Source organism: Mesorhizobium sp. CA16, assembly GCF_020165175.1.
GTDB lineage: Bacteria > Pseudomonadota > Alphaproteobacteria > Rhizobiales > Rhizobiaceae > Mesorhizobium.
In genome coordinates this window covers 107,115-214,779 of the sequence record NZ_JAIUHP010000003.1, presented here as the reverse complement: position 1 = coordinate 214,779, position 107,665 = coordinate 107,115, and the positions used below count along the sequence as shown (strand labels likewise).

General features: G+C 63.9%; 123 protein-coding genes, 2 tRNA genes, 2 pseudogenes and 1 riboswitch (2 of these 128 only partly in view). Of the genes and pseudogenes, 75 read left to right on the top strand and 52 right to left on the bottom strand.

Translation table 11 applies throughout. The features are described from left to right. The 3 genes in view from LB525_RS07000 to LB525_RS06990 are tightly spaced (each overlapping or abutting the next) and all read right to left on the bottom strand, a layout consistent with a single transcriptional unit that may run on beyond the window. Nucleotides 1-540, bottom strand: the 5' portion of a protein-coding gene (locus LB525_RS07000) for an ABC transporter substrate-binding protein (protein WP_224525027.1). Its footprint begins 75 nt before the window's first position; only the first 540 of its 615 coding nucleotides appear in the window; the start codon lies at nt 538-540; the stop codon falls past the left edge of the window. Next, nucleotides 537-1,766, bottom strand: a complete 1,230-nt coding sequence (locus LB525_RS06995; protein ID WP_224544081.1) for a sulfotransferase family protein — start codon at nt 1,764-1,766, stop codon at nt 537-539. Before LB525_RS06995 ends, LB525_RS07000 begins: the two co-directional genes overlap by 4 nt. Beyond that, nucleotides 1,766-2,782 (bottom strand): type III polyketide synthase, encoded by a 1,017-nt coding sequence (locus LB525_RS06990; RefSeq protein ID WP_318012392.1) that lies wholly within the window; start codon nt 2,780-2,782, stop codon nt 1,766-1,768. Before LB525_RS06990 ends, LB525_RS06995 begins: the two co-directional genes overlap by 1 nt. Nucleotides 2,783-3,116: 334 nt before the next feature. Here LB525_RS06990 and LB525_RS06985 point away from each other — a divergent pair, with 334 nt between their 5' ends. Next, nucleotides 3,117-3,821: a class I SAM-dependent methyltransferase gene (locus tag LB525_RS06985; protein ID WP_224544079.1), complete on the top strand. Its 705-nt coding sequence runs from the start codon at nt 3,117-3,119 to the stop codon at nt 3,819-3,821. Then, a complete protein-coding gene (locus tag LB525_RS06980) occupies nt 3,818-4,990 on the top strand; it encodes an NAD(P)/FAD-dependent oxidoreductase (protein ID WP_224544078.1) in 1,173 nt (390 codons plus the stop codon). The genes LB525_RS06985 and LB525_RS06980 overlap by 4 nt, the downstream gene beginning before the upstream one ends. 204 nt (nt 4,991-5,194) lie before the next feature. On the opposite strand, the gene LB525_RS06975 is transcribed toward LB525_RS06980, so the two are convergent. Then, entirely contained in the window at nt 5,195-7,120 is a 1,926-nt protein-coding gene (locus LB525_RS06975) for an LTA synthase family protein (protein ID WP_224544077.1), read from the bottom strand. A gap of 275 nt (nt 7,121-7,395) precedes the next feature. Between LB525_RS06975 and fabD the strand changes: the two genes are divergently transcribed. From fabD to gmk, 7 genes are all read left to right on the top strand, one after another. Beyond that, nucleotides 7,396-8,349 (top strand): ACP S-malonyltransferase, encoded by a 954-nt coding sequence (gene fabD, locus LB525_RS06970; RefSeq protein ID WP_224544076.1) that lies wholly within the window; start codon nt 7,396-7,398, stop codon nt 8,347-8,349. Nucleotides 8,350-8,652: 303 nt separating this feature from the next. Further along, nucleotides 8,653-9,390, top strand: coding sequence for a 3-oxoacyl-[acyl-carrier-protein] reductase (gene fabG / locus LB525_RS06965; protein WP_224544075.1), 738 nt, complete (start codon nt 8,653-8,655; stop codon nt 9,388-9,390). Nucleotides 9,391-9,588: 198 nt separating this feature from the next. Further along, entirely contained in the window at nt 9,589-9,825 is a 237-nt protein-coding gene (locus LB525_RS06960) for an acyl carrier protein (RefSeq protein ID WP_006203723.1), read from the top strand. A gap of 34 nt (nt 9,826-9,859) precedes the next feature. Continuing rightward, nucleotides 9,860-11,122: a beta-ketoacyl-ACP synthase II gene (gene fabF, locus LB525_RS06955; RefSeq protein ID WP_095767010.1), complete on the top strand. Its 1,263-nt coding sequence runs from the start codon at nt 9,860-9,862 to the stop codon at nt 11,120-11,122. 243 nt (nt 11,123-11,365) lie between these two features. Beyond that, nucleotides 11,366-12,556, top strand: coding sequence for an endolytic transglycosylase MltG (mltG, locus tag LB525_RS06950; protein WP_224544074.1), 1,191 nt, complete (start codon nt 11,366-11,368; stop codon nt 12,554-12,556). 246 nt (nt 12,557-12,802) lie between these two features. Continuing rightward, nucleotides 12,803-13,693: a YicC/YloC family endoribonuclease gene (locus LB525_RS06945; protein ID WP_224544073.1), complete on the top strand. Its 891-nt coding sequence runs from the start codon at nt 12,803-12,805 to the stop codon at nt 13,691-13,693. A gap of 4 nt (nt 13,694-13,697) precedes the next feature. Next, nucleotides 13,698-14,372, top strand: coding sequence for a guanylate kinase (gmk, locus tag LB525_RS06940; protein ID WP_224544072.1), 675 nt, complete (start codon nt 13,698-13,700; stop codon nt 14,370-14,372). A 186-nt stretch (nt 14,373-14,558) separates the two neighbouring features. On the opposite strand, the gene LB525_RS06935 is transcribed toward gmk, so the two are convergent. From LB525_RS06935 to lptF, 7 genes are all read right to left on the bottom strand, one after another. Beyond that, entirely contained in the window at nt 14,559-14,852 is a 294-nt protein-coding gene (locus tag LB525_RS06935; protein ID WP_224544071.1) for a DUF1330 domain-containing protein, read from the bottom strand. Nucleotides 14,853-14,920: 68 nt separating this feature from the next. Then, on the bottom strand, nt 14,921-15,766 hold the full coding sequence (gene rsmA / locus LB525_RS06930) for a 16S rRNA (adenine(1518)-N(6)/adenine(1519)-N(6))-dimethyltransferase RsmA (RefSeq protein ID WP_224544070.1): 846 nt from the start codon (nt 15,764-15,766) through the stop codon (nt 14,921-14,923). A gap of 7 nt (nt 15,767-15,773) precedes the next feature. Further along, nucleotides 15,774-16,829, bottom strand: coding sequence for a 4-hydroxythreonine-4-phosphate dehydrogenase PdxA (pdxA, locus tag LB525_RS06925; RefSeq protein WP_224544069.1), 1,056 nt, complete (start codon nt 16,827-16,829; stop codon nt 15,774-15,776). A gap of 128 nt (nt 16,830-16,957) precedes the next feature. Continuing rightward, on the bottom strand, nt 16,958-17,878 hold the full coding sequence (locus LB525_RS06920; protein ID WP_095767016.1) for a SurA N-terminal domain-containing protein: 921 nt from the start codon (nt 17,876-17,878) through the stop codon (nt 16,958-16,960). 236 nt (nt 17,879-18,114) lie between these two features. Next, complete coding sequence (locus LB525_RS06915; protein ID WP_224544068.1) at nt 18,115-20,526, bottom strand: LPS-assembly protein LptD; 2,412 nt, start codon at nt 20,524-20,526, stop codon at nt 18,115-18,117. After that, nucleotides 20,526-21,608, bottom strand: a complete 1,083-nt coding sequence (lptG, locus tag LB525_RS06910) for an LPS export ABC transporter permease LptG (protein WP_224544067.1) — start codon at nt 21,606-21,608, stop codon at nt 20,526-20,528. The genes LB525_RS06915 and lptG overlap by 1 nt, the downstream gene beginning before the upstream one ends. A 2-nt stretch (nt 21,609-21,610) precedes the next feature. After that, nucleotides 21,611-22,807: an LPS export ABC transporter permease LptF gene (gene lptF, locus LB525_RS06905; RefSeq protein ID WP_095767018.1), complete on the bottom strand. Its 1,197-nt coding sequence runs from the start codon at nt 22,805-22,807 to the stop codon at nt 21,611-21,613. A gap of 377 nt (nt 22,808-23,184) precedes the next feature. Between lptF and LB525_RS06900 the strand changes: the two genes are divergently transcribed. Together LB525_RS06900 and LB525_RS06895 are read left to right on the top strand one after the other, a co-directional pair. After that, nucleotides 23,185-24,687: a leucyl aminopeptidase gene (locus LB525_RS06900; RefSeq protein WP_140842345.1), complete on the top strand. Its 1,503-nt coding sequence runs from the start codon at nt 23,185-23,187 to the stop codon at nt 24,685-24,687. A 9-nt stretch (nt 24,688-24,696) separates the two neighbouring features. Continuing rightward, entirely contained in the window at nt 24,697-25,146 is a 450-nt protein-coding gene (locus tag LB525_RS06895) for a DNA polymerase III subunit chi (protein ID WP_095767020.1), read from the top strand. Here LB525_RS06895 and LB525_RS06890 read toward each other — a convergent pair. Then, nucleotides 25,143-26,039 (bottom strand): LysR family transcriptional regulator, encoded by an 897-nt coding sequence (locus LB525_RS06890; protein WP_224544066.1) that lies wholly within the window; start codon nt 26,037-26,039, stop codon nt 25,143-25,145. The genes LB525_RS06895 and LB525_RS06890 overlap by 4 nt on opposite strands. Before the next feature lie 114 nt (nt 26,040-26,153). Between LB525_RS06890 and LB525_RS06885 the strand changes: the two genes are divergently transcribed. From LB525_RS06885 to LB525_RS06845, 9 genes are all read left to right on the top strand, one after another. Next, complete coding sequence (locus tag LB525_RS06885; protein WP_224544065.1) at nt 26,154-26,951, top strand: alpha/beta fold hydrolase; 798 nt, start codon at nt 26,154-26,156, stop codon at nt 26,949-26,951. Nucleotides 26,952-27,037: 86 nt separating this feature from the next. After that, nucleotides 27,038-28,027, top strand: a complete 990-nt coding sequence (locus LB525_RS06880) for a 3-oxoacyl-ACP synthase III family protein (protein ID WP_224544064.1) — start codon at nt 27,038-27,040, stop codon at nt 28,025-28,027. A 3-nt stretch (nt 28,028-28,030) separates the two neighbouring features. Next, entirely contained in the window at nt 28,031-29,014 is a 984-nt protein-coding gene (locus tag LB525_RS06875) for an NAD-dependent epimerase/dehydratase family protein (RefSeq protein WP_224544063.1), read from the top strand. Further along, nucleotides 29,011-29,835: an MBL fold metallo-hydrolase gene (locus LB525_RS06870; protein ID WP_224544062.1), complete on the top strand. Its 825-nt coding sequence runs from the start codon at nt 29,011-29,013 to the stop codon at nt 29,833-29,835. Before LB525_RS06875 ends, LB525_RS06870 begins: the two co-directional genes overlap by 4 nt. Next, nucleotides 29,832-31,088, top strand: coding sequence for a F390 synthetase-related protein (locus LB525_RS06865; RefSeq protein ID WP_224544061.1), 1,257 nt, complete (start codon nt 29,832-29,834; stop codon nt 31,086-31,088). Before LB525_RS06870 ends, LB525_RS06865 begins: the two co-directional genes overlap by 4 nt. After that, nucleotides 31,085-32,230: a GNAT family N-acetyltransferase gene (locus LB525_RS06860; RefSeq protein WP_224544060.1), complete on the top strand. Its 1,146-nt coding sequence runs from the start codon at nt 31,085-31,087 to the stop codon at nt 32,228-32,230. Before LB525_RS06865 ends, LB525_RS06860 begins: the two co-directional genes overlap by 4 nt. Continuing rightward, nucleotides 32,227-33,222, top strand: a complete 996-nt coding sequence (locus tag LB525_RS06855; protein WP_224544059.1) for a Rieske 2Fe-2S domain-containing protein — start codon at nt 32,227-32,229, stop codon at nt 33,220-33,222. The genes LB525_RS06860 and LB525_RS06855 overlap by 4 nt, the downstream gene beginning before the upstream one ends. Nucleotides 33,223-33,274: 52 nt before the next feature. After that, on the top strand, nt 33,275-33,562 hold the full coding sequence (locus LB525_RS06850; protein ID WP_095767029.1) for a type II toxin-antitoxin system RelE/ParE family toxin: 288 nt from the start codon (nt 33,275-33,277) through the stop codon (nt 33,560-33,562). A 2-nt stretch (nt 33,563-33,564) separates the two neighbouring features. Then, nucleotides 33,565-33,870 (top strand): addiction module antidote protein, encoded by a 306-nt coding sequence (locus LB525_RS06845; protein WP_224544058.1) that lies wholly within the window; start codon nt 33,565-33,567, stop codon nt 33,868-33,870. Here LB525_RS06845 and LB525_RS06840 read toward each other — a convergent pair. From LB525_RS06840 to LB525_RS06825, 4 genes are all read right to left on the bottom strand, one after another. Further along, nucleotides 33,856-35,034, bottom strand: a complete 1,179-nt coding sequence (locus LB525_RS06840) for a hypothetical protein (protein ID WP_224544057.1) — start codon at nt 35,032-35,034, stop codon at nt 33,856-33,858. The genes LB525_RS06845 and LB525_RS06840 overlap by 15 nt on opposite strands. A gap of 92 nt (nt 35,035-35,126) precedes the next feature. Beyond that, a complete protein-coding gene (locus tag LB525_RS06835; RefSeq protein WP_224544056.1) occupies nt 35,127-36,203 on the bottom strand; it encodes a glycosyltransferase family 2 protein in 1,077 nt (358 codons plus the stop codon). Between the two features lie 5 nt (nt 36,204-36,208). Beyond that, entirely contained in the window at nt 36,209-37,126 is a 918-nt protein-coding gene (locus tag LB525_RS06830; RefSeq protein WP_224544055.1) for a lysylphosphatidylglycerol synthase domain-containing protein, read from the bottom strand. A 338-nt stretch (nt 37,127-37,464) separates the two neighbouring features. Beyond that, on the bottom strand, nt 37,465-37,938 hold the full coding sequence (locus LB525_RS06825) for a carboxymuconolactone decarboxylase family protein (RefSeq protein WP_224524957.1): 474 nt from the start codon (nt 37,936-37,938) through the stop codon (nt 37,465-37,467). Between the two features lie 132 nt (nt 37,939-38,070). Here LB525_RS06825 and LB525_RS06820 point away from each other — a divergent pair, with 132 nt between their 5' ends. From LB525_RS06820 to LB525_RS06810, 3 genes are read left to right on the top strand one after another with little or no spacing between them, the layout of a single operon-like run. Continuing rightward, nucleotides 38,071-38,691, top strand: a complete 621-nt coding sequence (locus tag LB525_RS06820; protein WP_224544054.1) for a TetR/AcrR family transcriptional regulator — start codon at nt 38,071-38,073, stop codon at nt 38,689-38,691. Nucleotides 38,692-38,722: 31 nt separating this feature from the next. Next, nucleotides 38,723-39,349, top strand: a complete 627-nt coding sequence (locus LB525_RS06815) for a hypothetical protein (RefSeq protein WP_224544053.1) — start codon at nt 38,723-38,725, stop codon at nt 39,347-39,349. A 58-nt stretch (nt 39,350-39,407) separates the two neighbouring features. Further along, nucleotides 39,408-40,256 (top strand): 23S rRNA (adenine(2030)-N(6))-methyltransferase RlmJ, encoded by an 849-nt coding sequence (locus LB525_RS06810; RefSeq protein ID WP_224544052.1) that lies wholly within the window; start codon nt 39,408-39,410, stop codon nt 40,254-40,256. Between the two features lie 14 nt (nt 40,257-40,270). On the opposite strand, the gene LB525_RS06805 is transcribed toward LB525_RS06810, so the two are convergent. After that, entirely contained in the window at nt 40,271-41,026 is a 756-nt protein-coding gene (locus LB525_RS06805) for an AraC family transcriptional regulator (RefSeq protein ID WP_224544051.1), read from the bottom strand. Nucleotides 41,027-41,208: 182 nt separating this feature from the next. On the opposite strand from LB525_RS06805, the gene LB525_RS06800 reads away from it, so the two are divergent. The 4 genes from LB525_RS06800 to LB525_RS06785 all read left to right on the top strand — a co-directional run bounded on the left by LB525_RS06800 (nt 41,209) and on the right by LB525_RS06785 (nt 43,417). Further along, nucleotides 41,209-41,631: a VOC family protein gene (locus LB525_RS06800; protein ID WP_095767036.1), complete on the top strand. Its 423-nt coding sequence runs from the start codon at nt 41,209-41,211 to the stop codon at nt 41,629-41,631. Nucleotides 41,632-41,667: 36 nt separating this feature from the next. After that, the gene (locus LB525_RS06795; RefSeq protein WP_224544050.1) at nt 41,668-42,030 is read left to right on the top strand and encodes a DoxX family protein; all 363 of its coding nucleotides are present in this window, start codon (nt 41,668-41,670) and stop codon (nt 42,028-42,030) included. Between the two features lie 164 nt (nt 42,031-42,194). Then, nucleotides 42,195-42,647 carry a hypothetical protein gene (locus LB525_RS06790; RefSeq protein ID WP_224544049.1) on the top strand — a complete coding sequence of 151 codons (453 nt, stop codon included), beginning with the start codon at nt 42,195-42,197 and terminating at the stop codon, nt 42,645-42,647. Nucleotides 42,648-42,802: 155 nt separating this feature from the next. Further along, complete coding sequence (locus LB525_RS06785; protein WP_224544048.1) at nt 42,803-43,417, top strand: LysE family translocator; 615 nt, start codon at nt 42,803-42,805, stop codon at nt 43,415-43,417. Nucleotides 43,418-43,438: 21 nt separating this feature from the next. On the opposite strand, the gene LB525_RS06780 is transcribed toward LB525_RS06785, so the two are convergent. Next, entirely contained in the window at nt 43,439-44,062 is a 624-nt protein-coding gene (locus tag LB525_RS06780) for a TetR/AcrR family transcriptional regulator (protein WP_318012391.1), read from the bottom strand. A gap of 71 nt (nt 44,063-44,133) precedes the next feature. On the opposite strand from LB525_RS06780, the gene LB525_RS06775 reads away from it, so the two are divergent. The 5 genes from LB525_RS06775 (at nt 44,134) to LB525_RS06755 (ending at nt 47,455) form a co-directional block, all read left to right on the top strand. After that, a complete protein-coding gene (locus LB525_RS06775; protein WP_224544047.1) occupies nt 44,134-44,664 on the top strand; it encodes a DinB family protein in 531 nt (176 codons plus the stop codon). A gap of 411 nt (nt 44,665-45,075) precedes the next feature. Continuing rightward, nucleotides 45,076-45,453: a hypothetical protein gene (locus tag LB525_RS06770; protein ID WP_181174787.1), complete on the top strand. Its 378-nt coding sequence runs from the start codon at nt 45,076-45,078 to the stop codon at nt 45,451-45,453. 271 nt (nt 45,454-45,724) lie between these two features. Continuing rightward, entirely contained in the window at nt 45,725-46,321 is a 597-nt protein-coding gene (locus LB525_RS06765; protein WP_224544046.1) for a glutathione S-transferase, read from the top strand. 256 nt (nt 46,322-46,577) lie between these two features. Then, nucleotides 46,578-46,955 (top strand): TfoX/Sxy family protein, encoded by a 378-nt coding sequence (locus LB525_RS06760; RefSeq protein ID WP_224544045.1) that lies wholly within the window; start codon nt 46,578-46,580, stop codon nt 46,953-46,955. Nucleotides 46,956-47,041: 86 nt separating this feature from the next. After that, nucleotides 47,042-47,455, top strand: coding sequence for a GFA family protein (locus LB525_RS06755; RefSeq protein ID WP_224544044.1), 414 nt, complete (start codon nt 47,042-47,044; stop codon nt 47,453-47,455). 153 nt (nt 47,456-47,608) lie between these two features. On the opposite strand, the gene LB525_RS06750 is transcribed toward LB525_RS06755, so the two are convergent. After that, a complete protein-coding gene (locus tag LB525_RS06750) occupies nt 47,609-48,256 on the bottom strand; it encodes an outer membrane protein (RefSeq protein ID WP_224544043.1) in 648 nt (215 codons plus the stop codon). Between the two features lie 414 nt (nt 48,257-48,670). Between LB525_RS06750 and LB525_RS06745 the strand changes: the two genes are divergently transcribed. The 10 genes from LB525_RS06745 (at nt 48,671) to LB525_RS06700 (ending at nt 56,152) form a co-directional block, all read left to right on the top strand. Then, nucleotides 48,671-49,435 (top strand): SDR family oxidoreductase, encoded by a 765-nt coding sequence (locus tag LB525_RS06745; RefSeq protein WP_224544042.1) that lies wholly within the window; start codon nt 48,671-48,673, stop codon nt 49,433-49,435. Next, entirely contained in the window at nt 49,432-51,522 is a 2,091-nt protein-coding gene (gene uvrC / locus LB525_RS06740) for an excinuclease ABC subunit UvrC (protein WP_224544041.1), read from the top strand. The genes LB525_RS06745 and uvrC overlap by 4 nt, the downstream gene beginning before the upstream one ends. Nucleotides 51,523-52,011: 489 nt before the next feature. Then, nucleotides 52,012-52,608: a CDP-diacylglycerol--glycerol-3-phosphate 3-phosphatidyltransferase gene (gene pgsA / locus LB525_RS06735; protein ID WP_095767046.1), complete on the top strand. Its 597-nt coding sequence runs from the start codon at nt 52,012-52,014 to the stop codon at nt 52,606-52,608. Nucleotides 52,609-52,617: 9 nt separating this feature from the next. Next, the gene (gene moaD, locus LB525_RS06730; RefSeq protein ID WP_095767047.1) at nt 52,618-52,875 is read left to right on the top strand and encodes a molybdopterin converting factor subunit 1; all 258 of its coding nucleotides are present in this window, start codon (nt 52,618-52,620) and stop codon (nt 52,873-52,875) included. Nucleotide 52,876: 1 nt separating this feature from the next. Then, complete coding sequence (locus LB525_RS06725) at nt 52,877-53,356, top strand: molybdenum cofactor biosynthesis protein MoaE (RefSeq protein ID WP_224544040.1); 480 nt, start codon at nt 52,877-52,879, stop codon at nt 53,354-53,356. Nucleotides 53,357-53,490: 134 nt separating this feature from the next. Beyond that, nucleotides 53,491-53,904, top strand: coding sequence for a YbaY family lipoprotein (locus LB525_RS06720; protein ID WP_224544039.1), 414 nt, complete (start codon nt 53,491-53,493; stop codon nt 53,902-53,904). A 181-nt stretch (nt 53,905-54,085) separates the two neighbouring features. Then, complete coding sequence (locus LB525_RS06715; RefSeq protein WP_095767050.1) at nt 54,086-54,355, top strand: hypothetical protein; 270 nt, start codon at nt 54,086-54,088, stop codon at nt 54,353-54,355. Between the two features lie 404 nt (nt 54,356-54,759). Further along, a riboswitch (Fluoride riboswitch) is annotated at nt 54,760-54,822 on the top strand. A gap of 98 nt (nt 54,823-54,920) precedes the next feature. Then, on the top strand, nt 54,921-55,334 hold the full coding sequence (gene crcB / locus LB525_RS06710) for a fluoride efflux transporter CrcB (protein WP_224524930.1): 414 nt from the start codon (nt 54,921-54,923) through the stop codon (nt 55,332-55,334). An 18-nt stretch (nt 55,335-55,352) separates the two neighbouring features. Next, nucleotides 55,353-55,775 carry a fluoride efflux transporter CrcB gene (gene crcB / locus LB525_RS06705; protein WP_224524929.1) on the top strand — a complete coding sequence of 141 codons (423 nt, stop codon included), beginning with the start codon at nt 55,353-55,355 and terminating at the stop codon, nt 55,773-55,775. Between the two features lie 32 nt (nt 55,776-55,807). Further along, entirely contained in the window at nt 55,808-56,152 is a 345-nt protein-coding gene (locus tag LB525_RS06700; RefSeq protein WP_224544038.1) for a DUF190 domain-containing protein, read from the top strand. Here the strand turns inward: LB525_RS06700 and LB525_RS06695 are convergent. Both LB525_RS06695 and ndk read right to left on the bottom strand, forming a co-directional pair. Further along, a complete protein-coding gene (locus LB525_RS06695) occupies nt 56,134-56,376 on the bottom strand; it encodes a hypothetical protein (RefSeq protein ID WP_224544037.1) in 243 nt (80 codons plus the stop codon). The two genes, LB525_RS06700 and LB525_RS06695, sit on opposite strands and share 19 nt — an antisense overlap. Before the next feature lie 164 nt (nt 56,377-56,540). Continuing rightward, nucleotides 56,541-56,963, bottom strand: coding sequence for a nucleoside-diphosphate kinase (gene ndk / locus LB525_RS06690; protein WP_027165590.1), 423 nt, complete (start codon nt 56,961-56,963; stop codon nt 56,541-56,543). Between the two features lie 157 nt (nt 56,964-57,120). Here ndk and LB525_RS06685 point away from each other — a divergent pair, with 157 nt between their 5' ends. Continuing rightward, a complete protein-coding gene (locus LB525_RS06685) occupies nt 57,121-57,354 on the top strand; it encodes a hypothetical protein (protein WP_224524927.1) in 234 nt (77 codons plus the stop codon). A 44-nt stretch (nt 57,355-57,398) separates the two neighbouring features. Here LB525_RS06685 and LB525_RS06680 read toward each other — a convergent pair whose 3' ends face one another. Further along, on the bottom strand, nt 57,399-57,695 hold the full coding sequence (locus LB525_RS06680; protein WP_224544036.1) for a DUF1905 domain-containing protein: 297 nt from the start codon (nt 57,693-57,695) through the stop codon (nt 57,399-57,401). A gap of 24 nt (nt 57,696-57,719) precedes the next feature. Beyond that, nucleotides 57,720-58,412, bottom strand: coding sequence for a glutathione S-transferase family protein (locus LB525_RS06675; protein ID WP_224544035.1), 693 nt, complete (start codon nt 58,410-58,412; stop codon nt 57,720-57,722). Nucleotides 58,413-58,473: 61 nt separating this feature from the next. Here LB525_RS06675 and LB525_RS06670 point away from each other — a divergent pair, with 61 nt between their 5' ends. From LB525_RS06670 to LB525_RS06660, 3 genes are all read left to right on the top strand, one after another. Beyond that, a complete protein-coding gene (locus tag LB525_RS06670; RefSeq protein WP_224544034.1) occupies nt 58,474-58,983 on the top strand; it encodes a DinB family protein in 510 nt (169 codons plus the stop codon). 207 nt (nt 58,984-59,190) lie between these two features. Beyond that, nucleotides 59,191-60,123, top strand: coding sequence for a hypothetical protein (locus LB525_RS06665; protein WP_224544184.1), 933 nt, complete (start codon nt 59,191-59,193; stop codon nt 60,121-60,123). Nucleotides 60,124-60,509: 386 nt separating this feature from the next. Further along, the gene (locus tag LB525_RS06660) at nt 60,510-61,295 is read left to right on the top strand and encodes a GGDEF domain-containing protein (protein ID WP_095767192.1); all 786 of its coding nucleotides are present in this window, start codon (nt 60,510-60,512) and stop codon (nt 61,293-61,295) included. Nucleotides 61,296-61,303: 8 nt separating this feature from the next. Here the strand turns inward: LB525_RS06660 and LB525_RS06655 are convergent, their stop codons facing one another. Then, a complete protein-coding gene (locus tag LB525_RS06655; protein ID WP_224544033.1) occupies nt 61,304-61,723 on the bottom strand; it encodes a hypothetical protein in 420 nt (139 codons plus the stop codon). A gap of 241 nt (nt 61,724-61,964) precedes the next feature. Here LB525_RS06655 and LB525_RS06650 point away from each other — a divergent pair, with 241 nt between their 5' ends. Continuing rightward, nucleotides 61,965-62,780 (top strand): sterol desaturase family protein, encoded by an 816-nt coding sequence (locus LB525_RS06650; protein WP_224544032.1) that lies wholly within the window; start codon nt 61,965-61,967, stop codon nt 62,778-62,780. 63 nt (nt 62,781-62,843) lie between these two features. Here LB525_RS06650 and LB525_RS06645 read toward each other — a convergent pair whose 3' ends face one another. The 3 genes from LB525_RS06645 to LB525_RS06635 form a co-directional block, all read right to left on the bottom strand. Further along, a complete protein-coding gene (locus LB525_RS06645) occupies nt 62,844-63,146 on the bottom strand; it encodes a DUF982 domain-containing protein (protein WP_224544031.1) in 303 nt (100 codons plus the stop codon). A gap of 182 nt (nt 63,147-63,328) precedes the next feature. Next, the gene (locus tag LB525_RS06640; protein ID WP_224544030.1) at nt 63,329-65,410 is read right to left on the bottom strand and encodes an ATP-dependent helicase; all 2,082 of its coding nucleotides are present in this window, start codon (nt 65,408-65,410) and stop codon (nt 63,329-63,331) included. Between the two features lie 143 nt (nt 65,411-65,553). After that, nucleotides 65,554-65,721, bottom strand: a complete 168-nt coding sequence (locus tag LB525_RS06635; RefSeq protein ID WP_181165039.1) for a hypothetical protein — start codon at nt 65,719-65,721, stop codon at nt 65,554-65,556. A gap of 131 nt (nt 65,722-65,852) precedes the next feature. Between LB525_RS06635 and LB525_RS06630 the strand changes: the two genes are divergently transcribed. Continuing rightward, nucleotides 65,853-66,035 carry a hypothetical protein gene (locus LB525_RS06630; protein ID WP_140846066.1) on the top strand — a complete coding sequence of 61 codons (183 nt, stop codon included), beginning with the start codon at nt 65,853-65,855 and terminating at the stop codon, nt 66,033-66,035. A 269-nt stretch (nt 66,036-66,304) separates the two neighbouring features. Here LB525_RS06630 and LB525_RS06625 read toward each other — a convergent pair whose 3' ends face one another. Beyond that, on the bottom strand, nt 66,305-67,273 hold the full coding sequence (locus LB525_RS06625) for a LysR substrate-binding domain-containing protein (protein WP_224524912.1): 969 nt from the start codon (nt 67,271-67,273) through the stop codon (nt 66,305-66,307). Nucleotides 67,274-67,386: 113 nt separating this feature from the next. Here LB525_RS06625 and LB525_RS06620 point away from each other — a divergent pair, with 113 nt between their 5' ends. From LB525_RS06620 to LB525_RS06600, 5 genes are all read left to right on the top strand, one after another. Beyond that, nucleotides 67,387-68,220, top strand: a complete 834-nt coding sequence (locus tag LB525_RS06620) for a hypothetical protein (protein ID WP_181174920.1) — start codon at nt 67,387-67,389, stop codon at nt 68,218-68,220. Between the two features lie 59 nt (nt 68,221-68,279). After that, nucleotides 68,280-69,329, top strand: a complete 1,050-nt coding sequence (locus LB525_RS06615; protein WP_224544176.1) for a DMT family transporter — start codon at nt 68,280-68,282, stop codon at nt 69,327-69,329. Continuing rightward, nucleotides 69,310-69,531, top strand: coding sequence for a hypothetical protein (locus tag LB525_RS06610; protein WP_224544029.1), 222 nt, complete (start codon nt 69,310-69,312; stop codon nt 69,529-69,531). Before LB525_RS06615 ends, LB525_RS06610 begins: the two co-directional genes overlap by 20 nt. A gap of 356 nt (nt 69,532-69,887) precedes the next feature. Then, nucleotides 69,888-70,337 carry a MucR family transcriptional regulator gene (locus LB525_RS06605; RefSeq protein WP_140846068.1) on the top strand — a complete coding sequence of 150 codons (450 nt, stop codon included), beginning with the start codon at nt 69,888-69,890 and terminating at the stop codon, nt 70,335-70,337. Nucleotides 70,338-70,340: 3 nt separating this feature from the next. Next, the gene (locus LB525_RS06600; protein ID WP_224544028.1) at nt 70,341-70,658 is read left to right on the top strand and encodes a hypothetical protein; all 318 of its coding nucleotides are present in this window, start codon (nt 70,341-70,343) and stop codon (nt 70,656-70,658) included. 95 nt (nt 70,659-70,753) lie between these two features. On the opposite strand, the gene LB525_RS06595 is transcribed toward LB525_RS06600, so the two are convergent. The 3 genes from LB525_RS06595 to LB525_RS06585 form a co-directional block, all read right to left on the bottom strand. Then, entirely contained in the window at nt 70,754-70,954 is a 201-nt protein-coding gene (locus LB525_RS06595) for a hypothetical protein (protein ID WP_095767070.1), read from the bottom strand. 290 nt (nt 70,955-71,244) lie between these two features. After that, on the bottom strand, nt 71,245-72,021 hold the full coding sequence (locus tag LB525_RS06590; RefSeq protein WP_224544027.1) for a lysozyme inhibitor LprI family protein: 777 nt from the start codon (nt 72,019-72,021) through the stop codon (nt 71,245-71,247). Between the two features lie 136 nt (nt 72,022-72,157). Further along, nucleotides 72,158-72,394, bottom strand: a complete 237-nt coding sequence (locus tag LB525_RS06585; protein WP_224544026.1) for a hypothetical protein — start codon at nt 72,392-72,394, stop codon at nt 72,158-72,160. A 136-nt stretch (nt 72,395-72,530) separates the two neighbouring features. Between LB525_RS06585 and LB525_RS06580 the strand changes: the two genes are divergently transcribed. Next, nucleotides 72,531-74,408, top strand: a complete 1,878-nt coding sequence (locus tag LB525_RS06580; protein ID WP_224544025.1) for an ABC-F family ATP-binding cassette domain-containing protein — start codon at nt 72,531-72,533, stop codon at nt 74,406-74,408. 161 nt (nt 74,409-74,569) lie between these two features. On the opposite strand, the gene LB525_RS06575 is transcribed toward LB525_RS06580, so the two are convergent. Continuing rightward, nucleotides 74,570-75,526, bottom strand: a complete 957-nt coding sequence (locus tag LB525_RS06575) for an IS5 family transposase (protein WP_224544024.1) — start codon at nt 75,524-75,526, stop codon at nt 74,570-74,572. A gap of 126 nt (nt 75,527-75,652) precedes the next feature. On the opposite strand from LB525_RS06575, the gene LB525_RS06570 reads away from it, so the two are divergent. After that, nucleotides 75,653-77,758 carry a molybdopterin-dependent oxidoreductase gene (locus LB525_RS06570; protein ID WP_224544023.1) on the top strand — a complete coding sequence of 702 codons (2,106 nt, stop codon included), beginning with the start codon at nt 75,653-75,655 and terminating at the stop codon, nt 77,756-77,758. 29 nt (nt 77,759-77,787) lie between these two features. Here the strand turns inward: LB525_RS06570 and LB525_RS06565 are convergent, their stop codons facing one another. After that, nucleotides 77,788-78,000, bottom strand: a complete 213-nt coding sequence (locus LB525_RS06565; protein ID WP_224544022.1) for a hypothetical protein — start codon at nt 77,998-78,000, stop codon at nt 77,788-77,790. A gap of 170 nt (nt 78,001-78,170) precedes the next feature. Between LB525_RS06565 and LB525_RS06560 the strand changes: the two genes are divergently transcribed. The 7 genes from LB525_RS06560 to LB525_RS06530 all read left to right on the top strand — a co-directional run bounded on the left by LB525_RS06560 (nt 78,171) and on the right by LB525_RS06530 (nt 84,416). Then, on the top strand, nt 78,171-79,658 hold the full coding sequence (locus LB525_RS06560; protein ID WP_224544021.1) for a winged helix-turn-helix domain-containing tetratricopeptide repeat protein: 1,488 nt from the start codon (nt 78,171-78,173) through the stop codon (nt 79,656-79,658). 201 nt (nt 79,659-79,859) lie between these two features. Continuing rightward, nucleotides 79,860-80,636: a 4-hydroxy-tetrahydrodipicolinate reductase gene (gene dapB / locus LB525_RS06555; RefSeq protein WP_224544020.1), complete on the top strand. Its 777-nt coding sequence runs from the start codon at nt 79,860-79,862 to the stop codon at nt 80,634-80,636. A 217-nt stretch (nt 80,637-80,853) separates the two neighbouring features. Beyond that, nucleotides 80,854-81,813, top strand: a complete 960-nt coding sequence (locus LB525_RS06550; RefSeq protein ID WP_224544175.1) for an ABC transporter substrate-binding protein — start codon at nt 80,854-80,856, stop codon at nt 81,811-81,813. Nucleotides 81,814-81,973: 160 nt separating this feature from the next. Then, nucleotides 81,974-82,828 (top strand): ABC transporter ATP-binding protein, encoded by an 855-nt coding sequence (locus LB525_RS06545; protein ID WP_224544019.1) that lies wholly within the window; start codon nt 81,974-81,976, stop codon nt 82,826-82,828. A gap of 13 nt (nt 82,829-82,841) precedes the next feature. Then, complete coding sequence (locus LB525_RS06540) at nt 82,842-83,717, top strand: ABC transporter permease (protein WP_224544018.1); 876 nt, start codon at nt 82,842-82,844, stop codon at nt 83,715-83,717. 100 nt (nt 83,718-83,817) lie between these two features. Then, nucleotides 83,818-84,108 (top strand): type II toxin-antitoxin system ParD family antitoxin, encoded by a 291-nt coding sequence (locus tag LB525_RS06535; protein WP_140846080.1) that lies wholly within the window; start codon nt 83,818-83,820, stop codon nt 84,106-84,108. Beyond that, entirely contained in the window at nt 84,105-84,416 is a 312-nt protein-coding gene (locus LB525_RS06530; protein ID WP_224544017.1) for a type II toxin-antitoxin system RelE/ParE family toxin, read from the top strand. Before LB525_RS06535 ends, LB525_RS06530 begins: the two co-directional genes overlap by 4 nt. An 8-nt stretch (nt 84,417-84,424) precedes the next feature. On the opposite strand, the gene LB525_RS06525 is transcribed toward LB525_RS06530, so the two are convergent. Then, entirely contained in the window at nt 84,425-85,792 is a 1,368-nt protein-coding gene (locus LB525_RS06525; protein ID WP_224544016.1) for a sensor histidine kinase, read from the bottom strand. Next, nucleotides 85,789-86,466 carry a response regulator gene (locus LB525_RS06520; RefSeq protein WP_224544015.1) on the bottom strand — a complete coding sequence of 226 codons (678 nt, stop codon included), beginning with the start codon at nt 86,464-86,466 and terminating at the stop codon, nt 85,789-85,791. Before LB525_RS06520 ends, LB525_RS06525 begins: the two co-directional genes overlap by 4 nt. A 482-nt stretch (nt 86,467-86,948) precedes the next feature. On the opposite strand from LB525_RS06520, the gene LB525_RS06515 reads away from it, so the two are divergent. The 3 genes from LB525_RS06515 (at nt 86,949) to LB525_RS06505 (ending at nt 87,972) form a co-directional block, all read left to right on the top strand. Then, nucleotides 86,949-87,188, top strand: coding sequence for a DUF680 domain-containing protein (locus LB525_RS06515; protein ID WP_224544014.1), 240 nt, complete (start codon nt 86,949-86,951; stop codon nt 87,186-87,188). A 55-nt stretch (nt 87,189-87,243) separates the two neighbouring features. Further along, a complete protein-coding gene (locus tag LB525_RS06510; protein ID WP_095767086.1) occupies nt 87,244-87,450 on the top strand; it encodes a DUF680 domain-containing protein in 207 nt (68 codons plus the stop codon). Nucleotides 87,451-87,723: 273 nt separating this feature from the next. Then, complete coding sequence (locus LB525_RS06505) at nt 87,724-87,972, top strand: DUF680 domain-containing protein (protein WP_140846085.1); 249 nt, start codon at nt 87,724-87,726, stop codon at nt 87,970-87,972. A 70-nt stretch (nt 87,973-88,042) separates the two neighbouring features. On the opposite strand, the gene LB525_RS06500 is transcribed toward LB525_RS06505, so the two are convergent. From LB525_RS06500 to purM, 3 genes are read right to left on the bottom strand one after another with little or no spacing between them, the layout of a single operon-like run. Then, the gene (locus LB525_RS06500; RefSeq protein WP_224544013.1) at nt 88,043-88,558 is read right to left on the bottom strand and encodes a SixA phosphatase family protein; all 516 of its coding nucleotides are present in this window, start codon (nt 88,556-88,558) and stop codon (nt 88,043-88,045) included. 8 nt (nt 88,559-88,566) lie between these two features. Then, entirely contained in the window at nt 88,567-89,274 is a 708-nt protein-coding gene (purN, locus tag LB525_RS06495; RefSeq protein ID WP_224544012.1) for a phosphoribosylglycinamide formyltransferase, read from the bottom strand. Beyond that, a complete protein-coding gene (gene purM, locus LB525_RS06490; protein ID WP_095767195.1) occupies nt 89,271-90,350 on the bottom strand; it encodes a phosphoribosylformylglycinamidine cyclo-ligase in 1,080 nt (359 codons plus the stop codon). Before purM ends, purN begins: the two co-directional genes overlap by 4 nt. A 379-nt stretch (nt 90,351-90,729) precedes the next feature. Between purM and LB525_RS06485 the strand changes: the two genes are divergently transcribed. From LB525_RS06485 to LB525_RS06465, 5 genes are all read left to right on the top strand, one after another. Continuing rightward, entirely contained in the window at nt 90,730-91,347 is a 618-nt protein-coding gene (locus LB525_RS06485) for a CDP-alcohol phosphatidyltransferase family protein (RefSeq protein WP_224544011.1), read from the top strand. After that, nucleotides 91,259-92,506, top strand: coding sequence for an AI-2E family transporter (locus LB525_RS06480; RefSeq protein WP_411971003.1), 1,248 nt, complete (start codon nt 91,259-91,261; stop codon nt 92,504-92,506). The genes LB525_RS06485 and LB525_RS06480 overlap by 89 nt, the downstream gene beginning before the upstream one ends. 1 nt (nt 92,507) lies before the next feature. Continuing rightward, entirely contained in the window at nt 92,508-93,212 is a 705-nt protein-coding gene (gene hdaA, locus LB525_RS06475) for a DnaA regulatory inactivator HdaA (RefSeq protein WP_224544010.1), read from the top strand. A 719-nt stretch (nt 93,213-93,931) separates the two neighbouring features. Further along, nucleotides 93,932-94,189, top strand: coding sequence for a type II toxin-antitoxin system Phd/YefM family antitoxin (locus LB525_RS06470; RefSeq protein ID WP_140846092.1), 258 nt, complete (start codon nt 93,932-93,934; stop codon nt 94,187-94,189). Then, nucleotides 94,186-94,569, top strand: coding sequence for a type II toxin-antitoxin system VapC family toxin (locus LB525_RS06465; protein ID WP_224544009.1), 384 nt, complete (start codon nt 94,186-94,188; stop codon nt 94,567-94,569). The genes LB525_RS06470 and LB525_RS06465 overlap by 4 nt, the downstream gene beginning before the upstream one ends. A 15-nt stretch (nt 94,570-94,584) precedes the next feature. Here the strand turns inward: LB525_RS06465 and LB525_RS06460 are convergent, their stop codons facing one another. From LB525_RS06460 to LB525_RS28680, 5 genes and pseudogenes are all read right to left on the bottom strand, one after another. Further along, complete coding sequence (locus LB525_RS06460) at nt 94,585-95,307, bottom strand: LCP family protein (protein ID WP_224544008.1); 723 nt, start codon at nt 95,305-95,307, stop codon at nt 94,585-94,587. 64 nt (nt 95,308-95,371) lie between these two features. Beyond that, a tRNA-Pro gene (locus LB525_RS06455) sits at nt 95,372-95,448 on the bottom strand. Between the two features lie 74 nt (nt 95,449-95,522). Further along, nucleotides 95,523-96,698: a flavin-containing monooxygenase gene (locus tag LB525_RS06450; RefSeq protein WP_224544174.1), complete on the bottom strand. Its 1,176-nt coding sequence runs from the start codon at nt 96,696-96,698 to the stop codon at nt 95,523-95,525. A 135-nt stretch (nt 96,699-96,833) separates the two neighbouring features. After that, on the bottom strand, nt 96,834-97,205 hold the full coding sequence (locus LB525_RS28685) for a nuclear transport factor 2 family protein (RefSeq protein WP_224525197.1): 372 nt from the start codon (nt 97,203-97,205) through the stop codon (nt 96,834-96,836). A gap of 36 nt (nt 97,206-97,241) precedes the next feature. Beyond that, nucleotides 97,242-97,802, bottom strand: a pseudogene (locus LB525_RS28680) (NADPH-dependent FMN reductase); the annotation flags it as partial. A 248-nt stretch (nt 97,803-98,050) separates the two neighbouring features. Between LB525_RS28680 and LB525_RS06435 the strand changes: the two are divergent. Both LB525_RS06435 and LB525_RS06430 read left to right on the top strand, forming a co-directional pair. Then, the gene (locus tag LB525_RS06435) at nt 98,051-98,356 is read left to right on the top strand and encodes an ETC complex I subunit (protein WP_095767098.1); all 306 of its coding nucleotides are present in this window, start codon (nt 98,051-98,053) and stop codon (nt 98,354-98,356) included. 55 nt (nt 98,357-98,411) lie between these two features. After that, nucleotides 98,412-98,488: transfer RNA gene (locus LB525_RS06430), tRNA-Arg, on the top strand. 39 nt (nt 98,489-98,527) lie between these two features. On the opposite strand, the gene LB525_RS06425 is transcribed toward LB525_RS06430, so the two are convergent. The 3 genes from LB525_RS06425 to LB525_RS06415 form a co-directional block, all read right to left on the bottom strand. Beyond that, nucleotides 98,528-99,715, bottom strand: a complete 1,188-nt coding sequence (locus LB525_RS06425; RefSeq protein WP_411971002.1) for an IS481 family transposase — start codon at nt 99,713-99,715, stop codon at nt 98,528-98,530. A gap of 114 nt (nt 99,716-99,829) precedes the next feature. Then, on the bottom strand, nt 99,830-100,681 hold the full coding sequence (locus LB525_RS06420; RefSeq protein WP_224544006.1) for a hypothetical protein: 852 nt from the start codon (nt 100,679-100,681) through the stop codon (nt 99,830-99,832). 176 nt (nt 100,682-100,857) lie between these two features. Continuing rightward, nucleotides 100,858-101,517 (bottom strand): FkbM family methyltransferase, encoded by a 660-nt coding sequence (locus LB525_RS06415; RefSeq protein WP_141245332.1) that lies wholly within the window; start codon nt 101,515-101,517, stop codon nt 100,858-100,860. Nucleotides 101,518-101,990: 473 nt separating this feature from the next. Here LB525_RS06415 and LB525_RS28675 point away from each other — a divergent pair. Both LB525_RS28675 and LB525_RS06405 read left to right on the top strand, forming a co-directional pair. Continuing rightward, a pseudogene (locus LB525_RS28675) lies at nt 101,991-102,174 on the top strand (DapH/DapD/GlmU-related protein); the annotation flags it as partial. 137 nt (nt 102,175-102,311) lie between these two features. Further along, nucleotides 102,312-103,277 (top strand): glycosyltransferase family 8 protein, encoded by a 966-nt coding sequence (locus tag LB525_RS06405; protein WP_224544005.1) that lies wholly within the window; start codon nt 102,312-102,314, stop codon nt 103,275-103,277. Nucleotides 103,278-103,382: 105 nt separating this feature from the next. Here the strand turns inward: LB525_RS06405 and LB525_RS06400 are convergent, their stop codons facing one another. The 3 genes from LB525_RS06400 to LB525_RS06390 all read right to left on the bottom strand — a co-directional run bounded on the left by LB525_RS06400 (nt 103,383) and on the right by LB525_RS06390 (nt 104,400). Continuing rightward, nucleotides 103,383-103,625, bottom strand: a complete 243-nt coding sequence (locus tag LB525_RS06400) for a DUF982 domain-containing protein (RefSeq protein ID WP_095767102.1) — start codon at nt 103,623-103,625, stop codon at nt 103,383-103,385. Between the two features lie 227 nt (nt 103,626-103,852). Next, nucleotides 103,853-104,098, bottom strand: coding sequence for a DUF982 domain-containing protein (locus LB525_RS06395; protein WP_095767103.1), 246 nt, complete (start codon nt 104,096-104,098; stop codon nt 103,853-103,855). Nucleotides 104,099-104,205: 107 nt separating this feature from the next. Next, on the bottom strand, nt 104,206-104,400 hold the full coding sequence (locus LB525_RS06390) for a hypothetical protein (protein ID WP_140541087.1): 195 nt from the start codon (nt 104,398-104,400) through the stop codon (nt 104,206-104,208). A 431-nt stretch (nt 104,401-104,831) separates the two neighbouring features. On the opposite strand from LB525_RS06390, the gene LB525_RS06385 reads away from it, so the two are divergent. Further along, nucleotides 104,832-105,191: an ArsR/SmtB family transcription factor gene (locus LB525_RS06385; RefSeq protein ID WP_095767198.1), complete on the top strand. Its 360-nt coding sequence runs from the start codon at nt 104,832-104,834 to the stop codon at nt 105,189-105,191. Between the two features lie 418 nt (nt 105,192-105,609). Here LB525_RS06385 and LB525_RS06380 read toward each other — a convergent pair whose 3' ends face one another. The 3 genes in view from LB525_RS06380 to LB525_RS06370 are tightly spaced (at most 21 nt apart) and all read right to left on the bottom strand, a layout consistent with a single transcriptional unit that may run on beyond the window. Further along, a complete protein-coding gene (locus LB525_RS06380) occupies nt 105,610-106,416 on the bottom strand; it encodes an ABC transporter permease (protein ID WP_224544004.1) in 807 nt (268 codons plus the stop codon). Nucleotides 106,417-106,421: 5 nt separating this feature from the next. Continuing rightward, complete coding sequence (locus LB525_RS06375; RefSeq protein ID WP_095767106.1) at nt 106,422-107,255, bottom strand: ABC transporter permease; 834 nt, start codon at nt 107,253-107,255, stop codon at nt 106,422-106,424. A gap of 21 nt (nt 107,256-107,276) precedes the next feature. Continuing rightward, nucleotides 107,277-107,665: the end of an ABC transporter substrate-binding protein gene (locus LB525_RS06370; protein WP_224524851.1), read on the bottom strand. The gene runs 727 nt beyond the window's last position; the window shows 389 of its 1,116 coding nt (coding positions 728-1,116); the start codon falls outside the window, past its right edge — the gene reads right to left on this strand; the stop codon is at nt 107,277-107,279.

Genomic DNA, 107,665 nt, shown 5'->3' with positions numbered 1-107,665 from the left:
GCGGTCCCGCTGCCGCACGGTCACCGACCCGCCGTCGACAAAGACATCGCCGATACAGAGTTGCCCGCGGCAGCGGCGGACACGCCAGTCCACGGACGTTGGGCCGCGGAGCTGCCGGCGGAATTCGCTGCGCACCAGTATGTCGCCGTTGGCCAGGGTCTTTGTGCCGAGCACGGTGAAAGTCTTGTCCTGCGTCCGTTCCAGCTTGTCGGCCAGCCCGTGTGCGATGGCATAAAGAAGCGCATCGACCACCGCGGCGCGGTCGTCCGCGCTCGCGCTGCGCCAGCGCGTCCCGAGCACGGCCTGGGCAATTCCCTTTCCGTCGAAGGCCGCTGAGATCGAGCGGAGCTGCGCCTCGGCGGGCCCGCCGTGCCCGAGCACGAGCGCCGCCTGGCGCACGGTCTCAACCAGCTTGATCGCATCGCCTTGCTCGTCGGCAACCGCCGAGATCGGCGGGGCGCAGATGCTGAGCAACAGAGGGACGAGCAACAGCCGGGCCAAACCTGCCCAGCTTGCGTATGACCATGGGCCCGCCGTCATGATGCCATGTCATCCAATGCGCGGTTGGCTGTCAATATTGACCGTCCGGGAGGCAGCGCAGGCACATGCCCGAAATTGGAAGCGAGCGGTTCGAGGCGGGCTAGGCGCGCTTTCTGCCCTTCCGTCAGGTCGGGATGGCGGTTGCGCGGCTGTTTGCCGAACGTCGCGGCGACTTGCAGCATGCGCTCCTCGCAGCCTTGGGAGAATGGCAGGCCCAGTTCGCGGTAGATCCGCTTCATCTCGCCCGTCGGATCGGCAATAAGATCCTGTAGCCGCACCTCGGCGAGGTCGGCGGCTGGAATCCGGGTTCTATCAGCCAGATAGTGCATCTCCGTCGCAAGATATTCGCAGGCGATGATCTCTTCCTGCTCGTGCTCGGGCAGCGGCGGCTGCAGGGCGAACGCACGCTGCAACTCGCGCGTCAGAACAAGGTTGGACCGGAACACCGCTTCCGGCGGACGCGAGATGTGGACAAACTTGGCGCCAGGGAACAGCTCCAAAAGGTGGCGGACGCGCGCCGTGTGGCTCGGCGACTTGAGCAGAAGTCGCCGCCCTCCGGCAACGAGCGTGAGCTTCTGGACGAAAGCGAACTGATGTGAGCGCCAGCGGTTCAGCTCTTGCGCCGAAAGCGAGTCGAGATCCTGATACCGATTGAAGAAGGCTTGCCGGCGGGGAAGCACGGCTCGTCCCGCTAGGATCGACATTCCACCCAGATTGTTCAATGCGAAGTCGTCCTCCGCCGGCAGCCTGGCGCCAACCGGCACGACCGCGTCGAGGCGCGTCAACGGCAGCAAGGGCACGAAAAGATAGCGTAGCAGGGCCCAGCCAAGGACGAATGTCTGAGGCGCCAGGACCTGCGGCCAGCCCGGCGATCTCAGGTCCGGGTCCGCCGACAGCAGGTTCTGCAAAAAAGTCGTCCCGGAGCGGAAGTAGCCAAGAACGAACACAGGCGCGTTATCCGGTTCCATCCGGGGAGGTCGCAGCCGCAGCCATGCCCCAAGGATCACGCGCTCCGGCAGGGAGGCGATCGTGTTGATGCCCGAAATCAGGAACAGGAGCATCAGGCGCGGCCAATAAACGGGAGGCAGCCGGCCTTCCGCACGCCATAGGACCCGCAACACGGCGTCAAGAGGTGCCACACACATGAAGTGCGGATACGGCAGGTAGGGCACCAGCCAACGGGCTGCGAAAGCACGGACGCGGTGCCGCATGGCATTCGACTTCATCAGGCAGTCCGGAACATCATGGTCTCGGTGGTCAATCCCGGCCCGAACGCCATGCCGCAGCCGAGCAAGCCCGACGGCTCCTTCAGCATTTCGGCCATCGCGAACATTACGGTGGCCGACGACATGTTGCCGTATTGCCGGAGCACTTCGCGCGATGCGGCGAGCGCGACCGGCTTCAGTTCGAGCGCCCGCTCGACCGCGTCGAGCACCGAGCGGCCGCCGGGATGCACCGCCCACAAATCGATCTCCTTGGCGGGCCTGCCGCCGAGGATGGCCGGATGCTCGTTGCGCAGCGTCTCACGGACGGCACCGGGAACCTGGCCGGACAGCACCATGTCAAAGCCGTCGTCGCGGATATTCCAGCTCATCAGTTCCTTGCGCTCCGCCGCCACGATCGCGTGGAAGCTTTCGAGCAGGATGCCGTGCGGCTCGGCTGTCACCAGCGAGGCCGCGCAACCGTCGCCCCATAGACAGAACGAGATCAGCTTTTCGAGCTCCGTGGCTTCCTTGAAATGCAGCGTGCACAATTCGATGTTGACGATCAGCACGCGGGCCTTCGGATCCGATCGCACGATGTGGCGCGACAGCTTCAAGGCGTTGATGGCGGCATAGCATCCCATGAAGCCGATGATGGTGCGCTCGACCGACGTCGACAGGCCGCATCGCTGCACCAGTTCGAGGTCGATGCCAGGCGCCGAAAAGCCGGTGCAGCTCGTCACGATCAAATGCGTGATCAGCGAGCGGTCGTCGTTGGCCAGAAGTCTGTCGACGGCCCTTTGCGCGAGCTCCGGTGCGGCGGCTTCGTACATCCGCATACGCATTGCGGTGCTGGCGAACGAGCCTCTGACCGAGGTGCCGTCGCGGTCGATTGCCCCGCCGCGCGGATCGTCGGCAGGCGCAAAGCAGGAATAACGATGTTCGATCCCGGCCAGAGCGACCATTCGCTCGAAGAGCGCAAGGCGCTGCGCGTCGTTTTCAAGCAGCGAGGCTCCATAGCCGAGGAAGAACCGATGCACGTCATGTTCGGGGACACACGTGGCAATGCCGTTCAGATACGCTTGAGGGGACAAAATAGCTCCGAGCATGAGCGCAATCGGGCCCATAAGGTCTGCGAATTAGAGAAGCATTCCTAAGGTAAACGCCTGCATAGAGCATTTTATTGCGCGGTGCCGATATTTCTCATTAGCAAACTGTGATATCAGCCTCCGATCTCGCATGAAGGGGACCGACTTCGCTATCCGGGTTGGGTTCAAATGCGGGTTCCGCGGCCCAGCAGCGCGCGGCCATGAAGATACGAGCGAATTCTATTTGCCGGATTGCCGGCTGAAACCTAGATTTCCGATCCATCGCATGACCGACATAGACATCCGGCATCTGGAGCCAGAACTCCTCGACGGCCTCCCGGCTGACGATCCCCGTGCGATTGCATCCCGTCGCGATCTCGTTCGCATCAATGCATTGATGTTCCAGGCCAGGATCATGGCATCGCTGATGCGGCAAAACGTGCAAAAGCCGCCGCTGCGCATCCTCGAAATAGGCGCCGGCGACGGAAAGTTCATGCTGGCGGTTGCGCGGCTGATGGCGCGCCATTGGCCCGACGTCGAGATCGTCATGGTCGACAGGATCGGCTTGATAGGCGAGGACTTGCGCAGCTCTTTCGCTGAATTGGGCTGGCGGGCGCAGCCCGTGACTGCGGATCTGTTCGATTGGACCCAGGACAGGCCCTTCGACCTTGTTTGCGCCAACCTTATCCTCCACCACTTCGACGACATGCGCCTGCAGGAGCTGTTTTCTCGGATGATGACGATGGCCCCGATGCTCGTCGCCACGGAGCCGTTGAGAGCCAAGGTGCCGCTTGTGGCGACAGGGTTTCTGCGATTGATCGGCGCCTGTGCGGTAACGCTGAATGATGCAGCGCAAAGTGTGCGCGCCGGTTTTCGTGGCACGGAACTTTCACAATTGTGGCAACTGTCAGGTGGAACGCCCGTGATGGAGGGCCGCAGAGGCCTGTTTACGCAAGGTTTTGTCGGCGCGAGCACGCTCGATACGAAATGATGCACGACGCAATTGTCATCGGTGCCGGTCCTGCCGGAAGTTCCACCGCCATTGCACTCGCCCAACATGGTTGGTCGGTGGCAATGGTGGAGAAGGTGGCATTTCCTCGCCGCAAGGTCTGCGGCGAATTCATGTCGGGCACCAGCCTTGCCTTGCTCGATCAGCTGGGCGTCGGCGAGAGCTGGCGCGCGGAAGCCGGCCCCGAGATAAGGCGTGTCGGGTTCTTTTCGGGCGATGTCTCGGCGCAGGCGCGAATGCCGAGCGCCAAGACGGGTCTCGGCCGCGCGCTCGGCCGCGATCGTCTGGACACCATCCTGCTGCAGGCTGCCGAACGTACGGGTGTCGAGATCCTCCAGCCTTGCAAGGCAGTCGCCATCTGCCGGCGCGATGACTTGCAATTTCTGACTGTGGAATCCGACCAGCAACAGAAGCTGCTCAGCACACCCGTCATCATTGCCGCGCACGGGTCCTGGGAAACCGGGAAACTTCCGAGCCAACTTGAAAGAACCAGCCAACCCTCCGACCTTTTTGGCTTCAAGGCGCATTTTACCGGCGCCGCGCTGGCGCCCGATCTGATGCCGCTGCTGGTATTCCCAGGCGGATATGGCGGGATGGTAACTGCGGACAATGGTCGGGTTTCAATCTCCTGCTGTATCCGCCGCGATGTTCTATCCGGGCTGCGCCGGCGCTTTGGGAATATTGCGGCGGCGGATGCGGTGTCGCGCCACGTCCTGGCCTCGTGCCGAGGCGTGCGAACTGCGCTGGCAGGTGCCGAATTGGATGGCCCATGGCTGGCTGCGGGACCGATTCATCCGGGCGTCCGGGCCGGTTACGATCAGGGCATCTTCCGTGTCGGCAACATCGCGGGCGAGTCGCATCCTGTCATCGCCGAAGGGATTTCGATGGCGCTGCAATCGGGCTGGCTGCTTGCGCGAGAACTGATCGTATCGGGCAAACGTCGCGAGGACCGCGACGCCGCCGGGCATCGCTACGAACGCGAATGGCGTCGGCAATTCTCGACCCGTCTGCGTGCCGCGGCCTTGATTGCCAAAATAGCGCTTGGGCCAGGTGGCGCGTCGGCCATGCGCGCCGTGATCAAGAATTTTCCGGCCGCTTTGACGCTTGGCGCTCGGCTGAGTGGAAAGGTCCAGCCCGTTCCAGGCTTTTGACGTCTAGCGCGTTCACCGTTTCACGGAAACGGCGAAACGCCCTATCTCCCTTGTTTTTTACGCAATTTCGGACGGAAAACCGCTCACACTTTTCCTGGAATTGCTCTAAATCGCAGCGACGAAATCTTTCCAAGGCCCGGCATCGGAGCATCGTTTCCCGCCACGGACCGGGATAGCCGCGATCGGCTGTGACCGCCGGTCAGCTCAGCTTGTATGCGCGACCAGCCTGTTCACCGTCTCGGGGAAGAAATCGGGCGCCGAGAGCCGCTTGCCGAACATCATGTCGTATTGGATGAGCCGGAAATCGTTGATCTTCGGATCGATCTGCTTCTGCCTCGCCCAATCCGGCGTTGCTTCGCCCACGGGCGACAGGAGCAGGTTGCGGTCGACCACCCGGTAGTGTTCGCGCAGCGCGCCGAGGAAGCCGGTGTAATAGGGGTGGCTGATGCCTGCCGTGGTCAGGATATGATAGGGCAGGAAGGCCGGGCTCACCGAGCCGATGTTCTCGGCCGGACCGGAGCGGTTCGACCAGATAACCAAAGGCGTATCGTGGTGTTCGAGCGCGGCGACCGCCGGCTCCTTGCGCGGCGCGACATTGTCCTTGAGGAAGCCGGTCTCGACATAGACGGGTCCGAGCGGCGGCAGATGGTCGCCGAAGAAGGCGATGATGGTCGGCCGCTGGCGGGCCTTCGCCCAGTCGATCAGGCGCTGCAGGCCGCGGTCGGCGTCGGCCGACCCCTCGGCATAGGAAAGCAGCGATTCCCGCGCCCAGGAACTGATCGGCGCGTCGATCGAATGCGTCGGGTTGTAGTAGCGGTAGGGCTCGTAAGGACCGTGGTTCTGCAGGCTGACGGCGAACAGGAACACCGGATCGTCGCTGGTGTCGGCCTCGCGGATGATCTCGTCGGTCATCGCCGCGTCGGAAGCCAGCGGCCCGCGCTTTTCCATCGGCGGCAGCGTCTCTTCGGAGCGGAAGTCGTTGAAGCCGAAATCGGCATAGACGGCGCCGCGGTTCCAGAACCAGTTGGTGCCGGGATGGATGGCGCGCGCCCGGTAACCCTGGCTCTTCAGGAAGGTCGCCAGCGACGGGGTCGGGGTGCGCACATATTGCTGATAGGGGATCGAGCCGGCCGGCAGGAAGGCGTTGGAAAAGCCGGTCAGCGCCTCGAACTCAATATTGGCGGTCATGCCGCCGAACTCGGGCGAGAACATCGAGCCGGAGCGCAACGCCCTGACCGTCGGGATCGGGTCGGGCTTGATGGTGACGCCGGGCAGGTGCGTCGGATCCCAGAAGGATTCGCTCATCACCACCACGATATCCGGCTTCTCGTCCGGCATGGAAGCGGCGACGTCGGGGCGCTGGATCGCGGACATCGTCTTCTCGGAATAGCCGGGCGGCGCCGCGACATGCGCCATCGGCACGTTCATCGCGAAGGCCAGCGCAAAGCCGTTGGAGGCGTAGTTCTCCTTCTGGTCCCACATGATCGGGATGATCTGCAGCCGGTCGCGCGTCCACGAGAAGGTGGCGTAGTCCATGATCGAGACGAAGAAGGCGAGCAGCGGCACGGCAAGCGCCAGCCGCGCCAGGCGGCCCTTGCGGCTGAGGATGGGCACTCGCCGGCGCCAGGTCCGCCAGGCGTAGACGAGCAGCGTCAGACCGCCGACGATGCCGACCGCCAGCATGACGGCCGTCCACGGGCGCTCGCGCACCAGGAGCGGCATCAGCGCCATGATCTGGCGGGCGAACAGGAAATCCGTGGGATAGAGCGGGTCGCCGAGGTAACGCGATTTCTGGTGGCCGACAAAGGCCAGCGCCAGCGTCAGCGGCGCCACGATCATCAGGCTCTGGTGGCTTCGGCCGAGTATGGCGTCCAGCCCGAGCAGCACCAGGGCGAAGACGATGATGGTGGTCCAGCCGGGCTTGAAGGGCTGCATGAAGAAATCGACCGTGCCGAAGAAATCGCCGCGTACGATCAGCTCGATCGCGAATACAAGCAGGGCTGAGGCAAGAAGCGTCGACAGGCCGTAGCGTACGGTCGGCCAGGCTCGTCCCGGCAGATAGCCGGTGGACGGATCGTCTTCCAAAAATTGCGGCGCGGGTTTGGCCGCGCCTTTCCTGATCCTTGCCACTTTGCTTCCCCGGCCCTTGTCACGCGTCTTCCACTCGCGTCACGCCACTGTCATCGAAATGTCACGCAAAGCTAGCGCCTGTGGCGGAAATAAGAAGAGCCAGCAAACTAAACGTGAGCGGTTTTCATCAGGTGTGATCAAGTAAAAGGCCTTTTGGAACAGGCAGTCAGCCAGTTTTCCGACCGAAATGCAGGCCGAAGAGACGCCTGCGGGCTTGACTTGGCTGTCCGCCTTGCGCCAGAGGCAGACAAAACCAGCCTCTGGAGAGACCTCAAATGGCCGTCGCATTCACCTTTCCGGGACAGGGCAGCCAGGCCGTCGGCATGGGCAAGGACCTCGCCGACGCATTCCCCGAAGCGCGCCGCGTCTTCGAGGAAGTGGACGCAGCGCTCGGCGAAAAACTCTCGAAACTCATCTGGGAAGGGCCGGAAGAGAGGCTGACACTGACCGCCAACGCCCAGCCGGCGCTGATGGCGGTGTCGCTGGCGGCGATGCGGGCGCTCGAAGCGCGCGGCTTCTCTTTGAAGGACAAGGTGGCTTATGTCGCCGGCCATTCGCTTGGTGAATATTCCGCGCTTGCCGCGGCCGGCTTCGTTTCGGTCGGCGATGCGGCGCGGCTGCTTCGGACCCGCGGCAACGCCATGCAGGCGGCGGTGCCGGCCGGCGAGGGCGCCATGGCCGCGATCATCGGGCTGGAACAAGCCGACGTCGAGGCCGCTTGCGCCGAGGCAGCTCGCGAGGTCGGCAACGGCTCCGTCTGCCAGGTCGCCAACGACAATGGCGGCGGCCAACTGGTGATCTCCGGCGCCAGGCCGGCGGTCGAGCTGGCGGCGAGGCTGTGCACCGAAAAAGGCGCCAAGCGGGCGCTGATGCTGCAGGTTTCCGCGCCCTTTCATTCGGCGCTGATGACGCCTGCCGCCGACATCATGCGCGAGGCGCTGGCCGGTGTCGCGAAATCCGCGCCGGTGGTTCCGATCGTCTCGAACGTCACCGTAACCCCGACCAGCGACCCCGATGAGATCGCCCGCCGCCTGGTCGAGCAGGTGGTCGCCCGCGTGCGCTGGCGCGAGACAGTGGAATGGTTTGGCGCCAACGGCGTTGCGAGCCTCTACGAAGTCGGCGCAGGCAAGGTGTTGTCGGGCCTGGCGCGCCGCATCAACCGCGACATCGCCACCGGCGCCGTGGGCACGGCGGCGGAAGTCGAGGCCGCGCTGGCGGCTTTGGGGTGAGGCCCCGTTTTCGCCATTCTAGGGCGGAGCAAGGAGCGAAGCGACGCAGCGCAGACCCTAGAATCCATGCCGTGACTTGGAAGTGCCGCCGCGGTGCAGAATTCTGCTCCGTTGCATCCTTCGGCCAATGTCACGGCATGGATCCTCGGGTCTACGCGTCCGCTTCGCTCCCGCTCCGCCCGTGGGATGACGACGGGAAGGAGGCCTTCGCCAATGTCCGACGCTTGTCTAGCGTGACTTGGACGATATGACGTATACGGAACGCGACTGCTTGCAGCCGTCTGGAAAAATGAGGTTGAAGATATGTTCGAACTGACCGGCCGCAAGGCGCTCGTCACCGGCGCATCGGGAGGCATCGGCGAGGCGATCGCCAGGGTGCTGCACAGCCAGGGGGCGATCGTCGGCCTGCACGGCACCCGTGTGGAGAAGCTGGAAGCCTTGGCGGGCGAATTGGACGACCGCGTAAAACTGTTTCCGGCGGACCTGACGAACCGCGACGCGGTCAAGGCGCTCGGCCAGAAAGCGGAGGCCGATCTGGAGGGTGTCGACATCCTGGTCAACAATGCCGGCATCACCAAGGACGGCCTGTTCGTGCGCATGTCGGATGCCGACTGGGATTCGGTGATCGAGGTCAACCTCACTGCCGTGTTCCGGCTGACCCGCGAGCTGACCCATCCGATGATGCGCCGCCGCCATGGCCGCATCATCAACATCACCTCGGTGGTCGGCGTCACCGGCAATCCCGGCCAGACCAATTACTGCGCCTCCAAGGCAGGCATGATCGGCTTTTCCAAGTCGCTGGCGCAGGAGATCGCCACCCGCAACATCACCGTCAACTGCGTCGCCCCGGGCTTCATCGAATCGGCCATGACCGACAAGCTCAACGACAAGCAGAAAGAGACGATCATGGCCGCGATCCCGACCCGGCGCATGGGCACCAGCGTTGAAGTGGCGTCCGCCGTCGCTTATCTCGCCTCCGACGAGGCGGCCTATGTCACCGGCCAGACCATTCACGTCAACGGCGGCATGGCAATGATCTGAGGCAGGGCGGGCGCCTGTGAAAACAGCCATTTCGGCTTGGACGCCCGTCGTTTTTCGTGTAATGCGGCCCGCAACCCGGCGGTTCGGGCAAAAACCGGTCCTGTGGCGTTGCGTTGCCCGCAAGACCATCTTTCAGCTTGATTAGCGGCATTCCGCCCGCTAACGAAGATAGACAACCTAAGACGAGGATTGCCCCAAATGAGTGACACCGCAGAGCGCGTCAAGAAGATCGTCATCGAGCATCTCGGCGTCGATGCCGACAAGGTGACGGAGCAGGCGAGCTTCATCGACGATCTGGGCGCGGACAGCCTCGACACGGTTGAACTCGTCATGGCGTTCGAAGAAGAGTTCGGCGTCGAGATTCCGGACGATGCGGCCGAGACCATCCTCACCGTCGGCGACGCCGTCAAATATATCGACAAGGCCTCGGCCTGAGTTCTTTCGCAGGCATAACCGGGGAGGACCTGCGATGAGGCGTGTCGTCGTCACGGGCCTTGGCCTGCTTTCGCCGTTCGGCATGGGCGTCGAGCATAGCTGGCGGGAATTGCTCTCCGGCCGCAGCGCCTGCCGGCGCGTCACCGAATTCGAGGTGGACGATCTTGCCTGCAAGATCGCCCACATCATTCCGCGTGGCGACGGCTCGAACGGCACCTTCAATCCGGAGGCTGTGCTCGAGCCGAAGGAACTGCGCAAGATCGGCGAGTTCATCCTCTACGGCATCGCGGCCGCCGACGAGGCGCTGGCCGATTCCGGCTGGAAGCCTGAGACACATGAGGACCAGTGCGCCACCGGCGTTCTGATCGGCTCCGGCATCGGCGGCATCGACGGCATCGCCGAGAACGCGATGATCCTGAAGGAACGCGGCCCGCGCCGCATCAGTCCCTTCTTCATCCCCGGACAGATCATCAATCTGGTCTCGGGCCAGGTTTCCATCCGCCACGGCCTGAAGGGCCCGAACCATGCGGTAGTCACTGCCTGCTCGACCGGCGCGCACGCCATTGGCGACGCCGCCCGGCTGATCATGTGGGGCGATGCCGATGTGATGCTGGCCGGCGGCGCCGAGGCGCCGGTCACCCGGCTGTCGATTGCCGGCTTCGCCGCCTGCCGCGCGCTCTCCACCGAGCGCAATGACAGCCCCGAAACAGCTTCGCGTCCTTATGATCGCGACCGCGACGGCTTCGTCATGGGCGAGGGCGCGGGCGTCGTCGTCCTGGAAGAGCTGGAGCACGCCAAGGCCCGCGGTGCCAAGATTTATGCCGAGGTCACCGGCTATGGCCTGACCGGCGATGCCCACCATATTACCGCGCCGGCCGAAGATGGCGATGGCGCCTTCCGCTGCATGATGGCGGCGCTGAACCGGGCGAAACTCTCGCCGGCCGACGTCGACTACATCAACGCGCACGGTACCTCGACCATGGCCGACACGATCGAGCTCGGCGCCGTCGAGCGGCTGGTCGGCAATGCCGCCTCGAAGATCTCGATGTCGTCGACCAAGTCGTCGATCGGCCATCTGCTGGGCGCCGCGGGTGCAGCGGAAGCGATCTTCTCGATCCTCGCCATCCGCGACAACGTCGCGCCGGCAACCATCAATCTCGACAATCCGGAACGCGAGACGGCGATCGATCTCGTGCCGAACAAGCCGCGCCAGCGCCAGATCGATGTCGCGCTGTCGAATTCCTTCGGCTTCGGCGGCACCAACGCCTCGCTCGTATTCCAGCGCTACAATGGCTGAAAGGCCAACCGGAGCAATCCAGGCAGGAGTGCTCAACGCTTTCCGCCCCGGGATTGCTCAGAAAAAGACATCCAGCCGGCAGTCCCGCCACCTGCCGTCATTTTTGCCAAATTCTCCCCTAGTTTGTAGCTAGGGGATTCGTTGCAAGATCAGACGGTAGGGCGCGCCATGAGCACAAATCCTGGGAGCACAAATCCGGGCGGCGACGGGGATTTCGCACGGCAGGGCACAAAGGTGCCGATCATGCCGAAGACTGCGGCCGAGGCGTTGCGCCCGGAAGCCGGCACGCCGCCGCCGTCGAAGCGCTCGCGCGCCTCGCGCAGCCAGTTCGTCGTGTTCCTGAATTTCTTCCTCTCCATGGTTATCCTTGCGGTCATCGCCTCGGGTGCTGCGCTCTATTTCGGCATGCAGGCTTTCGTCGAGCCCGGCCCGTCCGCCAATGGCGACACCTTCATGATCAAGCCGAACACCGGCGTGCAGGAGATCGCCGACCAGCTGGAACGCCGCAGCCTGATCAGCGATGCCCGCATCTTCCGGCTCGGCGTGCGCGCCACGGGCAATGAATCGGCGCTCAAGGCCGGCGAGTATGCCATCAAGCCGCGCGCCTCGATGCGCGACATCATGGAGCTCTTCAAGAGCGGCAAGTCGGTGATGTACTCGCTTACCATTCCCGAAGGGCTGACGGTCGAGCAGGCGCTGCAGCGCGTCGCCGATCAGGAGGCGCTCACCGGCGATATGCCGCCGACCTTGCCGCCGGAAGGTACCATCGCCACCGACACGCTGCGCTTCACCCGCGGCGCCACCAGGCAGCAAATGATCGACAAGCTGGTCGCCGACCAGAAGAAGCTGGTCGAGGATGTCTGGTCGCATCGCGCGGCCGACCTGCCGATCGCCAACATCGACGACTTCGTCACGCTCGCCTCGATCGTCGAGAAGGAAACGGGCAGGAGCGACGAGCGCTCCCGCGTCGCCGCGGTGTTCCTCAACCGCCTGGCCAAGGGCATGCGGCTGCAGTCCGACCCGACCATCATCTACGGCCTGTTCGGCGGCAAGGGAAAGCCGGCGGACCGGCCGATCTACCAGTCCGACCTCGACAAGCAGACGCCCTACAACACCTACATGATCAAGGGCCTGCCGCCGACGCCGATCGCCAATCCGGGCCGAGCGGCGCTTGAAGCGGTCGCCAATCCGTCCAAGACCGACGACCTCTATTTCGTCGCTGACGGCAATGGCGGCCATGTCTTTGCAGCGACGCTGGAAGAGCACAACCAGAACGTCGCCCGTTACCGGGCGCTGCAGAAGAAGCAGGCTGATGCCGCCGCCAAGGCCTCCGGCCAGACGACGGCGCCGGCAGCCCCCGATGGCAACGCCGACAGCAGCGACGCCGGGGCCAATGGCGAGAATGGCGACGCCGGCGGCGACGACGCGCAATAGGCGCAATGCATGTCGCCCAAAAGCGCGCAGCGGTTTTGGGAAGACGACATGCATCGAAACTCACTGCATGTCGCCCAAAAGCGCGCGGCGGTTTTGGGAAACGACATGCATTACACAGAAGCACGCGTCCTTTGACGCGAGGCCATATTCATGTTTTGAGGGGACGCCGGCCGATCGTCCGGCGATTTTTGGGCGCGCAGCGCTGGGCAACGCATGCCTTGGCTGCGACAGGGGGACGACAGGGCAATGAGCCTGCAAAGCATGACCGGTTTTGCGCGGTGCGCCGCTGAAAGCGAGGGCACCTCGATAGCCTGGGAGGTGAAATCGGTGAACGGCAAGAGCGCCGAGGTGAGGCTGAGATTGCCGCAGGGTTTCGACCGCCTGGAGACGGCCGTCCGGCAGACCGTTCAGAAGCGTTTCGCGCGCGGCAATTTCCAGGCGACGTTGACCGTCGGCCGCGCCGCCGCAAGGCAAATCCAGCCGGTGGTCAACGAGGCGTTCCTCAAGGACCTGGCAGGGCTGGCCAGGCGTTTGCAAGAGCAGTTCGGCACCGAGCCCGCTACCGCCGACGGCCTGCTCTCCCTGCGCGGTGTGCTCGACATTCCCGAAGCCGTGGAGACGGAGGAGGAGCGGGCCGCTCTCGACGCCGCGATCCTGTCTGCGCTCGAGATGGCGCTCGCCGGGCTGGAGCAGGCGCGCCGCAGCGAGGGCGCGGCGCTGGGCATGCTTCTTGCCGGCCATGTCGATATCATCGAGGCGCTGACGCTGAAGGCCGAGGCCGACCCGTCGCGCGAGCCCGCGGCAATCCGCGAGCGTATCGCCGAGCAGGTGCGCCTCTTGACGGATGCTTCGGCCAATCTCGACGCCATCCGGCTGCACCAGGAAGCGGCCTTCCTCGCCAGCAAGGCCGACATCCGCGAGGAGATCGACCGGCTGAAGACGCATGTCGCTTCGGCGCGCGCGCTGCTTAAAAGCGGCGCCGCCGTTGGCCGCAAGCTCGATTTTCTGGCGCAGGAATTCAATCGCGAATCGAATACCTTATGCTCCAAGTCGAATGCCGCCACGGTCACCGCGATCGGGCTGGAGCTCAAGGCGGTGGTCGACCAGTTTCGCGAGCAGGTCCAGAATCTGGAGTGACGGGATGGTTGCCAAGGAGCCGACGGCCGCCAGGGATCTGGGGTCCCGCATCCGCCGCCGCGGATTGATGCTGGTGCTGTCGTCGCCGTCGGGCGCCGGCAAGTCGACCATCGCGCGCAATCTTCTCGAAAGCGATGGAAGTCTCGAGCTTTCGGTCTCCGTCACGACAAGGCCGCGCCGCGGCTCGGAGATCGAAGGCGTCCACTATCACTTCCGCACCATGCGCGAGTTCGAGCGGCTGCGCGATTCCGATGCGCTGCTGGAATGGGCCGAAGTGCACGGCAATTGCTATGCCACGCCGCGCGAGCCGGCCGAAATCGCGCTGGCCGAAGGCCGCGACATGCTGTTCGATATCGACTGGCAGGGCGCCCAGCAGCTCAAGGAGAAGATGCGCGCCGACATCGTCTCGATCTTCATCCTGCCGCCGTCGATGAAGGAATTGAAGGCGCGCCTGAAGCGCCGCGCCGAGGACCAGGAATCGGTCATCGAGACCAGGCTGAAGAACGCCCGCCTCGAGATCGAGCATTGGAAGGAATACGATTTCGTCATCGTCAACGACGATCTCGACCGCGCCTTCGCCGAGGTCCGCGCCATCGTAACGGCGGAGCGGCTGCGGCGCGATCGGCGGCCGGGGCTGTTCGACTTCATTTCGGGGTTGCTGGACGAGAAGACGGAGTGATCTTTCCTTCTCGCCGCTTACGGGGGGAAGGTGGCCCGAAGGGTCGGATGAGGGGCAGCGCCGGCCTGCGGCGGTACAAAAAGCAAAAGTGAACCAGACCTCTATTTGCGACCCGTTGCCGCCCGTTTCTCGGCAAAAAGCGCCTCAGCTTGATCGTGCGCGGCCGTTTTCGGGCAATTCGCCGCGTCACGAACTGATCCCGTCGATCAGAATGAGGTTGCGGCTAAGCGCAGCGTCGCGAACCTCAAGTGCGGCCGCGTAATCGCCGGAGCGATACCAGCGCCGCGCGGTCTCGATGTCGGGAAACTCGACGACGACGAGCGGCCCGGGTTTCCAACTCCCCTCCAGTGTCTCCACCTCGCCGCCACGAACGAGATAGCGTCCGCCATGCGCGGCGATGGAGGCCGCGGCGCGAGTTCGGTAGGTTTCGAACGCCTCCCTGTCGCGGATAGTGACATCGGAAATGACATAGGCAGGCATTGCAGGCTCCGGCTGGTTTCGCCTGACTATCTATGGCGCCGGGTTCTGGATTCCAGTGACGCTGGCGGTCAAACCGCGTTGGTCAGCCTTACAAACTCTTCCACGCTGAGTGTCTCGGCCCGCCGCGTCGGGTCAATCCCGGCCCGCGTCAGCAACGCCTCGCCGCCAAGGCTCTTCACGCTTTGCCTGAGCATCTTGCGGCGCTGGCCGAAGGCGGCCTCGGTGACGCGGCCCAGCTTTCTGGCGTCCACGGGCAGGGGAGATAAGCGCGGCACCAGATGCACCACCGATGAGGTGACCTTCGGCGGCGGCGTGAATGCCTGCGGCGGCACGTCGAAGGTGATCTTCGCCTCGGTGCGCCAGCCGGCCAGGATGCCGAGCCGGCCATAGCCGTCGCTGTCCGGGACCGCTGTGATGCGCTCCGCCACCTCGCGCTGGAACATCAGCGTCATCGATTGGTAGAAGGGCGGCCAATCGGCCACCGTCAGCCAGCGGATCAGAAGCTCAGTGCCGATATTGTAGGGCAGGTTGGCAACGATCTTCACCGGCCCGCCGTTCGCCGCGCCGGCAAGCGCGGCAAAATCCGTCTTCAACGCATCGCCGGGAATGACCTCCAGGCGACCGGGATAATGGCTGGAGACCTCGGCCAGCGCTTCGAGGCAGCGCTCGTCGCGCTCGATGGCGATCACGCGCCGCGCGCCGTTGAAGAGAAGCGCCCGCGTCAGTCCGCCCGGGCCTGGGCCGACCTCGATCACCGTCGCCTCGCCGAGATCGCCGGCGGCTCGCGCGATCTTGCTTGTCAGGTTGAGGTCGAGCAGAAAATTCTGCCCGAGCGCCTTCTTGGCCTGCAGGCCATGCCGCTCGATCACCTCGCGCAACGGCGGCAACCCGTCGATTGTGGTGCGCCCGCTCAATGGATCCTCACGCGGCGGTGGCCTGCCGTCCGCTGTCGGCCAGCCGGCGCGCCAGCCTTAGCGCGGCGATCAGGCTGTCGGCGCGCGCAATACCCTTGCCGGCAATGTCGAAAGCGGTGCCGTGATCGGGCGAGGTTCGGACAAAGGGCAGGCCCAGCGTCACGTTCACCGCCTCGTCGAAGGCTAAGGTCTTGGCCGGGATCAGCGCCTGGTCGTGATACATGCAGAGCGCCGCGTCATAGGAAGCGCGCGCGCGCGGATGAAACATCGTGTCAGCCGGCAGCGGTCCGATCGCGTCGATCCCTTCCGCTTTGAGCATCTCGACGGCCGGGGTCACGATCGCAGCATCCTCCAGGCCCATGGCGCCGCCTTCGCCGGCATGCGGGTTGAGTCCGGCGATCGCAAGCTTCGGCCGCGCAATGCCGAAGCGGCTCTCGAGATCGGCGGCGGTGATGCGCGCGGTCGCGACGATCAGCTCCGTCGTGAGTACCTTCGGCACTTCGGCCAAAGCGATGTGGATGGTCACCGGAACGGTGCGCAGATCCGGTCCCGCCAGCAACATCACCGGCGTCACATCCCTGCCGGTGTGGCGCGAAGCCAGGTGTGCCAGATATTCAGTGTGGCCGGGAAAGCCAAATCCGGCATCATAAAGCGGCTTCTTGGAGATCGGGCAGGTGACTATCGCCGCGGCGTGGCCGGCGAGACAGTCGGCGACGGCGCGGTCGATGGCCTCGATGGTGCCGGCGGCGTTGGCCGGGTTCGGCTGTCCCGGGCTGTCGAAATGACGCGCATCGAGCGGAACGACAGGCAGAGCCCGGGCAAAGTGGTGCGCCGCCTGTCCGGGCAAGGTCTCGGCGATCGTCACATTCGCGCCGACCAGGCGGGCGCGGGCTTCGATCAAAGCGGGGTCGGCAAGCAGATAGAAGGGCGGCACACCGGCGCTGTCGCCAGCTTGCCAGGCGGCGATGGCGATCTCGGGCCCGATGCCCGAGGGATCGCCGACACTGAGCGCCAGCGGCGCGTGGGTCTTCTGCGTGCTCATGCGGTCGGCTGGCTGCGGCATCGCACGCTTGTCGCTCAGAGCATGATGCCGAAAAGTGTGCAGCGGCTTTCGGACGACATCATGCTCTATCTCTTTGATTTAGAGGCGGATTCAGATTTCAGGTCGACTCGACCTGAAATCATCCGGCTCTAGCGTTCGACGATCTTGGCCTTCTGGCGCAGCTCGGCGACATATTTCTTGCTGAGCTCGTCGGCGTCCTTGTCGTTGCTGCCTTCGGCCTGGAACACCATCTGCGCGGCCTTGTCGTCGGAAACCTCGCGCGAGGAGCAGATGCCGATGAACTCGACGCCACGCTCGGTCTCGCGCGTCGGCGTCGCGGCGCCGACCTTGGTCGCCTTGATCTGCTCGGCCCAGTCGGACGGCAATTGCGGCGCCAGCACGCGGCCGAGGTCGCGCACGGTGACGTCGATCAGGCCCTTGGCGAATTCCCGCGTAGTGTTGCAGCCGCTGAAGCGGGCGCGCATGGCGTCGGCCTCGCGCTTGCGCTTGGCGAGCGTGCCGGCGCGCTCCGATGCCGGAACCACGAAGATCACCTGCTGCAGCATGTATTCCGTCGCGGTCGGCTTGGCGCCGCCCTTGTCCAGCATGCGCCGCACGGCGTCCTGCTCGGTCACCGAGCCGCCTTCGCCGGAGCGGTAGCGCGAGCTGAGCGCCTGGTTCCAGGCCATCTGGGCACGGATGAATTCCTTGAAATGTTCCTTGGTGACGCCCGACTGCGCCATGATCGCGTCGAGTTTCGCCAGTGGCATCTTGTTGCCCGAGGCAAAGCGCTGGTAGGCGGCGTCGACCTGCTGGTCGGTGATGTGGATGCCGAGCCGCTTGGCCTCGGCCAGGCGCAGCGTCTGGTCGATCATCTCCTGCGCGGCATCGCCCTTCTTGTGCTGCAGCTTGAAGAAGGCGGCGCGGTGCGCGATGTCGCCGGTGGTGATCGGCATGTTGTTGACGACATACTTGATCTCAGCGGCGAAAGCAGGCCGTACGACAGCCGTGACCGAAATGGAGGCCGCCACCAGAAGCGCGAATCCCGCTGAAAACAGGTATTTCCTCATCTTACCTTCCTAATTTTTCCCCATCTCGAGTTTCCCGCCATCGCGGCGCCGCGCGTCCTCCGAACGCCTGCCGGATGCAGTCGACCCCATGCCCATCTTATGCGGCGAAACGATGTCGCCGGCGCATGGCCCTGGGAAACGCGCCCATTTTCGAAGGAACACGCTCCAAATCAAGACCAAAGCCCATCAGCGCCCCAGCCGGCGCACGGCTCGGAGACCGCGCGCCCGCCGCTTGATCACTGGATGGTATCGACCGCGCTTGTTGACGAACCGAAATCGCCGAGCGTGCGGAACGACAGGTTGAAACCGATGTTCTGCGACACTTCCTTGGTGACGGTGTCGCGCGTCTGCGAATACGTCATGATGTAAGTGAAGCAGCTATCGTTGTAGGCGAAGCCGACGCCGTCCTTGACCAGCACATTTGTCTCGATGTCGTAGGTGCCGGTGCCGAACAGCCGCCAGTTCTGCGCCAGATGGGTCGAAGCGCCGAGCGTGAGCTCGTGGCGGTCGGTGGTGAAGCCGTAGAGCGGCTGCGCCTCGATGAAGGCATATTTGGCGCTGAGCGATATCGGCAGGCTGGAATAGGCGGCCTTCACTTCGGCGCGCCTCACCTCGAATGTCTGCTCGTCGAAACGCCCGCTCAGCGAACCGGAGAAGCCGCTCGGGCTGTTGAAGCCGACAAGGCCGACATAATCCGAGGTCTGCTTGTCCAGGCCGGACTCGGCCCCGACATTGACGAGGTCGGGCGCGGCAAAGGAGTTTTCGCCCGCGAGCTGGTATGACTGGCCGAAAATTGCGTTCGTGGCCCAGCCATTGTCATAGGCGCCTGAATACCGGAAGCCGACATTGGCGCGCGTGCCGCCTTCTATGCGGTCATAGCCCGAGAATTTGTCACGTTCGAACAGCGTGGTGGCGTCGAAGACGAAGCTCTGCGCGTCTTCGTTCGGGACGGCCAGCCCGCCGACATATTGCTCGTTCGGGCGCACGAAGACCTGCGCCGTCGGCTCCAGGACATGGCTGGAGTTCGCCATAGAGAACAGGAGCGGCCAACGCGCCTCGAGGCCGAGAGTGGCCATGTAGCGGGCAAGCGAGGAACGCATGTCATCGTCCTCGCCGAGATTCGTCCCCATCTGGTTGACGGCGGCGAGCGAAGCCGAATTGGCGTTGACGTAACCGGCATCGCCGCGGAAGGCGAGCAGCGGCGTCAGTTGCAGACCGCCATCCGTGGTGAAGGTGCGCTTCCACTCGGCTTCCGCCGTCAACCGGCTCGACTCGCCTTCGATGCCGCGCACATTGTTGATGGAAGTGCTGTCGATCGGATTGGCCAGCACAGCATCCAGCCGGTTGCGGCTGATCACGCGTGTATTGACGTTGAATGACAACTGGCCGCCGGCCACCGACGTGTCGGGAATATAGGCGTAGTCGAGCGACGGCAGCACCCAGGGCTGCTTGGCCGAGCGCGCCGTCAGGTCGCTGGAGAGCGTGTCTTCCTGCACCTCGAAGCGCATCGCGCGAACGTCGAAATAATTGCGGTCGCTCAAGCCCGTCAGGTAGATCGACGACTGGTGGACGAGGTCGTTGTAGCCTTCGATGTTGTAGGTGCGCGAGAAATTCTTGTCGGTCTGCAGCAGCACGTCCCAGCCGAAGTCCCAGCGCTCGTTGATGGCGAATTGGCCCTTGGTGCCCATCATGCCGCGGAACTTGTTCGGGTCGTTGGCAGGCCCCGAATTCACATTATGGCCGGCGGAATCGACAAATGCGCCGGGATCCTGCTGATTGATGCCGGCAATCTTCAGCGTGTACTGGCCGTTGTTGAAGCGCTGGCGCCACTCGGCCTCGCCGAGGAAACCCTGCTTGGTATAGCCGCTGCCGGTGACGGTCAGGTCATAGGTCGGAGACAGAGCGAAATAATAAGGGACTTTGATGCCGACGCCGAGATGGTTGTTGTAGACGATGCCGGGGATAAGGAAGCCGCTCTTGCGCTTCACCGTCGGGTCGGCGATCTCGAAGGCCGGCAGATAGGCGAGCGGGAAGCCGAAGAACTCGAAATTCGAGTTTTCGAAGCGGACCGTCTTCTTCTCGCCGTTCCAGATGATCTTTCGCGCCTTGATGCGCCAGGTCGGCGCTTTGTCCGGCTTGTCTTCGCAAGGCTCGCAGGCGGTGTAGACGCCGTTGTGGAAGGTGGTGAGCACGCCGCCCATGCGCTCCGCGCTCTCGGCGGCGAAATAGGCCTTGTCCACCGTCTCGACGCGCAGCGCGTTGAGAAAGCCGTCGGCGAAGTCGTCGGTGATGTCGATATGGTCGGAATTGACCTTGGTGCCGTCGCTGTTGATCAACTCGACGGCGCCGCTGGCGACGAGGCGCTTGGTGTCGCGGTTATACACCACGCGCTGGGCGACCAGCTTGTTGCCGCCATAGTCGATCTGCACGCCGCCGACGGCCGTCACCGTGTGCGTGTCGTTGTCATAGACAAGCGTGTCGGCGGCCAGCAGCATCTGGGTGCCGGAAGGGACGGACTTGGCAGTGATCTGCTGCGCCAGCGCGGCTGCCGTCGGCACCGCGCAAGCGAACAGACACGCCAAGGCAGTCGCCCCATAGAGGCGTGCCAAACCGGCCTGCCTATGGCTGCGCAAAACCGCCTCCCTCACTAGCCGTCTTCCTTGTATAGCAGAAACGTCACCCCAAAGAACATAGCCACGACAACCGGAACCCATGCAGCCACCACAGTAGGCACGAATCCGGCTACACCGAATGCCTTGACCAGTACCGAAACGACATAAAGCAGAAAGCCGGCCACGACGCCACCCAGAATCATCGTTGCCGACTGTCCCATTCGCGCAAATCGCATTGAAACCGTTGCAGCAATCAGCGTCATGGCGACGAGAAGGAACGGCAAGGCAACCAGCGAATCAAACTGCATGGCGAAGGCATTCGCCTTGAGTCCGAAGGACCGGGCAACCTCGATCTTGCGCGGCAGCTCGTAGAAGGGGATGGTTTCCGGGCGCGCCAGGCGCTCCTGCACGAATTCCGGCTTGAGATTGGTCGGCACCCTGTCGGACGCCAGCGCCTGGATATTGCCCCCCTTGAAGACCTTTACGTCCTGCAAGTCCCAATAGCCGTCGCGCAGGAAGGCCTTGGCTGCATCCTTGCGTTCGGCGATGTTGCCCTGCGGGTCGAGGATGAAAAACACCGCGTCCGCCATCTCCAGCCCCTGATTGAGGATGGCGCGGGCGCCGATGATGGTGTCGCCCGATTCGGTCTTTTGCCTGAGCCACGGCGTGACGTTGGTCGTGACGGCGTTCGACTTGCCGGCCCTGAGGTCGTTCTCCATCTGCTCGGACCAGGAAAAGCCATGCGCGGCGATCGGATTGATCACCGCGACCGACAGCACGCCGAACATCAGCGCGCCGACGCAGCACGGAAACAGGAACTGCCAGGCCGAGACGCCGGCCGAGCGGGCGATCACCAGCTCGTAACGGCGGTTGAGCGACACCAGCGTTGCCATTGCCGAGAACAGTCCGACGAACGGCACCGTCTGCAGCATGATCATCGGCATCCTGAGCGCCGAAATGGCGAAGGCTGTGCCGTAGGTGAAGCCGGGCAGCCCGGTCGTGCGGCCGGAAAGCTCGGTAAAGTCGATCAGGAACACCAGCGCCAGCAGGCCGAGGAAGAACCAGAAGGTGATCGAGACGTAACGGAAAAAGAAATAGCGGCCCAGCGTCCAGCCCATGGTCAGGCTCCCTGGCCGGAAGTGCGCCGGACGAGCCAGAGCTTGAATGTTGTCCAGTTGTCGCCGGCTCGCTTGGCGAGGCCCGTCAGCCAGTCTGCCCAACTGACCGGCAATTCCATGGTGCGCGACGATACGATGAACCAGATCGAAACCGCGGAGGCGATGAGCGGTATAGCGTAGAGCAGGTAGACATAGTACCAGACCCTGTCGGCCTTGCCTGCGGCGAAGAAGCCCAGCCATCGCACGAAAAGCGCGATCGCGATTGCCGTGATCAGCGGATTGATGCGCGCCTCCCGGTGCGAGCGCGCGTCGCCCGCAACGGCAAGCGCGATCAGCGCGAACACCAGCGAATAGGACCATTCGGCGAGACGCTGATTGAGCTCCGCCCGGTAGCTGCCCGGTTCTCGCTGGAACATCTTGTCGTTGGGATCCGGGCTGAGCAGATATTGCGTCGTGCGGTCCTTGGGCAAAAGCGTGATGTCGTTCGCCGCCGACATGAACGCCGACATGTCGAAGGCATAGGAGGTGAAGCGGATGACGGAGAGGTCGCCGGTCACCGATTTGCGGTTGATGACGCCGTCATTCATCATCAGCACCTTCTCGTCGCCCTTTTCGACGATGCTGCCGGTCTTGGCGTAGTAGGTCAGGCTGGCGCCTTCCTCGCGTGAATCGGCCACGAAGATGCCGCCGAGCCGGTTGCCGGGAAGCCGCTCGCCAACCTGCAGGAACAGGCCTTCGTCGATCTTGCGGAACGTGCCTTCCTGGATGATCAGCGACAGAAGGTCGGCGCGCGATGCTGCCACCAGCTGGCGGTTCTTCTGCCTGGCATAGGGATCGATGGCGTTGTCGACGATGAAGGAAAACGCGCAAGCCGCTATCGCGAGCAGCAGGATCGGCCGCGCGATCGTCCAGCGTGAGGCGCCGGCGGCGCCGAGCACGGCGAGTTCCGAATCGGTGTTCATGGCGCTCAGCGTCTGCGCCACCGCCACCACCAGGGCGAACGGCACCACGATCGGGATGATCGAGGGGATGATGAGTGCCGCGACTTCGAAGAAAGTCAGCGCCGACTGGCCATTGTCGGTGACAAGGTCGATCTTGGCCAGCACCTGCGTGGTCCACACGATCGCCAGCGTCCAGACCAGCGCCGCGAGGAACATCGTCAGCGCGCGGCGCATGATGTAGCGTTCAACGACCTTCATGAAGGCTTTTCTCGATTTTGCCGAACGGCATCATGCCCGCCGACAAGGTAGTGATCCGGCGGCGCCCGCACAACTGCGTCATGGGCGGCTCGCTCCGGTTTGTCGCCCCACGCCACGTGCCCCGGCGTGGCGGAGTCTCCGCGCCAATGAATAAGAAATGCAAAACATCGATGGTTAACAGCAGGTTGCGGCAGCAAGCTAAGGCCGTGCCGAGGCGAATCCTTTGTCTATGGTGGCGCCGATATAGACCGCGATTTCGGCCAAAGTCTTGCCAAATGGCGGAAAACGACCAAATGTCGCGCACTCTTGCCAAACCTCTCGCCCGTTGAAAATTACCTTTGCCGGCACCCTACGGCCATCCCCGAAAGCAGGACCTGATGACGTCGAGACCATCCATTTCCTTCGCCAAATTCGCCGCGCCCAAAAAGGGCAGCGTCTTCGTCTTCGCGGCCGATGATGGCGGGCTCGGCGAGGCGGCGAAGGCCTGCGATCCGGCTGGTGCATTGGCTCGCGCCTTTCCGGTCGCCGATTTCTCCGGCAAATTCGCAAGCTCGGCCGAGGTGCTGGCCCCGGAAGGAACGCCGGTCGACCGGCTGGTGGCGGTCGGCGCCGGCAAGGTCTCGAGCCTCGACGACTATGCCTGGCTGAAGCTCGGTGGCGCCGTTGCCGCTTCGCTGCGCAAAGCGACCGAGGTGGCCGTCATCCTCGATCTGCCGGAGTATCAGCCCGACGGTCGCCAGGCGGCGAGCCTTGCCGCCGGCATCCTGCTGCGCAGCTATTCCTTCGACAAATACAAGACCAGGAAAGACAAGGAAGACGGCCAATCCGACACGAAGTCGGGCAAGCCCGCCAGGGTAACCGTTCACTGCGCCGATCCCGCTGCCGCGAAAAAGGCTTTCGCCGGCGAGGAAGCGGTGGTCGACGGCGTGCTGCTTGCGCGCGATCTGGTCAACGAGCCGGCCAATGCGCTTGGGCCCGTCGAATTCGCCGAGCGCGTCAAGGCGCTGGAACAGCTCGGCGTCGAGGTCGAGATCCTTGCCGAAAAGGAGATGAAGAAGCTCGGCATGGGCTCGCTGCTCGGCGTCGCGCAAGGCTCGCCGCGCGGCGCGCGCCTGGCGGTGATGCGCTGGAACGGCGGCAAGGCCAAGGACGCGCCGCTCGCCTTCATCGGCAAGGGTGTCACCTTCGACACCGGCGGCAATTCGATGAAGCCGGCCTCGGGCATGGAGGACATGAAGGGCGACATGGGTGGCGCCGCCGCCGTCACCGGCCTTATGCGTGCGCTCGCTGCGCGCAAGGCGAAGGCCAATGTGGTCGGCGTCATCGGCCTTGTCGAGAACGCCGTCGACGGCCATGCCCAGCGTCCCGGCGACATCGTCACCTCGATGTCGGGCCAGACGATCGAGGTGCTCAACACCGATGCGGAAGGCCGCCTCGTTCTGGCCGATGCGCTCTGGTATGCCAACGACCGTTTCAAGCCGAAATTCATGATCAACCTGGCGACGCTTACCGGCGCCGTCATGGTGGCGCTAGGCCAGCACTATGCCGGCCTTTTCTCCAACAATGACGAGCTTGCCGGCCGGCTTTTCGGCGCCGGGCAGGCATCGCAGGAGCGGCTGTGGCGCATGCCGCTCGGGCCTGAATACGACAAGCTGATCGATTCCAAGAACGCCGACATGAAGAACATCGGCGGCCGCTATGGCGGCGCCATCATCGCCGCGCAGTTCCTGCAGCGCTTTGTCAAGGACACGCCCTGGGCGCATCTCGACATCGCCGGCACCGCGATGGGCGCGCCGTCGAGCGAGATAAACCAGTCCTGGGGCTCGGGCTTTGGCGTGCGCTTGCTCGACCGCCTGGTCCGCGATCACTATGAGGGTTAGGTTTCCGGGATGACCGACATCCTGTTCTACCATTTGACCGAATCGACGCTCGAGGAGGCGCTGCCGGGCCTGCTCGAACGCAGCGTCGAGCGCGGATGGCGCGCGGTGGTGCAGACCGGCACGGAAGATCGCCGCGACGCGCTCGACCAGCATCTGTGGATTTTTCGCGACGATTCCTTCCTGGCGCATGCCACCGACCGCGAAGCCTATCCGGCCGAGCAGCCGATCCTGCTCACCACGGGCGAGGGCAACCAGAATGCCGCGCAGATCCGTTTTCTGGTCGACGGCGCGACGCCTCCCGACTTGTCCGGCTACGAGCGCGCCGTCTTCCTGTTCGACGGCCATGACGCGGCACAGCTCGAAGCCGCCCGCGGCCACTGGAAGACGATGAAGGAAGCCGGCCACGCCGTGACCTACTGGCAGCAGACGCAGGACCGACGCTGGGAACGCAAGGCTTAGCTCGCAAGTCCGGCACTATCCTGAAGATGCCGCCACAGCGCCTCGGCCACAGGTCCGTGCGGCTTGTCGCGTCGCCGCACCGCGGCGACGGTTTCGGTGCGGCCGGGAATATGCCGGCCGGCAATCGAGAGCAGCCGTCCGTCGCGCAAGTCGTCCTCGATCAACCAGTCGGGCAGGTGGCCCCAGGCAAGCCCGTGCAGGATCAACTCCTTCTTCATCATATGGTCGGGCACCGAGCAGGAGTGTGCGCCGTCGATGACGAAGAAGTTTTCTGGTGAAGGACGCCGCGCCGTGTCGCGGATCACACATTGGGTGAAGGGCCGCATCGCTTCTGGCGTGACGTCATTCCCCGGGTCGAACGGCAGGAAGCCCGGCGCCACCACCGGCACGAAGGCGACTTCGCACAGGTTGATTCTCTCGAGATGCGGATCGGACGGGTTGGCGCGGTGGAAGACGAGGTCCGCTTCGCCGTCCATCAATCGCTCGACCGGCCCGCCGATCGCTTCATAGTCGAGATGCAGGCGCGTGCGCGGCCGCTCGGCGAAGAAGCAGCTGAGCAGGCCGAGTATTCTGGGCCGAGGGCAGACGTCGCCCATGACGAGGCGCAGCATGGTTTCCTCGCCGCTCGCCAGCTGGCCCGCATAGGTCCGAAGATGCTCGAATTCGCGGATCGTCAGTTGCGCCCGCGCATGGAACAGGCGGCCCTCGTCGGTCAAGCTCACCCGGTAGCCGCTGCGATCCAGCAGCCTCAGGCCAAGTTGCTCTTCGAGCCGGGCGACGGCTGCGAACACCGAGGGATGCGTCCGGTGCAAGGCCTGGGCTGCGGCCTGGAAGCTGCCTCGGCGAGCGACCGCGTCGAAACATCTGAGATCGTGAAGTTTCACGCCATCCATAGTCGAAAAGTCCTACAAAGATTGTCGCATCATAGTAATTTTCTTCGATAGTTACGATGCCTACTTTGCCTCATCGAAAGCCTTCCAAAAGCGCCGAAAGGATGAGGATCCAAAATGACCGACACGCTGCACTTCACTGCGGGCGATGGCGCCCGCATCGGCTATAGGCTGGACGGTCCGGAAGACCGTCCGGTGCTGATGCTCTCCAACTCCATCGCCACGACGTTCCACATGTGGGATGGCCAGGTTCCGGAATTTGCCAAATCCTTCCGCGTGCTGCGCTATGATTTTCGCGGCCATGGCGGCTCCGACGCGCCGGCCGGCGCCTATTCGCTCGACCGTCTCGGCCGCGACGTGTTGGAACTGCTCGATTTCCTCGGGCTTGCCCGCGTGCATTTCCTCGGCCTGTCGCTGGGCGGTTTCGTGGGCCAGTGGCTGGGCATCCATGCGCCGGAGCGCATCGAGCGCCTGATCCTCTCCAACACCTCGCCACATCTCGGGCCGGCATCCTATTTCGACGAGCAGATACGCAACGTGCTTGCGGCCGACGACCTGTCGGCGACGGCGGACATGTTCATGCGAAACTGGTTCCCTGCCTCCATGCTTGCCGGTCAAAACAAGACAGTCGAGCCATTCCACGCCGCGATCCTCGCCATGTCGCCGCAAGGCTTGGCGGGATGCTTCGCCGCGGTCCGCGACGCCGATCTGCGCCGCCCGATTTCCCTCATCGCCGCGCCGACGCTGGTCATCGGCGGCGAGGACGACAAGGTGACGCTGGCAAGCCACAGCGAGGCGATCGCGGCGGCGATCCCCGGCGCGGAACTCCTGCTTTTGCCCGGCGTCCACCTGCTCAATGTCGAGCGTCCAGCGGAGTTCATGGAGGCGGTGACGGGTTTCCTCCTGAAGCGATGACCTGGCAGTGCCGCACGAGCGTGGAAACGTCGCTATCGATCGCTTTTTGCGCTAGATAAGGGCCAAGCTCATGTGGCGGGGGGAGAATGCGGATCAGGATCGTCGGAACCGGCAGGGCGGTACCGGCTGAGCGCGTCACGACGTGGACGCTGGAGAAGCGGCTTGGCCTCGGCGAGGGCGCGCTCGAAACCGCGACCGGCGTCGTCGAGCGCTATGTCTGCGAGGGCGAATCGCAAATCGATCTAGCTTGCGCCGCGGCGACGCTGGCGCTTGAGGATGCCGGCCTCGATCCCGGCGCCGTCGACCTGATCATCGGCGGCTGCGGCGTGCCTTATCAGCCGCTGCCGGCGACCGCGCCCTTGGTCATGCAGCGCCTTGGGCTGGCCGACGGCTCGGCTGCCGCCTTCGACGTCAACAGCACATGCCTGGGCTTCCTCACCGCCTTCGAGACCGCGGGCCGCATGATCGAGGCCGGGCAATGCGAGACGGCGCTGGTGTTTTCCTCCGAGATCGCCTCGCGCGCCTTGCCGTGGCAGGATGCGCCCGAGATCGCCGCGCTCTTCGGCGACGGCGCCGCGGCCGCCGTGCTGCGCAACGGCGGCCAAGGCGAGGGCAGGGTGGCGGCCAGCCTGATGCGCACTTATCCGTCGGGCTGGGAAGCCTGCGGCATCGGTTCGGGCGGCACGCGCTTCGATTTCCGCAAGGAGCAGGAAGCGTTCGCCGCGCACAGCCTGTTCCACATGGACGGCAAGGAATTGTTCAGGCTCACCGCGCGCCATTTCAACGGCTTCGTCGCCGCTCTGCTTGAGCGCGCCGGCTGGCGGCATGGCGATGTCGATCTCGTCGTGCCGCACCAGGCGAGCCCGTTCGCGCTTGCCCATATGGCGCGCCAGACCGGCTTTGCGCCGGAAAAGCTCGTCGACATTTCCGCCCGCTTCGGCAACCAGATCGCGGCGTCCATTCCCTTCGCGCTGGACGTCGCGCGCCGCGAGGGCCGCGTAGCGCCGGGCATGAAGCTGCTCATCCTCGGCACGTCGGCCGGCGTCTCCTTCGGCGGCATGGCGCTGGAGGTCTGAGGAATGGCCGTGCTCGTCACCGGCGCCAGCGGTTTCTTGGGCTCGCATGTGCTAGAGCGGCTGGCTGCGTCCGGCACGCTGGCGCTCGGGCTCGGCCGCGATGAAGCGTGCTGCGCCGCGCTGGAGGCCGCCGGCCATCGCATCGTCCGCCACGATCTCGCGCAGCCGCTCGACGCCGCGCTCGATCCGAGGCTTGGCAGGGTCGAACGGATCATCCATTGCGCGGCGCTCTCTTCGCCTTTCGGACGCCTCGCTGATTTCGAGGCGGCCAACGTCACGGCAACGCGCAACCTTGTCGATTTCGCGCAGCGGCAAGGCGTCAGCCGCTTCGTCCACATCTCCACCCCGTCCGTCTGCTTTGCCTTCCGCGACCAGCTTGGGCTCAGCGAGGACGTGGCCTTGCCGGAGCCCGTCAATCACTATGCCCGCACCAAGCGCGAGGCCGAAAAGATCGTGCTCGGCCAGCCCGCCATTCATCCGCTGGCGCTGCGGCCCCGCGGCATCTACGGCAAAGGCGACCACGCGCTGCTGCCGCGCCTGATCAAGGCAGCCAAAAGCCGGCCGCTGCCGCTGTTTCGCAATGGCCGGGCGGCCATCGACCTCACTTATGTCGACGACGTCGTCGACGCGGTGATGGCGGCGCTTGCCGCGCCCGGGGAGGCGGAGTGCCAAATCTTCAACATCTCCGGCGGCGAGGTGCTGCCGGTCCGCCGCATTGCCGACGAGGCCTGCGCCCGCGCCGGTCTCGAGGCGCGCTGGCGGCCGACGCCGCTCATGCCGGCGATACTGGCGGCGGGCCTGATGGAAGCAGTGGCGCTCCGGTTGCCTGGCCGCCCCGAGCCGCCGGTCACCCGCTATGGGCTCGGCCTCTTCGCTTATGCGCAAAGCCTCGATCTGTCCAAGGCCAAGCGGATGCTTGGCTGGGCACCGAAGATCTCGTTCGAGCAAGGGCTTGACCGCACTTTTTCCGGTGGGGCGCAGGCATGAGGATCGTCTTCGCCAACAGCGCCTGGGTGAGCGCCGCCGAACGGCTGATCCTGCGCGGCGGCAACTGGCAAAGCGTCAGGCTGCGAGTCCGCTACGGGCTGTCCTTTCACCCAACTGCCGGGCCTGTGCTCATCGACACCGGCTACACATCTGAGGCGCTCAGCGGTGAGCGGCGTAGCCGCACGCTTCGGCTCTACGGTGCGCTGCTGAAACCCGAGCTCAACGCCGACGAGCAGGTCCTGCCGGTGCTGCGGCGTTTCGGTCTGTCGCCTGACGACATCCGCACAATCATCGTCACCCACTTTCATGCTGACCACATTTCGGGCCTGTCGCTGTTCCGCAGCGCCCGCTTCATCGCCAGCGATGCGGCCTGGGCGCGGGTCAAGGCGCGAGGCCCGAGGCAGAATCTGCGCCACGGCGTCTTCACCGAACTCTTCCCTCCGGATTTCGAGGCGCGGCTGGAGGCGTTGTCCGCTAAGCGGCGAGTCGAGGCGCGCGAAGGCGCGCCAGGCGGCGCCGATCTCTTCGGCGACGGCAGCGTCATCGCGGTCGATCTTCCAGGACATGCCGACGGCCAGTTCGGCCTGCTGTTTACGGGGCCGGCCCGGCCGCTGCTCTACGCCGTCGATGCGCAATGGCTGCTCAAGGCCTTGACCCATAACCGCACGCCGGGGTTCCCGGCCACCCTGATCGCCGAGGACGCGGTGGCGATCGAGCCGACCAGCGCCATGCTGCGTCGCTTCCTCGCTTCCGGCGGCGAGGTGATGCTCTGCCATGATCCCGCTTCGACATCTTACGACCTCGCACCGGAGGCCGCATGAACGGGCTGGCGGAAGCGGCAGGCTCCTTCGCCTTGACGCGCTGGGTCTCGCGGAAGAGCCGCGCGGATTTCGAGCGCTGGCAGGCGGCCGCCTTGCGGCGCTTCCTCGATCGCGACCTGCCGCGCGCGCCGTTTTACGGCATGGCGCCGGCGCGCCTCAGCGATCTCCCGGTCACCGAAAAGGCGCTGCTGATGGCGCGTTTTGAGGATTTCAACATCCACCATCTCACCGCCGCGCAAGCCTGGGCGGCCCTGGCGGGCGAGGGCCGCGCCGGACCGCTCACCGTCGGCGCCAGCACCGGAACGTCGGGCAATCGCGGCCTGTTCGTGATTTCCGAGGCCGAAAAATACCGCTGGCTGGGCGCGATCTTGGCCAAGGCGGTGCCCGATCTTCTCTGGCGCGGCATGCGCGTCGCCGTCATCCTGCCGCAGAACACCGGGCTTTACGACAGCGCCCGCAAATCGCGTCTGATAAGGCTCGCCTTCTTCGATCTGGCCTCGGGCCCGGAAAGCTGGCGCGGCGCGCTCGAAGCCTTCGAGCCGACGGTCATTATCGCGCCGCCGAAGATGCTGCGCCATTTCGCAAGCGAGGGTTTCCGTCTGCGTCCGAAGCGTGTCTTCTCGGCGGCTGAAACGCTGGATCCGGTTGACCGTCCGGTTATAGAGGATTTCTTCCGGCTGCCGCTCGATCAGATTTACATGGCGACCGAAGGCCTGTTCGCGGTCACCTGCCGGCAGGGCGGACTGCATCTTGCCGAAGACTCCGTATTCTTCGAATTCGAGCTGGCGGGCGAGGGGCTGGTGACGCCGCTGGTGACAACCTTTCGCCGCCGGACACAGATCATGGCGCGCTACAGGATGAACGACCTGTTGCGCTTGTCCGAAGCACCTTGCCGATGTGGTTCGCCGCTGCGCTGCGTCGACGAGATCGTTGGCCGCATGGACGATGTCTTCCGGCTTGCTTCGCCGGACGGCCCGGTGCTCGTCACGCCGGATGTGCTGCGCAACGCCGTGCTCAAGGCCGATCGCCGCATCGACGATTTTCGTCTTGTCCAGACCGGGCCGGACAAGGTCGAGCTCAGCCTTCCGCCAACGTTCGCGGATGATGCGGCGGCGGCCGCGCATGAAGCGGTGCAAGCGTTGCTGGATGCGCGACAGGCGGTCGCTACCGTCACGCTCGTCCGCGCGCCGCTGCCGCTGGAGACAGGCCGCAAGCTGCGTCGCGTCGAAGCCCGCCTGGAGCGCGCGCGATGAGCGGCGCGGCGATGGCGCAAAGGCCTGTGCAGCAGGCCGACCGGGTCGAGAACAAGCCGGCAAAGGTCGAGGCTTTTGTAAGGCTTTTCAACGAGATGCCGGTGCGCCACCTCATCGCCAATCTGGACACGAAAGTCGAGACGCTCGAAATCGCCGGAGGCATTTTTCCGCTGACGTTGAACGACGGGAGTGAGGCGCACAATTGCTATATCTGCTGCCCGACCAGCGCCTATATCGACTACGCGATGGATGAGACGCGCAACTTCGCCGGTCGCCCGCTGCTGCGGCGCGCGCTCAACGCACTGATCGGCGCCTGCGCGCCGCTGGTCAGGGCGAGCGGCCTCGACCGCCAGGCGCAGGTCAACAACTGGCTCTATTCGACCAATCCGGTGCCGCTGCTCTACCGGCCGACAGCCGCGTCGTTGCGTTCGGCCTTGACCGCCCGTTTCCCCGATCGCGCCATCGTCATCCGCTCGTTGAATGATATCGCCGATCCGGCGACCATTGCCGCGTTGAAGGCCGAGGGGTTCCGCATGCTGGCGGCGCGACAGATCTACATTTTCGCCGACCGCAGCGCATCGCCCACCATGACCCGCGACATGAAGCGCGATCGCGCCTGCCTGCGCACAACGCCGTTCGAGCGAGTGGGCAATGGCGATTTCACCGAGGCCGATTATGCGCGCGCCGAGCAGCTCTACACCATGCTCTACCTCGACAAATACACGCCGCTCAATCCGCACTACACCGGACGCTACATCGCCGAAATGCACCGGCGCGGCATCATCAGCCTGGCGGGATTGCGCCGGCCGCGCGGCGAGCTGGTCGCCGTCACCGGCCTGTTCGAGAACGGCGGCTCGCTGACCCAGCCCATCGTTGGCTATGACACCAGCCTGCCGGTCGCCGACGGGCTTTATCGCATGATGATGGCGGTGGCGCAGGACCACGCGACCTCGCGCGGCCTGTTCTTCAACATGAGCGCGGGCGCCGCCGATTTCAAACGCCGGCGCGGCGCGGTCGCGGCGATCGAATACAACGCTGTCTATGCCGGGCATCTTGCGCTTCGCCGACGCATGGCGATCCGCGTCATGGAGGCCGTGCTGGGATCGGTAGGCATTCCCCTGCTCAGGAGGTTCGAACTGTGAACGAGTGCGGCGGGGAAGCCCATTGGCAGGCGGTGGCGTTGTCGACCGACATCGGCAGGCGGCCGAAGCGCGTCCTGTTCGACGGCGCGCCCGTGGTGCTGTTCCGCTCGGCGCAAGGCATTGCGGCACTTTTTGATCGTTGCCCGCACCGGTTGGTCGAGCTGTCGACCGGAAGGATCGTTGGCGGGGAGATCGAATGCCCCTATCATGGCTGGCGCTATGACGGCGAGGGACGCTGCACCGCGATCCCCGGCCATGTCGGCGCCATGCCGCATTACCGGGTCCGCCGCTTTGCAGCGATCGAGCGCGACGGCGTCGTTTTCATTTCTTCCGGCTCGCCGACAAGCGAGCCTTACCTGCACTGCATGCAGGGCAAGGATGTCGTCGTGCGGCGGGTGCGCTCGTCTACGCAGTCGACGGTCATCGATGCGGCGGAAAACATCCTCGATGCCACCCATACCCATTTCACCCATAAAGGCCTGCTGCGCGGCCTGACCTCGAAGCGCCATCTGGTGCGGGTCGAGGTGACCGGAGGCGAGGGCTGGGTCGAGGCCTGCTACACCGGCGAAGACCGTCAGCAGGGCCTGATCAGCCGGCTCATGGAAGGCGAGCGTGCGAAAACCATCGGCCGCTTCCGCCATCCCGGCATCGCCGAGCTCGAATATTGGGGCAGGGACGGGCTGGTCTTAGCCACCACCTTCCATCTGCGCCAGGCCGACGAGCGCACTGTCGAGGGCGTCGGCTGGCTGATCGGCCGGCGCCAAGGCCTGCTCGGCGAGCTGAAGGCACTGGCCTTCAAGCCGCTTTTCAACATCGCGCTGCACCAAGATCGCCGGGTGCTGAAATCGGCCAGCGACAATGCCCGGCTACCGCCCCAAGCCCTGCCGGTGATCGGCCCCCTCGATTTCCTGCGCCGCGACATCGCCGCGATCATGGATGGGAAGATGCCAGCGGCTGCGAGTGAGACAAGGGTGCATGAGATCGAGCTGTGAATTATAGTGCACATACCTTGATTTGAATGCTTTCGTGAATTATAGTTCACGCATGATCGAGGTCCGGCAGACCGCCGATTTCACCAACTGGCTGGACGCGCTTCGCGACACCGCGGCTCGACAGCGCGTCGTCGCCCGCATCCGTCGGGTCGAGATCGGCAACATCGGTGATGTCAAATACTTCGATGGCATCGGCGAGCTTCGGATCGACCATGGCCCGGGCTACCGGCTCTACTTTGTGAAGATTGGAAACGCCGTGATCATACTGCTCTGTGGCGGCGACAAGTCCAGCCAAAGGCGCGACATCGCCAAGGCGAAACAGATGGCAAAGGAGATATGACTATGCCTCTCAAAACCACCCGCTTCGACATTCTCGACCACCTGAAAACTCCGGAGGATCGCTTGGCCTACATCGAAGCTGCCTTCGAGGATGGTGATCCCGCGCTCATTACGCACGCGCTTGGCGACGTAGCGCGCTCCATAGGCATGACGGCCGTGGCGAGAGAGGCTGGCGTTACGCGCGAGGCGCTTTACAAAGCACTGAGCGAGAAGGGCGACCCGCGCCTCAGCACTCTGGTGGGCGTCACTAGGGCGCTGGGTTTGCAACTTGAGGTCAAGCCTGTCGGCCCGGGCTCACTCGGGGCTTGAAGCGCTTCCAGCAGGCCCATTCCATTCGATATCCCGCGTCGAAGCCGACTGCAGGCTGACCCGCTCGCGCAATGCCACCCGTGCAATCTCCGCCAGCGCCGGCCATTGCGCCTTAACCGGCGTTGAATCTTCCGGCCAATCGAGCAATTCCTGGCCCCCGCGCATCGCCTTTCGGAATTCGCCAAGCCCGCCCGAACGCAGCACCGCCGGCAGTCCGTAAATCCACATCGCGAGCCGCACCGTTTGCGGGGCGATGACGTCGGGCGTGACTTCCTGACCGTCGCCGAGCACGGCATCCACGAAGCGCCCCGGATCGCGGAAGAAATGCAGGCCGCTCACCGCGCGCGGATTGCATTCGAGCGGCAGCACACGGCCGCCCGGCTCGCGCATCAGGTCGAAAGAAATCTGCCCGGTCCACGTGGCGCCGGCCACGATCCGCTCGACCAGCTCGCGCGCGGCCTCGTCCTCGACCCGCTCGAAGAAGATGCCTGCTCCCTTTCCGGCACGATAGAGCGAGCGGTAGAGCGCGAGCGCCTTGAGCCTGCCCTGGCGCGCCACCGCATAGGCGCTGATCTCCTCGCCCTCGACAAAATGCTGTGCCACCCAGGGCATGGCGGCCGAGGGCGCGATCGCATCGAGCGCTTCGGGCGGCGGACGCAGCAGCGTATGGCTGGCAAAGCGCGACCAGACCGGTTTGAACGCCAGCTCGCGAGAGCGGCCGCGCACGACCTCCATATTGCTACGCGAGCTGAGCAGCGTCGTTTCCGGCACCTCCAGCCCGAGCCGTTCGGCGAGCCGGATGAAGCTGTGCTTGTTGTGGACCTCCGCCAGCAGCTCGATATCGGGTGCGAACAGAAGCGCCGGCATGCTCCTGCCGCGCCAGGCAAGCGCAAGGTGAAAGACCTCCTCGCAGGTCGGGACGACGAGGCCGATGCCCTCGGCCCGGATCAGCTCCTCAATCGCATCGGCATAGGCCCGCGGCTCGAAGCGCGGCGGCGGCAATCGATGATAACGCGCGCAGGCTTTGCTCGCCGCCGCGATCGGCCGTGCCGGCGTGTCGGCCAGGATCACCCTATGGCCCGCGCCATGGAGAAGGCGCGCCAGATGCAGCGCAACCGGCGCCCGCGCCCCGGTAATCAGGATGGATCCGTCAGCCCCCGGCATCGCTCATTCGCGTAGTTCCCATCGCGAAAAATCGTTGCGCGAAATCGGCGTGATTGGCAACGCGGGCAGCGATCGATGCCGGAGCGGCAAGATCATTTCTTACGCGGCTTCGCCTTCTCGATCGCCGGCTTGCTCGGCCAATGCCAGCCTTCGCCCTCGCCATGCGCGGCCTGCGGCCGCGCCACATAGGCGAGCGCGCCATTGGCCTCGAGATAGACGCGCGACAGCATCTCGGCGAGCACGCCCGACGTCACCGCCTGCAGCCCGGCGATCACCAGGAAGAAGCCGGTGATGAGCATCGGCCGCGTGCCGATGTCCTGCCCCCAGAAAACCTTGATAGCGAGGAGATAGGCAAGGATCAGCGAGCCGAGCACGCCGAATACGATGCCGATGCCGCCGAAGAAATGGCCGGGCCGCGTGCGGTAGCGCAGGAAGAAGAACATGAAGACGAGGTCCAGCACCACGCGGAAGGTGCGCGAGATGCCGTATTTCGACTGGCCGTGGATGCGGGCGTGATGCGTCACCACCTCCTCGGCGATGCGGCGCGGCGTCGTCACCGTCGCGAGCCAGGCCGGGATGAAGCGATGCATCTCGCCATAGAGCCGCACGCTGCGGATGACGCTGCCGCGGAACACTTTCAGGCTGCAGCCATAGTCCTTGAGCCGCACGCCGGTGACGCGGGCGATCAGCCTGTTGGCGATGCGCGAGGGCAAGCGGCGCATCCAGAAACCTTCCTTGCGGTCCTTGCGCCAGCCGGCGACGAGGTCGAGATCCTCGGTCAGCAGGCGGTAGACCATGCGTGGAATGTCGAACGGGTCATTCTGCAGATCGCCGTCGAGCGTCGCGATGACGTCGCCGCGCGCGGCGTCGAGGCCGGCCTGCATGGCGGCGGTCTGCTTGTAGTTGCGCACCAGTTCCACGCCATGCACATGCGGCCCGTATTGGGCCGCCAGCCGGCGGATCTCGGCGGGCGTGGCGTCGGTGCTGCCGTCGTCGACCAGCACTACTTCCCAGGGCTGGCTGTAATTTTCCATCGCCTGATGAATGCGGACCAGCAGCGGCTCGACATTGTCGGCTTCGTTGTACATCGGGACGACGATGGAGAGCTTGTGCTCGGGCATGACGGCGCCCTCGGGCAATCCGGAAGCCGGAATGGGAAGCACGTTCATGGCGGTCATTTCCTTGCCGGCCCCGCCGCCGGGGTTTCCGGCAGCGTCGATTTCGAGGGAAACAGCCAGGCGATCGCACCGGTTGCGACCGCCGAGCACAGGATGAAGAGATGCAGCGCGAGCGCGGCCTGCAGGCCGTCCTTCATGGCAATGCCGGAATAGAGCAGTGCGGCGGCCGCGCCCGCTTCATAAGTGCCGAAGCCGGCGACACCCTGCACCGGCAGGATGGCGGCCGCCTCGGCCCCGACCGCGCCGGGAAAGGCGGTCTGGAACGAGGTATCAAGCAGCATGGCGAGCAGCCAGCCCTGCACGCCGAGCTTCAGCGCCCAATTGGCCATCGTCCACCACCAGCCGTAGCGCGAGCGTCCCGTCGCTTCGGTGAAGATGTCGCGCAATTTGCCGAGCTTCGAGACGATCCTGCCGCCCGCCGCCCAGTTGTGCGGCGCGCGCGCCCAGCGCGGCAGGTACCATGCGGCGGCGATCAGCGCCGCGATGCCGGCGGCCCGCAGCGCCGGATGCAGGCCCGGCCAGACGATGCAAGCCAGCACGCCGACGACGAAGGCGTCCTGCAGTCTGAACCACAATAGCGAAGCGCTGGCGCGCACGATCGGCACGCCGAACACCTGGCGCAAAAGGATCGGAAACGCCGTCTCGCCGCCGCGGAACGGCACGATGTTGATCATCGCATTGTGGATCAGGATGACGCGAAGCACGGCGCCGAAGCGGCCGTTCACGTCGCCGCGGAACTCGTCGCAGACACGCAGCGCCCTGAGCACATAGGTGACGAACAGCGCCGCCGCGACCGCTGCAAAGGCGCCCGGCGTGATGGAGGCGAAGGCATCGCCGACCATCTTCCAGCGCTGGTCGCTGGCAAGCCATGCCAGCAGCGCCAGAGTGACGATTATCGATATCGCTCGCTTCAAACAGATCTCCAACGGGCCGCCCGGTCGGGGCGGAAGCGCCATTCGAGGGCCTGCAAAGGGGGCGCTCTCGAATGTCGGCCCGACCGGCGCCGATCCGATATCGGATCCGTGCCGGCTTTTTCAAGGCGCTGTTCCTATAGAGCAATTCCAGGAAAAGTGTGAGCGGTTTTCCGTCCGGAATTGCGTCAAAACAAAGAGGTAGAGCGGTTCGCCGTTCCGTGAAACGGTGAAACGCTCTGGCGCAGCGGCGCCGGCGAATCCATAAGCTTGGTTGGAGCCTCGATCGAGGCGGCGAAAAGCGGGCGGACGTCGCGCCCGCCCGATATGCCGATTAAGCCTTACTCTCCGCCCATCTCTTTCTTGAACTGATCGAAATCGACCTGCATGCCATTGAAGATGGTGCTCCAATGGCGCGTCAGCGCCGCCATGGTCACGGCCTCCTGGATCTCCTCGTCGGTGGCGCCGGCGTGCTTGGCGTTCTGGGTGTCCGACCAGATGCAGTAGCTGCAGGGGATCTGCGCCGCGACCGCCAGCGAAATCAGCGACTTCTCCTTCGGCGTCAGCGCCGTCTTGTCGCTGAGCTCGATGGCCTTGACCTCGGCCCAGGCGCCGGGCAGACCGGCCTTGGGGAATTGTTTGATGAAGCTCGGCACACCGCCCATGGTCGACTGGATGTCCTTCAGCGCCGCGTCATAGTCATCGGCGCGGGCCGGCGCGGAGGCGAGCAATGCGGCAGACACGCCCGCCGCGGCGATCAGCGAGGCGAAGCGAAGGCAGGAATGCGCGGTTGAGATGATGCGAATGACTGACATGATATTCTCCTCTGGTTTTTGTTAGCCTTACGATGTAAGGTGTGTGGAAGATGAACCTTACAGTGTAAGTTGTCAAGCGCCATGGATGCACCGAGCAGAAAAAAGCGACCCCGCGGAAAACTCTCCCGCGAGATGATCGAGGACGCCGCCTTCGAGGTGATCGAGCGGGAAGGGCTTTCCGGCTTTTCGATGCGCAAGCTCGCCGCCAGGCTCGGCTGCGAAGCGATGAGCATCTATCACCACTTCCCCTCGCAGGCGCATCTCTACGAGGCGCTGGTTGACCGCCAGATGAGCGGGCTTGTAATCCCCGACGACAGGCTGCCCTGGCGCGAGCGGGCCCGCATCGGCATGCAGGAATTCCGGCGCGTCGCTACCGAGCACCCGGCCTTTGCGCCGTTCATCGTCGTCTACCGAATGAACTCGCCGCCGTGCCTCGCCAAGCTCAACGCCATCATCGGCCTGTTCGAGGATGGCGGCTTCGGCCCCGAGCTCAGCGCCCGCCTGTTCCGCGCCGCCGGCTACTATCTGATGGGCGCGATCCTCGACGAGACGGCCGGCTATGCCAAGGGGCCTTCGGCGGTCACCACCGTCAGCGACCAGGAGCTGGCGCGCGACTATCCGAGCGTCGTGAAGGCCGGCGCCTATTTCGGCGCCGCCGGCTTCGACAAGACTTTCGAGCTTGGCCTGGAAATGTTTCTGGACGAGATGGAGCGGGTCCGCGAAGCTGCGCGAAACGAACCCGCCAAAAAATAGCAGCGATCTCGCTCAGAAACCAAGGCTCTGAATGCGCTTCCTGTGTGTCCTTCTCCTCATCGCCGGTGCCGCCATCGGCATCTTCTATCCCTGGGCGATGAGCAATTTTTCCGGCCACCCCATCGGCACGTATCGCGTCTATGAGGGCGGCCGCTTCCGGCCCGCCACCGTGCAACTTGCCGCAGGCGACGCTCCGGTAAGGGTGCTGGTCGACCTGACCGCGCGGGCCGAGCGCGTCGCGGGCCAGCAGCGCACGGTGCTGACGCTGACCGCAGCGCATGGCGGCCGTACGGTGCTGGCCTCGGCGCTCTCCTTCAACCACACGGACAATCCGCGCCAGGCCAGCCCGCAACTGCCCGACAAGATCTTTCGCGACGAGGCCGGCGTCATCGATAAGGTCGTGCCCGGTCCTTACCTCTTCACCGTCGGACCCGGCGATGCCGACGGCATCGCCATGCGCGCGGTCGATCTCATCCTGCGCGCGGACACCGGCTCGATCGACGAACGCGCGCGGCCGGCCGGCTATACGCTGATGGGCGTCGGCCTTGCCGGACTGGCGGTTTCGCTGATCTTCGGGCGCCGCGGCGGTGGCCCGCAAAATCCCAATTCGCAGCCGCCACCGCCGCGCTGGGGCCGCAACGGTTCGCCACGAGCATGATGCCGAAAAGTGTGAATCGGTTTTCGCTCGACATCATGCTCTCTAAAGGTAAGCGCGCATGAACTATCGCCACGCCTACCACGCCGGCAATTTCGCCGATGTCGTCAAGCATGCCGTGCTCGCACGCCTCGTCGAATATCTCAAGCAGAAGGACAAGGCTTTTCGCGTCATCGACACCCATGCCGGGATCGGCCGCTACAATCTTGCTTCGGTCGAGGCCGGCAAGACCGGCGAATGGCAGACCGGCATCGGCCGGCTGGTAGAATCCGCGCTCGAGCCGCAAGCGGCGGCGCTGCTTCAGCCCTATCTGGAAGCGGTACGCGCGCGAAATCCCGACGGCGGCCTCAAGCATTATCCCGGCTCGCCGCTGATCGTGCGCCATCTCCTGCGCAGCCAGGACCGGCTGACGGCGATCGAGCTGCATCCCGAGGATGCCGCGCGGCTGAAATCGGTCTTTGCCGGCGATTTCCAGACAAGGGTGATCGAGCTCGACGGCTGGCTGGCGCTCGGCGCGCAACTGCCGCCGAAGGAAAAGCGCGGCCTCGTCCTTATCGATCCGCCCTTCGAGGAGGAGGGCGAGTTCTCCAGGCTTGTCGAAGGCCTGCAGAAGGCGCATCGGCGCTGGCCGGGCGGCATCTATGCGCTCTGGTATCCGATCAAGGACCGCAAGGCGGTCACCGCTTTCCGCACGGCGTTGACGGAGACCGGCATTCCGAAGCTGCTCGACATCGCCTTCGAGATCCGGCCCGCCTCGAACGAGCCCAGCCTCGACGGCAGCGGGCTGGTGGTGGTCAATCCGCCCTACACGCTGGAGAGCGAATTGCGGCTGATGCTGCCGGTGCTGCACAAAGCGCTCGCCCTCCGGCAACCGTCGCGCTGGTCGCTCGAGTGGCTGGCGGGCGAGTAAGGTGACCGCATCGCCTAAACCAGCGCCGTAGGCGTCACGCCGGTCAGCCGCCGGCTTTCGCGGATCAGATGCGCCTGGTCGGCGTAGCCGGCCTCGATGGCGAGCAGCGCGGTCGAGGCGTCGCCTTGCTGTCGTTGCAAGCGCCGGTACCGATGGAAGCGCAGGATGCGGTCGAGCGTCTTGGGGCCATAACCGAAGGCGTCCTCGAAGCGGCGTCGCAGCGTCCGTTCGCTCATATGCAGCTGGCGCTGCAGGAAGGGAACCAGCGGCGTTTCCGGCGGCAAACCTTTGTGAATGACGTCGAAGGCCCGGCCCATCTGCGGGTCGAACGCATCTCGGCCTTCGGTGCGCATGCCGACCGTCTCTTCCAACTGCCGCAACGTGGCCGGCAGATCGGTCGCAGCCTTGATGCGATCCGATAGTTCGCGGGCCCGCGTACCCCATAGTTCCTGGAGATCGAGCCGCCCGCCGACGATTTCGCAGGCCGGCACGCCCAGCCAGCCGGCGGCCGCACCTGGACGGAAGCGGAAGCCGACGATCACCGCGGCGGCCGGCGGCCTCTCGATCTGCGGCTCCTTGTCCGGCCCGGCCACGCGAAATCGGCCGTCGATCCATTGCAGGTCGATCGTCGCGTCCGGCGTGATGACGATGGGCGGAACGGCGCGGTCATCCATGCGGTGGACCCAGACCGCGCAGAAGGCAGCGGCAAGGCCGCCAGCGACGGGCCGCTCGCGAAAGAAGCCGGTGGTCTGCGCCAGGACCGGTTCCATTCTCTCTCCGATCTGCTCCAGCAAGGTTGCCGGATCGGTGCGACGGTCATTTTGGCCGAAATATTCAAGGCCGGCCACGTCATCCATGGCAAAACGGACGCAACTTCACCGCGCTTCACGCGCTCGCATCAGACCGCATCCGTTTGCGGCTGTGGTCACGGATATAGAAAGGAGTGAGAGAAATGAAAGCTCGCATCACCGTATTGACGCTCGGCGTCGACGATCTGGAAGCGTCGCTCAAATTCTATCGCGACGGCCTTGGGCTGCCGACGGAAGGCATCATCGGCCGGGAATTCGAGCATGGCGCCGTCGCCTTCTTCGAACTCGCCGGCGGCTTGAAGTTCGCCATCTTCGAACGGTCCAGCATCGCCCATGACGCGACGGTGCCGCAGAGCGGCCGCAGTCCGACCGAGCTCACCATCGGCCACAATGTCGGCAGCGAGGCCGAGGTCGATGCCGTGATGGCCGAGGCCGTCAAGGCCGGCGCACGCGTGGTCAAGCCGGCGCAAAAGACTTTCTGGGGCGGCTATGCCGGCTATTTCCAGGATCCCGACGATCATCTGTGGGAGGTCGTCTACAACCCGGCCTTCATTCCGCTGGATTGAGCAAAGCAAAGCGCGTCGTCGAGAGAGGAGGCCGCCATGCCCGTTCAATCCATTCAAGCGCTTGGCGCTCTCCTCATCGGCGGCATGTTCGTCTTCGCCGGCATCGAACATTTCCTGAAATTCGGAGCGATGCGCGACTATCTGGCCGCCCAGAAATTTCCGGCTCCGGCCTTGATGCTGGCCGCCGGTTCGGCGGTCGAGATCATTGCGGGTTTCCTGCTTGCCATTGACATGGCCCGGCCCTTCGCCGCCGGCGCGCTGGTCGTCTTCACACTGGCGACGAACGTCATGCTGCTGCGCTTCTGGGTTGTGGAGGAGCCGGAGAGGCAGGTGCTGCGCAACGCGTTCCTGATCAACATCGCCGTCATCGGCGGGCTGCTGCTTTCCGGAGCGCTTTAGTTTGGATGGGGTTTCAGGTCGGGCCGGCTGACCTGAATCCTCATGCAACCCAATTAGCCGGTGAAGTCTGGAACGAAGTTTTACGGAAACCATTGTTTTCGCAACCGCTTGACCGCCGCCAAGTGCTCCCGCACAGTGTGCGGAACCGACCTTGAGAGGCTGTCATGACTCGCTTCGCCCATTCCGCCCTTGCCGCGCTGGTTGCCCTGTCCACTCCCTTTGCCGCTCCGCTTGGCTTCAGCCAGGCAGCGCATGCCGCCGACCTGTCCATCTACACCGAGGATGACGGCAGCGTCTGCGGCGAGGCCTGGGTGCTGAACAAGATCACCGACCGCTTCTCTTATCAGGTGCATCACGTGCCGCATCTGCCGGACGTCGCGATCACTGATTTCCGCAACATCCGCCAGCATCGTTATGAGCCGGCGAGCGACGAATGGCCGATCGGCCGCCACTATTGCCGCGCCACAGTCAACCTGACGGACGGCCGCGACCGTTCGATCTTCTACCTGATCGAGGAAGGCCAGGGCTTTGCCTCGATCGGCGACAATGTCGAATTCTGCGTCTCCGGCTTCGATCGCTGGCTGGTGTATAACGGTCGCTGCCGCGTGCTGCGCTAGGTTTGTCGCTTCCGCCGCGCGCCTGCGGTCAGAGGGACCGCATCCTTTTGCGCGCTGAATAGGTCTCGCCGCGAATGTTGTGCCTTCCGGCTTTCGCCGGAAGGCAAATCAGTTAATCTGAACTCCCGAGAGCAACGACTTCCTCGGGGACCTTCATGGATACTGCTACCCTCCTTGCATTTGCGGCGGCCTTCTTCGTGTTCGCAGCCAGCCCAGGCCCCGACAACATGACCATCGTCGCCCGCACAATCTCCGGCGGCGCCGCATCGGGCATCGCCTATGGCGCCGGAACGGTGGCCGGTATCCTCATCTTCCTGGTCCTCGCCGCCTTCGGTCTGTCGGTCGTAGCCGCCAAGATGGCGGTCGTCATGGCCGTGCTTCGCTATGGCGGCGCGGCTTATCTGATCTGGATGGGCGTCAGGCTATGGACAGCAGCGCCCATCGTGCCGGACCTGCTGCCCGTATCCGGGCGGCGCGGGCTGCTTGCGACTTTCGCCACCGGCGTCGCGCTCAATCTCGGCAATCCGAAGATGCCTTTGTTCTATCTGGCGCTGCTGCCGAACGTCGTCGGCGCATCGCTGGACGCCGAGCGTCTCGGCGCGCTGATGCTGGTGATCCTGGCTGTCGAGACTGTCGTAATCGGCGGCCATGTCGTCCTCGCAGGCCGCACCCGAAAGCTGCTGCGCACGCCGAAGGTCGTGCGCCGGGTGAACCGTGCGGCAGGTGGCGTGATGGTCGGTGCTGGCGTCGCCATCGTCGCTGCCCGCTGAACCGACGCCAAGCCGACAATCTCACGCGGCCCTGCCGCCCGATATGTAAACCTGGATCAGCTCGACGAGCTGCTTCTGCAGCTCCGGCGCGTCGAGCATGTTGCGCCGTGCCGCGTTGTGGATCACGCCTTCGACAGCCGATGAGAGCACGCGCGCCATCGTCTCGGTATCCTTGCGGCGCTTGCGATACTGCGCGACGGCAGCCGCATAATGTTCGAGATAGCGCGCCTGGAACGAGGCATGCGCGGCGCGCGAGCCGCGGTCTCCGGGCGCCTCGTCCAGCAGCACCTGGTGCAGCGTCGGATGGATCGAGTGCGCGCCGATCATGCCGCGCGCCAGCTCGCGCGCGAATTGCCTGAGCGGCTTCTCGTCGGCCGCCGCTTCGCGAATCACCGACAGCACATGATCGAAGTGGCGGCGCCGGATCGCTTCGACCAGGGCGAGCTTGTCGGGGAAATATTGATAGAGCGAGCCGATGCTGACGCCCGCGGCCTCTGCCACCTTGTTGGTGGAAAAGCCTGCCCAGCCGAGCTCGCTCAAAACGTGAGCACCGGCTTCGATGATCGCCTCGACGGTGGCGATCGAACGCGCCTGGCGCGGCTGCTTGCGCATGCGTGCGGCCGGCTTTGCAACGCGAGTAGACATGCTGGCCCGTCTCCCGAGAATATAGACAGGATACTCACATTCAATTCACCAACGCAAATGGGGCGGCAAAGATGAGTGCCAAGACCTTGCTGAAGGGCATGCTCGCCTACCAGGCCCGGGCGAACGACGAGCTGGTGGAGAAGCTTGCCGGGATGGATCCGTCTCGCGACGCCGGGGAACGCCACGCCGCGATCCGCCTGATGAACCATATCCATGTCGTGGCGCGGATTTTTGCCGCGCATCTGAAGGGCGTCGCCCATGGCTATGCGAGCGACAATACGCCGGACACGCCCGAGCCGCGCGCATTGCGCGCCGCCTTGGCCGAGATCGACGGCTGGTATCTCGACTATCTCGAAGCCGTTTCGGAGCAAAGGCTTGCCGATCCTGTCGCTTTCACCTTCACTGACGGCGACAGGGGCTGCATGACGAGGCAGGAGATGCTGATCCATATCGTATTGCACGGCAGCTACCATCGCGGCGAAATCGGCCGCATGCTGGCCGCCATCGCGCTCTCGCCGCCCTGGGACACCTACGCCGTGCATCTGCACCAGGCCGAGCCGGCGCGCCGCCTGCGGCGCGGATGCCGCCCGGCGGGCGTTTGAATGCGGCGCGTGAATATGAGCTTTAAGCTCACTTTAAAGCGCCCAATCTTTGGTCGTCGCCTCTGGCCGGTTCGTCTGTAGATGTTTCTGCTGGACAAGATGAAATCGACGTTCGACGGCCTCTTGTCTATTATGAGCACTCTGCTCACATTGTGATGCAAGGTTATGCCGCTGGTCGATGGAGGATCGGGCGATAGAAGCCGCGCGAAAGTCTGTGCGCTAGGCCGTCACTTCGAAAGTGATAGATTCGCTCACAATTTTTCCCTGAGATGCATCTTAAAGCGTTTCGTGTAACCAAAATTCAATAACTGAAAATCATTGTGTTGCTTCGCTGGCTAGACAGTCGCGAGTCAGATATGCATAGACACGCCGGGTCACTCACGACCATTGGCAAAACGCAAGGGGCATCGCATGGCAAAGACGACAACCAAGGCGCCGGCGGCGAAAGCGCCGGCAAAGAAGCCGGCAGCTAAGGCTGCCGCGAAACCTGCAGCAGTGAAGAAGGCAGCCGCACCGAAGGCAGCCGCCAAGGCCCCGGCCAAGGCAGCAGCGAAGCCGGCAGCGAAGGCTGCGGCTAAGCCCGCCGCCAAGAAGCCGGCAGCGAAGGCTGCGGCCAAGCCCGCCGTCAAGGCAGCGGCAAAGCCGGCGGCCAAACCCGCCGCCAAGAAGCCGGCAGCGAAGGCCGCAGCCAAGCCCGCCGCCAAGGCTCCGATGAAGGCCGCCGCCGCCAAGGCACCGGCAGCCGTGAAGAAGGCAGCTCCGGCCAAGAAGCCGGCCGCCAAGAAGTAATCGCGTAGCTTCGCTCGCGAACCGCAACAGGTGAGGGCGGGTGCCACTCAGGCACCCCTCTCGCCAATTCGGTGTCACGGCGAGCGCAGGTCGGAGCGCACGCTCCTCCTAAAGCTCTCGGAAATTTTGCTGCCAGGCAAAACTTCCGGGAGCTTTTTTGTTGCCGCGCCCGCTCGCCAAAACGCATTGGCCAAGCTGGATTGGCCTTGCTGGGCCGTTGCCCTGGAGACCCGTTCGGTCGACAGTGCCGCAGACAAACTGGAAAACCATCATGCCGAAGCTGCTTTACGCGCCCACGTCTCCTTATAGTTCGAAGGTCCGCATGGCGGCTGCCTATGCCGGCATCGCCATCGATCTCGTGCCGGTCAAGACGGAGGACAAGCCGGCCGAGCTGATCTCGGCCAATCCGCTCGGCAAGATCCCGGTGCTGGTGCTGGAGGACGGCCGGTCGGTCCATGACAGCCGCGCCATCACGCAACATCTCAACCGGCTGTCGAAGAATGCGCTGTTCCCCCGCAATCCCGACAAGCGGCTCGAAGCGGAAGTTCTCGAGGCGCTGGCCGACGGCATCTGCGACTGCGCGCTGTCGATGGTCTATGAACGGCGCACGCGTCCGGAAGCGATGGTCCACCAGCCCTGGCTCGATCGCCAGTGGGCGAAGATCACCGCCGCGCTCGACCTCATCAACGCCAACCCGCCGAAGCTGCCGAAGAAGATCACCGCCGGCCATATGGCGCTGCGCGCCTGCCTCGGCTATCTGGCGCTGCGCTTTTCCGGCCAATGGGAGAAGGGCCGCAGCCGGCTCGTGCGCTGGGCCGCGAGGTTTGATGAGAAGTTTCCGGAGCTGAAGGGCAGCGTGCCGGGGTGACGGCGGCGCCTCCTTCTCCCCTTGTGGGAGAAGGTGGATCGGCGCGCAGCGCCGAGACGGATGAGGGGTGTTGGACGGAGTCGGACTCTGGCGAACCCGGTGCCGTCCATCGCTGATGAATGCGTCAAGCTGGAGCACCCCTCATCCGTCCGAGCTTCGCTCGGCCACCTTCTCCCACAAGGGGAGAAGGGGAAGACCACCTTGAATCCCATTCTCTTCCATGCTTGCCTGACACCGCCCAAGTCGGAGTGGTGACATGGCAAAGCCCTCAACTGGCCTCGCGCCCGACCCCATGGTCGAGCGTCTGCGTGCGGCGCTCGGCCGGCGCGCCTTCACCGAGCAGAAAATGTTCGGCGGCACCTGCTTCATGATCGACGGCAACATGCTGATCGGCACGTCGAAACGCGGCTTGCTGGTGCGTGTCGGCAAGGCCGCGCATGCGGCCGCAGTCGCACGGCCCCATGCAAGCCCGATGGAAATGGGCGGGCGCTCGATGGAAGGTTATGTCCATGTCGCGCCGGAAGGCACAGCCACGGAGGCGGATCTCCGTGGCTGGCTCGGCCTTGCGCTGGCATTCGTCGAAACTTTGCCGCCGAAGGTCAAACCCGCCAAGGTCGCAAAGAAACGCGCGTAAGCCGCTCGTCGCATCGGCCTTGCGGACCGCGATGTGTCAGTGTTGTTGAGTTGGCCTCGAGGAACGCACGGCCAGGGGAGGAAGCAATGGCACTCAATGGGCATTGCATGTGCGGTGCTGTGGCCTGGACCTATTCGGGCGAGATTACGCGCAACCTGGTCTGTCACTGTACCGACTGTCAGCGGGCGACATCCGCCCCCTTCACGGCCTTTCTGGGAATGAAGCCGGACAAGCTGAGCTGGAGCGGCGACATCAGGCACTATGAAAGCAGCCCGAATACTTTTCGCGGTTTCTGCCCGTCCTGCGGCGCGAGGCTCTACTTCCGCTCCGACCGATGGCCTGCCGAGGTCCATGTCCACGCCGCCACGCTGGACGACCCGGGCGAGTACCGTGCGGATGCGCAAGTCATGATGCGCTCAAGAGCAAAATGGCTCGACCGGCTGCAGTCGATTCCGGTCCATGAGGATTTCCAGCAGGCGCCGTCGACCGTGACTCCTTGAAATGTGGGCGATACGGCTCGCGTGAATTTTGTTGCCTGCTCGCTCAAACTTCTCGAAACCGGCAAGCTCCCGACAAGGGCAGAAGGACAGGATTGCAAACACAAAAAAAGCCGGGCTCAAGGCCCGGCTTTTTCGTGTCGTGGCTTCTACGACTTAGAACTTCATACCGACGCCGAAGGTGACGCGGTTGTCCTTCGACTTGACGTTGCCGAAGCCGTCAAAGTCCTTGTCGCCGTAATCGGTGTAGCGGTACTCGACGCGGCCGAACACGTTGTCCGTGATCTTGATGTCGGTGCCGACGCCGGCCGTCCAGCCGAGCATGGCCTTGCTGTCGCTAACTCCGGGAGCTTCCACCTTCTGGTTCTTGGCAGCGAGACCGCCAGTGCCATAGAGCAGGATTTCCGGGGTCACTGCATAGCCGAGGCGGGCGCGCAGCGAACCGTCGACACCGCCCTTGGCGCGGATGCCGGCGCTGTCGCCCTTGACGCCGTTGTAGCCGAGATCGGCTTCAGCACCGTAGACGAAGTTATCCTGCTGCCAGTTGTAGCCGCCGAACACGCCGCCGACGAAGCCCTTGGTCTTGACATCCGGACCGCCGGAGCGGAAGTCGGCATGCCCGCCGAAACCGTAGCCCAGGCTAATACCGGCATAGGGGCCAGCCCAGGAAGCGATCGGAAGCTCCGCAACCGGGGCGGGAGCCGGCGGCTCTTCGGAAACGACGTCAGCCGCAAAGGCGGTGCCAGCAAAGGCGAACAGCCCGAGCGCAGCGGCAAGCGGCGCGAATTTGAGATTGGTCTTCATTGTTATACTCTCCTTAAGCCACAAGACACTTAGGCTTTTTTTGTTCATGAAACGCCCCGGCCCGTCCGGGGGGATAAACGGGCTTGGCGCTCAACGGTTCCAAATGTCGTGCTGAAATGCGGCTGAAGCGAACCTGAACTTGGGTCATTCCCCGGCGCGAATAAGGCCGAAAGTTGACGTTGCATCTTCGCAACAGCGAATGTCAGCAGGCTAATCATGTTGCGCTGCACACCGCTTGGTTCAAGGGGTCCGGCGACATATATTGCCGTGAACGGCGCCCCGAATCCGATGGGGCGGAGGCGCGTCCGGGCCGCTTCGCCACATTCCTGCCCCAGGTGGAAATGGCATTTAACGCTTGGCCCGTCACATTGTGCCGGCTTCCCGGAATCGTGAAGCCGATTGAGGATTGACACCATGAGACAAGCCACGACCGTCGCGCTGGTGACGGGTGGAGCAAGGCGGATCGGCAAGGCGATCGTCGAGGATCTGGCCGCCAATAGCTTTGCGGTCGCCATCCACGCCAATCGCTCCGGCAACGAGGCTGAGGCGCTGGCAAAGAAGATCGTGGCCGGTGGCGGCCGCGCCGCCGTTGTCGCCGCCGATCTCACCGACATGGATGCCGTGGGTGATCTTGTCGGTCGCGCGCAGGCGGCGCTCGGACCCGTCACGCTGCTGGTCAACAACGCTTCCTTGTTCGTCGACGATCGCGTCGAGGATTTCGACTGGCAAGCCTGGGACCGCCACTTCGCCATCCACGTGAAGGCGCCGGCGCTTTTGGCGCAGACCTTTGCCCGCGCGCTGCCGCAAGACGGGGACGGGCTGATCGTCAACATCATCGACCAGCGCGTCTGGCGGCCGACGCCGCGCTATTTCTCTTATGCGCTGTCGAAATCGGCTCTGTGGACGCAAACGCAAATGCTTGCGCAGGCGCTCGGACCGCGCATCCGCGTCAACGCCATAGGCCCCGGCCCGACACTGAAGAACAAGCGCCAGGATGACGATGATTTCGAAAGCCAGGTCGAGGGCCTGATCCTGAAGCGCGGCCCGCAATTGCCCGAATTCGGCGCCACGATCCGCTATCTGTGGCAGGCACGCTCGGTGACCGGCCAGATGATCGCGCTCGATGGCGGCCAGCATCTTTCGTGGCAGACGCCCGATGTGACAGGCATGGTGGAATGAGTCCCGTAGCCCAAAGAGACAAACGAAACAGCGCCGCCGACGATCTGCCGCCCGACATCGACCCTGATATGGACGTTGAGGACGAGGCGGCGGAGGAGATCGTCGAGGCCGAGCCTTTGCCGTCCGGCCCCGAGGTCGCCTTCACGGCCATCGACTGGACGCCGCATGCCGGCGACGCCGACGGGATGGTCGGCGCCGAGGTGATCCAGACCCTGGTCAAGCGGCTGCCCAACCAGCCCGGCGTCTATCGCATGATGAACGCCGCCGGCGACGTTCTCTATGTCGGCAAGGCGCGCAGCCTGAAGAAGCGCGTCACCAATTACGCGCAGGGGCGCTTCCACACCGCCCGCATCGGCCGCATGGTGCGCGAGACGGCGACGATGGAATTCGTCGTCACCCGCACCGAGATCGAGGCGCTGCTGCTCGAGGCCAACCTCATCAAGCGGCTGAGGCCCCGTTTCAACGTGCTGATGCGGGACGACAAGTCCTTCCCCTATATCCTCTTGACCGGCGATCATGTCTCGCCGGGCATCTACAAGCATCGCGGCGCGCGCTCGCGAAAAGGCGACTATTTCGGCCCCTTCGCTTCCGCCGGCGCCGTCGGGCGCACCATCAATTCGCTGCAGCGCGCCTTCCTGCTTCGAAGCTGCACCAACTCTTTCTACGAGAACCGCACAAGGCCGTGCCTGCTCTATCAGATCAAGCGCTGCGCCGGGCCTTGCACCGGCGAGATCTCGCATCAGGGCTATGCCGAGCTGGTCGCCGAGGCCAAGGACTTCCTCTCCGGCCGCAGCCAGAAGGTGAAGACCGAAATCTCGGCCGCCATGCAGCAGGCCTCCGAAGAACTCGATTTCGAGCGCGCCGCCATCTACCGCGACCGGCTTGCGGCGCTCTCGCATGTGCAGGCACATCAGGGCATCAACCCGCAGACGGTCGAGGAGGCCGACGTCTTCGCCATCCACCAGGAGGGCGGACAGACCTGTATCCAGGTATTCTTCTTCCGCACCGGTCAGAACTGGGGCAACCGCGCCTATTTCCCCAAGGCCGATCCGGCGCTGGAGCCGGCGGAGGTGCTGGGCTCGTTCCTGGCGCAATTCTATGACGACAAACTGCCGGCGCGCACGCTGCTGCTTTCCCAGGCCGCGCAGGAACAGGAACTGCTCGCTGAGGCGCTCTCCACGCATGCCGGTCGCAAGATTACGATTTCGGTGCCGCAGCGCGGCGAGAAGAAGGAACTGACAGACCACGCGCTGCAGAACGCGCGCGAGGCGCTTGGCCGCAGGTTGGCCGAGACCTCGACGCAGGCGCGGCTGCTCGCCGGCTTCGCCGAGACTTTCGGCCTGGCAAAGCCGCCGGTGCGCATCGAGGTCTACGACAACTCGCACATCATGGGTACCAACGCGGTCGGCGCCATGGTCGTCGCCGGACCGGAAGGTTTCGTGAAGAACCAGTACCGGAAATTCAACATCCGCTCCACCGAGATCACGCCGGGCGACGATTTCGGCATGATGCGCGAAGTGATGCAGCGGCGCTTTTCGCGGCTGCTCAAGGAGCATGGCGACGTCCAGCCCGGCTCGGCCGTCGAGGACGAAGCCGGCGAGGAGGATCTGGTCGCCGGCAATGGCGGCTTCCCGGCCTGGCCGGATGTTATCCTGATCGACGGCGGCCAGGGCCAGATGACGGCCGTGCGCCAGATTCTTGCCGATCTCGGCGTCGAGGACAGGGTGGTGGCCATCGGTATCGCCAAGGGCCCGGACCGCGACGCCGGCCGCGAGCGCTTCTTCGTCAAGGGCAGGGACTCTTTCATGCTGCCGGTGCGCGATCCGGTGCTCTATTTCGTCCAACGCCTGCGCGACGAGGTGCACCGTTTCGCCATCGGCTCCCACCGCGCCCGCCGCAAGAAGGAGATGGTCAAAAGCCCGCTCGACGAGATCGCCGGCATCGGTCCCGGCCGCAAGCGCGCGCTGCTCCACGCCTTCGGCACCGCCAAAGCGGTCAGCCGCGCCGCGGTCGAGGACCTTGTCAAGGTCGACGGCATTTCGGAGCACGTGGCGAAGCTGGTCTACAATCACTTCCACGAGAGCTGAGGGCTGGTCACGCGCACGGAAGGTTGACCAAGGCGTCGGTGTGGTGAAGGATGTTGCACCTTGGCGATTAGCTCAAACGCCCACCACGTTGTCATTCCAGGGCGGAGCAAGGAGCGCAGCGACGCGGCGCAGACCCTGGAAGCCATTCCGTGACCTCTACGCGTTGCAGCGGTTCAGAAAACCTCCGTTCTGCTCCGTTGCAGTCCGCGCGAGGTCACGGAATGGATCCTCGGGTCTGCGCGTCCGCTTCGCTCCCGCTCCGCCCGTGGATGACGAAGTTGCTTAGGCTTCGCCAATCCCAACGTTGCAAGAAGAGTATACATCGAAGTTGCCAATCTCTGCCTCTGACGTGGAATGCCCAGACCAGAGAGAGGTGCTTCACGCCGACCTTCACGCCATTTTTCCCTGGTCAATCGAATCTCGGCTGTTGACCCCCTACATTGGCTTCTGATTTGAGTACGTCTGGCGGTGGAGATTTCCCGAGACGACATGGCACAGCGCGCGTTCAACCTGCCGAACATCCTTACCTATGCCCGCATCATCGCGGTGCCGCTGGTCGTGCTGTGCTTTTTTCTTGAAGGCCACCTGAAGTCGTCCGACTTCGCCCGCTGGTCGGCCCTGGTCATTTTCCTGCTTGCCTCGATCACCGATTACTTTGACGGCTATTTCGCGCGCGCCTGGCAGCAGACCTCTAACATCGGCAAGATGCTCGACCCGATCGCCGACAAATTGCTGGTCGCAACCTGCCTGCTCCTGCTTGCCGCCGACACCGACCGCCATGGCGGCATCGCCGGCTGGTCGCTGTGGGCTGCAATCATCATCCTGTGCCGCGAGATCCTTGTTTCGGGGCTGCGCGAATATCTGGCCGCCTTGAAAGTGTCGGTGCCGGTGACCCAGCTCGCCAAATGGAAGACCACCATACAGATGGTCGCCATCGCCTTCCTGCTGGTCGGCCCGGCCGGCGACAAGATCTTTCCGCTGACCACGCAGATCGGCCTCGTGCTGCTGTGGGTTGCGGCACTTGTCACGCTCTACACCGGCTACGACTATTTCCGCGCCGGCCTCAAGCACATCATGGACGAATAGGAAGCGCGGATGTCGACGAAACTCATCTATTTCGCCTGGGTGCGCGAGCGGATCGGCAAGCCGGAAGAGGACGTCGACTTGCCTGCCGGCATCGAGACGGTCGCCGATCTGCTGCGCTGGCTGAAGTCGCGCGGCGAGGAGTATGAGAACGCGCTGCAATACCCGGACGTCATCCGCGTCGCCATCAACCAGGAGCATGTCGGCCATCGCGAGAAGATCGAAGGCGCGCGCGAGATCGCCCTGTTCCCGCCGATGACCGGGGGCTGACATGGCCGGCGCGGTCGTGCCTGCCATCCGCATCCAGCGCGAGGACTTCGACGTCGCCGCCGAGATCGCCGGCCTGACCAAAGGCCGGACCGATATCGGCGCCGTGGTCACTTTTTCCGGCCTTTGCCGTGACGAGCAGGGCGCGCTCTCGGCGCTCGAGCTTGAGCACTATCCCGGCATGGCGGAGGCCGAGATCGGCCGCATCGCCGCCGAGGCCGCCGGGCGCTGGCCGCTGCAGGGGCTCACCGTCATCCATCGCCACGGCAAGATAGCGCCGGGCGAGAATATCGTGCTGGTGGTCGCGGCCTCACCGCACCGGCAGGCGGCCTTCGAGGCGGCGAATTTCCTGATGGACTACCTGAAGTCGCGTGCGCCCTTCTGGAAGAAGGAACACCGCGCCGACGGCTCCGAGGGCGGTTGGGTTGAGGCCAAGGAAGCCGACGATCAAGCTGCGGAGCGTTGGAAGAAACAGGGCGAATAATGCATGTCGCCCAGAACTGTGCAGCGGTTCTGGGCAACGACATGCATCAGAAAAAACTCCCGTTCGGCCATCGAACGACCGCAATCCTTCCCAAGCCTGCCGGGTGGTTTGATTTGCTTGGCGGGAGCAATCTCATGCTGGACCGCATCGCGGAATTCTTCATCTTCGGGCTGGTGCCGCTGGTGGTCGGCGTGCTTGCCGTGCCGGAAGCGACCAAGGCCGGCGAAAGGACGATCGCGGGCGAGGTGACCTACCGCGAGCGCATCGCGCTGCCGCCCGACGCCGTGCTCGTGGTCGAGCTCGCCGATGTTTCGCTGGCCGATGCACCGGCAACCGTGGTCGCCAGGCGCAGGATAGCGCCCACCGGCCAGGTGCCGATCAGGTTCGACATCGGTTTCGATCCCAAGGCGATCCAGAAGGGCCGGACCTATACGCTGCAGGCGCGTATCACCGTTGGCGAACGGCTGATGTTCGTTGCCGGTGCAAGTCATCAGGTCGATCCGCTGGCGGGCAAGCCTCAGACGGTTCTGCTGAGAATGGCGCGCTGACGTCGCGCGCCGAGCCCGACCGCGCAACTTTTGTGCCTAGACACCGTTTTCTCCGGAATAAACCGGCAACGCCGGGCGTTCACCTATGCAGATGGCGGGCAGGCAAAGGGACAATGTCCCTTCACTTAAGCCGCCAGACCGAATGCGCGGGCTCGATCTGGCCACTCAAAGGAGACCAGACATGAAAAAGCGCACGCTCATCCTCGCAGCCGCGGGTGTATCGCTGATTGCCTTTGCCGGCGTTGCACGGGCGGACGACCATCTGTTCAATGCCGAGCAGCATGGCCTCAGCCCTGACAGCCAGCCGTTCCAGACCAACAAGGCCGGCCACAGCGGCGACCTTGCGCCTGGACAGGGCAGTCCGTTCACCGGTGAGGAGACGAAGACGCCGTCTACCGATACCGAGGCAGCGAACGCCCATGCGAATGTGAAAGACCGTCAAGCCAAATGACGTTCTGCCCGCCGGGGGCCGGCGGGTTTTATGAGCAAGCCGCCCCAACCTCGTCATTCTATGGCGGAGCAAGGAGCGAAGCGACGCGCGCAGACCATAGAATCCATTCCGTGACTTGGCAGCGCCGCCACGGTGCAGAATTCTGTTCCGTTGCGATCCTTGGCGAAGGTAACGGCATGGATTCCAGGGTCTTCGCGACGGAGCTTCGCTCCTGCTCCGCCCTGGAATGACGATCGCGATGGGCGTTTCGGCCAATCTCCAACGCATGCCGCCTGCCAACGCAAACAGAGCCGACCGGTCAAAATCCCTGTGCAGTGCCACTAGCATTCCGGACCGTCTCAACGGTTCTGTCCGTCATTCAAGCACGCCGCAATTGACCACGCTGTTGCAACCGCCTAGCTTCCCTCGAAAATGGGGATGGGGTTCCCCCGAAACCGCCCTTATGGGCTGATGACTCCTGCCAGGCGTGCTCTCGCGCGGCAGGATTTGTTTTTCCGCTCCGCTTCGTGCCTGTTCTTGTGAGGTGATTCCGGTTTGGGATCGCGTTTGGAAAGGCATTGAAGCGATGACCCTTGCGGCTTGCGCCCTGGTCCTGATCGGCGGTTTCTTCGGCGGCATTTCCCGCTTTTTCCTCTCCGGCGTGGTCGGCCGTTCCATCGGCGAGACCTTTCCCTGGGGCACGTTGTTGGTCAATGTTTCCGGCGCCCTGGCCATCGGCGCCTTCGCCGGCGCGGCACGCTCGGTCGGCGGCGTCTTCGCCAGCGATCTCGTGCGCGACCTGATCGTCGTCGGCCTGTTCGGCGGCTACACCACGGTGTCGTCCTTCTGCCTGCAGACGCTCAACCTGGCGCTCGAAGGCGAGGGGCGGCTGGCCGCCTTCAATGTCGTCGCGTCGTCGGCTCTGTGCGTGCTGTTCGTCGCCCTTGGCTTCTGGGCGGTGGTGTGGGTGTTTGGTTCATCCATCGGGGCTGCGGGCTGAGCGATGGTGGACAGGCAGATGGCAATGCGGCTTTATCTGGCGGTCGGCTGCGGCGCGGCGATCGGCTCGCTGGCCCGCTTCCTGTCGGGCTATGTCATCGTCTCCCTGCTCGGCCTGAATGCGCTTTGGTCGACCGCTTTCGTCAATGTCGTCGGCTCCTGGATCATCATGGCTTTCGCCACGCTGACCGGGCCGGACGGCCGCCTGATGGTCGGGCAGGCCGGGCGCAACTTCGTCATAGCCGGCTTCTGCGGCGGCCTCACCACGTTCTCAGCGATGAGCCTCGACACCTTCACTCTGCTGTTCGAGGGCGACTTGCCGCTGGCCGCGACCTATCTCATCAGTGTGGTCGGCCTGTCGCTCGCCGCCGCGTGGCTGGGCTATCTCACGGCGTCCAGGCTCAACCGCCTGCCGGTCGACAGGCAGTCGGCCAATAGGTGATGGGCCACACAGGTGATCAGGGAGAAGAGAACATGGAACTTCCCGCGCAATGCGCGCTGCTCAGGATATTCTTCGGCGAGGACGACAGGGCGGCCGACGGCAAGCCGCTGCATGAAGCGATCATGATCAAGGCGCGCGAGACCGGCATGGCCGGCGCCACGGTGCTGAGGGGGCCACTCGGCTTCGGCCGCTCCAGCGTGCTCCACACCGCCAAGATCCTGCGCCTGTCGCAGGATTTGCCCATCGTCGTCGAGATCGTCGACGCGCCGGAGAAGATCGAGGCGCTGATCCCCGAGATCAAGGCACTGACCAGGACGAAGAGCTGCCTGATCACCCGGGAGAAGGTGGAAGTCATCCGCTACGGCGACGGGGACTGAACTCCCCCGATCTCCCCGTCACCGCCTCGGAGATGGCGGCCGATGGCCGCTTCATCGAAGACACCGGCGGAAAACAGTCTCATCGCCTCTATCGCCAAGTCCGACGCCTCGGGACTGCCTAAGACGATGCCGCGCTCCTCGCAGACCTCGTCATAAATACGCTTCAACAGGGCGAGGTCATCCGGATAGGCAAGGCCACTTTCAGAAACATGAGGCTTGATCATGCCTCCCTCCCTCGGTTCGGCGGAAGCGCGGCTCACAGCCGTCGACGCCCAGCGCTACTTTTGCCAATTTCGCTGAACCTAGGGCAGGCGGCGGATGTGACCACCCGTTGCAAACAAAAACGGCCCGCTGGAGCGGGCCGTTCCGTGAAACTCGAGCTTGCGCCTCAGCCGACGATCTCAGTGTCCGAGAACCAGTACTTGATCTCCTGCGCGGCGGTTTCGGGCGCGTCCGAGCCATGCACCGAATTCTCGCCGATCGACAGTGCATGGACCTTGCGGATGGTGCCCTCGGCGGCGTTCGCCGGATTGGTGGCGCCCATCACTTCGCGGTTCTTGGCGATGGCGTTCTCGCCCTCCAGCACCTGCACGATGGTCGGCGCCGACGACATGAATTCCACCAGCTCGCCGAAGAACGGGCGATCCTTGTGGACGGCGTAGAACCCTTCCGCCTCGCGGCGGCTCATCCACACGCGGCGCGATGCGATGACGCGCAGGCCGGCGTCTTCCAGCATTTTGGTGATGGCGCCCGTCAGGTTGCGCCTGGTCGCGTCCGGCTTGATCATGGAGAAGGTGCGTTCGATCGCCATAGGGTCGTCCTTGTTGTGGGAATGGAAATTGGAGTGGCGGGCTCTATACAAGCCGCCCGGCGGCTTGCCAAGGGGAGGCGGCTTCTGGTCAAGGCGAGCGCTTTGCGGGATAATTGGACGGCTGCGAACGCGCTGGACGCAGCTTGGAGCCGAGGCGATGAACTGGCCCTATCTCAGTCGCGGCGACATGGCGGGCATTGTCTTAGTGGCCGTGGTTCTTGCCTTGGCTGTCTTCGCCCTGCTGTTCTTCCCGCAGCGCGCAGAGCAGAATTTCGGCTTCGGCCCGGAATGGCAGTGCGTGCGCATGGAACAGGGCGATCCGATCTGCGTGAGGCTGGCCGACGGCAATGCGCCGAACGGGGACGCGCGCGACAAGGACGCGTCAAAATAGACGCGAATGGCACTGCACAGGGATTTTGACCGGTCGGCTTCAGTCTAAAGCTCGACCTCAATGGTCAGCTTCGGCGAATCCCCTGCCTTGAGACCTTCGCGCTGGCGCACCGAGGCCTTGACCGGCAACAGAAGGCTGCCGGACGCCTTGTCGGGAAAGAGTGATGTTTGCCACCTGGTCTTGCCGATCGCCGCCGTGATGCCGAGCGAGCCCCAAGGGCGCGCCAGCCCCGTCATCGCCGCCTTGATCCGTGCCGCGAACTCCAACGGTAGTGTCACGAAATGCCAGCCGCCCTTGCCGGGGTAGACCCAAATCTCGGCCCGCATCTCATAGCGCAACATGCCAGCCCCCAACACTCGCGGTCTTCACGCCGCCGCCGCGACCTGCCGGCCGATCCCGCCATGCAGGTCGAGACAGCGCTCGAACCAGCGGGCGATGCTGTCGCCGTCGTCGAGCAACCGGAAAGGCGAGGCGATGCGGCCCCATTGCAGCGCCCCGAACACGATGTAATCGGCAAACAGCGGCGCCTCGCCGCCGATGAAAGGCTGGTAGGCGAGTGTCGAGCGCAGCGGCTCCAGCGCGGCGCGGAAGGCCGGGAGCCCGGCATCGCGGTTGGCCACGACGTCTTCCAGGCGCTTGCCATAGCGCTGCTCGCGATTCTCGCGGAAATAGGCAGCGTTCGGTTCGTCCTGCATCGCATGCAGATCGGTCAGCGCCACCGTCGCGATGTAGGGGTGTATGGTGAGCTGCGACCAGCGCTCGATGAAGCGTGCCATCGCCTTGCCGCCTTCGCCGGAAAACAGCGTCGGCCGTTCCGGATAGGCTTCGTCGAGATAGAGCGCGATGGCGAAGGAATCGGCGACAACCCGCTCGCCGTCGCGGATCACCGGCACCGTCTTCGACACGCCGCCTTCGACTTTCGGCACCTCCAGGAAGCGCGTCGGCACGTCGGTGGCGGCAAGTCCCTTATGCGCCAGTGCCATCTTGGTCTTCCAGCAATGCGGGCTGAACGGGCGGGCGACGTCATGGCCGACGAGGTCATAGAGCAGAATGGTCATTGGCGGGTCCGTTGCTGCGGGTTACGAAGGGCCCGGATTCGGGTCAAGCCGGGTGGGAAGAATGAAGCAGCATTTCATGATGTTTGCGGCCTACAATCAATGGGCCAATGGCCGTCTCTACGATGCCGCCGCCGATCTTGCCGAAGACGAGCTCGGTCGCGACGTCGGCGCCGTCTTCGGCTCGATGCTCGGCACGCTCAACCATCTGCTCGCCGTCGACCGCGTCTGGATGAAGCGCTTCACCGGCGAGGGCGACGCGCCTTCGAACACCGCCGCCATGCTCTACGACGCTTTGCCGGCCCTGAGGCTGGCGCGCGAGGCCGAGGACAGAAGGATCGTCGACTGGATGGGCGGGATCGGCGACAAGGCGCTCGCCGGCCGTTTCTCCTACATGACCGTCGACATGCGCACCGTCTCGCAGCGCCTTTCGCCGGCGCTCGGCCATTTCTTCAACCACCAGACCCACCATCGCGGCCAGGCGCATATGGTGCTCACGGTGCTCGGCCGGCCTTCGGTGTCGCTCGACCTGGCACTGTTCCAGCGCTCCGAGGAAGGTCGCGCCTACGCCTGAGCGCTGTACCGTCCAGCTTTCCGCGAGCCGATTTTCGATCAAACTCAACCATCAAGGAAGACGCGTAATCAGCGAATTTTACCTTGAAAAAATGGAACCCTGACCGAGCCCGTTCGTATTCCCTTCATTCCCTCTCGCACAGGCATGCGCACGGACCCGGCAGTCCGGCGATGCAGTGCAAAAAAAGTGGCAACGAAGGAGAATGCCATGAATGGTATCGTAGAAAAAATCGCCGGCACATTGATCGGCGGCATCGCCATTCTCGCCGTGCCGGCGAATGCCGCTGGTCTCGACATCGGCTTTGGTATTGGCAACACTGGCGTCGCGGCGGGTAACCCGGGCGGCGCGGGCACCGGCACGGGCTCCTCGATGGGTGGCTCAACCGGTCTCGGCACTGGCTTTGGCAGCAGCATCGGCGGCGTCGGCGTGGGCGGCACCGGCGGCTTCAACGCCGGCACTACTGGCTCGATCGGCGGCGTCGCGGGCACGACTACCGGGACAGGCATCTCGTTCGGTGCGACCGGCGGCATCGGCGTCACCGACACGGTGGGCGGCGCCAGCGGCTTAAACGCCGGCACCAGCGGCTCGATTGGCGGTGCCATGGGCACGACCACCGGCACCCCATTCGGTGCGACGGGCAGCATCGTTGGCGTCGGCACAGTAGGCGGCGGTGGTTTGAACGCCGGCACCAGCGGCTCGATTGGCGATGCCATGGGCACGACCACCGGCACCCCGTTCGGTGAGACGGGCAGCATCGGCGGCGTCGGCACAGTAGGCGGCGGTGGTTTGAACGCCGGCACCAGCGGCTCGATTGGCGGTGCCATGGATACAACCACCGGCACCTCGTTCGGTGCGACCGGTGGCGTCGTCGGTACCGGCTCCGTGGGTGGCGGCGCCGGCGGCTTGAACGCCGGCACCAGCGGCTCGATTGGTGGTGCCACAGGCACAATCATCCCCAACACTGGTACCTCGTTTGGTGCGACGGGCGGCGTCGGCGGCACCGGCACGGTGGGCGGCTCCGGCGGCTTCAACGCCGGCATCGGCGGCTCGGCCGCCGGCTCCACCATAGGTTCCGGCAATACCTCGACCGGTGGAATCGGTGGCACCGTGGGTGGTTCGGGCAGCTCGACAGCCCACTAAAAGGAAAAGCAGAGCCCGCCGCCGTGGAGGCGGGCCTGCCGTTCGCGTTATTGCTGCGCGCACCGAGCTTGCATTGAAGCCGATATTGTTCTCCCGCTGGACAATCGACCGGTTGCAGCGGGGCAATACCATGCAGCCAACGGCCAACCGGGAGCATCGGACCGGCCGTGAGGCTCTGCGGCACTCCTGCCGCGTTGCCGGCTGCGGCCGGCGGTGCCTGACGAGGCCTCCGGCCAGTCGGAGAGCCTTCCGTGGTGGCTTTCTGCTTGCCCCCACCGCAGGCGGTGCCGACGGCGTGTTAACCACACTTGCATTGAAGCTAATATGTTAGGACTTCTTTTGCGCTCGCGCTCCACAATAAGCGTGTTGCAGTGGGAGCAAAGGGCATGCGCATCGATTTGTCCCCGACAAGTTGGGGCAGGGTCGTGGTGGTCACCGCCGCCGGTACCGCCTTTTTCATTGCCGCCGCTTTCTTCGTCGATTCCTTCAATTTCCCCTCGCTGTCGCCGCAGGCGCTGCTTTGGGCGCAACTCACGGACCTTTTCCTGCCGCTTGTCCTTGGCGGCTCCTTCCTGTTCTTCCTGATGTGGAAGATGCGCCAGCTGGCCATCACGCAGAAGGAACTCGGCGTCATTGCTGCGACCGACAGCCTGACGGCGGTCTTCAATCGCGGTGCCTTCTCGATGCTGGTCGAAGCCTATCTCGAGCGGGCGCGCGACCAAACGGTCGCCGACACCGGCGCGCTGCTGATCGTCGATGCCGATCACTTCAAATCGATCAACGACCGCCTCGGTCACGATTGCGGCGACCAGGCGCTGAGGTTGATCGCCGCGACGATCAAGGGGCAACTGCACGGCGCCGACATTGTCGGACGCATCGGCGGCGAGGAATTCGCGGTCTTCCTGCCCGGCGCCGACGCCGCACGCTCCTTTCTGGTCGCCGAATCCATCAGGCGCCGCATCCGCGAGGCCGAGTTTGCGCCGGGCGGCCGGCCCTGGCCGCTTTCCGTGAGCATCGGCGGTACCGCCTTCAGCGGCCCGACCACCTACCATGACATGTTCCAGGTCGCCGACCGCCATCTCTACAAGGCCAAGTCCAATGGCCGCGACCAGGTGAGCTTCGAGATTCCGCGCGGCGGGCCGGCGGGCGATGCCGCCGGCACGGTCCACTGAATCCGAGGTCAACGGTGCCTGCGGTTGAGCAGCGGCCTGTGCTGGCGGATCAGCTGGCGCTCGACATCGAGATAGGGCCTGACCGGGCCCGCCGCGGTCGGGGTCGGCTCCGGCTGATGCACCACCGCCATCAGCATGCCGTGTTCGGCGAGCAGGTTCAGCCACTTCAGCGCTTCCCATTTGGGCGTCGCGCCGCCGCGGCCCGTGAGGCTGCGATTGATGTAGCCGGGATAGGAAAGCAGGCGCTTGCCCGCCGAGGCGCCGCAGGTGCCGATCCTGACCGCCTTGCCGTCGGTGGTGACCCAGGCATAGACGGCTTCGCCGAGTTCGCACGCCTTCGGATCGGTAATCGTCACTCGGATCGACGACTTGTCCCGGCCAAGCCGCATTTCGGCCGCCGGCTTGAAACGCTCGCGATCGAGAAACATCCGCCCTCCCGATGCATGTAGCCCGGAAGTGTGCAACGGTTCCGGGACAACGACATGCATCAAAACAAAGACTTAAAGCGCGTCCGCAACTGACATGGTGAACGGCAACCGCCCGTGTGGTGTTTCACGCAGCCGTCGAAAAGTTCTCACGCGATTTCGCAGCGCCGCGTATGCCAGCAACGGTCCGTTCATCTTTGGCGGCTAGTGTCGGAGACTGGCCTCAGCCGATCCGCGAGCGACCGTGTTCGATCTCATCGACTACAAGGCGGTGCTGGTCATCGCCCTCATCTTCATTCCGCTCGAGCAGCTCCTGCCGCTGCATGCCGAGCAATCGGCCACGCGCCGGCATTGGCTGAACGACGTCTTCTATCTGCTCTTCAACGGCATCGTCATCAAGTTCGGCCTGTTGCTGGTGATCGGCGCTGCGATGCTGGTGATCCCGCGCGTCGTTCCCGAGGCGCTTTCGGCCGCCGTCCGGTCGCAGCCTTTATGGCCGCAGACGATCGAGGCCCTGCTCATCGCCGATATAGGCTTCTACTTTGCCCATCGCGCCTTTCACGCGGTGCCGTTCCTGTGGCGTTTTCACGCCATCCATCACTCGATCGAGGAGATGGACTGGCTGGCCGGCCACCGCGTGCATCCGGTGGATCAGATCCTGACCAAGTCGGCTTCGTTCCTGCCGCTCTTCGCCCTGGGTTTTTCCGGCGAAGCGGTTCTCATCTATGTGCTGATCTATCACTGGCAGTCGGTGTTCATTCACTCCAACACCCGCATCAAGTTCGGGCCGCTGAGATGGCTGATTGCCTCGCCGCAGTTTCATCACTGGCACCATGCCAACGAACGCCAGGCCTATGACAAGAACTTCGCCGGACAGTTGCCCGTCCTCGATCTGATCGGCGGCACCTTGTTCATGCCGCAACATATGCCGGAAAAATACGGCATCGACGAGCCGGTGCCGCAGCTCTATCACCAGCAGCTCGTCTATCCCTTCGTGACCGCGGCCGAACCGGTCGCGCCGATCGCAGAAACGTTACCGGCGGCCGTCAAGCCGGAATGACGTCACGGAAAAACCCGCCACTGAGGGCGGGTTTTCCGGGAGGGCGGTGTTCTATTGTAAAATTCAGGCGGCGAAGCCGCCATAGCCGCGCGCCACCGGCTTGACCGAGACGACCGGCTGCTCCGAAGGCCACAAGACGCCTGCCGTCACCGCGAAGGTGATCAGCGCATCGCGCGCGACCTCGACCGGGATTTCTCCATTCCGCGCGGCCTCGCAGGCCTTCACCGCGGCGCCATAGCTGAGGCGGCGGCGCGACGGCGGGAACTCGGTCAGGAAATCATGCATCTCGAACAGCGAGGCGATCATGCGCTTGTGGCCGGCGCCGACGCTGAGGGCGACCGGTGTGAAGAACGTCCTGTCGTGCATTCGGACCTCGTCAGTTGGCTGCGGAGGCGGCGAGCCTCCCTGGCTGGGGAAGGACGCCACACAACGCGGCTTGCGGCGGGAGGTTCCACGCATGCCGCTGTTTTCTCAAGGATGGCGTGCCCCCGCTGGCGCGGAGACAAATCGGGCTCTTTGCCTTGCAGTCGCTGCAACGGCCAGGCAGCCTATTTCCACATGCCGCGCATGCGGGCTCCGAGATCGACCTTGACGCCCGGCCGCTGGCGCGGGTCGTCCTTGAGCGCGGCGCTCGCCCAGGACGACTGCTCGAAGGCCGAAAGCATCGAGGCCGGGATGAAGCGCGTGCGCGAGGCATAGACGTGGCGGTCGCCGCGCGCCGCCTGGTTGTGCGGATAAAAGCGCTGCGGCACGACGAGATGCAGGCTGTCCTTGGCCCGGGTCATCGCCACATAGAGCAGGCGCCGCTCCTCCTCGATGTCCTCCTTGGTGCCGACGCCGAGATCGGCCGGGATGCAGCCGTCAACGGTGTTGAGCACGAAGACGTTCTTCCATTCCTGGCCCTTGGCCGAATGGATGGTCGATAGGATGAGATAGTCCTCGTCGCGATGCGGCGGCCCGGCCTGGTCGCTTGTGGCGTCGGGCGGGTCGAGGGTGAGCTCGGTCAGGAAGCGCTCGCGCGACGGATATGTCGATGCGATCTGCTCAAGCTGGAGGAGATCGGCCCGGCGCGTGATCGCATCCTCATGGATGCGCTCCAGATGCGGCTCGTACCACAGCCTGATCCGCTCGAGGTCGGCCGGCCATTTCGCGCCGGCGCGTAAGCCGGCATAGATGTCGAGGAAGACCGGCCAGTCCTGCGCCGCGCGCTGCGGCGGCCGGAACCGTGCGAGGCCCAGCGTCTCGTCGAGCGACGTCGCCATGGCGTCGACGATCTGCGAGGCGGCGGACGGGCCGATGCCCGGCATGAGCTGCAGCACGCGAAAACCGGCGACGCGGTCGCGCGGGTTCTCGGCAAAACGCAGCATCGCCAGCATGTCCTTGACATGCGCGGCATCGAGGAATTTCAAGCCGCCGAACTTGACGAAGGGAATGTTGCGGCGCGTCAGCTCCACCTCCAGCGGCCCGCTATGGCTCGAGGTGCGGAACAGCACCGCCTGTGCCTTCAGCGCCGTGCCCGTCTCGCGCTCGGCCAGGATCGCCTGGCATACATAGTTGGCCTGCTCGGCCTCGTCGCGCACGCTGACCAGTTGCGGCTTGTGCGAGGACCGGCGCTCTGTCCACAGATTCTTGGTGAAGCGCTCGCTGGCCTCGCCGATCACCTTGTTGGCGGCGGCCAGGATCGTCTCGGTCGAGCGGTAATTGCGCTCCAGCATGATCACCGCGGCTGCTTGCACGAACTGCTTTGGGAAATCGAGGATGTTGCGCACTTCGGCAGCGCGGAAGGAATAGATCGACTGCGCGTCGTCGCCCACCACGGTCAGCCCGGCGCCGTCCGGCTTCAGCGCCAGAAGGATCGAGGCCTGCAGCCGGTTGGTGTCCTGGTATTCGTCGACCAGCACATGATCGAAGCGACCGCCGAGATGCGCCGCGATCTCCGGCTCGGCCGCCATCTGCGCCCAGTAGAGCAGCAGGTCGTCGTAATCGAGAACATTCTGCGCCTGCTTGGCCTCGACATAGGCCGCGAACAGCTCTTTCAGCTGTTCGGCCCATCCTGAGCACCAAGGGAAGGCCGACCCAAGCACTTCTCCCAGCGGTGCCTGCGCATTCACCGCCCGCGAATAGATCTGCAGACAGGTGCCTTTGGTAGGAAAGCGGCTTTCGGTCTTCGAGAATCCCAGCTCGTGCCGCGCAAGGTTCATCAGGTCAGCGGAATCCTCGCGGTCATGGATGGTGAAGGCCGGGTCGAGGCCGATCTGTTCGGCATAGTCGCGCAGCAGTCGCGCGCCGATGCCGTGGAAAGTGCCGGCCCAGGCCAGCGCGTCGGCGATGATTGCCGCGTCGCGCCCCAGCACCTCGCCGGCAATGCGCTCGACGCGCTTGGCCATCTCGGCCGCCGCGCGGCGCGAGAAGGTCATCAACAGAATGCGGCGCGGATCGGCGCCCTTGACGATCAGATGGGCGACGCGATGCGCCAGCGTGTTGGTCTTGCCGGAGCCGGCGCCGGCGATCACCAGCAGCGGCGCCGCCACCTTGCCGTCGCCATGCATCACCGCCAGCCGCTGCGCGTCGTTCAGCCGGCCAAGATAGGCGGGCGCCTCGAAGGACGAATCACGAGCGGCGATGTTCATCGCCCATCAAGCATCGTTTCCGCTTTGTTCGCAATAATTTCCTCGCCCCGCGAGCGGGAAGAGGTGGCCGCGAAGCGGCCGGAGAGGGGCTGCGTCGGCATCCACGCTTCACCGGAAGGGGCTATTCCCAATCGAAAGAGCCGCTACCGCTTCGGCTCGACCCCCATCGCCGCCGACTGGCGCCGCAAATTGCGCCTTTCGTCGCCCGGCATATCCAGCGGCGCGACGTCTCCAGGCACTTCGTCGATGATCCTCACGGCAACGCGATAGGCGGTGTAGGCAAAAAGCCCGGCAAGCAGAAGGCGGACCATGATCAGTTTCCTCGTTGCGTTCGATTGGCTCGGGATTCCAACCGGACTCGGATCGGTTGGTTCCCGCCGGTCAACGCAACCAAACCGCCACCGCCCCGTTTGCCCCAAGGAGCGAACGAGAGGAGGTCGTCATGAAGAAGCTTCCTGTGCTGCTGGCTCTTGCGGCAGGGCTCGTGCTCGCCGCCTGCGACAACAGCGTGCCGCCCACCAAGGCGCCGGGCGATGAAGTCAACCAGAACCCTCAGGTCGACAAGAACCCTGTGCCGAAATCGACCACCGGCGGAGACCAGCCGGGCACGCCGCCGAAGCAATAGCGCCAAGGCCGGGCTTGCCCAGATTATCGTCGGGCCGAAACGAAGAAGGCCGGCGCTGCTTGGGAGGAAGCTCGGTAGCGCCGGCCAAGCGGGAAAATCAGGCCCGCCGCACAACACAAGATAGCTGAGTCTCCGCTTCGCGTCATGGTGCGATCGCGGTAGCCGGCTATGGAGCCACCGGAAAATTACGAAATTCTGCAGAGCCCGTCATTGCGAGGCCTCCGATGGTGCGGCATTCGCTCAAATGAGCATCCGTGGAAGACTGGCCTTCACGCCATCGCCACGCGCCGTACCGGCACGTTGGCGATCTCGATGTCCAACTGGCGCTGCGTCAGCGCCGCTTCGGCCATGATCCACCGCTTGAACAGCTCGACCTTGCGGGCGCCGACCGCCTTGATGGGGCTGACGAAATACCAACCCGCCGTGTTGGGATGGTGGACCGCGAAGGGGGCCACCAGCCGTTCGGCGCGGATGTCGCTTGCCATATAGGCGCGGTTGGCGACGGCAAAGCCCATGCCGGCATTGGCCGCTTCGTAGGACATCATGCAGCTATCGAAATAGACGCTCCTCGTTTCGCCAAGCACGAAGCTTGCGCCGGCAAAGCCCAGCCACGACTGCCAGTTCTGCGTGCACGTGTCAGAGTGTAGCAGCGTGAAGTAGCGCAGATCCTCCGGCACCACCTTCGACAGCGGTTTGTCGCCCAGCACCTCATGGAAGAGTTTGCGGCTGCACACCGGCGTCAGATCTTCCTTGAACAGCAGCTCCGACGTGAGACCGGGGAAGTTGCCGTCGCCATAACGGATTTCGAGGTCGTATTCGGAAGTCGAGAATTCATGCGTGGCGTAAGAGGTCGACACCCGCATCTCAATATCGGAATATTGATGCTGGAAGGCCGAAAGCCGCGGAAACAGCCAGCGCGCCGCAAAGGTCGGCAGCACGCAGATCCGCAACACATGCGCCTGCGACTGGCCGGTTGCCTCCATGCTGGCCGCCACTATCCGCTCCAGCGCCTCGCGCACGCGCGCCACATAGGTCTCGCCCTCCGGCGTCAGCGACACCGCGTTGCCGCCACGCTCGAAGATCTTGAAGCGCAGCTGATCCTCCAGGCTCTTCACGCGCTGGCTGACGGCGGAAGCGGTGATGAATTGCTCTTCGCCGGCGCGCGTGAAATTCCTGTGCCTCGCGGCGCTCTCCACGATTTTCAGTGAGTTGAGGTTAACCTGACTGAGCAGTCGCACGGGGTTTTCGACCTTAAGCTGGGCTTACGCTACCACCAGCATTCCTAAATTTACAGGGGTAGGCGTTTAAATGACTGTTAACCAAGTGTTGCCCCCATCTTGGAGAAAATAGAATGAACGCCCATACAATTCCCGAACTGCGCTGTGCAATGAGCCGCGAGGCCATCATTGGTCATGAGACCTCCTGGAAAGTGTCGGGTTTCGGCGTCGCCCAGTATCGTCACGGTTACGACCCGGCTCTGCTTGCCGCCATCGAAGAAGCGGCGCTCAAATTGAAGGCCAGCCATGCCGTGCACAAGCACCTCGACCTCACCTTCATCACTGGTGCCGACCGCTATATTCCCGAGATCAAGGAGCTCTTGCACGACAAGCTGCGCCTGGAAAGATTGTCCGACATGATGGGAACCAAGCTCGAGCCCTATCCGCTGTCGATCGTCGGCTCGACCGTCACCTTCATGAATCCAAGGGATGGCGCGGTCGAATGGCATTGCGACGGCGTTCCGGTGACGGAGCTCATTCCGCTGTCGATCAGCGATCCTCTCATCGGCGGTCATCTGGAAATCTACTGCGACGATTCCGAGACCGGCCGCTCGATTCTGGAATCCGGCCGCGAGCTGCCGCGCAACAAGATCATGCGCATCGACCACAAGATGAACTACGCCACGCTCGGCCAGTTCCTCGGTGTGCTCCACCGCACCGCGCCGATCCAGCTCGGCGAGCGCGTCACCCTGGTGCTCAACCAGCGCTCGACGGCCAAACCCTATGTCGACGACAACCGCATGTTCTACCTCGCCGCCGACAACGACCATGACCGTGCCTGGGTGAACGAGCTGGCCGAGGATGTCTGGACCAACCAGCTGCCCGCCTACCGTCGCCATGCCGAGGAACATCCTGTGCCGCAGCCGACGGCGGAAGCGGTTTCCGGCGGGGCGAGGGAGTCTTGGTAATGACCGACGATCCGGTCGAGTGTCAGCCGCCTTCAGTGTCGCTGAGCCTCGGGCCGGTCATGCCGGAAAGCCAAAGCCTTTCCGGCGCCCTCGGCGCGGCGCTTGCCTTCGCCCTCGGCGCCGTGGCGCTGTGGGCGACCAACGCCCTGGTCGGCAAGACGTTGCTTGCCGTCTATCCGGTGTCGCAAGTGCAGTTCCTGCAATTTTGCGGCGCGACGATTGTTTTCGCGCTGATCCGGCTCTTTCCTTCCCCCCTTGTGGGGGAAGGTGGCCGAGCGAAGCTCGGTCGGATGAGGGGTGCTGGACGGATCGCCGACGCCGGAGTTCCTTCCAACACCCCTCATCCGTCTCGGCGCTTCGCGCCGATCCACCTTCTCCCACAAGGGGAGAAGGGAAATGCCGCGCTCGCCTATCTCGTTGGCTTCTTCGGCCTGGTCGGCACCATGGTCCTGCAATATATCGGCTTCGCCTCGGCGCCGGTCATCGAGGCGAACCTTGTCGCCTATACTTGGCCGCTGATGACTGCCGCGGCGGTCATCCTGCTTGGCAGGCCGCGGCGTCCGCTGTTGCTCGGGCTGGCGGCGGCGCTTGGTTTCGTCGGCGTGGCGCTGGTGATCTCCGGCGGCCGAGCGCATTTTTGGTCTAACAGTGCATGGTTCGAAGGCGGCAGCCTTGTCGGCTATCTCGCCGCTTTCGGCTCCGCGCTCTGCATGGCCTTCTACTCGTTCGCTGTCGGCCGCCTCGCCGTGTCGCCCGAGCGGCTGCTCCTGCCTTCGGCGCTGATCGGTGTCGCGCTCACCTCCGCCTGGTGCCTGCATGATGGCGTCGTGCGCCCGAGCGGCGCGCATCTTCTGCTCGGCCTCTATCTCGGCGCCGGCCCGATGGGGCTCGGCTATTATTTCTGGTCGCGCGCGGCAAAGCTCGACCACGGCGGCAGGATAGCGGTCGTCGCCTATCTGACGCCGATAGCTTCCACGTTTCTGCTGACGCTCTCGGGCGAAAGCTTGTCGATGACGGCTGTTGCCGGCGCCGTCCTCGTCATTGGCAGCTGCCTTGCGGTCGGCATCGAAGGTACGGAGAGCAGGCACAATGTCCAAAATGGCCGTTGACGAGGACGAACGCCGCGCCAGGCAGGAGGCGCACTGGCTGGTCAGGGAGTTTGGCGCGGAGGCGCCGCTCTATGCGGCCATGAAGGCCGAAAAGGCCATCGAGCAGAAGGACTTTAGCCGCTGCGCGCGCTGGAAGCGCGTGCTGGAGATCCTCGCGGAGAGGCCGCCTGCCGAGCTCAGGCGCGGTGTCGCCGCCGGATGAGCGATTTGCCATGGGGCCGCCGAATCGCGCATGGTCGAGCATTCGGCTGGTAGATTGCCGTTGCCGTGCTGGAACTTGGCCTGAACTTCGATTTTTCAGCAACTCCTACCGTAGGTTGAAGTTCTGTAGCCCCTTTTACCTATCCAGGCGGGCAGCCGGTGCTATAAAGCCTGCGCTATAGCTATTAGAATTCCTAACTTGCGCGTTTCCAATCCGTGTAGAAACATCACCCGGTATTGAGTCTCGTAGCTTTACTGACTCTGGACGGTCCGTTGGGGGACAGGTCCAATTCGATACACCGACGAAAGTCTTAAAAAAAGAGCTGGCGATTTGAGGGCCAGCAGAAGGTGAAAAAATTGTCCAACATCGACGACAAGACTGCAATCGAACTGACCGCCGACATTGTCTCGGCCTATGTCGGCAACAATCCGCTCCCTGCCTCCGGCCTGCCCGATCTGATCGCCAGCGTCAGCGCGTCGGTGCGCAGGCTCGCCACCGGCAGCGTTGTCAAGGAGGCGGTGGCGCAGACGCCCGCGGTCAACCCGAAGCGCTCGGTTTTCCCCGACCACATCGTGTGCCTGGAGGACGGAAAGAAGTTCAAGTCGTTGAAGCGTCACCTCGCGACCGATCATAACCTGACGCCGGACGAATATCGTGCCAAATGGGGCCTGCCCGCCGATTATCCGATGGTGGCGCCGAGCTACTCGGCGACCCGCTCGGCGTTGGCCAAATCCTCCGGCCTCGGCCGCAAGCCGGCCGGCGGCGACGCGGCCAGGAGCAAGGGCAAGCGTAAGGTCAAGGCCTGAGGCATGTTGCCCGCAACGGATGATGTCGCGCCATGGCCATTGCGCGACCATCTGGCCGACCTTGCCGCGTTGCGCCGCGGGATTGCTGCGCAGTGCTCAGTGAATGCGGCTCACGGCGTCAAGGCGCGGCGCATCCTGTTTTCGCTGGGCAGTCCGTCCGGCGACCTGCTTGCGGTGCTGGACGCGCTCGACCGGTTCGAGCGCGCCATCATCGAATGCGACGCTCCGCCGGTGATCGAGGCGCACAGGCTGGAATGTCTCGCAGTCCTTGAGCAATTCCAGAAAAAGTGTGAGCGGTTAGGCTCGGCGACTTCGGCGTAGCCTTTCCGCCCGGAACTGCGTCAAAACAGGGAGATAGAGCGATTTACCGTTTCCTCGAAACGGTGAAACGCTCTGGACCGCCTTATGGCGAGCGCTCAGCCGAGGACCTGAGGCGGCTCCGCCGGCCGGACCTGTTTGGGGTCCTGCTCGTTGGCCAGGCTTTCCGCCTCGACCGCCGTCATCTCAAGAAGATAGACGAGCATGTTGTAGCGCGTGCGCGAGAGCATCTTCGCCAGCTTGCGCGTGATTTCCGCGACATATCGCAACGTGCGTGGATCGTTGATCGCCGCGCCCATCGTGAGCTCCTGAATGCCAGAGCCAAGTTTTCTTGGATCAAGTTATCGTTGGCGCCAACTCACGACTCACGGCGCATCGGCAAGGTCGCAGGTTTGCGATAAAAACTGAAATCAATTTTTGATAAGCATCATGCTTGGGTCAGAAGATTTCGCTGCCTTTTTGGTGGTATCGTCGCTTGCTGCATCAATATTGAGCACGAGGCAAACTTGCGGTTGTCTGCTTGCGACGGGTTGATCTTTCTCCGGGAATGTTGATCGCCGTGGCAGTCAGGAGCGACGTCGGGTGCGGCTTAGTTCTTGTAGGCGGAACAAAAGGCGGGCGGGTTGTCGTTGCCGATCATGGCGCAGCCGCGCTTGATCTCGTCGATCATCATGCTGCATGCATTTTGCCCGTTGCAGGGCGGATGGGTCGCCGGCGACACCTGGACGCATTGCGAGACATACTGGTCCGACTTCGCCTTTCCCGCGGATTGCACGCATGGCCGCGTGTCGTTCCGGCTTGCCTGTGCAGCGGCGGGTTTCGCAGACGCCGTGCCAGCCGTCGCGGGCGCGGCGCTGCCGCCGGTTTGCGGCACGCAGGAGAGGTCGCCTTCGGGGCATTGCAACTGGTGCTGTAACTGCGCCAGCCGCGCCTTCGTCAAGTCCTGTCTGCAGGTCTCGACGAGGGTCGCATATACCGAGCCACCGGCATAGGGCTGGGTGCGGAAGGCGCATTCCTTGTCGCGGAACGGGATCCAGGCGCGCTGCGCCTCGCGCAGGCGCTTCAGGTCGGTGGGAGCCAGACGTCCCGCCAGCTCCTTGTAGACTGCATTGAGCCCCGCGTCCGCCGAAGCGGCATTCGCGGCCGTGCAGGTCGCAAGGTCGGCCTGCGTCTTCGCTGCCGCGCAGTCGATGGTTGCCGCACGGGCCGCGGGGGTGGTGGGAAGCATGGTCAGCCCGGCGACGACCGCGAAAATCGCGACCGCCAGCGAGGCCGAAAGGAGCGAGGTCTTGGCTGACATCTGATCTGTCCTCTGCTTGAACCCGCCGCTCGCGCCAGCATAGGTTGAGACAACCGCGGCGATCAACGCCAAACCTGTGACGTGGCAAGCAAAGTGTGACCGGGCGAAAGCAGAGGAACGAACAATCCTTCCTTGAGGGGAGACATTCCGGCAGGATAAAGGGGCGTGTCCGCCCGCCTCTTCATCAATCACAAGGCGAAGCCTAGGATGCTTTTCCTGAATCGATTTGGATCAACAGGTGTTTCGGCTCCCGCGTCTCCAGCCGGTTCGCAATCTTGGCCGCTTGGGGCGAGATTGGTTGGCCCTGCGGCCCGCTCGCGGGTTCAGCGGCGAGAGCAATGTGAGCGGTCTCGTTTTCGAACAGAACCACCTGCGTCGCCAGCGCGGTTGTCGTGGCGACCTGGAAGAAGATGAAAGCCAGGGCGAGATAGCGGATCACGGGCGTCCAAACGTTTCGGCCGGCAACTGGTTCCAGTCCTTCGAGTTTTTTGCTGAACGGCCAAAGACAACGAGCGGGGGTCTCATCCCAGGCCCTGGCTCTTGCGAAGCGCCGATCTCCCGTGCAAAAGCCGGCCATGCTTATCATCAACGACCTTACGCTGCGCATGGCGGGGCGGCTGCTTCTCGATCATGCCTCATTGACGCTGCCGGCCGGCACAAAGGCCGGCCTTGTCGGCCGCAACGGCACCGGCAAGACGACGCTGTTCAAGGCGATCACCGGCGATTTCCCTTCGGAGACCGGTTCGATCAGCCTGCCGAAAAGCACCCGCATCGGCCAGGTGGCGCAGGAAGCGCCCGGCACCGAGGAGCCGCTGATCGACATCGTGCTCAAGGCCGATATTGAGCGCACCGCGCTGCTCGAAGAGGAAAAGACGGCGACCGACGCGCACCGCATTGCCGACATCCACATGCGGCTGGCCGACATCGACGCCCACTCGGCCGAGTCCCGCGCGGCCACCATCCTTGCCGGCCTCGGCTTCGACGACGCGGCGCAGCGCCGCCCGGCCTCCTCCTTCTCGGGCGGCTGGCGCATGCGCGTGGCTTTGGCCGCCGTGCTGTTTTCCGAGCCTGACCTTCTGCTGCTCGACGAGCCGACCAACTATCTCGACCTCGAAGGCACGCTCTGGCTCGAGAATTACGTCTCGAAATATCCGCACACGGTTCTCCTGATCTCCCACGACCGTGACCTGCTCAATCGCGCCGTCAATTCCATCGTCCACCTCGATCAGAAGAAGCTGACCTTCTGGCGCGGCGGCTACGACCAGTTCGAGCGCCAGTACACCGAGCAAAGGGAACAGCAGGAAAAGGGCCGCATCAAGCAGGAAGCCGCCCGCAAGCATATGGAATCCTTCGTCGAGCGTTTTCGCGCCAAGGCCTCCAAGGCCAGGCAGGCGCAGTCGCGCATCAAGGCGCTGGAAAAGATGAAGCCGATCGCGGCGATCGTGAATGACACGGTGCGGCCATTCTCGTTTCCGGAGCCGGTGAAGACGGTGGCATCGCCGATCGTTGCGCTCAACAACGTCAGTGTCGGTTATACGCCCGGTGAGCCGATCCTGAAGAAGATGACCTTGCGCATCGATGCCGATGACCGCATCGCGCTGCTCGGCGCCAACGGCAACGGCAAGTCGACCTTCGCCAAGCTTCTGTCCGGCCGGCTGAAGCAGGAGGCCGGCACGATGACGGTGGCGCCTGGGCTGAAGGTGGCGATCTTTGCCCAGCACCAGCTCGACGATCTCAGGCCTGAGGAAAACGCCTACGAGCATGTTCGCAGGCTGATGCCGGAGGCGCCGGAATCGAAGGTGCGCGGCCGTGTCGCCCAGTTTGGGCTTACCACCGAGAAGATGAACACCGCCGCCAAGGATCTGTCCGGCGGCGAGAAGGCGCGGCTGTTGATGGGGTTGTCGGCCTTCGAGGGGCCGAACCTGTTCATCCTCGACGAGCCCACCAATCACCTCGACATCGACAGCCGTGAATCGCTGATCCATGCGCTCAACGATTTTCCGGGCGCGGTGATCCTGATCTCGCACGATCGGCATCTGCTCGAGGCGACGGCCGACCGGCTGTGGCTGGTCAAGGACGGCGCGGTCAATCCCTATGACGGCGACCTGGAGGATTATAAGACGCTGGTCACCGGCGTTTCCGCCAACCGCCGTGAGCAGAAGGAGGCGGACAAGGCGTCCAAGGCCGATCGCCGCCGCGAGGCGGCCCAGCGCCGTGCGGCACTGGAGCCTTTAGCCAAGGAAATCCGCGCCACCGAGGCGCTCATGGACCGCATCCGCAAGCGCATCGACCTGATCGAGGACGAGCTTGCCAATCCGGCGGTCTACGAAAAGGACCCCTCGACCGCGACGCAGCTCGCCAAGGAGCGCTCGCAACTGGCGCAAACGCTGGCGCAAAACGAGGACAAATGGCTGACGATGTCGGCGGAGTATGAGGAAGGGATCGCGGATTAGCGCGATTTTCCTTCTCCCGCAGGGGGCCTGTTGCGCAGTTAGCGAGAACAGGCTCGCAGAGTGGTTTTGGCCGCGAAGTCTGTTGTGCTTGGTGGGCGATTTGGCCTTGGGGTTGAGTTTGATGGTGGCGGTGCGGCCCCTAGGCCGGTAGCTGGGCGCACCTATCCTGTGATGGCCGCCCATCGGCGCATGTTGAAAGCGATCGCCGCCATCGTTACCTGGGCTGCGGCCTTGGCCAGTCCGACATAGCGGATCATGGTCAGCTTCATGCGGTTCTTGAGCGTGGCGAAGGTGGTCTCCACTGCCGCTCGCCGTCTGGCGATCAGGCGATTGTAGTGCTTGAGCCGCTCAGGCAGCGCATGATGCTTGTTGGGGCGGCGGGCAATGCGCACCTTCTTGCCTTCGGCCTTGAGCCGGGCACGGCGAGCATGGGTGTCATACGCGGCGTCCGCCGACACCGTCTTCTCGTCGCCGCAGATCAAGGCATCAGCCATTACCGTGTCGTTGACGTTGGCCGGTGTGGTGATCACCGTGCGGATCAGACCGGAGCCCTCATCCACCCCGACATGAGCCTTGTAGCCAAAGGTGAGGCCGCGTTTGCCCTTGCGTGCGGTGATGCGAGCGTCTGTGTCCTTCGACGGCCGCTCAGGCGTCGGTGGCGCCGAAACCGCATCGATCAGTGTGGCATCCAGCATTGTGCCGCGCTTCAGGATCACGCCGGCTTTCTCCAACTGCCGGTCCAGTTCGCCGAACAGCTTCTCCATCAGCCCTTCGCCGACAAGCAGATTGCGAAAGCGCGACAGAACCGTGTGGTCGGGGATCGTATCGTCCAGCCCCAACCCGGCAAAGCGCCGGAATGACAGCCGGTCGCCCAGCGCTTCCTCCAACTCGCGATCAGACAGGCCATAGAGCGATTGCAGCAACAGCGCCTTGAACAGCACCAGTGGCGGCCAAGCTGCCCGGCCAGGTCCACCATCGCGCAGCGGGTTGAGCAGCTTCTCGAAGCGGTACCACTTCACCAGACCTGACAGACGGTCGAGTGGCGAAGAACCGCCCGCAAGCTTGTCGCCTAGAAACGCCTCCGCCAGGCTCAACTGTCCCGTCTGCTTCACAGCCATCGCGATTCCCTCCGAGCTTCCTCTCAGAGAATCACAACCAGCCAATTACGCAACAGGCCCGCAGGGGGAGAAGGGGGAGCCCATCTGGCCCTACACCTCGTCCCTAAAACCCGCTACACACCCCGCATGAACCAGCACGCCAAGCTCCGGATCGGCCATTCGGCCTGCCCGCATGACTGCCCCTCCACCTGCGCCCTCGAAGTCGAGCTGCTCGATGACAACCGCATCGGCCGCGTCCACGGCGCCAAGGCGAACAGCTATACGGCGGGTGTCGTCTGCGCCAAGGTCGCGCGCTATGCCGACCGCGTCCACCATCCCGACCGGCTGCTGAAACCGCTGGTGCGCGCCGGCGCCAAGGGCGAGGGCGCCTGGAAGGAAGCCAGCTGGGAAGCAGCCCTCGACTTCGTGGCGGAAAAATTCATCGCAGCCGAAGAAAAATACGGCTCGCAGACGGTCTGGCCTTATTTCTACGCCGGCACGATGGGGCTGGTGCAGCGTGACGGCATCCAGCGGCTGCGCCACGCCAAGAAATACTCGGGCTTCTTCGGCTCGATCTGCACCAATCTCGCCTGGACTGGCTGGATGATGGGAGCGGGCGCGCTGCGCGGTCCCGATCCGCGCGAGATGGCGAAATCCGACTGCGTGGTGATCTGGGGCACCAATGCCGTGGTCACCCAAGTCAACGTGATGACCCATGCGACCAGGGCGCGCAAGGAGCGTGGGGCCAAGATCGTCGTCATCGACATCTACGACAACGCCACGATGAAGCAGGCCGATCTCGGCCTGGTGCTGAAGCCCGGCACCGACGGCGCGCTCGCCTGCGCGGTCATGCATGTGCTGTTCCGCGACGGGCTGGCCGACCGCGCCTATCTCGAGAAATACACCGATGATCCGCGCGGGCTGGAAGAACATTTGCGGACGCGCACACCCGAATGGGCGGCCGCCATAACCGGGCTATCCGTCGCCGAGATCGAGGCATTCGCCCATCTCGTCGGCAACACCAAGAAGACCTACTTCCGCCTCGGCTACGGCTTTGCCCGCCAGCGCAACGGCTCTGTCAACATGCATGCCGTCTCCTGCATCGCCGCCGTCACTGGCGCCTGGCAGTATGAGGGCGGCGGCGCCTTCCACTCCAACTCCGGCATCTTCCAGCTGAACCAGGACGTGCTGGAAGGCACCGCGATGCGCGACCCGAAGGTGCGCTATCTCGACCATTCGCGCATCGGCCCGGTGCTGACGGGCGCGGCCGACGCGCTCTATGGCGGTCCCCCGGTGACGGCGATGCTGATCCAGAACACCAATCCGGCCAATGTCGCCCCGGAGCAGCGGCTGGTGAGAAAGGGTTTTCTGCGCGAGGATCTGTTCACCTGCGTGCATGAGCAGTTCATGACCGACACGGCCAAGCTCGCCGACGTCGTGCTGCCGGCGACGATGTTTCTGGAGCATGACGACATCTACAAGGGCGGCGGCAACCAGCATATCACCCTCGGCCCCAAGCTGATCGAGCCGCCGGAAGGGCCGCGAACCAACCACTATGTCAATGAGGAGCTCGCCAAGCGCCTCGGCGTCGGCGATCGGCCCGGCTTCGGCCTGACCGAGCGCGAGCATATCGACATCATCCTCGGCAAGCGCGGGCTAGGCAGCTTCGACAGCCTGAAGGCTGACAAGTGGGTCGACCTGCAGCCCGACTTCGACGACGCGCATTTCATCAACGGCTTCGGCCATGCCGACAAGAAATTCCACTTCCGCCCCAACTGGACCGGGCAGTCGGCGCCCAACCGGCCGCCGAAAAGCATGGGTCTGTTCGGCCCGGTGGGACGGCTGCCGGAATTCCCCGATCATGTCGAGCTGATCGAGGTCGCGGACGAGGAGCATCCGTTCCGGCTGGCGACCTCGCCGGCGCGCAATTATTTGAACTCGACTTTTGCCGAGACGCCAGTGTCGAAGGCCAGGGAAGGCCGGCCCGAATTGTTGCTCCATCCCGAAGATGCCGCGGCGCTCGGCATCGAGGATGGCGGCCGCGTCGAGGTGGGCAACCGGCGCGGCGACGTGGTGCTGCACGCAAAATTTTTCGACGGCGTGAAGCGCGGTGTGGTGATCGCCGAAGGCATCTGGCCGAACAGCGCGCACGAGCGCGGCGAAGGCATCAACGTGCTGACCGGCGCCGATGCGCCCGCGCCCTATGGCGGCGCCGCCGTCCATGACAACAAGGTGTGGCTCAGGGCGCTTTGACCCACTTCGCGGTCTGCCATTGCTTGCGCTCACCAAGTGGGATCTCGGCCTTCGAGATCATCGTCCGGGACGATCCGCGATTGGCGCGCAAGACTGGCGTAGGGATCCACGTAAGCCATCTTGAGTGCGTCGCCTACCAAACCGGACATGGCATTGAGCGATGCGCCGAGCCTCGGAAAGCCTCGCCGCAGCAGTTTAAGGCGTCGGACTATGATCGGGCCTGTGGTGAGGATGTCAGCCATGATGTCCTCCTGTAACGGCGACAATGGCGCTGCCTCCCACGCAGGTCCTTGGCTTGAACCTGAAGAGACCTGCACGGCTCTGAATTTGCCTGAAGCGAAGAATCCCGAACGGCCTTGAAGTTCGCCTTCAGGGTTATCTTGGACTATCCTCCCCGCGAGGGTGGTCGCCAATGGACTTGGAGTTTGGGAACTATCGTTTGAGACGAGCCGAACGGCAGTTGCTAGGCCCGAAAGGGCCGGTGGAGCTTTCGGCGCGTTCCTTCGACATCCTCGCCATGTTGCTCGACAGACCCGACGAGGTGATCGGCAAGACCGAACTTCTAGATGCGGTCTGGTCCGGCGTGGTGGTGGAGGAGAATACGCTGCAGGTCCACATTTCGGCGCTGCGAAAATTGCTGTCTGCCGAGATTATCGCAACCGTGCACGGTCGCGGCTATAAATATGCAGGCCCCAGGCCCTTCGCGGTTAAGGCGGATGTTACGCGGTCGTTCAGACCGTCCATCGCCATACTTCCTTTCGACAATATGAGCGGCGATCCGGAGCAGGATTATTTCAGCGACGGCATCACCGAGGACATCATCGCCGAGCTTGGCAAGTATAAGGAGTTTCTGGTCATCGCGCGGAACTCCTCCTTCCAGTTCCGCGGCAAGGCGCATGATCCGGCGGAGGTGGCGAGCAAGCTTGGCGTCCAATACGTCGTCGAAGGCAGTGTGCGGAAGATCGGCAACAGGGTGCGGGTCGCCGTGCAGCTAACCGATGCGTCGTCGATGGCTCATATCTGGGGCGAACACTATGACCGGGAACTCGACGACATTTTCGCCATCCAGGATGAAATCACCAGGATGATCGCGGCGCGTCTGGCTCGGCAGGCCAGAACCGCGATTTCGTCGCGCGCCAGAGGCCGCCCGACCAACAACATGTCGGCCTATGAGTTTTATCTGCGGGCGCTGCAACTGGCCGCGGTCTATGACACTGTGCTCGAAGCGGAACCATTTCTGCGCCAGGCGGCAAACCTCGATCCGCAGTTTGCTGCCGCCCACGCCATGCTCAGCTTTGTGGAGTCGATCAAGTACTATTGGGACTACAACAATCCCAGCCATTTGCATTCCGGACTGGCGATCGCAAGGACGGCGTTGGACCTTGATCCCGACGAGGCCTATGGGCATCTCGCCACCGGCTTCGCTCACTTGTACCTGCGCCAGTTCAAACAGGCTGAATTCAGCCTTGACCGGGCCGTCGCGCTCAATCCGAACGATCCATTCATTCTTAGTATCCGCGCTATTTTCCTCAATCACACGGGCAGGCCGGAGGAGGGGCTTGATGAGATAGCCGAAGCCCAGCGCCGCGACCCATACGCCGTGGGATGGTATGACGACTTCCGTGGCGTCCTTCTGACGACGGCCGGACGATATCGCGAGGCAGTCGCCTGCTACGCGAAAATAGCGACTGTAACACCGTGGTCGCTCATTCGTCTTGTCATCTGCCATTCCGAACTCGGCGAAATCAGGCAAGCGCAAGACGTCCTGGCAAAGGTAAAGGCGCATTATCGCGGACTAAGCCTCGACCAGATCATCGATACCGAAGTGGATTTCTACCAGGATGCCGCCATATGCGGGCGCTATCGCGCGATCCTCGATCATGTTGACAAGGCGCAATAGCGCCGTCGCGGCCCGTAGCTCACAGGCGTCCGACTTCGGTACCTGCGATTCCAACTCTTGATCTCGTCCGCGGCCGCCTTCACATTCGTGTACAGTTCGCTCTCGTCTCGCCCCGTTTGCCGTGGCCTGCAGTCGTTTGAATCAATTTGCCAAGGCGGCGTGCTAGAGGATTGTTCCGACTCAGTTTTCGACAGGATCGCCATGCCGCAGCCGCTCAGGATAGCCATCGCCGGCGCGCTCGGCCGCATGGGCCGGCAGATGGCGGAAGCCGTCGCGGCCGATCCGCGGCTGCAGCTCGTCGCGCGCTTCCATCGACCGGGCAGCATGGGCGAGGGGCTGGTCGAGCGCGATGAAGCGCTGGCGCTTGCCGATGTGGTCGTCGACTTCACCACGCCCGCAGCTTCCGCCGAACTGGCCAAGGCCTGCGCGGCGCGCGGCGGTCCGGCGCTGGTAATCGGTTCGACCGGCTTCAGCGCCTCGGAACTGGCGGCGATTGCCAACGCCGCGAAGAAAGTCGCTATCATGCGCTCCGGCAGCTACTCGCTCGGGCTCAACATGCTGACCGGCCTGGCCGAGCAGGCGGCAAGGGCGCTTGCCGCCGACGACTGCGACATCGAAATTTTTGAAGCGCATCATCGCATGAAGGTCGATGCGCCGTCGGGCACGGCGCTGATGCTGGGCGAGGCGGCCGCGCGAGGACGTGGCGTCGTGCTGGACGATGTGGCGAGACGCGCCCGCGATGGCCTCGTTGGTCCGCGCAATGCCGGTGAGATCGGCTTTGCCGTTATGCGCGGCGGCAGCATCGTCGGCGAGCACAGCGTCAGCTTCCTGAGCGACGGCGAGAGGCTCACGCTTTCGCATGCCGCCGGCGACCGCTCGATGTTCGCCCGCGGCGCCATCGCGGCTGCGCTCTGGCTCGCCGGACGGCCGCCCGGCGAATACGACATGCGCGATGTGCTGGGCTTCACTGCCTCGTGACCGGTAACCCCGCCGGACTCCATTCCGCGGCTGCTAAACGGCTGAAAGCCAGCTGAAAGCTTGGCCATGCCATGACAGTTTTGTGGCGGTCGCCACATGAACGGCCTGGGAGCGGCCGACAGGAGGAATGCGGCGCGGCGCGCCGCCCAGTGGAGGAAGACTAGTGACCCGTTTCATCTCTAAACGCGCCCTGCGTTCAGTGGCGCTGACGCTTGCCATGGTTAGCGCTGGCGCATCGACGGCATCGGCTGCCGACAAGATCACCATCATCGTCGGCGGCATGGAAAAGCAGATCTATCTGCCGGCCGTGCTCACCCAGCAGCTCGGCTACTTCAAGGACGAGGGGCTGGACGTGGAGTTGGTGAACTCCCGCGCCGGCGTCGAAGCCGAGAACGAATTGCTGGCCGGCGCCGTGCAGGGCGTCGTCGGCTTCTACGATCACACCGTCGACCTGCAGTCGAAGGGCAAGTACATCCAGTCGATCGTGCAGTTCAGCCAGGCGCCGGGCGAGGTCGAGCTGGTCTCGGCCAAGCACCCGGAAATCAAGTCGCCGGCCGACTTCAAGGGCGCGACGCTCGGTGTCACCGGCCTCGGCTCCTCGACCGATTTCCTGACGCAGTATCTCGCGGTTCGCAGCGGCCTGAAGCCGGGTGATTACACGCTGCTTCCCGTCGGCGCCGGCAACACTTTCATCGCCGCCGTCAAGCAGGACCAGATCCAGGCCGGCATGACCACCGAGCCGACCATCGCTAAGCTGCTCCAGACCGGCGAGGCGAAGGTCCTGGTCGATATGCGCACGCCCGAAAAGACCAAGGCGGCGCTCGGCGGCGACTACCCGGCTGCCTCCTTCTACGTTCAGTCGAGTTGGCTCGAAGGCCACAAGGACGAGGCGCAGAAGCTCGCCAACGCCTTCGTCAAGACGATGAAGTTCATCGCCGGCCATTCGGCCGAGGAGATCGCCGACAAGATGCCGAAGGACTATTATGCCGGCAGCAAGGACCTTTATGTTCAGGGACTGGCAGGCGGCAAGGCGATGTTCACGCCGGATGGTCGCATGCCGGCCGATGGACCGCAGACCGTGCTGAAGGTTCTGTCGACCTTCTCGAAGAGCCTGCAGGGCAAGCAGATCGACCTATCGAAGACCTACACGACCGAGTTCGTCGACGCGGCGAAGTAGGCGCCGGCAGGCGAGGGCGGACGGACCCCGTCCGCCCTTGAAAAGCAAGAGCTTGCGTCGGCCGCCTGAATCAATTCGGCGGCCGTGTTTCCGGATGCCGGCGAGCAGGCCCGCGGGCCCGGATCGCGCCATCCCCGCACCACCACAAAAGGAGTGTGCCATGCAATCGCAGATCATGGCGGCGGAGAAACTGTCTCCCGCCGCGCCGCCGGCTGACGCCGCGATAGCCATCGACGATGTGACGCTGCGCTTCGTCACGCCCGACGGCCACATGATGACGGCGATCCGCGATTTCACCATGACGGTGGCGCGCGGCGAGTTCGCCTGCGTCGTCGGCCCTACCGGCTGCGGCAAGTCGACGACGCTCAACCTCGTCACCGGCCTGTTGCGTCCGACCACCGGCAATGTCCGCGTCATGGGCAATCCGGTCACCGACATCAGCCGGGATATTGGCTTCGTCTTCCAGGCCGACGCGCTGTTTCCGTGGCGCAGCGTCCTCGACAATGTCGCCGCCGGCCCGCTCTTCCGCGGCACGCCGAAGAAAGAAGCCTATGAGAAGGCGCGCGACTGGATCGGCCGGGTCGGCCTTTCGCGGTTCGAGAAGCACTATCCGCACCAGCTTTCGGGCGGCATGCGCAAGCGCGCGGCGCTTGCCCAGACCTTCATCAACCAGCCCAAGATCCTGTTGATGGACGAGCCCTTCAGCGCGCTCGACATGCAAACCCGCACGGCAATGCAGGACGAATTGCTGGACCTCTGGTCGGGGCTGAGATCATCCGTCGTCTTCGTCACGCACGATCTGGAGGAAGCGGTGGCGCTGGCCGACAAGGTCTATGTGCTCACCGCAGGCCCGGGCACGGTGAAGAGCGTCTACCGCATCGACCTGCCGCGCCCGCGCGTCATGTCCGACATTCGCTACGACCCGAAATTCATCGAGATTGCCAAGGTGATCTGGAACGATCTGCGTGAGGAAGTGCAGCTCGGCCAAAGCCGTGGCTTGCAAGCGAGCCATTGAAAGGAGACTTGCCATGACCGCCATCTCTCCAACCGATCCGGCCGCAGCCCGCGCCACCTCGATCGTCGCCGCGGAAGCGCAGGCGAGGGCACGGTTGCGCAAACGCCATGCTCTGGTCATCGGCCTGCGCCTCGCGATCCTCGTCGTCTTCCTAGGCCTTTGGGAACTCTGCGCCGACTACAACATCATCGACCCGTTCTTCTTCTCCAGCCCGTCGGGCATATGGGAACAGATCTGGTCCTGGATCACCGAGGGCACCTCGCAGGGGCCGCTCTGGCTGCAGATCTATGTGACGCTGGAGGAAACCTTCCTCGGCTTCGCTATCGGCGCCGTCGGCGGCATCGTGGCAGGCATCATCCTTGGTCGCAACAAGCTGCTGGCCGATGTGTTCTCGATCTACATCAAGATCGCGAACTCCGTGCCGCGCGTGGTGCTCGGCTCGGTGTTCATCATCGCGCTCGGGCTGGGCATGGCTTCCAAAGTGGCGCTGGCCGTCGTCATGGTGTTCTTCGTCGTCTTCGCCAACGCCTTCCAGGGCGTGCGCGAGGCTGACAGGGCGATGATTGCCAACGCCCAGATCCTCGGCGCCTCGCCGTTCCAGATCACCCGCTCGGTCATCATCCCTTCGGCGATGAGCTGGATCCTCGCCAGTCTGCATGTCTCGTTCGGTTTCGCGCTGGTCGGCGCGGTCGTCGGCGAGTTCCTCGGCGCCAAGCAGGGCATGGGCCTTTTGATCTCCACCGCGCAGGGCGCCTTCAACGCCAATGGCGTCTTCGCCGCCATGATCATCCTGGCGGTGATGGCCCTGGTGGTGGAGTTCATCATCACCCGCTTCGAGAACTATGTGGTGAAGTGGCGCCCGGCGCCGTTCAACGAGCAGGGGACCTGAGCAATCACCGCACATCATCATGTCTGGTGTGCGGCTTCACCTAGTGTATGACAAAGTCACCCGCCTTGTGCTATACTGAGGGGTATCGAGGAGACGAGCCATGCGAAACTCCCAGCCCCTGACGATCACACTGCCGCTCGAGATGGCGCAGATGGTGAAAAATAAAGTTGCCTCAGGCGAATACGCCACCGAGAGCGAAGTCATCCGTGATGGCCTGCGTACGTTGGCTGCCCGTGACGCGGCGATTGAACGCTGGCTGCGCGAGGCAGTCGTGCCGACGATGCAGGATGCGCGCGCCCATCCTGAGAAGCTTTTGACGGCCGAACAGCTGCGCCGCAATCTCTCTGAGCACATCAACGCGATCGCCGCCAAACCGCGCTCCGGTGCATGAAATATCAGGTCAGGTTCCATGCTGCCGCCGAGCGGGACATTGCCGAGTTGCTGAGCGAGCTCGCGCCAAAGGCTGGCGTGGCAACTGCTTTGCGTTTGGTCGGGCGCATTGTCGACTATTGTCTCGACTTTGAAACTTTTCCGGAGCGGGGCACGCGTCATGACGAAATCGCACCGGGTTTGCGCACGGTAGGATGGCGCCGACGCGCAACGATCGCGTTCGAAATCGTGGATGACAAAGTGGTCATCCTCCGGATTCTTTATTCGGGTCGTACGCTCGAATTGCCGGACGAAGAGTCCGAACATTGAGGTAGGCCTTAGGCCAGCGGCAGCCGGACCTCGACTTTGAGCCCGCCCGCGGCGGCGTCGCCCACAGTGACGCTGCCGCCGGCATTCTCGACCACCTCGCGCACGATTGCCAAGCCGAGCCCGCTGCCTTCCTCTGCCGAGCCGGCGAGGCGGTAGAAGCGTTCGAAGACATGCTCCCGCTCCTCGGCCGGAATGCCGGGGCCGGTATCGGCCACCGTCAGCACGCCCTCGCGATCGACCATCGCCAGCCTGACAGTCACCGCGCCGCCAGCCGGCGTGTAGCGCAGCGCGTTGTCGACCAGATTGACGATCATCTCGCGCAGCATCGTGCCGTCGCCGATCACCGCCACCGGTCCGTTCTCCTCGAGGCCGAGGTCGATGTCGCGCTTGATCGCCACCGGTGCCTGCGCTTCCAGCACATGGCGGGCGGCCTCGGTGAGGTCGATGCGGTCGGCGCGTGGCCGCCGGCTGCCGGGCTCGGCGCGCGAAAGCGTGAGCAATTGTTCAGCGAGCCGCGCCAGCCTGCCGGAACTCGCTTGCAACGCGACCAGCGCCTCCTGGCGCCGATCGGACACGGTTTCCCGCAAGGCATAGCTGGCCTGCGTCGACAAGAGCGCCAGCGGCGTGCGCAACTGGTGCGCGGCATTGGCGATGAAGCGTCGCTGCGCCGCCATTTGCGCCCGCACGCGCTCCATATAGGCGTTGAGCGCCTCGATCAGCGGCCGGATCTCGCTCTGCGCGCCCGGGACCTCGACCGGATCGAGATCGCTGCGGCTTCGCGAGCGCACGGCATCGCGCAGCCGGATCAGCGGCGCCAGGCCGCGGCGCAGGCCAAGCAGCACGAACACGCCGGCAATGGCCACCAAGGCAAGCTGCTGGGCGAAGGCGCTGAGCCACAGGCGCTTGACCATGGCGTCATGTCCGGCAAGCGTGACGCCGACCGTGACCTTGATCGGCGAATCGCTGCCGGCGCCGATCACGGCATGGCTGAGCGTTGCCAGGCGCAGCGGGTGATCGCGGTAGGTGGCTTCGACGCTGCCGCGATCCGGCGCCTCGGGCAGGTCCGGATAGCCGCTCAGCAGCCGCCCGCCGGCGGTCTCGACGCGATAATAGACGCTGTCGCGGTCGCCGGTGTCGAACATCTCGATCGCCGCCGGCGGCACGGTAGCGTCGAGCGCGCCGTCGGCCATCGCCACCTGCTCGGCGATGGCGCGTGCCGAGCCGACCAGCATGCGATCGGTGACGAGGTCTGCCGTCGCCAGCGCGTTGCGCTGGCTGGTCCACAGATTGATGGCGGCGAGCCCAGCCAGCGGCAGCACCACCCAGGCCAGCAACTGCAGGCGAAGGCTGCCGAACCGGAGCCTGTCGATTTTCATGGCGCCGGATCGTCGTGGCGCAACAGGTAGCCCAGGCCGCGCAAGGTGGCGATCTGGACGCGCGATCCCTCAAGCTTCTTGCGCAGCCTGTGCACATAGATCTCGATGGCGCTGGGGTCGGCGTCGGTGTCGAAGTCGTAGATCGCGGTCGAGAGCGCCGCCTTGCTCACCGTGCGACCGGCCTTGACGACGAGCTGTTCCAGCACCGCGTGCTCACGCGGCGTCAGCGACAGCGTCGCGCCGGCAAGCGAGAACAGCCTGGTGTTGGTATCAAAGGTGAGATCGCCGCAGGAAACGACCGGTGCGGTGCGGTCGTTGGCGCGGCGCAGCTGCACGCGGATGCGCGCTTCCAGCTCCTCGATCTGAAATGGTTTCGCCAGATAGTCGTCGGCGCCTTCGTTGAGGCCCTTGACCCGGCCGTCAAGGCTGGCATTGGCGGTAAGCACGATAACCGGCACCGGGTTGCCACGCGCCCGCAGCCTTTTCAGCACCTCCATGCCGCCCATGCGGGGCAGGGCAAGGTCGAGGATGATCAAAGCGTGATCCCCGGCGGCTAAAGCATGCTCGACATCCTCGCCCTCATGCACCACGTCGACGACATAGCTCGCCTGGCGCAGCGTCTTGCTCAGCCAATCGGCCAGTTCGCGATTGTCCTCGACAAGCAGCAGCCGCATCGTTCGTCGCTGTTCCTCCCAACGGCGTCGACCTTCGCCAAAGGGCGGCAGGCGGCGTCCAAATTGGTTCCCGAGGCAACCGATAGTATCGATCCGCGCGCAAGGCAAACGTGGTTTCTCGGCGACCGCCACCCCGGTCATGGTGCCTGCCGAGCCACCTGTTCGGTCGTGCAAGTGATAAAACCGAACCGTTCGGTTCAATTAATGTTGACGGTTCGTATAGCCGGGGTGAACACCGGCTCCCGTTATCCAGGTGCCGCATCGCGCGACGATCCCCGTAACTGACTGATATCAAACAATAAGAATGTGGCCGCTGCGTAGTTCAGTTAATTTCAAAATCGAACCGAACGGTTCGGTTCACAACTTTTCGTGATTGGAAATGGCAACAGGGCCGACCCATTTCGGGGTGGTCCGAGCGACGCGAATTTCCATTACGGCACGCCACTAGACGGACACGACTTTTGAAATCTGGAGTATCTGAAATGAACAAGATTGCTTTTGCCGCCGCTGCTTTCCTCATTGCCACGGGCAGCGCTTTCGCTGGCAGCGACCACTACGGTTCCGACAATGTCAACCAGCCGGCCGTAACGGCCCCCGCGGGCAACGTCGACAACACCGTCACCGGTTCGATCCGCAAGCTCGACAAGTTCGAGCAGCGCGAGTTCCACATCACACCTGATCAGAACCAGCCGCCGTCGGGCCAAGGCATCTGGGGCCGCTAACCGGCGCGCCTCCTAACCCGCTTCAACCATAACCTTCAAATCTGGAGTAACTCAAATGACCAAGATCGCTCTTACCGCCGTCGCTCTGCTTGTCGCCACGGGCGCCGCTTTCGCCAGCTCGGACAATTACGGAGCGGCCAATGCCAAACAGCCGGCTGTCACCATCGACCGGACTGTGACGACCTCGATCGCGAAGTCGGACGCGGATGTCCGAAGGCCGGTGGTGCAGGGCACCGATCACAACCTGTTCGGCAACCACTGATCCGACCCGGAAAAAAGCAGGCGGCGGGCTTGTCCCGCCGCTCTGTTTTTCTGCAGCCGGCTAACGCCGTTTGAATCGCATCACAAGTATTTGTCATCACAAGCATTTGTAATCGTTTGCCTTTTTCTGAGCGACGTCCGATCCGACACTGCCATGGCAGCTGAGAAGCGAACGCGCCGGGAATAAACCCAGGCCGCCGCGGGTCTTTTCGGCAGCGGGGCCATCCTCCCAAGGCCATCGCCCGACGAAACCAAACGGACAAGGAAAACCGAAATGACCAGGATCGCTCTCACCACTGTCGCAATGCTTCTCGCGATGGGCTCCGCCTTCGCCGGCAGCGACCACTACGGCGCCGATGGCGTCAACCAGGCAGCCACCGTTGGCTCCGACACCAGCGTCACGGCTTCGATCCCGAAGCACAACACAGTCAAGCCGGCCCCGAAGGTCGATACCGAGATGAAGACTGGCGCGACCGGCGCTGCGGATTGGCCGGGTCCGCCATCGGATAACTGGGGCAATTGAGCTCGTCTTTGAAAATATTGAAGGCGGCGGGCTTGCCCGCCGCCTTGCTTATGGGCCGCCAGGCTTCGGGCTACGTCAAATCCTTCGGCCGAACAAAATGCGTCAGTCGGGCGCCACGGAAGTCGAGATCGGCCCAATCCTTGTCCAGCGTGAACCGGACAAGAGCTGCCGTCGGAAACTTCGCTTCGATCTTCTTGAAAACGCTCTCATCCGTTCCGGGGCCGGCCAGCCGCAACACATAGTGCTGCAGGCCGGGATTGTGGCCGATCACTATCAGGCTCGCTGCCTTGGCCTGCCGCACGCGCGCCAGGATCGCACCGGCAGCCGCCTCGTAGAGTTCGTCGGCGAATTGCGCCGGCACGTTCTTCGGGAGTTCGGCCGCAACCAGCCGCCAGGTATCGCGCGTGCGCAGCGCCGGCGACACCAGCGCCAGATCCGGCAGCCAACCGCGCTGGGCAAGCTCCCGCCCCATCAGCGGCGCCGTCTTTAAGCCGCGCGCGGCTAGCGGCCGGTCGAAATCCTCAAGCTTGGGATCGTCCCGACTCGACTTGGCGTGGCGGAGGATAAGAAGTTGTCTCAGGGGCATTGCAGCCTCTACGGCGTGATCCGCGCCAGCTGCTCGAGGTCGGTCTCCTCGCGCAGCGGGTCGGGCGCCATCACCACCGAGGTGGCGTTGTCGGCGTCGTCGGCGAAATGGGCAAGCACGGTGTGGCCCTTTTCCATGCGCGCCTTGCCTTCGGCGACCAGACCCAGCGCCAGCGGATAGAGCCGGTGCTCCACCTTCAGCACGCGCGCGGCAAGCGTGTCCTCATTGTCGCCGACCATCACCGGCACGGCGGCCTGCGCGATGATCGGGCCGTCATCCATCTCGGGCGTGACGAAATGCACCGAGCAGCCATGGATGCGAACACCGGCGCGGATGGCCCGCGCATGCGTGTCCAGACCCTTGAAGGCCGGCAGCAGGGCAGGGTGGATGTTGACCATGCGCCCCTGCCATTTCTCGACCAGGCCGCGGCCGAGGATCCGCATATAGCCGGCAAGGGCTACGATGTCGGCGCCGAAGCCGACAAGCGCGGCGTCGAGCGCGGCGTCATAGGCATCCTTGCTCGGATGGTCGGCGCGCTGGACGACCTTGGTGGCGATGCCGCGCGACTGGGCGATGCCGAGGCCGGCCGCGTTGGCGCGGTCGGAAATGACGCCGACGATTTCTGCCGGATAGGTTGGATCGGCGGCGGCCGCGATCAGCGCCGTCATGTTGGAGCCCCGTCCCGAGATCAGGACGACCGTTCGTTTCCTGCTCATAGGCCGATGGAGCCCCGATAGATGACGCCGGCGTCGCGGCGCGGGACGATGCGGCCAATCGGCGTCACCGTCTCGCCGGCTTCCTGCAGCACCGCCGCGACCTGCGCCGCCTGGCCGGAGGCGACGGCGAGGATCATGCCGATGCCGCAGTTGAAGGTGCGCATCATCTCTTCCGGCGCGACGCCGCCGGTCTTGGCCAGCCACGAGAACACCGGCGGCACGTCGATCGCTTCGAGGTCGAGCTCGGCGGAAAAATCCTTGGGCAAAACGCGCGGAATGTTTTCCGGGAAACCGCCGCCGGTGATATGGGCCAGCGCCTTGATGCCATGCGTGTTGCGGATCGCTTTCAGGATCGACTTCACATAGATGCGTGTTGGCTCGAGCAGCGCCTCGGCGAGGCTGAGCTCCTCGTTGAATGGCGCCGCATCGCTCCAGCTAAGGCCGCTCGCGGCGACGATCCGGCGCACCAGCGAAAAGCCGTTGGAGTGCAGGCCGGACGAGGCAAGGCCGAGCAGCACGTCGCCTTCGACGATGTCGTCGGTCGGCAGCAGCTGGCCGCGCTCGGCGGCGCCCACGGCGAAGCCCGCAAGGTCGTAATCCTTGTCGTGATACATGCCCGGCATCTCGGCGGTCTCGCCGCCGATCAGCGCGCAGCCGGCCTGCCGGCAACCTTGCGCGATGCCGCCGACGATTGAAGCGCCCTGGTCCGGGTCGAGCTTGCCGGTGGCGAAATAGTCGAGGAAGAACAGCGGCTCGGCGCCCTGCACGACGATATCGTTGACGCACATGGCGACGAGATCGATGCCGATCGTGTCGTGCTTGCCGGCATCGATGGCGATCTTGAGCTTGGTGCCCACACCGTCATTGGCCGCGACCAGCACCGGATCGGTGAAGCCGGCGGCCTTCAGGTCGAACAGTCCGCCGAAGCCGCCGATCTCGCCATCGGCGCCCGGCCGGCGCGTGGCGCGCACCAGCGGCTTGATCTTCTCGACCATCAGATTGCCGGCATCGATGTCGACGCCAGCCTCGGCGTAGGTGAGCCCGTTTTTGCGCTCGGCCTTGTCGCCCTTGCTCATCGTCGGCTCGTCCTCGTTTCCATTGCCGGCTCTTCGCATGAATGGTTTCGGGGAGCAAGGATGGCCGTCGTTTCCGCCGATAAAAGCGTGGAAAGTGAGCACCGACATAGGCGATTGGCGAAGGCCGAGATGGCCAATCTCCCCCCTTGCGGGGAGATGTCCGGCAGGACAGGGGGGTGTGAAGGAACATCAGCGTCGATAATGGTTCTGCCGACACGGCGAAAGAAGAACTCCGAGATGCCGAGGGACAGCACCCCTCTGCCTTGCCAGGCATCTCCCCTGCAAGAGGGGAGATCGGCAGCTTCAGCGCCGCTCCTCCCTTGCCCAATTTACTTATCTCCATCATCTATTCTCCAATAAAATCGCGACGGGACATCACGTGACCCTTCCCAACATGATCACGATCATGCGGCTGCTGCTTGTGCCCGCAGTGGTGCTCGCCATGCTGCAGGCGCATTGGGACTGGGCCTTTGCCGGATTCCTCGTTGCCGGCATCTCCGACGGCGTCGATGGCTTCATCGCGCGTCGCTGGAACCAGTCGTCCAGCCTCGGCGCCTATCTCGATCCGATCGCGGACAAGCTTCTGCTGGTCTCGGTCTTCGTCGTCATGGGTTTTGCCGGCGAACTGCCGCTTTGGCTGGTGGTGACCGTGGTCTCGCGCGACGGGCTCATCGTCTGCGCCGTGCTCTTGTCCAGCGTGATGAGCCATCCGGTCGAGGTCAAGCCGCTCTTCGTGTCGAAGGCCAACACCGCCGCGCAGATCGTGCTGGCGGCGCTTGTGCTGGGCGAACTTGCCTTTTCCGTGCACCTGGACCCGTTGCGGGCCGCACTCATATTGCTGACCGGGGTCTTGACCGTGGCTTCGGCCGCAGCCTATCTCGTGGCCTGGCTAAGGCATATGAGCGGCTATGGCGAAGGCTCCCGGACGAGCAACTCCCAAACCGGCGACATCAAGTCGGGCATCGGCAAATCGGGCGGCTCCAACACGGGCGCCTGACGGTGAAGCCGCGGTGATTGAGGCCGACGACAGCTCGGGCGGGCTTCGCCGCCAGGTCTTCTTCTGGCTGGCGACGGCGGTCCTGCTGGCGCTGTTCCTCTACATTTTCTCGGGCATCCTCCTGCCTTTCGTCGCCGGCATGGTGCTCGCCTATTTCCTCGACCCGGTCGCCGACTGGCTGCAGCGGCTCGGCCTCTCGCGCCTGATGGCGACCGTGGTGATCCTGATTGCCTTCATCGTCGTGGTGGTGCTGGCCCTGGTCATCCTGGTGCCGGTGCTGGCCACCCAGATGGCCGATTTCGCCCGCAAGCTGCCGGAATATCTCACCCGCCTGCAATCGCTGATCACCAGTTTCGACCCGAAATGGCTGGAGCAGCGTTTCGGCGTCAACGCCGCCGGCCTGCGCGACGGGCTGAATTCGCTGCTCACCTCCGGCTTCAGCCTGCTCACCACCGTCTTCACCTCGATCTGGAGCTCCGGCGTGGCGCTGGTCTCGGTGGTGAGCCTGTTCGTCGTCACCCCGGTCGTCGCCTTCTACATGCTGCTCGACTGGGACCGCATGGTGGCCGAGGTCGACGGCTGGGTGCCGCGCGATCATGTCGAGACGGTGCGTGCGCTTGCCCGCGACATCAACACCGCCACTGCCGGCTTCGTGCGCGGGCAGGGCACGCTTTGCCTGGTGCTCGGCGCCATGTATGCCACGGGCCTGACGCTGACCGGCCTGAACTTCGCCATCCTCATCGGCTTCTTCGCCGGGCTGATCTCCTTCATCCCCTATGTCGGCTCTTTGACCGGGCTGGTGCTCGCCGTCGGCGTCGCCTTCGTCCAGTTCTGGCCGGACTGGACCATGGTGGTCGCCGTGGCCTGCGTGTTCTTCGTCGGCCAGTTCATCGAGGGCAACATCCTGCAGCCGCGGCTGGTCGGAAAGAGCGTCGGCCTGCATCCGGTGTGGCTGATGTTCGCGCTGTTTGCCTTCGGCGCGCTGTTCGGCTTCGTCGGCCTTTTGATTGCCGTGCCGGCCTCGGCGGCGATTGCCGTGCTGGTGCGCTTCGCCATCGCCCGTTATCTGGAATCGCCGCTTTACAAGGGCAACGGCACACTGCCCGCGCCGCAATTGCCGGCCGACCGCGGCGGCGGCCATCGCTCGACGCGGGGCTGAAATGACGGCTCAGTCAGCCGACCCGCCGCGCCAGCTGCCGCTCGATCTCGGCCACGGCACCGGCTATTCGCGCGACGAGCTCGTCGTCTCGGGCACCAATGCGCAAGCGGCATCGCTGATCGACCGCTGGCCGGACTGGCCGTCGCCGGTGGTCGTGCTGGCCGGGCCGCCCGGCTCGGGCAAGACGCACCTCGCCTGGATCTGGCAGGATCGGACGCATGCCGTCGCCATCGATCCCGGCCGGATCGGCGAGCACATTGCCGGGCTCGGCAGCAGGCCGGCGCTCATCGACGACATCGACAAGGCGGCGGTCGACGAGCAGGGCCTGTTCCACCTGATCAACGCCGTGCGCGGCGCGGGCTCGACGCTGCTTTTGACGGCGCGGCGTTTCCCCTCCGCCTGGCGCGTCGCGCTGCCCGATCTCATCTCGCGGCTGAAGGCGGCGTCGACGGTCGAGATCCACGAGCCCGACGACCTTTTGCTTGCCGGCGTCATCACCAAGCTCTTCGCCGACCGCCAGGTCGAGGTCGAGCCGCATGTGGTGCAATATCTGGTGCGTCGCATCGAGCGCTCGCTCGCGACCGCCATGCGCGTCGTCGAGCGCCTCGACCGCACCGCACTCGAACGCAAGACGCCGATCACCCGCGCCTTGGCCGCCGAGACCGTGAGCGCCATGGACGAAGGGCAGGGCGAGTTCGATATTTAGCCACCGATAGCGCCCGGCGGTTACGCCCATAGCCCGGTCAGATGCTGGGCCAGAAGATACACGCCTGTGCGCCGCGATGTAACAGGCGGCGACAAGGACGAAAAACATCAGGCTGGCGGACCGCGACCGCGCGACGCCACCCGGTCTCTTGCTCGGCCGGTTGTTCCAAACCCAGAGCGCAGCGCACAGAATTGCCCAGACCACCATGACCGGAACGGCAAAGCCGTAATAGGCTAAATAGGCTGGGCCGATCAGCGACAGCACCGCCTCGACAACAGGCATGGGAAATCCCCTTTTGTTCAAAGCTTAGACCGGCGACAAAGTTGGAAGCGAGGGATTATTCAAGCCACAGCCGGTGTGTTCCGTGATCAACCCGTGGGAGCCCGCGGCCTAGAGCAATTCCAGGAAAAGTGTGATCGGTTTTCCGTCCGGAATTGCGTAAAAACAAAAGAGGTAGAGCGGTTCGCCGTTTCCGTGAAACGGTGAAACGCTCTAGCCGTCCCATTTCGGAACAGCCTTTCCGGCATCGCTCTTGCAAGGCAGACAATGCCGGTTGATCCCGGTCCCGGTCGCGTTCCTGATCGGGTTGTAGGCTCGCCGGGCTCGAGGTGTTGGGGTTCTCGCCCGGCGGGTTTACCGTTCCTCCGAACTGCGGCCTTGAGCTAGACTATCAAATGGTCTATTTAATGGACCCAAATCATGGTCCATATAGGGTTGTCATGCAGATATCCGTGACAGACGCCAAGGGGCAACTGACCGAACTGGTGAGGCGCGCCGAGGCTGGAGATGAGATTATCCTGACCCGCCACGGTCACGCGGCCGTGCGTCTCGTCCCGGTACGGTCCGCGCCGGACCGGAAGCACCGCCGGAGCCTGCTGCAGGCCGTCCGGGCCTCCGGCGCTGCGAAAGCCAGTGCCGGCCCGCCTGCGGCGCGCAGCCAGGATTTCCTCTACGGCGACGACGGCCTGCCGGAATGATCGCGGTCGATACCTCGGCCTTGATCGCCATCGTCCTCGACGAGCCGGCGGCGGACGCCTGTATCGCTGCGCTTGAAGCGGAAGACGAACTTCTGATATCGGCCGGAACCGTAGCCGAGCTCCTGACTGTTGCCGCACGACGCGGCGTGGCCGAGGAAGTGCAATCCCTGCTCGACGGGCTCGGCTTCGAGATTGCGCCAGTCACGGAAGGCGCGGCTCGGCGTGTTGCCGAGGCTTACGCACGATGGGGCAAAGGCATCCACCCCGCGGCGCTCAACTTCGGCGACTGCTTCGCTTATGAAGTGGCGAAGGACCGCGCTTGCCGGCTGCTCTATGTCGGCGAGGATTTCTCCAAGACGGATGTCGAAGGCGCGATTTGAGCGACCCGAAATGGGCTAGATCGGCTCCCCCGTGAGCCTGTCCCGTAGCCGGCGCAGTTGCCGCCGCCACCATGGCTTCGGCTTGCGCGGGACCAGGACCATCTTGCCGTCGATGACGGCGTCGTCCACCCAGTCATGCACCCGCATGCGCCAGCTGGTCGAGACGCGGGCAAGCAGGGGGAGCGGATCGCCGCCGCTGATCCGCACCAGTTCCGGATCCTTCAGCAAAAGGCGGAAATCGAAATCCTGGGCGATGAGCGCGCGCAGGAACACGATCTGACGCCGCATGCGGTGGAAGTCGCTTCCCTGTCCGTTGACCATGCTGCGGGCGCCGATCCACTGATGAAGACGGGCGCCCCTTAGCGTTTCGGCGGGCGGGCGGAAGGAGACCTGTTGGCGCCCGTCTTCGATGCGGCTTGTCGGTGTCAGCGGATACCAGAAATCGAGTGGCACGGGGATCGGCACTCTGACGCTGGCTTCGGCAAGCGCGGCTTCGCTTGCGCCACGCCTGAGGCAGATCGCGCTCTGCGCCGCAAATCCCAGTTCAGCAAGCGCATCGAGCAGCAAGCTTCCGCCACCGATGGTGAAAGCCGCGTTGATGCGGTCGCTTATGAGGGGAGACCACAAGTCGCGCGGCACCCATGTCAGCCGCCGCCTGGCGCCATCCACGACGACGATGATGTCTGTGTTGGCGTCCCAATTGTCCCTGTCGAGGATCGCCACGACCACGGCTGCCAAATGAGAGCCCCCTCTGCCCAGATGCCGGGGCGGGACCGGCTTGGTCTTTCCGGGAAGGAAATGATGGTCGGAGTGGCGTGATTCGAACACGCGACCCCCTGATCCCAAATCAGGTGCGCTACCAGGCTGCGCTACACTCCGACGTCTCGCGGCGTATAGGGGGCGCACGCCCGGAAGGCAACACAAAAACGGAGGTCAAAAAGCGACCGTTCGGCTCAGCGTTGCTGGCCGGCGATCTTCTTGGCGATCGCAGCGCCCTGGATCCTTGCATTGGCAAAGCAGCCGCGAATGCTCGGCCGCATGCCGGTGAACCAGAGTCCGGGCAGCTTCGGGTCGTTCGCGGCGCCGTTGAACAACGGCACGCCCTTGGCGTCGAGCACGCCGAGCCGGCCCAGCATCGTCTCCAGCCCCGTGCGGTAGCCGGTGGCGGCAATGACGATGTCGGGCGCGATCGTCTGGCCATTGTCCAGCACGACGCCGTCGCGCCTGAATTCGCGCAATTGCGGCACCACGATGATGCGTCTGGCCTTGATGGCATCGACCGCGCCGTCGTCGGCAGCGATCGCCGTATAGTCGGAGCCGAGCCGGCTTGCGCCGCCCGCCGGGGCGGGGGGCAGGCCGTGTTTGGTAAGGTCGCCGAACACCAGGCGCTGCGTTGCCGCCATCACCGCGTCCGCGAGCCTTGTCGGTAGGCTCGCCATGAGCGGCGATATGCGGTGCACGGCGATCTTGCCGATACGCTTGGGCAGCAGCGAAGGTCCGTTGCGCGCCGAAAGCCACATCTGGCCCGTCTCGACGCGGGAAAGATGATTGAGCGCGTCGAAGCCGGAATTGCCGGCGCCGATCACCAGCACCGTCTTGCCGGCATAATCGCTCGCCCTGCCGAAATCGGCCGAGTGGATGATCGATCCCGAAAAATCCTCCATGCCTTTCCAGGCCGGGATGAAGGGTTGCCGGTCGCGCCCGGTGGCGATCACCACATAGCGCGCCGCCTTCAAGCCCGCGCTAGTCCGCAGCAGCCAGTGGTCGCCCCGAAATTCGATCTCATCTACCTTGACGCCGAAGGCGATCGGCAGCCGGTGCCTTTCGGCGAAATCGTTGAGATGGCCGATGACGGCGCTGCGGTGCGGGAAGGCCGGCGTTCCTGCCGGAAAGGATACGCCCGGCAGCGAGGAAAGGTCGCGATGCGTGTTGAGGTGCAGGTTATCGTGGCGGCGATGCCAGGGCTCGGCCAGCCGTTGCTCGCGTTCCAGGACCTGCACCGTCACACCGGCCTTGACCAGCGCATAAGCGGCGGCAAGCCCGGCGGCGCCCGCGCCGATGACAATCGCGCCTTCCAGTATCGCTGGCTCGCCGACCCCCGACGGCAAGACTTTCGCTTCCGCGTCCATTGGTGTCTTTATCGTCGCCATCATGCCTTCAACTGGCACGGCCATGTATCTGACATATGCCGCTCACGTGCCAAAAGGAATAGGCGGATGTTGCGAGACCTCCGGCATTGTGTCGCGGATTTTTACAAGCGCCGGCTAATGAGCCGGGTCGGCGTGGCGATGCACCAGCTTGAACGCGCCATCCTCCAGCCGGAACACTTCCGTCACCCGCAGGGTCATCTCGGTCGCCTCGCCGTTCTTGCCGATGCGCGCCTTGGCATGCTGCAAGCCGCTCCAGAAGGCCAGATCGCCGCTTGCCGAAGCCTGCAGCACCTCAAGGTCGGTGTTGCCGCCCTTGTGGAAGCTTGCAGCGTCGCGTTCGTAGCGGCCGGCGACCGCTTCGGCGCCTTCGAGATGGTCGCCGCGCGGCGAGAAAAACGTCGCCGGTCCGGCGTGGGTGACGATCGCCTTCAGCGAGGTGGCATCACCATTGACATAGTCCTCGGCGATCTTCTCGCGCTGCTTCATGAAAGCATCGAAAGACGAGCCGCCGGGGTGCACCCTTCTGATCCAGCTTTCCAGGCCGGCCATGAAATTCTCGAGGAAGGCGGCGGTGTCGGCATTAGTGACGGCGCCCTTATCGTCGAGCAGCTCCGCGACATTGCCGATATAGGCCTCCGGCTGCTGCATCACGGGCATGTCGAGGAAGACGAAGGTCTGCCGAAGCGCCTGATTGGAGCCGAAGGCGCCGATCTTGCTCGGGCTGACGCTGACGACCCCGGCGGGCAGGTCCTTGAACACGCTCTTGCCCGGCGGACGCGAGCCCACATCGAGCGCGTTTTTCAGACAGCCCGGGATCGAGCGGTTATATTCCGGGGTGACGAACAGCACCGCGTCGCATTCGCGTATCGCCGCGCGAAAAGCCGCCCACGCCGCAGGCGGGCTGTCGCCATCCAGATCCTCGTTGTAAAGTGGCAGGTCGCCGATCTCGATGAAGCGGCAGCGCACCGAATCCGGCGCGCGGGCGGCGAGCGCCTTGGCGATCTTGCGGCTGAAGGACTGGGCGCGCAGGCTGCCGACAAGGACAGCAAGCTGCAGGACGGCGTGTTCGGTTGCATTGGTCATGGCGAAACGTCCGGTTCTGATTTGCCTCACAGGGTAGGACCGGCTCGGGCCGGCCGCCCGACCTTTCGATAATGTCGCCAGCCCAGTGAGGTTCCCTACGTCATGGCGGGCCCCTGGCCGCTTGCGGCCTTGCCGCCGCGGCCATTGCACAGTAATGACGGATTGGCGCGAGATTTCAGGCATCCTGCAGGGTCTCGGATATTGCGCCGAACAAAGGTGCCCGGTCTTCGGGCGGCAAAGAGGTGGTCATGTCCGCGCGTATTTTCAGTCCAGCCAAAACCGCGATGCAGTCCGGCAAGGCCAAGACAGGACATTGGGTGCTGGAATTCGACCCCGCCCAGCGCAAGAAGATCGATCCGCTGATGGGCTACACCACCTCGGGCGACATGTTGAGCCAGGTGAAGCTCACCTTCGAGACGAAGGAAGAGGCTGTGGCTTATGCCGAGAAGCAAAAGATCGCCTATCGCGTGGAAGAGCCGAAGGAAGCCAAGCGCCGGCAGATTTCCTATTCGGACAATTTCCGCTATGACCGCAGGACGCCCTGGACGCACTGACTCCCGGTCTTGCGTCGCCTGGCGTAACCCGCCTCAGCCGGCCCGGCCGGCCGACGGTCCCGTAGCTCAGCTGGATAGAGCACCGGCCTTCTAAGCCGATGGTCGCAGGTTCGAATCCTGCCGGGATCGCCATTTTTGGCGGGGGTCCGTTCCGGACACATAGGTTACGGTTTATACCGGAGACATGGGTAACACTTTTGGCCCGAAGGGGTTGTGGAGTGGTTCGAGCCTGAATGTCTCATCATCAAAGTACCCCAAATCATAGTCCATGAAGCTGGCAAGCCAGATATGGTCTTCGATCTGTTTGATGCCGACGGTCTGGCCGGCAAAGACGAGGCTAAGGTTGATCTTCTTGCGATTGTAGCAGATGCGACCGCAGGTGGTGACGGTGACGGCCTTATCGTGAAACGGATAGTCGAGCTCTGGCAAGCCAGTGTAGGGGCGCGTTGAGGGCGTGTAGCGCTCTGCCGGGCAGTCCATGCCGAGCGCCTGATGCGGGCGCTCTGAGTTGAACTCGTCGATGAAGTCATCGAACCTAGCCTGTTGCTGAAGGAAATTGGCGCCAGCCGGTTTGGTGGCTTCCTTCTTCAGGGTGAGGTGCATGCGCTCGTGGCGCCCATTCTGCTGTGGGCAGCCCGGCTGGATGCGCTCGATGTCGATGCCCAGGCGCAGCCACCAGACCGACAGCTTGCTGAGGTTGAAGAGCGCGTTGGGGCAGGCGAAGGGAACGCCATTGTCGGTCCTGATGGCGCGGGGCAGACCGAACTCCTTGAAAACGCTCTCGAACACGGTGAAGGCATAGGCTTCCTTGGTGGTCGACAGCGCCTCGCAGGCAATGAGATAGCGGCTGGCGAAGTCAGTGATCGTCAGCGGATAGCAATAGCGCCGATCGGTGAGCATGAACTCGCCCTTGTAGTCGGCGCACCACAGATCATTGGGTCGACAGCTGCTTGAAAGTGGCGTCCCCGTCGCCTTGTTGCGCCGTCGCTTGCGGTGCTCGACCATACCGTGCCGGTCGAGCACCGCATGCACCGTCGAGATCGCAGGCCTGTGCACATCCGGATAGAGCCGGGCCAGCCGCTCGCGTATCTTAGGCGCACCCCAAGTCGGCTTGTCCTGCTTCAGGCGCACAATCAGCTTCTCGATTTGAAACGGAAGCTGATTGGCGTGGCGATAGGGTCGGCGTGACCGATCCGTCAGCCCCTCAAGGCCGCTATCATTGTAGCGCGCGAGGATCTTGTAGCCGGTCTTGCGCGAGATATCGAATTCTCGGCAAAGGACCGCCATCTTCTCTCCGTCCAGCAGACGGGCCACGAACTTAAGCCGCTCGTCCATGACGTTACACTCCTTCCAAGGCACCTTGCTCTCCTTGCAAAGGGCCAAAAGTGTAACCCATCTATCCAGAATGAACTGTCACCCATCTCTCGGGAAGGGCATCAGTGGCTTATGAGATCCGGCCGGCTCCGGATCCGATCAGAAGTCGCTCACGGCCTGCCCGGCGGGGCCGCCGAGATAAGTGTTCCACACATAGTCCCGAAGCATTTCCCGGTGCTCCATCGTTCGATGGTGGTACCCTGGCCTTTCCGGGTATGACACGCCGGCGAGGTGAAAGAAGGCGCCGTCGATAAACTCATGCCGCCCGACCGCGCCCGCCATCGTCATCGGCCGCTGTTCCAGCGTTGCGACGGCGACATCCGCCTCGGCGAGTTTCGAATAGAGAACCGCCCAGTTTGCGCCGCCGGTGTCGAGGCCGAGGTTCAAGCGCGGCTCGAAGTTCAGCTTGCGATGGGCCACGGCGGAGAACCGATAAAAGCAGTAGCCTGCCCATAAATTCCAGTGCTGATCGCCCTGCTTGGCCTTGTAAACGTGATTTTCGGTGCCGTACGCCCTGCGGCCATATACGGCTTTGCCGTCCAGCTTGGATGGGATGTCGAACGGCGTTACCGGGAAGCAGTCATGATCGATGAAGCCGAAGAGCTCCGGCTTGAGGTGGCGCACGATGTTGTGGAAGGCCCATGTGATTGCAGTTCCGTGCGATCTCGACAGGTGCTTTTCGACCCGCATTGGCAGGGCAAGATAGGGCACGCCGCGCATCTTGCAGATGTTGGCAATGACCTCCCTTGCCGCAATCTTCGTCGAATTGTCGACGACGACCAAGGTCATTCCTGGCGGTTGCATTTCCCACGCCTTCGTTAATGCGTCGATTACCCATGGCACGTTGAAGGCGACCGTGATGCACACGCGCGAGACCCCGGCCTCCTGCAATTCCTTCGCAAGAAGACGCCCGGATGCGCGCCCGCGATGCTCGAAGACCTTGTAGACCACCTGGTTCCTGAGCGCCCTTAACCGGATAACCGTCCGGCTTCGGCTCAGTCTGTCAACGAGCGGTTTGAATGCCAAAGCTGTCTCGCAATAGCTGTGTCCCCGATGTTCTCTTTGCCCGTCGTCGCTGGGAAATCAAGCAGCTTGGAGCGTGGCCAGCAGGGCGTTTGGGGTTTGCTTCAGCCCCAATCCAGATCGATATTAGCGATATTCTCGCGCGAAATGCGTTCGCGAAGCGCTCGGATCCTGACGTCCAGATCGGGCGACAACCTCTCGTGGGTCTCGACCAAGATGCGGCCTATGGAACGATAGATTCCTTCGTCCAGCATGGCCTCGATGCATTCCACCTCGGCACCCTCGATGTCCATTTTCACAATCGCAATGGGGTCGCGAATTGCTTTCAGGAATTCCACCAAATCGACGACTTCGACTTCAAAAGCGCTTCCCTTCGCATGTGCGGGCACCTCGAATAAGGATGACCACTCTGTCATTCGGATGTTTTGAGTGTCCGGTCTCTGATGGAGAGTGGCCTTTCGCGCTGACCCGCCAACTGCTTTGGGAATGATCGTCACCCGTTTGTCGTCGCCGAACCGGCGCGTCAGCATTTTGAGCGCGGTTGGGTCGGGCTCGAAAGCTATTACCTTCATGCCATAGCTGAGGGCGTGCCGCGTGACGTCGCCGACATTGGCGCCAAGATCGATGAACAAGCCGTTTGGGGAGGTGGCTTTCATCAATTGATGAAAGTTGAATTCGGCTTGTCGCTTCGGGCGCGGCGGACGATGCCACCTGCGGTACAGATGCCAGCGCAGTATGAATTCGAGATAACTTTCCTGTAACACAGTCCACCCGCCTTTTGACCGAAGCGGGTATAATCTTGGCTGGATCGAGTATCAACCATGCCTTCACGACGCGACGGGAAGGTACAGTCGTTCGATTGGTTACCTGGTGCAAAGGAACGACCCGTCACTGACCTCGCGCTTGCTACTTCGGCTTATGTACGGCTATGTCGCCGATGGGCTAGGGGAGGTTTGCGATGTCGACATTTTCCAAATGGCTCAGGGAAGTCCGTTCCAAACTGCCGGAGCATGTGACCGTTGGCCGTCACACTTACGGTGTGAAACGGCAGAAGATCATGTTTTCCTCGCAGGACGCTCCGCTGACAATCGGAGCCTTCTGCTCTGTTGCCGGGCGGGTGCTTTTCATGTGCTCCGGCCAGCACCCGACCGAGAGCGCAACCTCGTTTCCAATCTACAGCCGATTGCTGAAGCAGCCCGAGCCGATCCCCAATGGCGGCAAGCCGTCCGGCATCACCATCGGCAACGACGTCTGGATCGGCAATGGCGCGATGATCCTGCCGGGGGTGGAGATCGGCGATGGTGCAGTCGTCGGCGCCGGGGCCGTCGTCACCAAAAATGTGCCCCCCTATGCGATCGTCGGCGGGTCTCCTGCTCGGCTGATAAGATACCGCTTTCCCGAAGAGATCATCTCGAAGCTGCAGGCGATCCAATGGTGGCATTGGGACGATGACAAGGTCAAACGTGAGGCGGCCATGCTCACTGGCTCCATCGAAGCTTTCGTCGCGAAGCATTTTGTGGCAGGCACCGCCCTCAATCGGTCGGGGTAGACGGCAGCGATGACGAACTCCTGTTTTTTTATAGCGGCTGACGCCACTTATTTTCCTTATGCCTGCCTGGCGGCGCGCCGAATTTTGGATGTTTCAAAAAAACCGACGGACGGTTTCATTCTTCATCTTGGCGCCAGCGACGCCGACAAGAGCGTCGCCGATCGTCTGTTGAAGGATCGCATTCGGCTGGTTGACGTAACGGATTTCATGGCTGCATCCGGCTACCGCTTTCGCCCAGGCAGCGTTGCGACGTTCATCCGGCTCTTTGTCGACGAGTTTGCGGAGTTTGCACCTTACGACCGCATAGCGCATATCGATTGCGACGTGCTTTTCAACCGGGACATTGCCGACCTTGTGGAGCAGCCTATTCAGGCTGCGTTGCTCGCAGCGCATGACGATTACATGTATTTCCGGCCAGCCTACCGGCAAAAAATGTCCATGCAGCCGGGTGCGCCGTACTTCAACGCCGGCATCATCGTCTTCAATATGCTGCCGGTGCGCGAACAGGGACTCATGAAGGAGGCTCGGAAACTCGCTGTCGAAGGTCAGATGAACGACCAGAATGCCCTCAACGTCGTCTTCGAGGGCAAGTGGCAGACGATGCACCCCAACTGGAATTTGCAATCGCTTGGAACGAGAGAGTTTCGTTTCTCGCAGGCCTGGGCCAGGCATTTCGCGGGCGGTAAGCCGTGGGGCAATCAGGTCGGCGTCGAACTTGAAGCTCTCAGGATATGGCGCGACCTGGCAAAGGACACGCCTTGGGGCAAGCCGTTCGAGCAGCGCATACCCTTCGAGCGCGGCGTGATGAAGCGCTTCTTCCGGCGCTTCGATGCTGTTGCCGGTCTTTTCGGCAAGGACGTGCAGCGCCGCCGGGCCAGATATGACGGCACGAAGATGCATCGGCTCTACGCCCGGCAGGCGGATGAAGGAGCAATGGCGGTCCAGTTTCCCGAAGTGCTTGGCGATTTCGCCTGATCAGGCGTCGCTTCGCCCTCATTGAAAACAAAGCCCGCCGCGGCAATGGGAAACCGCGACGGGCTTGGCGACGCCCCTGGTGGGACGCCATTGGAAAATCGAGGGCTACGCCAGTAGGCCGGCGACCTTGGCCGCCTTGCGCAGTGTCTTGCGGGCTTCCACCGGGCTGCGCAGGCCGTCGAGCGCATCGCGGCAGACACGGCTTGCCGAGCGCCAGGCGCCGCCGCGCGCTGGCCCCGGCCAGCGCTGGTCGAGGCATTCCATCGCCTCGAAACAGCTTGATACCTTGCGCTGGCCGTTTGGCTGGAAATCGATCACGACTGGTTCGGAAAACCAGACATCGTTCATCACTTCCTCCGTTCTTGTGATTGTCTTTAGAGCAAGCAATCGGCGCCGGATGGGCGCCCGATGCAGGTTCGCGAGGCGATGCGGAACCCGCGCGTTAACCAACCATCGCGCATTAGGTTCCGAAGAATTTTAAGGTGGCGACAGGCCGAGTTCGGACCGGCTCATGGGCACCGGTTGGCGCGCGATCCGGGCCGCTAAATCGCGCGACCAAGGACCTTTAAAACGCTCTATTCCACCAGCACATGCGCCTCGCGCGCGGCGACGATAAAGGCCTCCCTGGCGTTGTCCGCCGCGATGTCGCCGCGGATCGCCCGGCGGCAGGCGCGCAGCGCCGCGCCATGCAGCGCGCTGCCGGCATCGCGCCATTGGCCGGTCAGCAGTTCGACGGCTTGCTCCGCGTTGGATATATGCCGGATAGAGCCGGAAACGCCGACGGCGACTTCGACCGGCCTGGAAAACCATCCCTGGATCATCGCGAAAGCTCTCCCGAAATATGTCGGAACACGAAATTTTGCCGCGTGGTTCCGATCCGGAACGTCAACTTACCGTGAAGCCGTCTCACGAAGGCGGCGCACGCTGCTCATCTGCCAAGCGGCCGCCGCGAAAGCTCCATCAATTCCGCCTCGTCGGTGATGCCCGCCATGTAATTGGCGATGATGCGCGAAGCGCGCGCTTCCTTCTGTTCGGCGGTCTCGCCCTCGATATTGCCGTTCGCGTAGACACGGCCAAGCATGGCCGTCTCGTCAGGGGTGAATGTGTTGCGCACAGCGGTCATGGCTTCCTCCTAATAGCCCGGCCCCTCTCTGCCCCGGCTAACATATTAGCATGCTTCAAGATCGGGAGTGAGTCGCCGGTACATAGCCGCAGGCCTCTTTGGTCAGGCGCCTCGGCCGGCCTGCTTCCGCGGCTGCGGCTGACCGCTGTTTTGTCGGGTCTCGTTATATTCTTGCCGAATGAGCGTTGCGCTGATACGCATTAGCAGCACGGAATTTTTCCGAGTCTGTATTGACTTGCGTCGAGAAAAGCGCCGTGCGTTCTGTCCGAGACCAGCAACCCCGACGTGGTGGCAACCGGGTTACGAAGGGGTTCTGGTCGAAAAGAAGCAGGGCAGGTCCCGTCCAAATCGGGGCACGCCCGTCAACGCTCTGGAACTCCGAAGCCATTGCCCCCATGGCCTTCGGAAGAGCATGAACCATGGGGAAATCGATGGTCACCAAGAAACTTACCGCCAACGCAGAAAGCGCGGCAGCCTTTCTTGCGGTGATGGGCAACGAGAAGCGTCTGCTCATCATGAACTACCTCGCTGAGGGCGAACTCTCGGTCGGCGTGCTCGCCGACAAGGTCGAACTCAGCCAGTCGGCGCTGTCGCAACACCTGGCCAAACTGCGCAGGTTTGGCCTTGTCGAAACCCGCCGCGATCGTCAGATGGTCTATTATTCCTGCAAGTCTTCGGCAGCGCGCGAGCTTCTGACACTGCTCGATGGCCTGCTGACGACGGACAAGCCGCTTGCCGGACCGGCAAGGCAGGCCTTGGTCGAAAGGATGCGGCGGCCGCAAGCCGCCTGAACAGACTGGCACACACACGGACGAGGCCGGGGGGCCTTCGTCCGGCGCGGCACTTCCATGGCCCAGACTGCGTGCAAGCGGCCGCATCGTGACCCGCCCACGTTTCCTTGCTCCTGTCATGCCGCTCGCCCGGCGGTTCATCACGTTTGTTTGAGAGGCGACGCTTGGAAGTCCGATTTCCGCTGCAGGCCACTGATAGTAAATGATTTTTGTGTATGAGCGGGGTCTGGCTCAGCCGAAGATTACAGATTTGTAAGTCGCCTGGTCGGGCGCTGTTGGCTAAATTTCGAGTCGATCCACACCCCCGGATCATGACGGCGCCAAGCTTCCACTTCGGCTCCGTAAGAGGCTCGCCGCTCCGGCGGGCCTCTTTCGTTTCGGGTCGACGATGTGCCTTGCCGCCCGCCGACGCATCGCTCTAGCGTGCGCTGCGCTGCCTTGTGATGACGCTGCGCATGGCGAGCACCAGCACGGTGATGATGATCAGGATCACCGAGAGCGCAGCGATCGCCGGGTCGATGTTGTCGCGCAGGCCCATCCACATCAGGCGCGGCAGGGTGATGGCGTTGACCGAGGTGATGAACAGCGTCACGCCGATCTCCTCCCAGGAGAGCACGAAGGAGAGCAGCGCCGCGGTGACGATGCCGAACTTGATGTTGGGCATGATGACGCGCGTCGCGCGCTCCCACACGCTGGCGCCGAGCCCGCGCGCGGCAAGGTCGATGCGCCGGTCGAGCTGGCTGAGCGACACCAGGATGAGCACCGTGGCGAAAGGCACGGTCATCACCGAATGCGCCATGGCGACGCCCAACCAGGTATCATACCCGAAGAAGGAGGTGATGCCGGAAACCGAGGTGAGCAGGAAATAGAGCGTCACCGCCGAGACCACCGGCGGCACCACCATCGGCAACAGCACGAAGCCGACAAGGGCGGCGGTGAAGCGCGGCTGGAACATCCACACGCCGAGGCTGAAGGTGAGGGCAAGCGCGGTTGAAAGGATGCTGCTGACGATGCCGATCCTGAGCGAAAGCAGGATCGAGTCAAACCAGCGCGGATCCTCGATCAGCGAGCGGTAGTGGCGCAGCGACAGTTCACCCGTCGGCATGGTCAGCATCCGGCTCGGCGTCAGCGACACCGGGATGACGGCAAGCAACGGCATCAGCAGGAACAGCGCCACCAGAAAGGCGAGGAGCAGCGAGACGGGGCCGGGGCGGTAGGTCGGCATCTCGGCTACACCAATTGCTTCGGTTTGACGTAGCGGAACAGCAGCGCCATCAGCGCGCCGACGAACACCACCAGCACGACGCTGATCGCCGCGCCCAGCCCCCAGTCCGGGCTCTGGAAGATGCGCAGATAAATCAGCTCTGCGATCATGACGCTGCGGCCGCCGCCAAGGATTGCCGGCGTGACGAAGAAGCCCAGCGAGAAGACGAAGGTGATCAGCGCAGAGCCGATGATGCCGGAGCGCGTCATCGGCACGAACACCGTCCAGAAGGTGCGCATGCGGCTGGAGCCAAGGCCGCGCGCCGCAAGCAGCACGCGCTCGTCCAGGCTACGCATGGCGGATGCCAGCGGGAATACCGCGAAAGGGATGAGAAAATGCGACATGCCGACGATGACGCCGAACTCGTTGCGCACCAAAGTCAGCGGCTCCGAGATGAAGCCGACCGATTGCAGCCAGGTGTTGATCAGGCCGCGGTTGGAGAGCAGCGCGACCCAGCCGAAGGCGCGCGTCAGCACCGAGATCCAGAAAGGCACCAGGATGCAGAACTCGGCCAGCACACGCTGCACCGGACTGCCGCGCACCCACACCACGGTGATGGCATAGGCGGCGGTGACCGAGACCACGGTGACGATCGCCGCGATGCGCAGCGTGCGGATGAACACCGACTGCACCAGGTCGTCGGTGAGCAAAGCGTGGTACTGGCCGAGGCCTGGCGTTGGGAGGGTAAAACTCCACTTCACCACGCCGAGGAAGGGCCAGGCATAGGCAAGGATCAAAAACAGGAGCAGCGGCGCCATCAACAGCGCCGCGCCCATCCTGTCGGAGAGGGGGCCTCTCATCGGTCAGAAATCTCGGCCTGATCAGGCCGAGATGATCTTGGTGTATTCGTCGAGCGCGGCGCCGTAATTCTTGGCGTACCACTCCATGTCGAGCGGGATCTGCTTCTTCATGTTGTCCGGATCGACCGGGTTGATGCGCTTCTTGTCGGCCGGGATCAGCGCATCGGCCGCCGGATTGGCCGGGCCCTGTCCGAGCTTGTCGAACATCACCAGCTCCTTCTGCGGATCCTGGGTGCTGGCGATGAACTTCATCGCCGCGTCCTTGCCGCCGGGATTGTTCTTCAGCACCGCCAGCGCGCCGGGCGAGATCAGGCCCTGGTCCCAGATGAACTTGATCTGGCCGCCGGAGTCCTGCTCGATCAACGAGGCGCGGGTCGACCATACGATCGCCATCGAAGCCTCGCCGTTGA

What these genes read in the sequence shown, in the direction of transcription:
- LB525_RS06995 (WP_224544081.1), bottom strand. Translation starts at nt 1,766, where the DNA reads ATGAAGTCGAATGCCATGCGGCACCGCGTCCGTGCTTTCGCAGCCCGT.
- LB525_RS06985 (WP_224544079.1), top strand. Translation starts at nt 3,117, where the DNA reads ATGACCGACATAGACATCCGGCATCTGGAGCCAGAACTCCTCGACGGC.
- LB525_RS06980 (WP_224544078.1), top strand. Translation starts at nt 3,818, where the DNA reads ATGATGCACGACGCAATTGTCATCGGTGCCGGTCCTGCCGGAAGTTCC.
- fabD (WP_224544076.1), top strand. Translation starts at nt 7,396, where the DNA reads ATGGCCGTCGCATTCACCTTTCCGGGACAGGGCAGCCAGGCCGTCGGC.
- fabG (WP_224544075.1), top strand. Translation starts at nt 8,653, where the DNA reads ATGTTCGAACTGACCGGCCGCAAGGCGCTCGTCACCGGCGCATCGGGA.
- LB525_RS06960 (WP_006203723.1), top strand. Translation starts at nt 9,589, where the DNA reads ATGAGTGACACCGCAGAGCGCGTCAAGAAGATCGTCATCGAGCATCTC.
- fabF (WP_095767010.1), top strand. Translation starts at nt 9,860, where the DNA reads ATGAGGCGTGTCGTCGTCACGGGCCTTGGCCTGCTTTCGCCGTTCGGC.
- mltG (WP_224544074.1), top strand. Translation starts at nt 11,366, where the DNA reads ATGCCGAAGACTGCGGCCGAGGCGTTGCGCCCGGAAGCCGGCACGCCG.
- LB525_RS06945 (WP_224544073.1), top strand. Translation starts at nt 12,803, where the DNA reads ATGAGCCTGCAAAGCATGACCGGTTTTGCGCGGTGCGCCGCTGAAAGC.
- gmk (WP_224544072.1), top strand. Translation starts at nt 13,698, where the DNA reads ATGGTTGCCAAGGAGCCGACGGCCGCCAGGGATCTGGGGTCCCGCATC.
- LB525_RS06935 (WP_224544071.1), bottom strand. Translation starts at nt 14,852, where the DNA reads ATGCCTGCCTATGTCATTTCCGATGTCACTATCCGCGACAGGGAGGCG.
- pdxA (WP_224544069.1), bottom strand. Translation starts at nt 16,829, where the DNA reads ATGCCGCAGCCAGCCGACCGCATGAGCACGCAGAAGACCCACGCGCCG.
- LB525_RS06920 (WP_095767016.1), bottom strand. Translation starts at nt 17,878, where the DNA reads ATGAGGAAATACCTGTTTTCAGCGGGATTCGCGCTTCTGGTGGCGGCC.
- lptG (WP_224544067.1), bottom strand. Translation starts at nt 21,608, where the DNA reads ATGGGCTGGACGCTGGGCCGCTATTTCTTTTTCCGTTACGTCTCGATC.
- lptF (WP_095767018.1), bottom strand. Translation starts at nt 22,807, where the DNA reads ATGAAGGTCGTTGAACGCTACATCATGCGCCGCGCGCTGACGATGTTC.
- LB525_RS06900 (WP_140842345.1), top strand. Translation starts at nt 23,185, where the DNA reads ATGACGTCGAGACCATCCATTTCCTTCGCCAAATTCGCCGCGCCCAAA.
- LB525_RS06895 (WP_095767020.1), top strand. Translation starts at nt 24,697, where the DNA reads ATGACCGACATCCTGTTCTACCATTTGACCGAATCGACGCTCGAGGAG.
- LB525_RS06890 (WP_224544066.1), bottom strand. Translation starts at nt 26,039, where the DNA reads ATGGATGGCGTGAAACTTCACGATCTCAGATGTTTCGACGCGGTCGCT.
- LB525_RS06885 (WP_224544065.1), top strand. Translation starts at nt 26,154, where the DNA reads ATGACCGACACGCTGCACTTCACTGCGGGCGATGGCGCCCGCATCGGC.
- LB525_RS06880 (WP_224544064.1), top strand. Translation starts at nt 27,038, where the DNA reads ATGCGGATCAGGATCGTCGGAACCGGCAGGGCGGTACCGGCTGAGCGC.
- LB525_RS06875 (WP_224544063.1), top strand. Translation starts at nt 28,031, where the DNA reads ATGGCCGTGCTCGTCACCGGCGCCAGCGGTTTCTTGGGCTCGCATGTG.
- LB525_RS06870 (WP_224544062.1), top strand. Translation starts at nt 29,011, where the DNA reads ATGAGGATCGTCTTCGCCAACAGCGCCTGGGTGAGCGCCGCCGAACGG.
- LB525_RS06865 (WP_224544061.1), top strand. Translation starts at nt 29,832, where the DNA reads ATGAACGGGCTGGCGGAAGCGGCAGGCTCCTTCGCCTTGACGCGCTGG.
- LB525_RS06860 (WP_224544060.1), top strand. Translation starts at nt 31,085, where the DNA reads ATGAGCGGCGCGGCGATGGCGCAAAGGCCTGTGCAGCAGGCCGACCGG.
- LB525_RS06850 (WP_095767029.1), top strand. Translation starts at nt 33,275, where the DNA reads ATGATCGAGGTCCGGCAGACCGCCGATTTCACCAACTGGCTGGACGCG.
- LB525_RS06845 (WP_224544058.1), top strand. Translation starts at nt 33,565, where the DNA reads ATGCCTCTCAAAACCACCCGCTTCGACATTCTCGACCACCTGAAAACT.
- LB525_RS06840 (WP_224544057.1), bottom strand. Translation starts at nt 35,034, where the DNA reads ATGCCGGGGGCTGACGGATCCATCCTGATTACCGGGGCGCGGGCGCCG.
- LB525_RS06835 (WP_224544056.1), bottom strand. Translation starts at nt 36,203, where the DNA reads ATGAACGTGCTTCCCATTCCGGCTTCCGGATTGCCCGAGGGCGCCGTC.
- LB525_RS06825 (WP_224524957.1), bottom strand. Translation starts at nt 37,938, where the DNA reads ATGTCAGTCATTCGCATCATCTCAACCGCGCATTCCTGCCTTCGCTTC.
- LB525_RS06820 (WP_224544054.1), top strand. Translation starts at nt 38,071, where the DNA reads ATGATCGAGGACGCCGCCTTCGAGGTGATCGAGCGGGAAGGGCTTTCC.
- LB525_RS06815 (WP_224544053.1), top strand. Translation starts at nt 38,723, where the DNA reads ATGCGCTTCCTGTGTGTCCTTCTCCTCATCGCCGGTGCCGCCATCGGC.
- LB525_RS06810 (WP_224544052.1), top strand. Translation starts at nt 39,408, where the DNA reads ATGAACTATCGCCACGCCTACCACGCCGGCAATTTCGCCGATGTCGTC.
- LB525_RS06805 (WP_224544051.1), bottom strand. Translation starts at nt 41,026, where the DNA reads ATGGAACCGGTCCTGGCGCAGACCACCGGCTTCTTTCGCGAGCGGCCC.
- LB525_RS06800 (WP_095767036.1), top strand. Translation starts at nt 41,209, where the DNA reads ATGAAAGCTCGCATCACCGTATTGACGCTCGGCGTCGACGATCTGGAA.
- LB525_RS06795 (WP_224544050.1), top strand. Translation starts at nt 41,668, where the DNA reads ATGCCCGTTCAATCCATTCAAGCGCTTGGCGCTCTCCTCATCGGCGGC.
- LB525_RS06790 (WP_224544049.1), top strand. Translation starts at nt 42,195, where the DNA reads ATGACTCGCTTCGCCCATTCCGCCCTTGCCGCGCTGGTTGCCCTGTCC.
- LB525_RS06785 (WP_224544048.1), top strand. Translation starts at nt 42,803, where the DNA reads ATGGATACTGCTACCCTCCTTGCATTTGCGGCGGCCTTCTTCGTGTTC.
- LB525_RS06780 (WP_318012391.1), bottom strand. Translation starts at nt 44,062, where the DNA reads ATGTCTACTCGCGTTGCAAAGCCGGCCGCACGCATGCGCAAGCAGCCG.
- LB525_RS06775 (WP_224544047.1), top strand. Translation starts at nt 44,134, where the DNA reads ATGAGTGCCAAGACCTTGCTGAAGGGCATGCTCGCCTACCAGGCCCGG.
- LB525_RS06770 (WP_181174787.1), top strand. Translation starts at nt 45,076, where the DNA reads ATGGCAAAGACGACAACCAAGGCGCCGGCGGCGAAAGCGCCGGCAAAG.
- LB525_RS06765 (WP_224544046.1), top strand. Translation starts at nt 45,725, where the DNA reads ATGCCGAAGCTGCTTTACGCGCCCACGTCTCCTTATAGTTCGAAGGTC.
- LB525_RS06760 (WP_224544045.1), top strand. Translation starts at nt 46,578, where the DNA reads ATGGCAAAGCCCTCAACTGGCCTCGCGCCCGACCCCATGGTCGAGCGT.
- LB525_RS06755 (WP_224544044.1), top strand. Translation starts at nt 47,042, where the DNA reads ATGGCACTCAATGGGCATTGCATGTGCGGTGCTGTGGCCTGGACCTAT.
- LB525_RS06750 (WP_224544043.1), bottom strand. Translation starts at nt 48,256, where the DNA reads ATGAAGACCAATCTCAAATTCGCGCCGCTTGCCGCTGCGCTCGGGCTG.
- LB525_RS06745 (WP_224544042.1), top strand. Translation starts at nt 48,671, where the DNA reads ATGAGACAAGCCACGACCGTCGCGCTGGTGACGGGTGGAGCAAGGCGG.
- uvrC (WP_224544041.1), top strand. Translation starts at nt 49,432, where the DNA reads ATGAGTCCCGTAGCCCAAAGAGACAAACGAAACAGCGCCGCCGACGAT.
- pgsA (WP_095767046.1), top strand. Translation starts at nt 52,012, where the DNA reads ATGGCACAGCGCGCGTTCAACCTGCCGAACATCCTTACCTATGCCCGC.
- moaD (WP_095767047.1), top strand. Translation starts at nt 52,618, where the DNA reads ATGTCGACGAAACTCATCTATTTCGCCTGGGTGCGCGAGCGGATCGGC.
- LB525_RS06725 (WP_224544040.1), top strand. Translation starts at nt 52,877, where the DNA reads ATGGCCGGCGCGGTCGTGCCTGCCATCCGCATCCAGCGCGAGGACTTC.
- LB525_RS06720 (WP_224544039.1), top strand. Translation starts at nt 53,491, where the DNA reads ATGCTGGACCGCATCGCGGAATTCTTCATCTTCGGGCTGGTGCCGCTG.
- LB525_RS06715 (WP_095767050.1), top strand. Translation starts at nt 54,086, where the DNA reads ATGAAAAAGCGCACGCTCATCCTCGCAGCCGCGGGTGTATCGCTGATT.
- crcB (WP_224524930.1), top strand. Translation starts at nt 54,921, where the DNA reads ATGACCCTTGCGGCTTGCGCCCTGGTCCTGATCGGCGGTTTCTTCGGC.
- crcB (WP_224524929.1), top strand. Translation starts at nt 55,353, where the DNA reads ATGGCAATGCGGCTTTATCTGGCGGTCGGCTGCGGCGCGGCGATCGGC.
- LB525_RS06700 (WP_224544038.1), top strand. Translation starts at nt 55,808, where the DNA reads ATGGAACTTCCCGCGCAATGCGCGCTGCTCAGGATATTCTTCGGCGAG.
- LB525_RS06695 (WP_224544037.1), bottom strand. Translation starts at nt 56,376, where the DNA reads ATGATCAAGCCTCATGTTTCTGAAAGTGGCCTTGCCTATCCGGATGAC.
- ndk (WP_027165590.1), bottom strand. Translation starts at nt 56,963, where the DNA reads ATGGCGATCGAACGCACCTTCTCCATGATCAAGCCGGACGCGACCAGG.
- LB525_RS06685 (WP_224524927.1), top strand. Translation starts at nt 57,121, where the DNA reads ATGAACTGGCCCTATCTCAGTCGCGGCGACATGGCGGGCATTGTCTTA.
- LB525_RS06680 (WP_224544036.1), bottom strand. Translation starts at nt 57,695, where the DNA reads ATGTTGCGCTATGAGATGCGGGCCGAGATTTGGGTCTACCCCGGCAAG.
- LB525_RS06675 (WP_224544035.1), bottom strand. Translation starts at nt 58,412, where the DNA reads ATGACCATTCTGCTCTATGACCTCGTCGGCCATGACGTCGCCCGCCCG.
- LB525_RS06670 (WP_224544034.1), top strand. Translation starts at nt 58,474, where the DNA reads ATGAAGCAGCATTTCATGATGTTTGCGGCCTACAATCAATGGGCCAAT.
- LB525_RS06665 (WP_224544184.1), top strand. Translation starts at nt 59,191, where the DNA reads ATGAATGGTATCGTAGAAAAAATCGCCGGCACATTGATCGGCGGCATC.
- LB525_RS06660 (WP_095767192.1), top strand. Translation starts at nt 60,510, where the DNA reads ATGCGCATCGATTTGTCCCCGACAAGTTGGGGCAGGGTCGTGGTGGTC.
- LB525_RS06655 (WP_224544033.1), bottom strand. Translation starts at nt 61,723, where the DNA reads ATGTTTCTCGATCGCGAGCGTTTCAAGCCGGCGGCCGAAATGCGGCTT.
- LB525_RS06645 (WP_224544031.1), bottom strand. Translation starts at nt 63,146, where the DNA reads ATGCACGACAGGACGTTCTTCACACCGGTCGCCCTCAGCGTCGGCGCC.
- LB525_RS06640 (WP_224544030.1), bottom strand. Translation starts at nt 65,410, where the DNA reads ATGAACATCGCCGCTCGTGATTCGTCCTTCGAGGCGCCCGCCTATCTT.
- LB525_RS06635 (WP_181165039.1), bottom strand. Translation starts at nt 65,721, where the DNA reads ATGGTCCGCCTTCTGCTTGCCGGGCTTTTTGCCTACACCGCCTATCGC.
- LB525_RS06630 (WP_140846066.1), top strand. Translation starts at nt 65,853, where the DNA reads ATGAAGAAGCTTCCTGTGCTGCTGGCTCTTGCGGCAGGGCTCGTGCTC.
- LB525_RS06620 (WP_181174920.1), top strand. Translation starts at nt 67,387, where the DNA reads ATGAACGCCCATACAATTCCCGAACTGCGCTGTGCAATGAGCCGCGAG.
- LB525_RS06615 (WP_224544176.1), top strand. Translation starts at nt 68,280, where the DNA reads ATGCCGGAAAGCCAAAGCCTTTCCGGCGCCCTCGGCGCGGCGCTTGCC.
- LB525_RS06610 (WP_224544029.1), top strand. Translation starts at nt 69,310, where the DNA reads ATGTCCAAAATGGCCGTTGACGAGGACGAACGCCGCGCCAGGCAGGAG.
- LB525_RS06600 (WP_224544028.1), top strand. Translation starts at nt 70,341, where the DNA reads ATGTTGCCCGCAACGGATGATGTCGCGCCATGGCCATTGCGCGACCAT.
- LB525_RS06595 (WP_095767070.1), bottom strand. Translation starts at nt 70,954, where the DNA reads ATGGGCGCGGCGATCAACGATCCACGCACGTTGCGATATGTCGCGGAA.
- LB525_RS06580 (WP_224544025.1), top strand. Translation starts at nt 72,531, where the DNA reads ATGCTTATCATCAACGACCTTACGCTGCGCATGGCGGGGCGGCTGCTT.
- LB525_RS06575 (WP_224544024.1), bottom strand. Translation starts at nt 75,526, where the DNA reads ATGGCTGTGAAGCAGACGGGACAGTTGAGCCTGGCGGAGGCGTTTCTA.
- LB525_RS06570 (WP_224544023.1), top strand. Translation starts at nt 75,653, where the DNA reads ATGAACCAGCACGCCAAGCTCCGGATCGGCCATTCGGCCTGCCCGCAT.
- LB525_RS06565 (WP_224544022.1), bottom strand. Translation starts at nt 78,000, where the DNA reads ATGGCTGACATCCTCACCACAGGCCCGATCATAGTCCGACGCCTTAAA.
- LB525_RS06560 (WP_224544021.1), top strand. Translation starts at nt 78,171, where the DNA reads ATGGACTTGGAGTTTGGGAACTATCGTTTGAGACGAGCCGAACGGCAG.
- dapB (WP_224544020.1), top strand. Translation starts at nt 79,860, where the DNA reads ATGCCGCAGCCGCTCAGGATAGCCATCGCCGGCGCGCTCGGCCGCATG.
- LB525_RS06550 (WP_224544175.1), top strand. Translation starts at nt 80,854, where the DNA reads ATGGTTAGCGCTGGCGCATCGACGGCATCGGCTGCCGACAAGATCACC.
- LB525_RS06545 (WP_224544019.1), top strand. Translation starts at nt 81,974, where the DNA reads ATGCAATCGCAGATCATGGCGGCGGAGAAACTGTCTCCCGCCGCGCCG.
- LB525_RS06540 (WP_224544018.1), top strand. Translation starts at nt 82,842, where the DNA reads ATGACCGCCATCTCTCCAACCGATCCGGCCGCAGCCCGCGCCACCTCG.
- LB525_RS06535 (WP_140846080.1), top strand. Translation starts at nt 83,818, where the DNA reads ATGCGAAACTCCCAGCCCCTGACGATCACACTGCCGCTCGAGATGGCG.
- LB525_RS06530 (WP_224544017.1), top strand. Translation starts at nt 84,105, where the DNA reads ATGAAATATCAGGTCAGGTTCCATGCTGCCGCCGAGCGGGACATTGCC.
- LB525_RS06525 (WP_224544016.1), bottom strand. Translation starts at nt 85,792, where the DNA reads ATGAAAATCGACAGGCTCCGGTTCGGCAGCCTTCGCCTGCAGTTGCTG.
- LB525_RS06520 (WP_224544015.1), bottom strand. Translation starts at nt 86,466, where the DNA reads ATGCGGCTGCTGCTTGTCGAGGACAATCGCGAACTGGCCGATTGGCTG.
- LB525_RS06515 (WP_224544014.1), top strand. Translation starts at nt 86,949, where the DNA reads ATGAACAAGATTGCTTTTGCCGCCGCTGCTTTCCTCATTGCCACGGGC.
- LB525_RS06510 (WP_095767086.1), top strand. Translation starts at nt 87,244, where the DNA reads ATGACCAAGATCGCTCTTACCGCCGTCGCTCTGCTTGTCGCCACGGGC.
- LB525_RS06505 (WP_140846085.1), top strand. Translation starts at nt 87,724, where the DNA reads ATGACCAGGATCGCTCTCACCACTGTCGCAATGCTTCTCGCGATGGGC.
- LB525_RS06500 (WP_224544013.1), bottom strand. Translation starts at nt 88,558, where the DNA reads ATGCCCCTGAGACAACTTCTTATCCTCCGCCACGCCAAGTCGAGTCGG.
- purN (WP_224544012.1), bottom strand. Translation starts at nt 89,274, where the DNA reads ATGAGCAGGAAACGAACGGTCGTCCTGATCTCGGGACGGGGCTCCAAC.
- purM (WP_095767195.1), bottom strand. Translation starts at nt 90,350, where the DNA reads ATGAGCAAGGGCGACAAGGCCGAGCGCAAAAACGGGCTCACCTACGCC.
- LB525_RS06480 (WP_411971003.1), top strand. Translation starts at nt 91,259, where the DNA reads ATGGCGAAGGCTCCCGGACGAGCAACTCCCAAACCGGCGACATCAAGT.
- hdaA (WP_224544010.1), top strand. Translation starts at nt 92,508, where the DNA reads ATGACGGCTCAGTCAGCCGACCCGCCGCGCCAGCTGCCGCTCGATCTC.
- LB525_RS06470 (WP_140846092.1), top strand. Translation starts at nt 93,932, where the DNA reads ATGCAGATATCCGTGACAGACGCCAAGGGGCAACTGACCGAACTGGTG.
- LB525_RS06465 (WP_224544009.1), top strand. Translation starts at nt 94,186, where the DNA reads ATGATCGCGGTCGATACCTCGGCCTTGATCGCCATCGTCCTCGACGAG.
- LB525_RS06450 (WP_224544174.1), bottom strand. Translation starts at nt 96,698, where the DNA reads ATGGACGCGGAAGCGAAAGTCTTGCCGTCGGGGGTCGGCGAGCCAGCG.
- LB525_RS28685 (WP_224525197.1), bottom strand. Translation starts at nt 97,205, where the DNA reads ATGAAGCAGCGCGAGAAGATCGCCGAGGACTATGTCAATGGTGATGCC.
- LB525_RS06435 (WP_095767098.1), top strand. Translation starts at nt 98,051, where the DNA reads ATGTCCGCGCGTATTTTCAGTCCAGCCAAAACCGCGATGCAGTCCGGC.
- LB525_RS06405 (WP_224544005.1), top strand. Translation starts at nt 102,312, where the DNA reads ATGACGAACTCCTGTTTTTTTATAGCGGCTGACGCCACTTATTTTCCT.
- LB525_RS06400 (WP_095767102.1), bottom strand. Translation starts at nt 103,625, where the DNA reads ATGAACGATGTCTGGTTTTCCGAACCAGTCGTGATCGATTTCCAGCCA.
- LB525_RS06395 (WP_095767103.1), bottom strand. Translation starts at nt 104,098, where the DNA reads ATGATCCAGGGATGGTTTTCCAGGCCGGTCGAAGTCGCCGTCGGCGTT.
- LB525_RS06390 (WP_140541087.1), bottom strand. Translation starts at nt 104,400, where the DNA reads ATGACCGCTGTGCGCAACACATTCACCCCTGACGAGACGGCCATGCTT.
- LB525_RS06385 (WP_095767198.1), top strand. Translation starts at nt 104,832, where the DNA reads ATGGTCACCAAGAAACTTACCGCCAACGCAGAAAGCGCGGCAGCCTTT.
- LB525_RS06380 (WP_224544004.1), bottom strand. Translation starts at nt 106,416, where the DNA reads ATGCCGACCTACCGCCCCGGCCCCGTCTCGCTGCTCCTCGCCTTTCTG.
- LB525_RS06375 (WP_095767106.1), bottom strand. Translation starts at nt 107,255, where the DNA reads ATGAGAGGCCCCCTCTCCGACAGGATGGGCGCGGCGCTGTTGATGGCG.